Raw genomic sequence first — 115,343 nt, 5'->3', positions numbered from 1 at the left:
CTGCGCCAACGTACCAGCGAAGGGCCGATTTCACGGATCCGGTTCGACGGGTGTATTCCTTGATGATCTGGGCACCCACACGCATGTTCATTTCCGGATTCAAGGCTGACCAGTCACCAGGCGACAATTCTTCAAACTTGTCTTTGTGAATCTTTGGCATCACCTGCATCAAGCCTTTCGCGCCAACCGAGCTGGCCGCAAAAGGGTTGTAAGACGATTCAACACCCACGATCGCCAGAATCAGCGTCGGGTCGATCTTCTCGTCACGCCCAACTTTGTAAGCCAATTTGACGATGGACTCAACTGCGTCCTGAGAGACCCTGTAGCGCTTGGCCAAATACTGGGCAATTTGCCGCTGGCCGGCACTTAAGGGGCGGCTTGGATCGATCGCATTGAATTTGATCGGCACCAGGTTTCGTCCCAGACCGTTACCCACGTCGGTGGACTCGGAGGGACTTGAGACATTCGTCTGGGTCATCTCCGCGTTGGCTGAGCCATCACTCAGCATATCGATCTGCTTGGCGAACAGGGCCTGTACTGGCTCTGAAAAAAACACCGCTTCCCGCAGGTCTGGGTTCAATGTAATAGCGCCTGCGGCTGTGGTGATTGCAACCACTGACATAAAACCGATACCGGCGGCCACGTTGCGTACTTTGCCAAGCAGCGCACTTTGTTTCAACTTGTTGTGCATGCAACCTCCTTCGCTACGCAAACGCAATTACTTGCATTGTTTGACTCAGCGTTGCATCTGCCTTCATTTAGTCCGTAAGGCAGAACGTTCTGTCGGATTGGATTCTTTGAGACGAACCGACACTCGTTTGAATGATCTGGCCTGAAACAACCCAAGCGCCAGTCACTCGCGAATTCTTCGACGCGTTGTGTTTAACGGTGAAGTTGACCGAATTGTAGGAATGGAGTTCCCATCGGTCAATCCGAAATCTGGTAGAGTCTTTCTACTTATTGGTTCTTTTTCTTGAAACCGACCGTATTTACTGACTGAACGGGCGAAAAAATATTTTTAAAATATTTCTGTTCTTTTGTCATTTTTAGTCACTTTTACACAACACACTCAGGCAGTTATGAGTACCAAATACAAAAACCTTCGCGATTTCATAGACTTACTATATCGCCAAGGTGAACTGGTTCGGGTGCCCGAGTCTGTAAGCCCCGAATTGGAGATGACACACCTGTGCGACCGGGTGCTTCGCGCCGAGGGGCCAGCCCTGCTTTTTGATGCCCCACAAGGCTACCAATACAGGGTATTGGGCAATCTGTTTGGCACTCCAAAGCGCGTGGCCATGGGCATGGGCGCAGACAACACCTTGGCACTGCGGGAAATCGGTCAGACTCTGGCTTATCTGAAAGAACCTGAACCACCCAAGGGTTTGCGCGACGCCATGGACAAACTGCCACTGGTCAAACAGGTGCTGTCCATGGCCCCCAAGGTGGTCAGCAAAGCCGCTTGTCAAGAACAGGTCATTGAAGGCCCAGACGTGGACCTCAACAAAATTCCGATCTGGACTTGTTGGCCTGACGATGCAGCCCCGCTGCTGACGTGGGGCCTCACCATCACGCGTGGCCCACAGCGTAAACGCCAGAACCTGGGCATTTACAGGCAACAGCAAATCGGCAAGAACCGCCTGATCATGCGTTGGCTGGCACACAGGGGTGGCGCACTCGATTTTCGTGAATTTGCGCTGAAAAATCCGGGCAAACCCTTTCCCATCTCAGTGGCGCTGGGTGCAGACCCTGCGACTATTCTGGGCGCAGTCACGCCAGTGCCAGACACCCTGTCGGAATATCAGTTCGCCGGTTTATTGCGCGGAAGTCGCACCGAACTGATTCAATCCATCGGCAACGACTTGCAAGTGCCCGCTGAAGCGGAAATTATTCTGGAAGGCCATATTTACCCGGCAGAACGGGGTGAAATTCCCGAAATTCGCGCTGGGGTTACGGTACTTCGCGAACCACCGCCCATTCCTGACTACCTCAAGGGTTGGGACTGCGCGCTGGAGGGTCCCTATGGCGACCACACTGGCTACTACAACGAGCAGGACTGGTTCCCTGTCTTCACCGTAGACCGAATCACCCAACGAAGCGACGCCATTTACCACAGCACCTACACAGGCAAACCGCCGGATGAACCCGCAGTTCTGGGCGTGGCCCTGAACGAGGTGTTTGTTCCGATTTTGCAGAAGCAGTTTCCTGAAATTACAGACTTCTACCTGCCACCCGAAGGTTGCAGCTACCGCATGGCGATTGTGTCCATGAAAAAGAGCTATGCCGGCCACGCCAAGCGGGTCATGATGGGCACGTGGAGCTTTCTGCGGCAATTCATGTACACCAAGTTCATTGTCGTGGTGGATGAAGATGTGAACATTCGGGACTGGAAAGAGGTCATTTGGGCGATCACCACGCGGATGGACCCGGTCAGAGACACGGTGCTCGTCAAAAACACCCCGATTGACTACCTGGACTTTGCAAGCCCAGTCAGCGGTTTGGGTGGAAAAATGGGACTGGATGCCACCAACAAGTGGCCTGGAGAAACCGATCGGGAATGGGGCCGAAACATTCAGCCCGACCCCCGCTTGAATGACCGGATCAGCGAACTTCTGAGTCGCCTTGGCGCTTGAACCACCAGGCGGCCGCGGCCAAAGCCAACGCCGCTGCACCGGCGCGCAGCGCCACATGGCCTACGGGTTTGCGGTAACGAAAAAGCAAGCCAGAACCCACGGCACTTAGCATTGGGTATTTCTGAAGGCTGTCTTTGAAAACCTGTCCGCCCATTGCGCCAAGGGGGCCCAAGGCGTTCAGACGATTTCCGGTGACCCATTGCGCCACTTTGCGCGCGGCACCCACCCAGGCGAATTGCGACTTCAACTCGGCCATCTGCCCGCCGAATTCCATGCGCTGCAATTCAGCTTTCATTTGAAGCAATTCGATTTTTGCCTGAACTGGGTCAAAACGAGAATGGGCCAAAGGTTTCTCCAGGCGGGTCAGGGTTGGTCTGAAATCGACTTCAGGATGGCCTCTCGATCGCGCCCCAATTCGGCGACAGTCGCCTCAAAGAGGGGGCGCTCGGCATTTGAAGCCCTTTTCAGTTTTACCCAAAACACCCAGGCAAGGCCTATGTAAAAAATGGCACAACCCATGAGGGCAAAACCGGTGTGAGTGGGCCAGGCGAGGTAGACGACAAGCGCCGAGAGCGCAACGCTGGCCAAGGCCAGAGCCAAAGCCAACAACACACTGTAAACAACCGAGTGAATGGCTGACTTGCGGGCTTGGGTGAGCTCCAGACCCGCCAGTTCAAGCCGAGTCTGCCCCATGGCCAGCAGAGTGGCCGACACACGCTTGAATGCTTCTGAGGACTCTTTGCTCAAAGGGGAGGCCTTTGTTAACGTCGATTCAAGATGAGGCCAAGCAGAAATCCTGCTGCAGCGGCAATGCCCACAGCCCTCCAGGGGTGATCATGCACATAATCATCGGTGGCACGGGCGGCTGCCTTGCTGCGCTCAACCACAGCGTACTGGGTGTCTTGCATCACCTCGCGGGCACGACGCAGACTGACCAAGGCCTTTTCACGCAGTTCGACAGCCCGTTCACCTGAAGAAGAGGCTGCAGCTTTCAGCAGATCTTCGGCGTCACTCAGTACGATTTTCATGTCACTGAACAGCTTGTCTTTACTGTCGTCCATATCTTTTCCTTGTAGTGTCGGTGATTACGGCCTTTCAGTGTATCAAAGTCACACTGCAAATCCACCGCTCAGTCTTTTTGGTAAAGCGTTTCCAGCAAATTTTCGATGGGTTTCCACGCTGCGTAGGCCTTTGGACTTCTCACCATGACGCCGACGGCCCACCACTGGCCATTCACATCACGCACATAGCCACCAATGGTTTTCACACCATTGAGACTGCCAGTTTTCAGGTAACCATAGCCATCGATGTTTTTGACATGGCGGTACAGCGTGCCGTCAACGCCAGCGTGAGGCAAGCTTGCCAGAAAATCAGGGAAGTCGGATCGGGTTGCCATGTAGGCCAGATAATCGGTCAGTCCACGGGCGTCAATGCGATTGTTGCGGGTCAAACCAGAGCCATTCTCAAAAACCCAGTCGGTGTTTCGGATGTCGTTGCTGGCCAGCCAGCCTTTCATGATTTGATTAAAGTCGCCCGCCGGACCTGTCACTGCCAGCTCCAAGTGGCGGGCCATGACGTTGCTTGAATATTTGTTCATCAGCTTGATGAGGTCCGACAGGGGATCGCTATAAACCGCATACAGGGACAATGCGCCGGAAGGCGTCGTCCCCGTCAGGACGCGTCCCTTGAATTGTCCACCCAACTCGGTCCAGATTTCGCGAAACCAGGACTCCCACAACCAGTCCTGATTCGGTATGCGAATCGGCAGCCGACTTTCTCCGCACCGCGCAGGGTAATTGCCTTTGACTGTTACGACGACATCGCCTCCACTTTTGCGATAGTCCACGCTCAGGCCGTTCTTCCAGGCACCGCAGCCACCCTGCACCAAACGCATCTCAGACACAAATGCCCAGTGAGCAGGGGCCTCCTGACCCACCACTTTTACACCGCCCTGCCCTGGAACAATGTTCAGTGACATGGCCCCATAGTTCAGCAGCAAGGCATCTGGCTGGGCATGGTAAGCGCGGTAGGGCGCGTCGTCGTCGAATTCGTCGGAGTCACCTGGCGCATCGTCATCCTTGACGGGTTTGAAGGCGGAACGATCGAGGACGACATCGCCGTTGATCGTTGTTAATCCATCTGAGCGCAATTGACGAAGGGCCGACCACAAGTCGGAGGTTTTAAAAGCGGGGTTGCCGTTGCCTCGAATGTACAGCGATCCGTTTAAAATGCCATCGACAGGTTTATCCAGCGCCTGAAAATCCGTCTTGAACCGATAGGTGGGACCCAGCTTGTCCAGCGCCAGACCCGTGGTGAACACTTTGGTCACAGACGCGGGGTTGGCCAATGCATCGCCCCCCATGGAGTAACTGTGAGGTCTTCTTGTGGTAAAGGGGGGTAAAGGTTCCGCGTAGGCGGTCACGTCTTTGGGGTCGATGCCCGCCTGCTTGAAGGCTTGAATGACAGGGGCTGAAAAAGGTCTTTCTTCGTAAAGTGGTTTGACGGCTTGTGCGGCCGACATACAGAAAATCAGCAGCAACGCGGCCAGCGAACTTGTTTTCGCTGCCCTGCAAACCGGTTTGTTCATTGCCCAACACCCTTTTCAAGCTGGTTTATCCGAGGCTTCAAGGATAACAGCTTACCTGCGCAGGCCCATTGGACAAAGTGGCAGGTCAGGTGTGATTTTTGGGATCCTTTTTGCGCTCCCAAGGACGAAGCGGCTTGTCGACAGCAGCCTCGGGCACCTTTTGGGCTCCCCCTGCCTTGTCATCAGCCTTGGCGTTGTCGGGCTTGGATTCTGCCACTTTGGCGTTTTCACTGCCGGCCTTGCTGTCTTTGTCCACACCGGGTGGCGTCCATCGTTCACGATCGGGTGCCGTGTCGGTGACATCACTGTGAGGCTGACCTTCGGCAGCAGCACCGCCAGCGGCCTTGCCCGGCTCATAAGCCGAGTTTTGGATTTGAGGTTTCACAATTGCCAAATTGTTCGACATCATGTAATCGTTCATGTCGCGCCAGCCGTCAAAGATGCCCGCCTGATGCGCCATCGGATTCATCTTGAAACAATCCTCAAGCGCACGCCCTGAATGTCGGCAGGCGGCGCCAATGGCCTTGCTGTCCTCCAGAGACAGGTGATTGTCCAGCCCTGGAATTTCGGACAAATTGCAGGAACTTAGCAGACCGGTTGCACCAACAACCATGAGCAATTTCAGTTTTTTCATGACGAACCCTCGGGCCACGGCCAGAAGCCGCGGCAGATTTTCTCAACGCTACAGAAAATCTAACGTCACAAAATCGGGAAAGTTTATGGTGCTGTCAAAAAAGAATTCAGGCTGCTGACCAATTTCAGATTGTCTTCCACTTGATGGAACACCCCATGCTGGGCACCTGCTGCTCACTGGTGGTGCCAGTTCGCGCCACCTCTTGCATGGCGAGAAAGAGGTCTCTGCGACTGTCGGGCGGTGCCGGGTTTCTGCCAGAGGCATCCAAACGACCGCGGTAGCGCAATTTCAAGTCGGCATTGAAGCCGAAAAAGTCTGGAGTACACACTGCATCGTAAGCCCGCGCCACCGTCTGCGTGCTGTCAATCACAAAAGGAAAGCGAAAACCCATGGTACTGGCCAGGTGCGACATGTTCTCGAAAGAATCCTCGGGATAAGCCTCGGTGTCGTTGGAATTGATGGCGACGACGCCAATGCCCTCGTCCATCAAGGCATGCGCATCACGAACCAGACGATCCAGCACCGCCTGAACATACGGGCAATGGTTGCAGATAAACATGACCAGCAAGCCACGAGGCCCCTTCGCATCATTCAGCGTAATCCAGTCGCCATGCGTGGATAGCAACTTGAAATCGGGCGCAGAGAACTCAGGGTCAAAACCGGGTGTGCTAACAGCCATGTGTTTGAAAAACTCCTCTAAGTGAAACAATGTGTTGCAGCTTTTCTTGTGCAATGCACACAAACAGGGTACACTGCGCGCAGATTGCAAATCAACGGGTCATTTTAACCCCATCTTTACTGGACCGCGTTGGGTTGCCTTTGTATGTGCTTGATGCACACGCCCATCGCCGCCAGTCGCTTCACGTTCACTGAGCCACACGCTCTGCCTGTACGTTCTGTATTTTCTGTTGTCGATGTTTATTCAGTTCCATTTATTGTTGGGATAATTCACCATGTCTACGTCATTTGACGAAATGGGCCTTGCTGAGCCTTTGCTCAAAGCCCTCTCTTTTCTAGAAATCAGCACACCGACACCCGTACAGATCGCGATCGTGCCTCAAGCCATGGTCGGAGGCGACTACATGGTCAGCAGCCAGACAGGCAGCGGCAAAACATTCGCGTTCCTGTTGCCCGTCATGCACCGCATGATGACCGTCGAACAATCCGCCATGGAAGCACTGGACGGCCCTGAAGTGCTGGTGCTGTGCCCCACCCGTGAACTGGCCAACCAGGTCAGTCAAGACGCCATCAATCTGGTAAAAGCATTCAAAGGCTTGCGCGTGGCCACCGTGGTTGGCGGCATGCCCTACGGCAAGCAAATGGCATCACTGCGTGGTGCCCGCCTGGTTGTCGGCACCCCCGGTCGCCTGCTGGACCTTGCACAACAAGGCAAACTGAACCTGTCAAAAATCAGAACGCTGATCATTGACGAAGCCGACCGCATGCTGGACCTCGGTTTCGCTCCGGACCTGGAAGCCCTGGACAACCTGTGCAAAAACCGTGGTCAGACGATGATGTTCTCTGCCACCTTTGCCAAACGCATTGTTGGTCTGGCCGAAAACATCATGAACCAGCCCAAGCGCATTGAGCTGTCTGCCAGCAACGAAACCAACACCGATGTGTCACAGAAGCTGCACTGGGCCGACAACCGCGGTCACAAACGCCGTTTGCTGAACCACTGGCTGGAAAGCGAAGACCTGGTGCAAGCTGTGGTGTTTACCAGCACACAAAGCGACGCCGAAGAACTGGCCCGCGCCCTGAGTGATGAAGGCGTTCGCGCTGCCGCACTGCACGGTGCCATGCCACAGGTGGTGCGTAACCGCAGACTGGCCAGCGTTCGCAAAGGTGACATCAAGATTCTGGTGGCCACTGATGTCGCTGCCCGAGGACTGGATGTGCCAGCCATTTCACACGTGATCAACTACGGCATGCCCATGAAGCCGGAAGATTATGTTCACCGCATTGGCCGTACCGGTCGCGCCGGTCGCTCCGGTATCGCGATTACCCTGGCGGAAGCCAGCGACATTGTGCGCGTGCGGGCCATTGAGCGATTCATCAACACACGAATTCCAGAAGAGCAGATCGAAGGCATGGAGCCACGCGGCAACTTCTCCAAAGCCCCTCCACGCAGCGGCAATGAGCGCGGCGGCCGTGGTGGCAACGGTGGTGGCCGTGGCGGATTCGGTGAAGGTCGCCGGAAGTCATTCGGTGAAAGTCGTGGCTACGGCGAAAACCGTTCATTCGGCGGTGAGTCACGCGGCGGTTATGGCGATTCTCGCAGGCAGGAAGCGCGCCCGGCAGGAGAAGATCGCCCTCGCTTTGACGACAAGCCACGATTCAACGACAAACCCCGGTATGACGACAAGCCGCGTTTTGACAACCGCAATAAACCTGCGGGTGAAGAGCGTCGCAGCTTCGGTGATCGGGACGACCGTCGTCCAGCATTTGCGGACCGCGACAATCGACGCGACGCAAGCCGCTTCAACTCGACGCCTGAAGCTGGCAAAGGTGTGCGCTCAGGCAAACCTGCATTCAAAGGTGACCGCAGGGACCAAGCCTCGACGGTTCGCAGCGATGCTGCGCCAGCACGTCGCGATGGCATTCGCCCTGGTTTGCGAACTGACAGGTCAGGTTTCACGCGTCGTCGCGTGGTTTGATCTTCCCCACCCGCAGGGGTGGTCATTTTCTTGTCAAAAACCCGGTTTAAAACACCGGGTTTTTTCATTTTCGTGCGACAATTACCGCTTCGCTCATCGCTTCAATCGCAGTCAGGCAAAGTGTTGTTAAAACCACCCAGCAGATGGATCAAGCAAAGCGCCCGGTTTTCAAGGTTTCTGGCCGACCGGGGTATCATTGTGTCGATGGTCTATGTACTGTCGCTACTCTTGGGAATGGTGGCTGTGGCGTTCGCCATGCTTGCCGACAAGGCCATCAAGTGGAACAACGAGTTCTACGCCAACCACACTTTCCTTGCACTCCTTTTGCCCCCCATTGTATTTCCGGTGGTGGTGTGGCTGGTCAAAAACTACTTCTGGGGTTCTGAGGGCAGCGGCATTCCGCAAGCCATCAAAGTGATCAAGCACCCCAAACCCCGAATCATGACGCACCTGCTCGGGCCTCGTTCCATGCTGGGCAAGTTCATTCTGACTCCTTTTGTACTGGCTGCCGGTGCAGCCGCCGGCCGTGAAGGGCCCACGGTTCAAATTGGAGCAACGCTACTGGCCTACAGCAGACGCTGGCCTGGAATTGCCAAGGTATTCGACACGCGCTCTCTGATCATTTGTGGCGGCGCAGCTGGCGTTGCGGCCGCTTTTAACACGCCACTGGGCGGATTGATGTTCGCCTTTGAAGAACTGGGCAGCCGCCGCGTGATCAAGCACACCTCCAGCCTTTTGATGGCGGTGGTCTTGTCTGGTCTCGTTGCGCTTTCCATTCAAGGCAATTATTCCTATTTCGGCTACTCAAACGCCACAATCGACTGGCGTCAAGAATGGTTTCCGATTCTGGTTTTGGCGATTTGCACAGGAATTATCGGTGGACTGTATGCCCGCTCCATGTTGGTGTTGGTGTCTGATCGTGGCTTTTGGGGCGATTACCGAAAGCGTCACCCTTACCGATTTGCCTGTGCCTGCGGCATCGTGCTCTCTCTAATGGCGCTGGTATTTGGCCACCACGTCATGGGCGCAGGCTATGAAGACACCAAAATGGCCCTGCAGGAAAGTCAAGATCTGCCCGCCACTTACTGGCTGACCAAAATGGTGGCCACAGTGGTTTCGTTTGTCAGTGGCGTGCCGGGTGGTCTGTTTTCTCCTACACTGTCGATCGGTGCGGGTTTCGGTCATTTCTTTGCCAATCTGATTCACCAAGACACGGCGCCGTTTATGATGCTGGCCATGGTGGGTGTCATGTCAGCAGTCACACACTGCCCGATCACAGCCTTCGTGATTGTGCTGGAAATGGTGGACAACCACGAATTGGTCATGCCACTGATTTTTGTATCTGCCATCGCCACACAGGTCAGCAGACGCATTATTCCCGCGTCGGTGTACCACATGCTGGCCAACAATATTCGCTTAAGCTTTGCCCAGCCAGAGCCACAGGAGACCACGGCAGTGCAATCGGAAGAGCCTGTGCAGGCAGAAACCCCCGAAAACGCTGTGCAAATCGATCCGGTGAGCCTCCCCCCGACCGTCAATGAAACAAGAATTGACAAGGGCTAGGATTTGATTCGGGCCGTCCTGCTGATTGTCCTTTTACCTCTATTGGGACTGAACTCATCGCAAGCGGCCGAGGCATTCGAAGCCACCCCAAAAAGCGACTGGATCAGCAATCTTGAAGACCCAGCCATGCAGTGTGGAAATCCACTTTCCGTGGATTTATACGAAGGTTTGGTGAAGTCACTTGCGGGCAGCAACAAGACGGCCGACAGCCTCAACGACAGCAAAACCATGGGGCGCAAACTGGAGCTGCTCGTGTACTTCGATGTCGGTTCGAGCGAAATTCCAGCAGATTGCCTGCCCAAACTGCAACAACTCAGCGACAGGGTGAAATCGCGAGAAACGGGCCCGCTTTTAATTCGGTCAAGCTCACTGCAAGAAAGCAGCAGCGAATTCGATCTGGCGGTGGCCAGCCAGCGGCTACAAGCCATCAAAGACTACTTCCGAAAGGATCGTTTGGCCCGCAAAGTGCTGATACTCGAATTAAGCCCGGCCACGGTGTCGCCCGTACTTGAGCACTCGCTGAAAAATCCGCGCGTGGTGGAAATTTATTCCAGTCCATCCGAGTGATCAAAACCAAACAGATCACCCAGCTTGCTGAGCAATGTGGCCAATTCGGCGGCTGAACGAACTTTCAATTTGTCAAAAACATTGGCACGGTGCACTTCGACTGTGCGCATGGAAATATCGAGTTCAGCGGCGATCACTTTGTTGAGCTTGCCTTTGGCGACATACAGCATGACCTGACGTTCTCGCGGAGAGAGTTTGTTGATTCGATCTGACCACTGCTTCAACACAGATTGATTGTCCAGAAACTCCCGAGACTTTCTCAAAGCCTCGCGAACCCGTTCAATCAGCCGTTCATCGGTGGTGGGTTTTTCGTAAAAATCGAACGCGCCGTCTTTTACCGCCTCGACGGCGGTAGAAATGTCACCGTGACCGGTCAAGAAAATCACAGGCATTCTGTCAAGACTGTATCCCTGGTTTTTCAGCCACCGGAACACTTCCAGTCCTGACATGTCGGGCATGCGAAGGTCCAGCAACAAGCACAATTCTTTGCCCGACTGAAAAACTGAATCGAGATCGGCGCTGAATGCCTGAAAATTGCCGTAGCCTTTGACGTGAATGTCCGAGGTTTCAAACATCCAGGTCAAACCCTCACGAAGATCGTGATCGTCATCAAGCACCAGTAACAAGGGGTCTTGCGCTCTATCGGACATCCACTAGCTCAACCTTCTCTATAAGTGCCATCGGCAAATCCATGGTGAAGCATGTTCCACCGGTGGGAACTGGCTCGGCCTTCAGACGCCCGCCGTGCGCCTCGGCCACGGAACGGCATAGACTGAGCCCCAAGCCAAGCCCGTCTGGCTTGGTTGACACCAATGCTTCAAACATTCGCTCAGTGTTGTTCAAGCTGAACCCTGGTCCGTCATCGCGGACAGCCAACTCGAAACAACCCTCTCGGACCCGCGCCAAAACCCAGACGTTCCGAATTCTCTGAGAGGCCGTAAAAGCCTCGGATGCATTCTTGACCAGATTGACCAAAGCCTGCTCCACCATGATTCGATCAATCGAAAGAACAAGTGCAGGATCACCCAAATCAAAATGCAGATTCACGCGGTATTTGACCGCCAGTGAATTGACGCTGAACCGAACAGATTCAATGATATCGCCCAGACGAACCTGCTCACGCATGGGTTTGCGTTTTCGGACCAGGTTCTGCACAGAACCGACCACTCGACCCGCGCGTTGAGCTTGGTCCCTCAGCTTTTCGAACAACTGAACATACATTTCAACGTTGCCACCCCGCTGACTTAGATTCATGCCTGCCTGGGCAAAGGACACCATGGTGGCCAGGGGTTGGTTCAATTCATGGGCAATGTTGGATGCCACTTCGCCCACAAGCGCAAACCGGGACGCTGCCTGCAGCTTTTCGCGCTGCTCGGCGACTAGTGCTTCCGATTTTTTGCGATCTGTGATGTCAATCACAGAGCTCATCCAACCCACTTGGTTGCCATGTGTGTCCTTTAAGGGAGCCTCTACAATCAGCACATCAATCAGGCGGCCGTCTTTGTGGTGATAGACCGTTTCAAACCCTTCTGGTGGTGCATTGCCTGCCATGACCCGCTCGACAAGCTGACGGTAACTCTCGGTGTTGTTGACCGGCCAATACGGCAAAGGTTGAGGACGATCAATCAATTCCTCGGGCGCATAACCCACCATTTTACAAAACGCCGGATTGACATACCGAATGACGCCGTCCAGCCCCCACACCCGCAGACCGACCGCCATGGAGTCTTGCATGGATTGGCGGAACTGTCGTTCTTCTTCGAGACTGGCCTCAATTTGCAGGCGTTTTCGGGAGTCTCGCCAAAGCATGAAAAAGCTGATCGCCAACAACACCAGCAGAAATGCCAACGCTGCGGTGATACCATAGTTGAACAGCTTTGGACCCTCACTGCCACTGTTGACCCGCAACTGAAAAGGCAAACCACCAAGATCCAGCGAGGTGGTGTGCACATAAATGCCGAGCCCGGACTTGCCCTTCACCTGCCGAACCAGCGTAGACCCCCCGGCATCCAGAAGCTCTACTTCATTGTCTTGTGCGAACCACCAGGGCAATTCTTTGTCGAGCAGTAGACCCAGATCAATGATGCCGACAATCACCGAGCTGCCGTGCAAGCCGATGCCCACCGAGGCAATGTAGGGGCGGCCATGTCGGACAAAGGGACCAATAAATCCGCCCAAACGTGAATCGACGCGTTGGTCGACTTCAGTTTTGATCTGATTGACGATGGGCTGCAGGTCAACGTCTTTGAGCTGGTTCTGGTTGTAACTGACCGTTTCAAGATCTTTGTCTTTGAAGACGGCGATCAGTTCGCCTGAACTTTTGATGAGCTGACTGACTCCAAGGGGCAGTTTGCTGGAATAATAGATCAGCGAATCATTGGCCAATGCATGCAGTGGTGTGGTGAGGCTTTCCATTTGAAACTGGATGTTTTGCCTGGCCCACAGAGTGTCTGCAATCAACTTGGCCTGGTTGCCCTCGCGTTCGTCTTGCTGCGCGTAATAGACAGCAGCCACGAGCAGCCCCATCAGGAGTACAAAAACAAGTGCAGGCACGCCGAACCGAACGGCCTGGCGGCGCTGTATTTTCTTGAGTGTGGGGTGGTGGTAGTTGAACTGGATCATGCTGAAATCTTGCCATGAATTTCAAACCCCAACACACTGGATGTGGAAACCCACAATGTGGGAAACACGGCGCTCGCGTAAGTTTTAAGCTCTTGCCCTTGAAATTGGAAGATGTATTTATGGTTTGCCCTGGAAGGTCTTTGGTCAAGACCATTTTGGTTCTCGTTGTCAGTGTGCTGGCCACCAGCCTCGCACAAGCTGCCCCAATCGTGATCAAGTTCAGCCATGTGGTGGCTCCAAACACACCCAAAGGAATTGCCGCACTCGAATTCAAGCGATTGGCAGAAATGCGAACCAAAGGACGAGTTCGCGTCGATATTTACCCCAACGCCTCGCTGTACAAAGACAAAGATGAGCTTGAAGCCTTGCAACTGGGTGCAGTGCAAATGCTGGCACCCTCGCTGGCCAAGTTCGGGCAGTTGGGATTGAAAGATTACGAGGTTTTCGATCTGCCCTACATCTTCCCAAGCGAGAAAGTGCTCCACGAGGTCACCCAAGGTGAAATTGGTCATGCCCTGCTGGATCAACTGTCGTCTCGCGGCATACTGGGTCTTGCATTCTGGGACAATGGTTTTAAGGTCATGAGCAGCAACAGCCCACTTCGCCTGCCTTCAGACCTTAAAAACAAGCGGATGCGCATTCAGCCTTCCAGAACGCTGGAAGCCCAAATGAACGAACTGGGCGCCATTTCGGTGCCTCTGGCGTTTTCGGATGTTTACCCGGCGCTGCAAAGTGGGCTGGTGGACGGCACTGAAAACCCCCCTTCCAACTTTTACACCCAGCGAATGCAGGAAGTACAGAAATACGTGGCAGTCACCAACCATGGTTATCTGGGTTACGCGGTGATCGTCAACAAGAAATTCTGGACGAGCCTGCCAGGGGACCTGCGCGTCATTCTGGAACAATGCATTGCGGATGCAACCCAGAAAAACAACGACGAAGCCGCCAAACTGAACAAGGCAGCGCTGGACGCCATCCGAAAATCACCGGGTGTTCAAGTGGTCGATCTGACCCCTCAGGAACGTGAGACTTGGCGTAAAGCCCTGGCACCGGTTCAAGTCAAGATGGAAGGTCGCATTGACCGCAATTTGATTGAGCAAATCAAATCATTGAGTGAAAACCGGTAACACACCGGTTTTCACTGCCCGATTTTACTGCCAGGTTTCCGAGTTGGTGGCGCATTCCGCGCTGGCGGGGTTTACGCCACAACGAATCTTCTTCATGATCCGCAAACCCGTTTTGTTGTAGATCCCCTGGTTGGCGATGTCTTCTCGCGATTCCCGCAACATGACGGTGTACTTGAGCATGTTCTCTGGGGTGAGATCGCTCCAGGTTCCGGCTGGAATTTCTGCCTCGGCCTTCTTGATCAGATCGCGGGCTCGACCAAATTGTCCCAGCCAGTAAGTTCTGGACTTTTCAGCAAAGCCGGCTGGAAATTTGGAATCGCGAACAATCATCTGATAGGTGAGAATCAGAATTGGAAAGCGGTTGATTGCACCCTTGGTGCCGATGCCCCGATACAGTTCAAGCGGCTTGTAAGCCAGCGCAGGTGCAGCAATCATGTCCACGGAACCGTTGTTGAACTTGGCCGCGAAGTTGGTGATGTCGGCAGACACCGGCTGAGCGCCGATTTTTTGGATCATGACGGCTTGGGCCTTGTCGTAATCGAATGCGGCAATCTTTTTCCCAGCCAGACCTTCCACCGTTTTGATGTTGCGGTCATTCACAATCGGAAAAGCCGTTCCGAAAGGAATGATGCCTGCAACCTCATAATCGCCCCGTTTCATCAGCTTGCCCGCGGCGGAAGAGGAAAACACCTGAATGGTCCGATGAACAACCTCGTAACTGGCATTGATGTCCACTTTGTTGTCTTTCACGACCGAAGAGGCACCCAATGAGTCAATTGAAGCGGCCACGGGGTTGAATTGGCGCGTCCGGAAACCAGTGGCCATGAGCGCATCACACTTCCCAGTGATGAAGTCCTGAGTGGCCACCCGTTCGTCGGTGTAACCGACCAATTCAACGTCAGCCCCCCAACCCTTGGCGGGCAATGCCCAGTCTTTGGCCATGTTGTAAATGTCGCCTGTGGTGCCGAGCAGGTCGTACACACATACGGCTTGCTTGGCCATGACTGGTCCGCTGGCCAAGGCCAGAGTCAACACCCCCATTTTTACTGCTGTCTTCATGTCATCCTCCTAGTGGTTTTGTCATGCGGCCTTTTTCCAGACCGTTTCTTCCTGGTACTGCTTGTTTTTGTTTGAATAAGTAACGAATATCGCCAGAGACTGGATGGCCTTGCGCGCTGACGACAGGTAAAAAGCCTGCAGATGAAACACATGCCAACGGCGCTGGTGCAAGTTCAGTTCGCACGGCACACCGTCCTGCCGGGCCTTGACTGCCAGCCTGAGCGAATCGGAAAGCAGTATTTCCTGTTCGCCAACCTGAATGAACAAGGGGGGCAAACCAGCAAGGCTCTCCTCCAAGGGATAAAAACATCGAGCGGTAGGCGGCACCTTCAGCCAAGCCGCGCCCTGCTCAAGCCACCCCTGTCGAACCATCGGGTCTTCGTTGGCTTTGGTGCGCAGGCTTTCACCCGACATGGCGGGATCGACAAATGGGGAGATCAAACCCAAGCCAGCGGGCTGTGGCAAGCCCAGCGCCTTCAGCTGAAGCGCAAGTGCCACTGCAAGACCGCCCCCTGCCGAGTCGCCCATCACCGTGATTTGCGCAGGCGAAATGCCCTTGGCCAACAAGGCCTGATAGCAGGCAAGCGCGTCTTCTATTTGAGCCGGGTACGGATGTTCAGGTGCAAGCCTGTAATTGGGTGTATAAACCACCGCACCGGAGTGCACAGCCAGGCGCGAGGTGATGCTGCGATGTGTGGAGGCCGACCCAAGACAATAGGCGCCCCCGTGCAAATACAACACGACTTTGCCCGACTCGCCTGCCCTGGGTACGGTGATGCCCGTCGGAACGCCAGCCAGTGTTTCGCGGTAACGAAACACGCCAGAACAACCCGGCATTAGGGGTGACAACAAACCAACCACCGCACGTTGCACCCAAACCCCAAAGGGCTTGCCCACCGGCACCCGAAAGGCAACTCGCAAAAAACCCCTGAAAAAGGCGGCCAAGGCGTTGTCGAGCGGGTCAGCCGCCGCGTGGACGGTGACGGGCAAATCAGAAGGAACCAGTGGATGACGCGCGGACGTGAATTGAAATTCTCGAAGGCTTGAACGGGCGGTCAATGCACGAAAAGTGAATGTAAACCCCGGCCAGCCCGTGCTGTTGTGCCCCTTGTCATCGACATACCAGCTTTTACACCCATTCCATACGGTGTGGGAAAACGCCGCCTGTATGGACTTGTTAAAGCGCTGATACACAGAGTCGGACACCTCCACCCGGTCGGCATGCGTGTCACGCTGCCGCGCCAAGGTGCGGGTCAAGTACCTGATCTGGCTTTCCAACATGTAAATGATGGAATTGTGACCCAGGTTGGTGTTGGGACCATACAACATGTAGAAATTGGGAAAGCCGGGAACCGACATGCCCAGATGAGCCTTGGCCCCTTGCGACCAAGCCGCATTCAGGTCCAATCCGTCCAGACCGCGAATGCGCAAAGGGGTCAAGAATTGCGTCGCGGCAAAACCGGTGCCGTAAATAATCACGTCAACCGGATAATCCGAGCCGTCTTTGGTTCGAATGCCCGACGGCGAGACCTCGGCGATCGATTCGGTGACCAACTGCAAATTGGGCTTGGCCATCGCGGTCAAATAGTCGCTGGACAACAGAATGCGCTTGCAACCCACGGGATAGCTGGGCACCAATTGTTCGCGCAACTGAGGGTCACTGACGGACTTGGCCAGCAAACGCTTAAACGGTCTTTCCACTGCGAATTTCATCAAGCCACGAAAGCGGGTAAAAGCCAATGCACGACTTTCGTACTGAAGATAAATGCGCAGGCGATGCAGCCTCATCAGCACCGGGAAACGCGACCACATTGCCTTTTCAAACTGGGTATGCGGCCTGTCTGGCCTGGACATGATGTACGAAGGACTGCGCTGAAACAAAACCAGCTTGTCCACCTGATCTACAATCGCCGGTACAAACTGAATGGCGGAAGCCCCGGTACCGACAACGGCCACTCGCTTGCCTTTCAGGTCACAATCGTGATTCCAGCGCGCCGAGTGAAAACTGTCCCCCTGAAAACGCTCAATGCCCGGAAGATTTGGCAGGCTGGGTGCACTCAATTGCCCCATCGCAGTCACCAGAGCCCGACAATACAAAACCTCACCGTCGCGAGTGTGCACCTGCCATCGATTTTCAGCCTCGTCGAAGTCTGCCCCCTGCACCTCGGTGTTAAACCGAAAGTGTTCACGTACCCCGTATTTGTCGGCACAGTGTCGCTGATACTGCAGTATCTCGGGTTGACGGGCAAACACATGCGCCCAGTTCGGGTTCAACTCATAGGAAAAAGAATACAGGTGCGAGGGCACATCGCAGGCGGCACCCGGATAGGTGTTTTCGCGCCAGACGCCACCCACGTCGCCACCCTTCTCCAGCACCAGAAAATTATGACGGTACTGTTTCTTGAGTTCTATCGCCAAACCGAGGCCTGCAAAGCCACCGCCGATGACGATGACTTCATAGACCTGCCGGGTCATGGCAAAACCTCTGCCAGGTGCTCAGCCTGTTCAAGCTGCTCATTCGTTGGGTTGGCTGCGCCGGCAGCCACGCGTGAATAGCCGCGGATGATGTCCACTGTTTTTTCAGCCATCATGATCATCGGCGCATTGGTGTTGCCGCTGGGCACGGTCGGCATGACCGAGCAATCCACGATGCGAAGCCCTTCCAGACCGCGCACGCGGAGTTGGGCATCCACAACCGCCATGTCATCATTGCCCATTTTGCAGGTGCCTACGGGGTGGTAAACCGTGTCTGTGCGATTGCGCAGAATTTCACGAATGTCGTCGTCTGTTTTGACGTTGGCGGTGAACGAATCTTCCACCACGTGCTTGGCCAGTGAGGGGGCCTGCATCAACTTTTGAGTCAGTTTGTAACCCTTGACCATGACCTCAAGGTCCTCAGGGTTTTGATAAAAGCCGATGTCGATGACCGGCGCATCTTTCATGGATTTGCTCTGAATGCCGACAGAACCCCGACTCTTCGGTTGGAGCAGACACACGTGGCAAGAAAAACCGTGCCCCATGTGGAAATTGCGGGCGTGATCATCCACCAAGGCAATCACGAAATGCAATTGAACATCGGGTGAAGCCAGAGTCGGATCGGTTTTCAGGAATCCGCCGCCTTCGGCAAAATTGCTGCTCAACATGCCGCGTCTTTCGCGCTTGTAGCGCAGCATTTCGCGAATCATGCGAACGCTGCCTTTCAATGACACGCCCAGGTTGTCTGTACTGCGTGTCTTGTAGCCAAAAATAAAATCGGGATGGTCGTGCAGATTTTTACCCACACCGGGCAGATGATGGCGACACTCAATACCCTGACTGGCCAGCTCTGAAGAATCGCCCACACCCGAAACCATCAAAAGTTGAGGCGTCTGGAAAGCGCCCGCCGCCAAAATAATTTCCCGCGTGGCTTCGATGCGATGGGTCTGCCCCTTTATTTCCACTTCCACGGCCACAGCCCGCTTGCCTTGAAACTCGATTTTTTGAACAAGCGCATGGGTGTGAACCACCAGGTTTTCGCGGTTGTCCATGTGGGGCAACAAATAGGCACGCGCCGCACTCCAGCGTTCACCGTGTTTTTGGGTCACCTGGTAGATGCCCACGCCTTCCTGGTCAGCTCCGTTGAAATCGTCAGTGACGGGATAGCCCGCTTCTCGCGCGGCGGCCAGGTAATCCTGCTGAAATGGATTGTCGGTACGCAAGTCACTGACACTCAAAGGGCCGTGTTGTCCGTGGTACTCATTGTGAATCCGCTCATTGGATTCGGACAGTTTGAAATAAGGCAACACCTCGTCGTAACTCCAGCCAGCGTTGCCCAGGGCGGCCCAATGGTCGTAATCCTGCTTTTGACCGCGGATATAAACCATGGCATTCACTGCGGACGACCCACCCAGCGCTTTACCGCGGGGCTGATAACCCTTGCGACCATTCAAACCCGATTGCGGCGTGGTCTCAAAAGCCCAGTTGTTCAGCTTCGTGGGCAGCATTGCGACCGCGCCTGCCGGCGTGTTGATGATCGCACTGTTGCCGCCGCCACCGGCCTCCAGCACACAGACACTGACCGACGGGTCTTCACTGAGTCGCCCGGCCATCACACACCCGCCGGAACCACCACCCACTACGACGTAATCGAATACTTGTCTCATTGTCTTGTCTCCATTGTGAATTGGTCAGTGTCGATCTTGTTTTTATTTACACTCGTTAACATCATATCGCAGACCCGCGCAATAAACCCATGACAGAAAAGGACAATCACTTTAGAATTTAGGCCAACACAGGCCAATTTACACAAACACATAATGCACTTCTGGGATTTCAGGCGCAGCGTGGCCAGCATTGCAGTGCTCGTCAAATTCGCACAACTGAAAGGACTTGAAGCCGACAAGATGCTGGCGGGTAGTGGCGTCAGCAGCAGCCAACTCGAACTGATGCACCTTGAGGTGTCTGCCGGTCAGGAATTGCGGGTGGTACAAAACCTGATTCGCGCACTTGGACACAACGGCCTTGGCTTTGAGGTGGGGGGCTGTTACCACTTGTCTTCATTTGGCTTGTGGGGCTACGGATTGATTAGCAGCGCCACGCTGAAAGACGCCGTTAAACTGGCGCTGCGGTTCATTCAGCTGACTTTCGCGTTTTCCCTCATCGGATTCAGCGAAAACGCCAACGGGGGCACGCTGACCTTTGGCGAACCTGAACTTGACCCGGTGCTGACTCAGTTTTTGATTGAAAGGGACATGGCAGCAGCGCTGAATCTGTTGCATGAATTGACCGCCAAAGCCGAAGGAATAGAACGAATCGAATTTCGCACCCGCAAACTGGCTTTTGACGACTACCCGCAAAAACACCAGCCTGAATGGCCTGAATACCCGCTGACATTTGGATGCGCACGCAATCAAATCTTAATGTCTTCGACCCTTCTGGATTACCCACTTCCGCAAGCCAACCCGATGACGGTGGCCATGTGCGAGCAACTTTGCACTGAACTGATTCAAAGGCGGCTACAAACGGCAACAACGAGTGAACGCGTTCGCCAATACCTCAGAGTGCCCGGTGTCGGATGCCCCGACCTACCGACCATGGCCCGCATGCTTCACTTGTCGGAACGCACATTCCGAAGACGCTTGTCGGAAGAAGGCACCAGCTACCGGGACATCTGCGCTGCAACCCGACGCGAGATGGCGCTGGAAATGCTTCAGAACAAGTCAATCACCATGGCTGAAATTGGAGAAACCCTGGGATTTTCCGACCTTTCAAGTTTTTCGCAGGCCTTCAAACGCTGGACCGGACTGACCGCCACGCAATGTCGTAAAAATCTCTGAAAAATTTTGACACTACCCCTTGAAAACACAGGATGGCGTCCCTATTATTAGCACTCGATGACAGCGAGTGCTAACAACTTGCTGGTCAGTATCCAACAAAAGCATTCACACACAATTACTTAGGAGTGAAATCCATGAACATTCGTCCGTTGCATGATCGCGTGATCGTGAAGCGTCTTGAAAGTGAGCGCAAGACATCCTCTGGCATCGTGATTCCTGACAGCGCAGCCGAAAAGCCGGACCAAGGCGAAATTCTGGCTGTTGGCCCAGGCAAGCGCGACGACAGCGGAAAAATCATTCCGATGGACGTCAAAGTCGGTCAGCGCGTCTTGTTTGGCAAGTACGCAGGCCAGTCCATCAAGGTGGACGGTCAGGAAGTGCTCGTGATGCGTGAAGAAGACATCATGGGCGTGATCGAAGGCTAATCGAACAGATACTTAAGAGGAATTGAATCATGGCAGCTAAAGAAGTATTTTTCGGCGACGACGCACGCAGCCGTATGGTGCGCGGCGTAAACATCCTGGCCAACGCAGTGAAGGTCACTCTGGGCCCCAAAGGTCGCAACGTGGTGCTTGAGCGCTCTTTCGGCGCCCCCACAGTCACCAAAGACGGTGTGTCAGTGGCCAAAGAAATCGAACTGAAAGACAAGTTCGAAAACATGGGCGCACAGATGGTCAAGGAAGTGGCTTCCAAAACGTCTGACAACGCCGGTGACGGTACAACCACCGCCACAGTGCTGGCACAAGCCATTGTGAAAGAAGGCATGAAGTTCGTTGCAGCCGGCATGAACCCCATGGACCTGAAGCGCGGCATCGACAAGGCTGTTACAGCCGCCATCGCGGAACTGCGTGAACTGTCCAAGCCCTGCTCAACCAACAAGGCCATCGCACAGGTGGGTTCCATTTCCGCCAACAGCGACGAATCCATCGGCAAGATCATTGCCGAAGCCATGGAGAAAGTGGGCAAGGAAGGTGTGATCACCGTTGAAGACGGCAAGAGCCTGGACAACGAACTGGACGTGGTAGAAGGCATGCAGTTTGACCGCGGCTATCTGTCACCCTATTTCATCAACAATCAGGAAAAACAGGTTGCCCTGCTGGAAAACCCATTCGTGTTGTTGCACGACAAGAAAATCAGCAACATTCGTGACCTGCTGCCAACACTGGAACAGGTTGCCAAAGCTGGCCGCCCACTGCTGATCATCGCAGAAGACATCGAAGGTGAAGCACTGGCCACTCTGGTTGTAAACAACATCCGCGGCATTCTGAAAACAGTGGCAGTGAAGGCTCCTGGCTTCGGTGACCGTCGCAAAGCCATGCTGGAAGACATCGCCATCCTGACCGGCGGCCAAGTGATTGCTGAAGAAACCGGCATGACGCTGGAACAGGTTTCCCTGGAGCACCTCGGTCAGGCCAAGCGTGTCGAAGTGGGCAAAGAAAACACCACCATCATTGATGGCGCTGGTGAAGGTGCCAACATCGAAGCGCGCGTCAAGCAGATTCGTGCCCAGATCGAAGAGTCAACCTCTGACTACGACCGTGAAAAGCTGCAGGAACGCGTGGCCAAGCTGGCAGGCGGTGTTGCCGTGATCAAGGTTGGTGCTGCCACCGAAGTTGAAATGAAGGAAAAGAAAGCCCGCGTTGAAGACGCGCTGCACGCCACTCGTGCCGCCGTTGAAGAGGGCATCGTTCCTGGTGGTGGTGTGGCTCTGCTGCGCGCCCGCGCCAAGATTTCCGGCCTGAAGGGTGCAAACCCAGACCAGGACGCCGGTATCAAGATCGTATTGCGCGCCATGGAAGAACCACTGCGCATGATCGTGACCAACGCCGGTGAAGAGTCTTCTGTTGTGGCCAACAACGTGATGGCGGGTGAAGGCAACTACGGTTACAACGCCTCCACAGGCGAGTACGGCGACATGGTTGAAATGGGTGTTCTGGACCCAACCAAAGTGACCCGCACTGCACTGCAGAATGCTGCATCTGTGGCTTCCCTGATGCTGACCACTGACTGCATGGTTGCCGAACTGGTTGAAGACAAGCCAGCCGGTGGCATGCCAGACATGGGTGGCATGGGCGGTATGGGTGGCATGGGCGGTATGGGCATGTAATTGCCAGACCGGCTTCGCCATTGAAAAAGGGCCTCTCGGGGCCCTTTTTTGTTGAAATCGCCTTCGCCTAAGCCAGTCGGAAGGCCGAGGCCTCTTTGCCCAAGGCTGACGACACCGCAAGCAGCTCTTCCAGTGTGCTGCGTATGCCTTGAACGCAATGGGCGTTTTCCTCCGCCTGGGCGGCCAATCTTTCCACATTTTCAGACAACTGCTGAGCCACAGCAGATTGCTCGCCCAAGGAACTGTTCACTTCTGAACTGAGTGACTTGACATCCCCTGCCCTCGTATTGAGCCCCTGAATCAAGCCTTTCGCCTCATTGACTTTTTCAAGCCCCTCCTTGGTTCGCTCGGTCCATTGGCTCATTTCCTGCACGGCTTCGCGTGTGCCTTGTTGAATGTTTGCAACCATGCTTTCAATCTCTGAGGTGGATTTGGTGGTCCGCTCCGCAAGCAGGCGAACCTCATCGGCGACGACGGCAAAGCCACGACCCTGTTCGCCGGCGCGAGCAGCCTCGATGGCCGCATTCAAAGCGAGCAAGTTGGTCTGCTCAGCGATTTCCTCAATCACCTGGATAATTCGGTTGATGTTCTCGGATTGCTGACCCAGTTGATGGATGCGCTGGCTCAACTGGTCAGCACCCCGAGCGGTAATTTCCATGTTGTCTGCGGTTGAACTGACGATGGACAAGCCTTTCACTGTGGATTGACTGGATTCATCCGCCGCCTTGTAGGTGTTACCCGACAAGTCATTGAGCTGGCTGACGGAGGCACCCATTTCCTCGATGCTTGCTGCCATTGAGCTATTGGCCTCGGCCTGCCTTGAAGCGCCCTCTTCAACAGCGTCAAGCTGATGTTTGATGTTGTCCACGGCGCGTTGCAGGCCATCCGCCTTCTGTTGCATGGAACCGACCAGCTTGACAAGATTCAAACGCATGGATTCGAAGGCATGCGCAAGGCTGCCCTGCGATGGCTGGTGGCGTTGCAGAGTCAGGGTATTCAATTCCCCTTGGGCAATTTGATCGGCCGCTGCCGCCAGTTCTCCAGGCTCGGCGCCCAGCGAAGACTTCAAACCGCGGGCATACCACAGCAAAGCACCCACCAACACGGTCAATGTCAGCCCCATTGACACAGCAAGAAATAGAAAAAGACCATTCAGCATGTCACCAAGATCTGACGACATCGCCTTCGCACTTTCCGCCTGCTCTTTGATGTAGTGGTCTTGTATCGACAGACCGATCTTGTACACGGGCCTGTCTATGCCCCGCACCGCATGGTCAAGCGCCTGATATTGAAGCGGATCACCCACTTGATGCAAGGCGAGCTGCGCGGCGTACTTGTCGGCCACCTCAATGAAGGTGGCCTTCCACTGCTGGATTTCCTTCAACTTCTCGGCATTGCCCTTTACCAAAGGCAGGCTGGCAATGTCATCCAGCAATTTGACCACGGTCGCCCGATGCGCGTTGAATTCCCCGGTGTGTTTTGTGGCGTCGGCTTCTACTGTGCCACGCAACAGCACATCCTTGAAGCCTGCAGCCATTCGACTCGTTTCATGGTTGGCCAGCAAAATGTCCAGAATCACTTGGTTTTCCTGATTCATTTTGTCGATCGACTGTGTCTTGATTGACTGAACGGCCTGGATTCGGCCATAAACCACCCCCAGCGATACCCCCAATGCAATGCCACACAGCCCGCAGATTGCCAATATTTTCTGCACGAGCGTCAATGATACTTTCATGTCGTTTCCTGCCAATCAGTTGAGTAAACCGTTTCAGTATGCGCAAACGACACGGTGGTGTACTCACCCTTTGTAGCGCTCACCCGTTGAGGGGCGAAACCACATCTGGCATGATTTCAAAGAAAAAATTGCCTTTAAAACGAGAATCCTGATATCATCTACGGCTATTTTACAAACCCGCAAGTGTTCAGGTGCCGGTTGTTTTCAAAGGCGAAACAACACAAAGGCATAACGCATTGGGGCATTGCGTGATTGCGCAAACCCGCTACCTGATTGGCTGCACCAGGAGAAATCGATGAAAGAAGGCATTCACCCAAACTACCGCGAAGTGTTGTTCATGGACATGTCCAACGGCTTCAAATTCATTTGCCGTTCCACAGCACCAAGCCGTGAAACTGCAGAACACGAAGGCAAGGAATACCCCCTGATCAAGCTGGACGTGTCTTCAGAGTCACACCCCTTCTACACTGGCGCGCAGAACAAGATTCTGGACACCGCCGGTCGCGTTGAGAAGTTCCGTCAGCGTTTCGATCGATTCAAGAAGTAAGCCCTCTCAGCTTTGCCGCTGGCAAATCTGTGATAAAAAAAGGCAGCACAGGTATTCTGGCTGCCTTTTTTATTGATTGACCTCACATGGCCCTTACTGCTGCAAACAACACACGCCTGTCCAGACGACTGCTCTGGGGCGTCATTTTGCTCTACATACTGCCCGGGCTGTTTGCCCGCGCGCCCTGGAAGCCCGATGACGCCATCGGCTTCGGGCAAGGCTTCTATTTTGCGACCCACGGCATTCAGCACTGGTCCTTTTCCCAAATCGGTGACCGGCTTTTTACTGAAGAGGGTCTGCTGGGGGCCTGGCTCTCGGGTGGACTAGGAAAGTTGGCCCTGCTGGTCAATCTGCCATGGCGCTGGCTTGATGACGCCATGCGGCTTGGCAACGCGGTCTGGTTGATTCTGGCGGGCTGGGCAATCTGGAATACAGCTTACCGGTTGGCCAGACGGGTTGAACTTCAGCCCGAGGACCCTCTGGGCACGGCACCCACACGTGTGGACTACGCCAGGTCCGTCGCCGACGCTTCCGTATTGTGTTTACTGGCAACGCTTGGCCTGTTGGTTCGGTCACACATGCAAGGGGCCGAACTGCCAGAGCTGGCGGGCCTGTCGATCCTGTTGCTGGGCTATGTGCGCTCTCTGGATCGCCCGATCGGCGCTGGCTGGATGATCGGCTGGGGACTCGCAATCGCCTATTTTGCCCGTGGCTGGTCACATGCACTGCCTTTTCTATTGGTCTTGATGCTCAATTCGTCAAGCCACAATTCGCTGCGCTTTGGTCAGTTGCGGCGCATGATGCGCGCGGCACTGGTGTTTGGCGTTGCCTTTGGCCTCTGGTTTTTCTGGCTATTGTCCAATCAGCAAGGGCAGGCTTGGTGGGACGGATGGAACCACTGGAATGCGAATCGCTTTTTACTGCTAGACCCCGAAAAGTCGCTCGATAAAAACACCCTGATCAACACGGTTAAAACGGCCTCCTGGTTTCTGTGGCCCATTCTGCCCATGTCAGCCTGGACAGTCTGGCGCTATCGCGGTGCCTTTCGTGAACCCGCTTTGCGGATACCTTTTGCAGCAGCTGCCGCTGGTGTGTTGGTGGTCTGCATCACCAACCCCTCGGAAGAAGCCAACTACTTCCCTCTGTTGGCCCCACTGTCCGTTTTGGCGGCGCTTGGCCTGTCCACCATGCGGCGCGGCCTGACCAGTCTGATCGACTGGTTTGCCGTGATTTGTTTCACATTTGGTGCTGTGCTGGTCTGGTTGGGTTGGTCTGCGGCCACGTTTGGATACCCCGCTCAACTGGCTCGAAATTTCGAACGCCTTTCACCCGGCTACATTCCGGGTGTGGTTGGCCTTGAATTGGCAATGGCCCTTTTGGCCAGCTATGCATGGGTCCGGTTGATCATCTGGCGAACCAGCGCCGGTCCAAGGGCGCTGTGGCGTCCCATGATTCTCTCCAGTGGTGGCATTACCCTGATCTGGTTTTTGTTGATGACCCTCTGGATACCACGCATCAACTACGCCAAAACCTTCCAGCCTCTGGGTGAGGCCATCGCCGATTTTGTGCCGCCAGACACCAACGGCAAAATCAGCTGCATTGAAGACTACAACCTGGGTTTCGCTCAAAGAGCCACGTTGCAGTATCACAGCCTGCGCAAGTTCGTGAACGTCGACCACAACGCAAAAAGCAAGCGTTGTACGTTTCTGCTTTTACAGGACGACACGGATGTGCATCTGGTTAGCAAAAGCATTCTGGAAGCCGACAACCCGCTGGGTTGGCAATTGATCTGGGCAGGCAACCGAAATTCAGACCGACGCGAGCGCTTTTATCTGTACACACGGCATTAAACCCATCTCGGCCTTGACTGGGGTCAGGCCGTGGCGCTTTCGGGTTTGATCAAAAAGTGCTCTCTGTAAAAGCGCAATTCGTCAATCGACTCGAGAATGTCAGACAGTGCAGTGTGCTTGGTTTTCTTGACAAACTGCTTGCTCAACACCGGGTTCCACCGCTTGCACAACTCTTTCAGAGTGCTGACATCCAGGTTGCGGTAGTGAAAATAGGATTCCAGTTCCGGCATGTATTTGGCCATGAAGCGGCGATCCTGACAAATGCTGTTGCCACACATGGGGCTTTTGTTGGGTCCGATGTAAGTGGCCAGAAACTCCAGCAACAGGGCCTGCGCCTGTGCCTCATCAATGGTGGACTCCTTGACCCTTTGTGTCAGCCCTGAACGTCCGTGTGTGTTGGTGTTCCACGCATCCATGCCAGCCAGCACTTCATCACTTTGATGCACGGCAATAACCGGGCCGTGGGCCAGCACTTCAAGATTGCTGTCGGTGATCACCACAGCCACCTCGATAATGCGGTCATTGAAGGGATCAAGCCCGGTCATTTCCATGTCGACCCACACCAGTCGAGAGTCGTCGCGTGGCGGGGTTGTTGCGTCTGAAGAGGAAGTTTCGCTCGCTTGTGACATAATAAAAGCAGTACCTGAATAATCAACAATCAAGGCTGTATTGTCGCACACGGTGACGCACAGCCTCCCGCTGAAAGTGGTGAGAAGTCTATGGTTTTTACGATCCTGTTCCTGATGATGGTTGCGCTCAGCGTCGGCCTTCGCCTCTGGCTGGCCAGCCGACAAATTCGACACATCGCCCAACACAGCGATGCGGTTCCAGATGCCTTCACTGGGCAGATCAAACTGGAGGCGCATCAAAAAGCAGCGCGTTACAGCATCGCAAAAACCCGTCTTGGCATGATCAACCTTTTCATCGAGACTGCGGTGCTGCTGGGTTTCACCCTGCTGGGCGGCCTGCAATGGATTCAGTCATACACGGCCAGCATGGGTCACGGGCTGTTGTCTGGCCTGGCCTTGGTGGCCGCAGTGGGTTTCATCAGCTCCCTGATTGACCTGCCTCTGGCTTACTACAAGCAATTCAAACTGGAAGCCGATTTCGGTTTCAACCGCATGACCAAAGCCCTGTTCTTCGGCGATTGGGTCAAAGGACTGGCGCTGGGCGCAGCCATCGGCGCACCACTGCTGCTGGTCGTGCTTTACCTGATGCGTGAGGCGGGCCCATTCTGGTGGGTTGCAGCGTGGCTGGTGTGGTTCGGTTTCAGCCTGCTGATGATGTGGCTGTTTCCGACCGTAATCGCGCCCTTGTTTAATAAATTCACACCACTTCAGGAAGGCGACACACGCAATCGCATTCTTGAACTACTGAAGCGCTGCGGATTCGACTCTGACGGCCTGTTCGTGATGGACGGCAGCAAACGCTCCAGCCACGGCAACGCTTACTTCAGCGGCATGGGCAAAGCCAAGCGAATCGTGTTTTTTGACACCTTGCTTTCAAGACTCAATGACGATCAGATTGAAGCCGTGCTTGCCCATGAACTCGGACACTTCAAAAAGAAGCACATCACCAAACACTTGGTGTTTTCAGGCCTGTCCAGCTTCGTCCTGTTTTTTGTGTTGGGTCAATTGTTAACCGCACCTTGGTTTTACTCGGGCCTGGGTGTTACGCCCGATTTCATCAACGGTCCACACGCCATGGCTCTGGTGCTGTTTGCCATGACATTGCCCTATTTCACCTTTCCGTTCAGGCCGCTGCTGTCGTGGCTGAGCAGAAAACATGAATTTGAAGCCGACGAATATGCCGCCCAGCAAAGCGCAGCCCAGCATTTGGTGAGTGCACTGGTCAAACTGTACGAAGACAACGCGTCCACCCTGACGCCCGATCGCCTTCATTCTGCGTTTTACGACAGCCATCCACCTGCAGCCATACGAATCGCCCATCTGAAATCGCTCGGAGCGCTGACTTGAAATCGATGAAAACGCCCAGACCCCCTTCAGATTGGGAAGGCGAGAAATGCAGGCACATCACGGCCAAAGACCAATGGTCTCTCTCGGAAATTCAAGCCCAGCTTGCCCTGTTTGACGGCTGGTCGGTGCAGACCAGCGCACAGGAAGGCAAAGCAATCAGCCTGTGGCGTAGTTGGCAGCCGGGGCAGTTCGGCGCGGTGAAGGCCATGGTTGATTGCACATGCCAGCTGGCTGACCAGGAAGATCACCACCCGGAAGTGACCTTTTCCTACGGTGCCATTGAAGTGCACTGGAGCACCCACAGCGCGGGAGGTATTTCTGACAATGACTGGATCTGCGCAGCCAAGCTGGACCGATTGTTCAAAGGGCTGAACTCTGTTGAAACCTGAGAAACACGGCAAGGCGGCACTGATCGGGGCAACGGTGATTGCCAGCTACGGGCGTCACAGCCTTGCCCGCAGTGAGGACCAGACCCTTTGGCAGGTATTTGGCAAGGGAAAACGCCGAGAGGTGGCGGTGGGTGACCGCATTCTGATCCAACCCAGCGGTGACAATCAAGCCTGGGTCGAACAAATCGAAGCGCGACGAAATCTGTTGTATCGATCTGATGCCATGCGAAGCAAGTTGTTTGCATCCAACCTGGATCAAACCATTCTGGTACTGGCCAGCAGCCCGCCCTATTCCACCGAACTGCTTGGCCGCACCTTGATTGCCTGCCAAACGGCCGGTGTACCCTTGCACATTGTGTTCAATAAAACCGATTTGCTGCAAGGCGAAAACGATCGCAAAGACATCGAAAAACGCCTGCACCAATGGACCCACGGTGAAGTGCCCATTCATTTTTTAAGCGTTCGGACACAGGCTGAACAGGCCAAAGAACTGCTTCAGTCCCTGCTAAAAAACAAGTGCTCACTGATTCTCGGTCAATCCGGCATGGGCAAGTCCACCTTGTTGAACCTGATGATTCCACATGCTGTGGCAGCCACCAATGAGGTGTCTATCGCTTTGAATGCCGGCAAGCACACCACGACGCACACCCAAATGTTCGAAGGTGAAAACGGAATTCGGCTGATAGATTCGCCTGGCTTTCAGGCTTTTGGCCTGAATCACCTCAGCCCGGACGAATTGAAAGATGCCTTCACCGACATCGCACACCAGGCAATGCGCTGTCGATTTGCAAATTGCCAACACAAACAAGAACCACAATGCGCGGTCAAAATTGCAATTGAAGAAGGGGAGCTGTTTGCACCGCGTCTACAGTTGATGCAACTGTTGCTCGACGAAATTCAGACCACACACTATTGAGTTGATCAAGGCAGCAGACCGACCACGGCCAGGAGCAAAGCCAAGCCGAGCCAGACCACAATGCTGCGAAACAGCAGACGCCTGAACAGCATCAATGCGCTGGCACCGCCGGTGCTGTCGCTTCGCCCCCGAGTGGCGTCGCCCGACAAACCCACCGCGGTAAGGCAAGCTGCAGCCAGAGGCGCCCTGTTCGAAAAGCGGGAATGCAAGAGCGCCTGACGCCAGGCAAACAAGGTGTCGTCAAACTGGGCAAGCAAACCAATCGTCAATCCCAACAGTCGAGTGGGTATCCATTCCAGTGCGTACAACACAAACCGAGGGTTGGCGATGGCCTGAATCCTTGATTTTGCCCAGAGCTCGGACATCGTTGGATGTTCAACCGCGAGTTCAAGTTGCTGGTGTCGCGCTTTGTCCTGCGTGACGCTGTACAACACGCCCAGATAGAAGACCAGCAACACGGGCCCTGGAATCAGCAGGAACAGGAACACCGGCGCAAAATACTGACGCAAAGCCCGTTCGGCCCCATGACTGACCGCATCGATCATCAATTCTTCCGGGTTGTGGATGTGAGGCTCATTCAGACCATAGGTTTTGTGCCAGTCCAGATAAAGCTCGCGAGCGCGATAAAAATCGCCCTGGTTCAGAAAGAGCTGAAGGTTGGTAAACACCTCGGCCATTTGCCGGAAACGCAGCGCGTACACCAGCACGAACAGGCTGAACAAACCCGCAAGCGGCGAATACAGGTTGTTCAAAAAACGGTGGGCCAACCAAGCCAAACCACACCACACCAGAACTGGAACCACCCATTGCAGGACCACCAGCGATGGCGCACCCAAACGGTCGAACCGCACTTCAAACTGGACACTGAACTGCTGAACCCTGGCCTTGAACGCATCCAGGGGATCAGTCGACAGAAAAGTCTCCAGAATGACAGCCAGGATCAAGGCGAAAAAAGCCAAATCACACCCCTGCGCCGAGGAAGTGATGGAGGTTGCGAAGCATGGCAGCCGTGGCTCCCCAAATGAAGTAGTTTTTGCCGCTGTAGGGGTCTTCGTAAGGCATGGCGTAAAACCGTCTGGGTCCTTTGGGTGTTTGCAAGGTCTTTTGCTGATGATTGGCGGGGTTCATCAGGAAGGAAAAAGGTACCTCAAAGACCTCTGCGACCTCAAACTCATCGGGCTCCAGATGAAAATCGGGTTGCACCAATGCAACAACCGGCGTCACCATGAAATTGGTGGCTGTCTGATACACAGGCATGTGGCCGAGCACGTCCACATGGCGGGGGTGTAGCCCGGTCTCTTCCTGGGCTTCCCGAAGCGCCGTGGCGATGGCATCCCTGTCCGAAGGTTCGCTGCGCCCGCCCGGAAAACTGATCTGCCCGGCATGGTCGTTCAAGTGAGCCGTGCGCAAAGTCAACATCACCTGCAGACCATCGGGACGTTCAACCAAGGGCACAAGAACCGCCGCATCGGCAGGGTCGCGGTCGGTGAAAAAACGTTCTTCAAGGGGCTCCGGCTGCCACTGAACCTCGTTGATTCGGGCAAAGAGTTCACGCAACCAGCCAGACGAAATGTGGTCAAACCAGTCCATGCTCATGCGGCCAACCCAAACAACATCAATTCGGCGAACTGCTTGCGCAGCACAGGTGTAAATTCCATGACATTGAGTGCGGCCTGCCGCCCTGCACCCAACAGCGGGTTTTGATTGGAAAAGCCCTTGACCATCCAGTCGGTGGCCCGGATCACAGCCTGTCGGTCTGTTTTACGTGCAGACTCGAATTCTTCAAGGGTCACCATCAGTCGGATTTCGTCCTGAACCAGATCGGGATCCATGGCACGCACCAATTGTGCAGCGTCCCGCAAGCCCAAATTCAAGCCCTGCCCAGCCACAGGGTGAAGGATCTGTGCCGCATTGCCAATGGCCACCCGTCTGCCTTGAACGAGCTTTTCCCGCCAATTCATACCCAGGGGAAAGGCCCCTTTGCGCCCCAATTGGTCCAAACGGACACGTCGCCCGAATTTGGAACGCAACAGCGCGGCAAAATCGGCGTCCGACATGGCCAGCCTCTGACGAGTCAGCTCGCTGGGCGCACACCACACCAGCGAGTAGCGACGCTGATCTGGTGAAATCGGTAACAAGGCAAGCGGCCCTTCTGGCGTGAACCGCTCGAATGCAACCGTGTCCTGACCGTTCAGAAGTGCGCTGTCCACAGTGACTTCCACTTCTGACACCAAGGCCATCTGGTTGTAATCCACCACGGCATCGCGCTCACCTGCCTCGCCATACAAGCCGCCTTCGGCGTCGATACGCAAGCAGCAGCTGTATTCAGTGCCATCGGCCAATTCGAGAATCTCGATGGACTCCTCGGCGCTTCGGTGGGCATATCGCACCTCGCAGGGCCTGAAAACCGACACCCCACGTCGCTCAAGGGACTCACTGAGACAATGAACGAGGTCCCCGTAACGCACAGTCCAACCCAAAGCGCGTAGACCGAGCTCACTGGCACTCATGCGCACCTGTCCAAAACTGTTCTTCTCAGACACATGGATGTGGTGAATGGGCACAGCCTGAACGGGAAACCCAAGGCTGGACAGGCGCAGACGGGTTGCATCGGACAAAGCGAGAATACGTGGATCCTTTTGGACCTCTTCCAGGCCTTTGGCGTCAAACACGGCAATACGGGAAGCGCGATCCGGGCCCCAGACATTGGCCAGCCACCCCGCCACTGCCAGCCCAACCGGGCCGGCGCCCACAATGGCGACATCAAAATGGGTCGGGCTGGCCATGTCAGCCCCGACCTGCCATGACAGCGTGAATTTCATCCACTGTTTTTGGCGCGTCCACGGTGTAAATTTCACAGCCGTCCGAAGTCACCAACGCGTCGTCTTCAATTCGAATGCCAATGTTGTGAAAAGCCTCGGGCACGTCTTTCGATGGGCGAATGTACAGGCCGGGTTCAATGGTCAGTACCATGCCGGGTTCCAATTTGCGTGAAGTGTGTGGTTCAACACCGTCTTCTGGCTTGGCTGACGGGTCCCTGTAACTGCCACAGTCATGCACATCCATGCCCAGCCAGTGGCTGGTGCGATGCATGTAGAAGGGCTTGTACAAGGCCTCTGCGATTGCGTCCTGAAGGCTGGCATTGATGACACCCAGGTCGATCAGCCCCTGAGTCAGCACCTCAACGGCAGCATTGTGCGGGTCGTTGAAACGCGCCCCAGGCTTGGTGGCGTCGATGGCGGCAGCCTGCGCAGCCAGAACCACTTCATAGACGGATTGCTGGGCTTTGCTGAACTGGCCGCTGACCGGAAATGTTCGGGTGATGTCAGACGCGTAATTGTCCAGCTCGCAGCCGGCATCAATCAGCAACAAGTCCCCTGCTTTTAATTTTGCATTGTTGGCCCGGTAGTGCAAAACACAGGCATTTGCCCCACCTGCCACAATTGATCCATAGGCCGGGAATTCGGAACCATGGCGCCGAAAGTGATAGAGCAACTCGGCTTCGACTTCGTACTCAAAGCGACCTGGTTTGGTCGCTTGCATCGCCGCACGGTGGGCCTGGGCCGATATGTGTGCCGCTTTGCGCATGATACCCAGCTCGGCAGCGTCTTTGAAAAGGCGCATTTCATCCAGCAAATGACTGACATCGACCACGGCAGAGGGTGCAGTCACACCAGACCGGGCCTGAGCACGCACAGACTTCAGCACCTCAGCAACCGCGCCCTCAAGGCTGTCGTCCTCACCCAGACGCAAGAAGACCGCCGGCTGATTGGCCAACAAGGCGTTCAGCCCCTCTTCCAGTTCATCAATTGAACTGGCCTGGTCAAAACCGAAACGCTTTGCGGCCGCCTTGGGGCCAAAGCGAAAGCCATCCCAGATTTCGCGCTCTTCGTTTTTGTCGCGACAAAACAGGATAGACCTGGATTGGCCTGTGACCCCATCGACTGCCAACGCCAGACAGGCCTCAGGTTCCGGAAAGCCCGTGAGATAATAAAAATAGCTGTCAGAGCGAAACGGGTAATCGCTGTCGCGGTTGCGCATCACCTCGACGCCGGATTGCAGCAAGACCACACCGCCGCCGAGTGCGGCCACCTTTTGAGCCAGCTTGGCCCTTCGATCTGCATACAAAGCCGGTTTTTGGGTGGGGTAGTTGCTCATGTCAAACTGCTTCCTTCTTGCCATTCAAGTATTCGTTCAATGCCTGCAAACGCTCAGGCGTGCCGATGTCCATCCACAAACCCGGGTGATGGGCGCCTGTGACAGCGCCCTTTCCCATGGCCGCACGCAACAGGGGCGCAAGCTTTTCAGGTCTGTTCAATTCTAACCCTTCAAACAAGGCCGGGCGATAAACGCCCAGACCAGAAAAGGTGTAAACAGGCTGCGCCCTGAAGCGGTCATCATCCGGCACCGCAACCCTTCCATCGCTGGACAAGGCAAAGTCGCCCCCCGGATGATGCTGCGGATTGTCAACCAGCCACAAATGCGCCAGCCCGGCGCTGGGCAAGCTCTGAATCACGGACGCCGCGCATCTGTAATCAAGATCTGTGAAAACATCGCCATTGACCACAAAAAAGGGATCGGGCTTCAACCATTCGAGGGCTTTGCGTATTCCGCCTGCAGTCTCCAGTGCGACCGTCTCGCGTGAACAGGTAATGCGTGCACCCAGTTGACTGCCGTCGCCTAAAAAAGCCGCAACTTGATCAGCCAGGTGAGCGCAATTCACGACGATGTCTGTGAAACCCGCACGCACCAAAGCCTCGATGTGCCATTGCAACAGAGGCTTGCCCCCTGCTTTCAACAGGGGTTTGGGGCATTGATCAGTCAAGGGTCGCATGCGCTCACCGCGACCTGCTGCAAGAATCATGGCCTTCATGATCAGAACGAGTAGGCCACTTGCACCGCCTTGTCCTCAAGGCGATCCAGAATGAGCAACAGCGGTTTGAATGCGATGTAACGCGCAGCCACTTTGCGCACGTACTCAAGCACCAGGGGTAGATCATTCAAATACTGGGCTTTGCCGTCCCTGTGGTTCAGCCTCGCGAAGATACCGAGCACTTTGAGGTGTCGTTGCAAGCCCATAAAGTCAAACTGGCGGTAAAACTCGCCAATGTCAGCGGGAACCTTCAAGCCAGCCTTTCTGGCCTCTTCCCAGTAGCGGATTGTCCAGTCCAGGGTTTGCTCTTCAGGCCATTGAATGTAGGCGTCTCGCAAAAGGCTGACCAGGTCATAACTCAGTGGACCAGCCACTGCATCCTGAAAATCGATGATACCCAGCTCGGGGGTTTGCTCAGTGCCCGGCAACAGCATCAAGTTGCGACTGTGGTAATCACGGTGTACAAAAACCTGCGATTCAGCCAATGCACTTTGCACCAGCAAATTTTGAATGCCGGCCAGCCAGTTTTTCTCCTGGGTGGTTAATTCTGCGCTGTGATGGACCTGAATAAACCATTGCTCAAAAAGTGCCATCTCGGAGAGCAATTTCTCGGCCGCATACAAAGGCAAACCGGCCACAGAGGTGCGCGTCTGCATGTGAACCAGATCGGAAATGGCCCTTCGATACATGGACTCGGATGATGCCCCCTGCCCCAAGGCCTGCAAAAACGTGGTGTTGCCAAAGTCGGTCAACAGCAAAAAACCATCTTGCAGGTTGGCGGCCAGAATGTCGGGCGCGTTGAGTCCGGCCACTTTCAAGGCATGGGCCACATGCAAGAAAGGCTTGACGTCTTCTTTGTCAGGGGGCGCGTCCATCACGACATGCGTTTTGCCGGTGCCCGTTTCGGCCACACGAAAGTAACGGCGAAAGCTTGCATCACTGGAAGCTGCTGAAACCGTAGACAAATCAAAACTGTAGCTTGTTAGAGTGGCCAGCCACTCCTGCATTTTTTGTTGACGCAATTCACACATGAAACAGTGCATTCCGGATAAAGTGGATTCAGATGCCTATAATAGTACCTGCCTGCTGGCCTTGGCTGGCCCGAACCCTTAATTGATCGAATGTCGCGCTTGAAGAAAAGCCCCCCTTCACTGGCCAATGCCAATCAGCCCCGCAAAAGCACTGTCGCAGTGGCCTTGGCGGCCTTGTTGTTTACTCAGTGCGCTTTTGCACAGCAGGCCGACCCCAATTCACCGGGCAAAGATGAAGACGGCCCGGTGAAGCTGAAGATGGACGGCAAAGCCCGTATAAGTCCAAAGCAGATACCCGAAGACGACGCCACTTACATCAATGCAGACAAGCTGTACGGCAACGGCGATCAGGAAACCTTCCTGGAAGGCAACGTTCAAATCAAGCGCAAAGACGTGCAGATCAACAGCGATTCCGTCACGTACTCACCCATCACCGACGAGGCGAAAGCCAAAGGCAATGTGGTTGTGCAACAGCCTGGCATCGTCCTGAAAGCGCCCTCGGCGTCGGTCAAACTGGGTTCCAAAGAAACCGAGCTGAATCAGCCCACCTTTGAGCTGGAAAAAATTCACGGTTCCGGCAAGGCCAGCAAAGCCCTGTTTGACGGCATTGATACGCTGACCCTTGAAAATCCGGATTACACCGTGTGCAAGGTGCCCTCGCCTTCACAGGCCGACAAAGGCGACTGGTACATCAAGGCTGACCGGCTTGAGCTCGACCAAGGCGATGAAGTGGGAAGGGCCACGGGCGCAACCGTGGTGTTCAAAGACACCCCGATCCTGAAAGCGCCCTATCTGTCGTTCCCGACCACAGACCGGCGTAAAAGCGGTTTTCTGGCGCCCTCGTTCGGCACAGTGTCCAACAGCGGCGCTGAACTGACCCTGCCCTACTACTGGAACATCGCGCCGGACAAAGACATGACGCTTTATCCGAAGATCATCACAGGCCGTGGATTTCAGCTGGGTACGCAGACCCGCTACATGACGCAGAACAACCTGAGTGAACTGAAATACGATTTTCTGCCCAACGACAACAAAACCAGTACCAACCGCTACGCATTGTCACTTCAGGACACTTATCGCAAAGGCGATTATTCAGCGGGTTTGAATGTCAACAAAGTGTCTGATGACAACTACTTCGTTGACTTTTCACGTTCACAAGCCGTGGCCTCGCAACGCGTGTTGCTGCGCGAAGGTTTTCTGGGTTATGACGCCGGCCCCTGGCGCAGCAATGTGCGCGTGGTCCGCCAACAAACCCTGCAGCTGCAAAACGACATCATCGTAGCGCCTTACGATCGCCTGCCTGAATTGAATGTGGCCATGAGCCCAACCCGTTATGGCGACACTTTCGTCAGTGCGGTCGGGCAATTCACCGATTTTGCAAACCCGGGTTCCAACACCACGCGGGTTGCAGGCTCCCGGGCAGTCAGCCGGGCCAGTGTGTTCATGCCCATCAACCGGTCTGCGTTTTCATTCACACCCAAGCTGTCGGTTCAAGCCACTTCCTACAACCTGACCAACCAGGCACCGGGGTTTGACTCGCACCCTTCCAGCATCATTCCCACGGCTTCACTGGACAGCACGGTGTACTTTGACCGCAAAACCACCTTTTTTGGCCAGGACGTCAATCAGACGCTTGAACCACGCCTGTATTACCTGTACACGCCTTACAAAGACCAATCGGCGCAGCCCCTGTTTGACACGTCGGTCAGCGACCAGACCTTCTCGCGCATTTTTTCTGAGAACCGGTATTCCGGTTACGACCGGGTTGGTGACGCCAACCAGGTCACGCTGGCCGTCACCAGCCGGTTCAACCGGGTTAACACCGGCGAAGAGTTGTTCAGTGCCGCAATTGGGCAAAGGCTGTATTTGAAATCGCCGCAGGTCATCCTGCCAACGGTGGAGAGCCCGCTCAACAACAAGTCCGATTTTTTCATCACTGGCAGAGGGAAAATCACGCGCGACATCACACTGGATGCAACCAGCCAGATCAGTCCGTCCACCGGTCAGCAACAACGCGGCAACATCAATGTCAGTTATGGGCCTTCGATCGGCAAACAGCTGAATGCCGGTTACCGGTACACCCGTGGCCAAATCAACCAGTTTGACGTGTCCGGCCAATGGCCGGTCTCCAATCGATGGTCGGCGGTTGGCCGAGTAAACTACTCCGTCCTTGAAAGCCGATTGATCGAGGGTGTTGCGGGTCTGGAATACAGCCCTGGGTGCTGGGCCGCGCGCGTGGTTCTGCAACGTTTTGCCACAGCCCCTTCCCTGCAAACCACCTCGATTTTCCTGCAGCTTGAATTGACGGGGCTTGGCCGCCTGGGCTCAAACCCGTTAGACTTGCTTTCCCGAACAGTGCCGGGCTACACGCCTTTCTCAGGCAATTTTAATCCTCAGTAGAATTTCGTTATGAAAAACATTCGACATGTCCTCCTCCTTCTCTGCGCGATCGGTTTGTCGCAGGGGGCGCTCGCCAAAGGCCTGAAGATAGAGCCCAATGCTGCGCCTCTCGGCAAAATGGCAACCGAGCTGGGACAGTCGTCCACTCAAGAGGTCAGCACGATTGACGCCATCGCTGCGGTTGTGAATGACGACCTCATCACCACCAGCGAGCTCAATCGCAAAGTGGCGCTGATCGAACGGCAAATGATGGCCACTGGCGCTCAAATGCCGGACCGTCACACCTTGCAGATGCAGATTCTCAACCGAATGATCATGGACCGGGCTCAACTGCAAATGGCCAAACAGGAGGGCATCCAGGTCGAAGACAGTCAGGTTGAAGCCGCCATGGAGCAAGTGGCCAACCGCAACAACAAAAGCCTCGATGAGTTTCTGGATGCCTTGAAGCGCCAGGGTCTGTCTGCCGATGGGTTTCGGGACGAAGTGCGCAATGAGCTGATTATCGGCCGACTCAAAGAGAAGGAAGTCGATTCCAAAATCAAGGTGAGTGACGCCGAGGTGGACGCTTACCTCAGCAACGCTTCTGGCAAGGGTGGCAGCAATCCACCTGAGGTCAACTGGATTCAGATTCTGGTGAAAGTGCCAGCCAACGCCGACAAGAAAATCGACGAAGCCGACAAGGCCAAAGCCGAGGCCATCGAAAAGGCGCTTCAAGGCGGTCAAAGCGCAGCTGATATTTTTCAGGCCAACCCCAACGTCAAGATTGACGGGACCGGCAACATGGGCTGGCAAACCTTTGACAACATTCCGACTCTTTTCTCGGCATTTCTGTCCGACAAACCCATCGACAGCACCACCATCATTCGTAGCCCGAATGGCTACCATGTCTTGAAAGTCGTTGGTCGCAGACAGGGTGGCGTAAACCTGGATTCAACCCCAATCACCCAGACCCATGTCCGGCACATCCTGATCAGGGTCGGCCCGGATGTGTCAGACGCCGAGGCCAAACGCCGATTGAATTTTGTGCTTGAACAACTGAAAAGTGGCGCTGCCGACTTTCAAACCATGGCCAAGCGGTATTCTCAAGATGGCTCTGCCGCAAATGGCGGAGACCTGGGCTGGCTATACCCTGGCGACACAGTCCCCGAATTCGAGCGCGAGATGGACAAACTCAAACCCGGAGAAATCAGCCCGGTGTTTCAGAGCCGTTTTGGCTACCACATCCTGCAAGTGGTTGAGCGACGTCAGCAGGCAGCCTCTGAAGAGCGGCAACGACAGGCCGCCAAGGCCGCAATTCGGGCCGGTAAGTCCACTGAAGCCTATCAAGACTGGCTGCAGCAGTTGCGGGATCAAACCTTCATCGACATTCGCTTGAAGTAAACATGACTGCACTGAAACCCCTGCTTATCACTTCTGGAGAACCGGCAGGGGTCGGCCCTGAAATCTGCGCAACCATTGCCGCCGGGTCTCTGGCCAATACACTCAACCGCCCCTTGGTATTTCTGGGTGATCAACGCCTGCTCGAGGAGCGCGCGCAGCTTACCGGCGCCAGCCCCGGCTGGAAAGTCATTCAAGACGCATCGCAAGCCAACAGTGCAGGCAATTACCTGATTGACATTGCCTTGCAATACCCAAGCCGCGTCGGAAAACCAGACACAAAAAATGCCCGCTACGTGCTCGACCTGCTCGATCTGGCTTGCGACGAATGTCTGACGGGGGTGGCGGCCGGCATTGTCACTGCGCCCATTCAAAAATCAGTTATCTCGCCGCTGGTGCCTCATTTCCAGGGTCACACGGAATATCTCGCGGAACGCTGCGGGCAACCTGGGGAAGTCGTCATGATGCTGGCCGGAGGCGGTCTTAAAGTCGCTTTGGCCACAACGCATGTACCACTGTCAGACGTGCCCAAGGTCCTGAATCAGGTTGATCTTGAGCGAACCTTGCGGATTCTGCTTGACGCCTTGCGTAAATACTGGGGAAGAAGCGCTCCGCATGTATTGGTAACCGGCCTGAATCCACACGCAGGCGAGTCTGGCACCATGGGAGATGAAGAAATACGGATCATCACACCTGTTCTTGCACGCCTTCAGGCCGAAGGCCATCTGGTGTCAGGCCCCTATCCCGCCGACACGCTTTTCCAACCCAGATTCCTCAAGAACGCAGACGCTGTGCTGGCCATGTATCATGACCAGGGTTTGCCTGTGCTCAAGTACGCCAGCTTTGGCGAAGGGGTCAATATTTCACTCGGATTGCCCATCCTTCGAACCTCGGTTGACCACGGCACAGCGCTTGATCTGGCCGGCACCGGCAAAGCCAATACGGGCAGCCTGGTGAGCGCGATCGAATGCGCACATCAAATGGACAAACACAGCAGATCATGAAACACCAGGCTCGCAAACGATTTGGCCAGCACTTTTTGACTGACGAGTCGGTTTTGACGCACTTGATGGGTGAAATTCGCCCCAAAAACGGCCAACACATGGTGGAAATCGGCCCGGGGTTGGGCGCCATGACGCAGCATTTGCTCAAACACATGGATCACCTGGAAGTCATCGAGATTGACCGTGATCTGGCCGAAAAGCTGAGAACAGGCCGCTGGCGAGACAAGCTCACCGTGCATGAAGTGGACGTTCTGAAATTTGATTTCAACAAGCTGCCGACCCCACTGCGCGTGGTTGGCAACTTGCCCTACAACATCTCATCACCGATTTTGTTCGCCCTGCTGGAAGTGGCCGACCGAATTGAAGACCAGCATTTCATGCTGCAAAAAGAGGTGATCGACCGAATGGTCGCCGAACCATCCAGCAGCGATTATGGTCGTCTGTCAGTGATGTTGCAGGCCTGGTACGACATTGAACACCTGTTCGACGTGCCGCCTGAAAGTTTTGATCCTCCCCCCAGGGTGATGTCCGCCATCGTCCGGATGACCCCCAAACCCAAGACAGTCCGGCAACAAATACCTGCCAGCACATTTCAACAAATTGTGACAGCCGCCTTCTCTCAACGGCGTAAAATGCTCAGAAACACATGGGCGGGCCTGGTTCAACCAGAATTGGCCGAACAGGCGGGCATTGCCCTGACCGATCGCGCTGAGGCTGTGGCTTGTGAACAATACATTCGCCTGGCCCAATTGATGGAGCAATAAACATGCGACTGCTTGGGACAGGGCCAGGGGCCAGCCGAATATCCACTGTCTTGAGCAATGAAACACCGGATGAAGGTGTTTGCCTGCGGCGATCCAGCGAGACACTCGGATTGAGCAAGCAAGCGCAACAGACGATTGGCGACAGTGCAGCGAAACTGGTCACAGCCATGCGCGCAAGCAAGCCACCGATTGGCAGCGTCGAGGGCCTTCTCCAGCAATTTCCCCTGACCACCCGTGCAGGGCGAGCCCTGATGCAACTGGCGGAGAGTTACCTGCGCACGCCAGACAGCCATCACCGCGGGCTGTTGATTGCCGAATATTTGGGCATTTGTCACCAAGACAACGAGACCTCGGGTGCCCTTGCGCGATGGCTCAAACCCGTTTTCAAACAACTCAGTCTGGTCGAGCATCACAATGCCTCCGGCCATGCAAGTTGGCTGGAGCGCCATTCCGATCCGCTGATTCAACGCGCTGTTGCCTCCGCGATTGAATCCACAGGCGAGCAGTTTCTACTGGCACAAGACCTGCAACAGGCGCAAAGCAAAGCTGAAAAGCAACACTGGCTGTGTTCATTTGACATTCTCGGTGAAGGCGCAAGAACACGGCAGGACGCCGACACCTACTTTTCAAACTATCTGGAGGCTGCAAAAGCCTTGCAGGCCCCTCATGGCCTCTCAATCAAGCTGTCCGCCTTGAGCCCCCGATTCGAAGAACACCAGCGTGAGGCTGAACTGCCAATGCTCATCGACAAAGTCGTTGAACTCGCACAGGTTTGCCTTCGCAAGGGTGTCCCACTCACGCTGGATGCGGAAGAGAACGCCAGACTGCTGATGACTTTGGAGGTGTTGGAAGGCGTGGCCAACCAGATCGGCGACCTGCCACCGGGTTTGGGCCTCGCCGTTCAGGCCTACAACCGGCGAAGTCTTGCGGTCATTGAGGCTTTGATTGGCTGGGCGGCTGAACACCACCCCGGCCTGCAAATTCGCTTGGTCAAAGGCGCCTACTGGGACCATGAAATTGCGTTTGCACAACGGCATGGGTACAGTGCATTCCCCGTGTTCACCAACAAAGCGGGTACCGACCTGAACTACCTGGCCTGCGCCAGAATGTTGCTGAATGCCCGGCCCACCGTGTATCCGATGTTTGCCACCCACAACGCCCACACCGTGGCTGCCATTTTGCACATGGCTCGAGAAACCCTGATGAAAGAGGAAGACCCCGGCTTCGAATTTCAGCGTTTGCACGGCATGGGTGAATCACTTTGGCGTGCCTTGAAGACCAACCACTCAGAATTGCCTGCGTGTCGGGTTTATGCGCCGATCGGCCAGTACGACACCGCATTGGCTTATCTGATTCGCCGTCTGCTAGAAAATGGCGCAAACAGCTCATTTGTGAATGCGGTCAACAACCCGAATGTGACCATTGATACCTTGGTCGAGAGTCCGGCGCGGATTTGCGAAAACACACTTTTTCTGCCAAATCCTGACATTCGTACGCCCGAGACCCTGTTTGAAGGCCGGAAGAATTCACCCGGACTCAACCTCAACGAACGTGAAACCCAGGCTTGGCTCGAACACAGGCTGCTTCACTTCAAACCTGAACAGTTCGAGGTTGAATCGACCAGGCCTGATCAGGCCAAGCTGATGCAGGGCATGGAACAATGCAAAAAGGCCCAACAAAGCTGGGCAGCCACACCTGTGAAAGACCGAGTGGCCCTGTTGCAGCGTTGGGCCGAATTGATCATCAAAAACAAAGAAGATTTAATCGCACTGCTGGTCACCGAGGCGGGTAAAACCTGGGCCGACGCAGTGGCCGAATGGCGAGAAGGCATCGACTTCATTCACCACTATTGCGCAGAGGGTCTTCGGGCCTTGCAAACGCCCACGCGATTGCCAGGGCCCGCGGGCGAAGACAACCAACTGGTTTGGCATCCAAGGGGAATCTGCCTGTGCATCAGTCCCTGGAATTTCCCGATGGCCATCTTTCTGGGCCAGATTGTGGCCTGCCTGGTGGGCGGAAACGGGGTACTGGCCAAGGCCGCACCCCAAACGCAGAAGCTGACAGCTTTGCTGCTGAAGCTCGCCCAAAAGGCTGGGTTGCCCGACCCGCTGATTCAGAATTTGGGCCCAGAGGCCGCCAGCGCTGATGCGGCGGTGAAAACCCTGCCGGTGGATGCCGTGTTTTTTACAGGCTCCACCGCCACTGCCCGAACAATCGCTTTGAACCTGGCCACAAAGCCCGGCCCCATCATTCCGTTTGTGGCTGAAACGGGCGGGGTCAATTGCATGATTGTGGACAGCACCGCCCTGCTTGAACAGGTCTGTGACGCCATTGTTCAAAGCGCCTTCGGCAGTGCCGGTCAACGCTGCAGTGCCCTGCGGGTGGTGTACGTTCAGGAAGACATCAGCGAGCGACTCAAGACCATGGTGACCGGCGCCATGGCCTTGCTCCGCGTGGGTAAGCCCGTGTCAAAAGACATCGACATTGGCCCGCTGATCGATGAGTCAGCATGGAGGCGCATGCAAACAGCCTGTCGTCATTTCGGTCTTGAAGAGGAGACCCTTCAGGCTGACCAGACGTTCGAGTTCAAACCCCGCTTAATTGAAATCGCCCTTCCCGGCGAGCTGCAGACTGAATGGTTTGGGCCGTTGCTGCAATGGGTAAGCTACGGGCGAGACCAGTTTGAGACCGTGTGCTCGACCATTGAACAGTCTGGCTGGGGCTTAACGTTCGGGCTACACTCCAGGCTGCCGTCACGCGCGCAGCGCGTGGCAAACCTGCCCGTGGGCAATGTGTACATCAATCGTTCAATGACCGGGGCGGTGGTCGGCAGTCAGCCATTTGGTGGTCAGGGTTTCTCGGGTACAGGGCCCAAAGCGGGCGGCCACCATATTCTGTTCAGCGCCATGGTCGAACGGTGCGTCACCCACAACACTGCAGCCGTAGGTGGCGTGGTCGAACTCATGACGGGCGCAAAGCCACGCGGTTAACGGCCGGGGTGGGCCAGTGCTGGCCGGCTAACCCGCGAATTTTCTCAGCCAAACCGCTGGACGACGAACCACTGGTTAAAAACTGAACCCCCGCCGCACCCACCGCTTGTGAAGTGCGCAACAGATCGGCGGCAAGCAGCTTGTCCATGGCATGCCGCGCAACAGCCTGACCGGTTTCCAGAATTTGCACACCAGGCCCCGCCAAGTCAGCAACAATGTGGCTGACAAACGGGTAATGCGTACAGCCCAATACGATGACATCCACCTTCTGTGCCAGCAATGCCTTGATGTGTGGGTCCAGCAGTGTCTTGATCGCCGAGGTGTCCAATGGACTGTGTTCAATCAATTCCACCAATCCGGGGCAAGGCCGTGCAATCACGGTGGCCACATCATCAAAGCGTTGCACCAGGTTTCTAAATCGCTCGCTTGCCACAGTATTCACCGTGGCCAAAATGCCAACGCGACCGCTGCGTGTCATCAGCGCCGCAGGCTTCACCGCAGGCTCAATACCGACAATTGGCCAGTCGGGATAGGTATTGCGCAACCCATTGGCACCAGCAGCAGTGGCCGTGTTGCAGGCAATAATCAGTGCTTTGCAAGGCATTTCATGAAAAAAATGCCCGACCTGCTGCACTCTCTCGGCAATTTCGTGCTGAGGCTTGTCGCCATAGGGCAAGTAGGCCTCGTCAGCCAGAAAGACAAACCGCTCTTGCGGCATCAGCTGCACAAGTTCAATCAGGACGGACAATCCACCCACGCCAGAATCGAAGACGCCAATGGGCGCATTACGCGTTGATAAAGGGTTGTTCATGAAACACCGGGATCATTAAATAACTGCGTAATCCGAGCTGACAATGTCATAGAATGGAATCAGGTCGTGGCTTTGTTTGCTCTTAAAGATAGCCTAAAACTGTTTCACCCTGACCAAAAAAGCCACAGGAGTCGCCAAAACATGTCAAATTCCAGCGTATTTCAAACGCTCGTCATTCCCCCATTGCTGGAATATCGCGCCTCACGGGGAGGAATGTCTTTTTCAGTCGGCTGCGCCTGATCGGTCAAACCCATTAAGGAACACTCGCATGCAGTTTGAGCATCTTGTCCAAATCAATGACCCGCAGCTGGCTGATGTGCGCTTCCTCTCGCGGGCGCAGGTCTGGTTCGGCCTTGTGGCACGGGCTTACAAACCCGAAAAATTCATCCTGGGGCTGGTCAATTGCACCATCCACAACCGCCAGCAGAATGGCGAAACCACAGTGCTGTCTCGGTCATTGAACTATGGATCGTTTGTGATTCACGACACCATTGCACTGCACGAGGGCAGCCACACCGAAAACAACATTGCGGCCAACGAATTTTGTGGCGACAGTTGCATGACCATTCGCATTGAAGAGCCAGAACCCCAGCAACTGTGGTTGCGATTCAGGTACGAAGTTGGCTCACCCGAACACGAAAACCCCGAAAGTGAACTGATGCAAGCCCAGATGGACGAGGCCAGACGCCAGGCCTACCGGGCTGCAGACATTGACACGGTCAAGATGATTCGGGAGCTGGCCTTGTCCGTTCCAGAAGACGGACAGTCCGGGCTGACCCACTGACCCTTTAATGGCCTTTAAGGGCCATGGCGCCACTGTAAATTTGCCCGGAACGGTTTCCGGTTCGGCAAAAGGCCAACACAGGCTTCTCGGCTGATTCAAAAATGGCATTGAACGCTTGCAGCAGCTCAACTGAAGGCGGCGTGCCCGTGGCCATCGGCAGGTAGTGAATGGTCATCCCAAGCTCCCGAGCCTTTGCTTCCAGATCGGCACGCGCGGGTTGATCTGCACCCTCATTGTCGGGTCTGTTGTTGATGAGGGTCTTGTAGCCCTCAGCCGCTATGGCCGGCAAATCCGCAGGCAACAACTGACCACACACCGCGATGTCTTCGGCCAATTTCTTGAGGCTCATCTCTTTCTCCTTTTTCATTTCGATGCCCAATGCTACATCAATGTACAATCCTGTATTGCCTCACCTCAGCTGAATTTTCTTGATTCAACGTCGTACATTTTTTCTGTTGGCCAGCCTGACTGCCGTTGCACCACTGGCCATCGATCTGTATTTGCCAAGCTTCGGCGACATCGCAAAGTCATTGCATCGTCCATTTGCCGACATCCAGCTCACCGTCACCGTGTTTCTGCTTGGCTTTGCCATAGGCATGTTGTTCTACGGCCCACTGTCTGACCGGTTCGGCAGACGCCGCGTCATTTTCGCGGGTTTGGCCACTTTTGTGTTTGCAAGTGCCGCTTGCACCGTGTCCCAAACGCTGGATCAGTTGTTGGTCTTTCGTGTGATTCAGGCCTTTGGAGGGGGAGCGACCGCCGTCATCTCAAGAGCGGTGGTGCGCGACCTCCTGGGTGAAACGGAGGCAGCCCGAGTCATTGCGCTGTTGGCCATCACAACGGCGCTTGTTCCATTGTGCGCACCACTGGCAGGCGCATTCGTGCTGGAACTCGGTTCCTGGCGTTTTGAATTCGTGGTGCTTACCGCATTCGGGCTGACCGCTTTGGTTGCAGCCTACAACATGCTGCCCGAAACACACCGCGGCCTCAGCCATCAACACAGCCTGAAAACTGCCTTTCAGGGTTACCGAATTGTATTGTGCAAGCCGCAAAGCTGGCCTTTGATTGCCAGTGGCGGACTGCTGTACGCGGCCATGTTTGCCTACATCACGGGCACACCGTTTGTGTACATGTCACTGTATGGCCTGTCACAAAAAGCCTATGGCCTGCTGTTCGGTTTGAACATCCTTTCTTTGAGCACTTTGGGATTTGCCACCAGCCGGCTGGTGACGCGCACAGGCACCCGCTTTCTGATTCAGCGCGGTGGGCAACTCGCCATGCTGGGCGCATGCCTGGTGCTATTGGCTGGCTGGTTGGGGGTGGTACAAGCCCTCAGCCTGCCCACACTGGTGATTGGGCTGATGTGTTGCGTGGGTTCAGTGGGATTGATCGGACCAAACTGCGCTGCCAGGCTCATGGAATCGTTTCCGGCCAACGCCGGTGCGGCCTCTGCCCTGCTTGGCTTCTCGCAATTTGGACTGGGCGCATTGTCCAGTGCCAGTGTGTCATGGCTGGCCGATGGAAGCGCTCACCCGATGACCGGCATCGTGGCTGGCTGCGCAGCCTGTGCATTTGTGGCCACGCGGCTGATTCAAACACCAAAATAGTGCGAACCGCGCAATCAAACTTTCAATTTTAAGCACAAAAGCGGAATCAAAGGCTGCAAACACTCAGGATTCGCCCTAAAAATTGGACTTTTTCCATTGATTCGGGTATGTTGTGTCACGATTTTGAATTGTCTTCCAACTCCATTTCATCTTTTATACAAAGCCTTATGGCCGAAACAAAAGCCCAAGTTGGCGAGAATCAACCTGACATCGAATGGCTTGAGAGCCAGTACAACGTCCGTTCATACCTGACCGATCATCCAAAAATTTTCGCGCAATGGGCTGAACAGTCCCGCTATGCGCGCTTCGATCTGGACGGGTACTGGAACCTGTACTTTGGCGAGTCAGAAGCTGAGACCGTCGACGTCATTCCCGGCAAACCGGGCAAGCCCCTGCTGATTTTTATCCACGGCGGTTACTGGCGCTCGCTGGACAAATACGACTTCACCTTTCTGGCCAAACCCTATGTGTTGCGGGGCTACTCAGTCGCGCTGCTGAATTACGGTCTGATTCCACGCGTCACCATCGAAGACAGCGTGCGTCAAACCTTGCGTGGCATTGAATGGCTGTACCGTCAGGCTGATCGCTTTGGTTACGACAACAACCAAATGATTGCCTGTGGTCATTCTGCAGGCGGGCACCTGGCCGTCATGAGCGCGCTGGCCTTTTGGCCGCTGTGGGCGCAAGACCTGCCCCAAGACGTCATCAAGTCGGTGGTCGCCATTTCCGGCATATACGATTTAAGCCCGTTGGTTCATACGCCTTTCATCCAGAAAGACCTGAAACTGAACCAGAAACGCACGCGCATGGTCAGCCCTGCCCTGATGCCGAAACCCACCATCCCGGTTCATCTGGCCTTTGGCACCGAAGAAACAGACGCCTTCAAAGAACAGAGCGCTTACCTCGCCTCGCACTGGAGCCTGAGCCCGCCCCTGCAAGTCAATGCCAACCACCTTAATATCGTGGATGCCATTGCTGACCCCAACAGCGAGCTCTTCATGCTGATCCAGAATCAGCTCCTCCTGCCTTCGCATTGACGAAAAATCCCCCCTCAGGGAAGGGATAAACAAACGGGTTAATACCCCCATGTTCGGTAGAACACCTCCTGATGGCATGCCGTATAACTTGAATATCGGTAACAGTCAGGAGGCCGACCATGTCAATCGAAATTGCCTACACCAATCTGAGCCGCCGCCCACAGCGCCCACCGCAGCCCGGGACACACATCAATGCCAAGATGCGTTTCATGCGTCGCATCACAGCCCTTTTCGGCATCGGCTCCAACGTGCTGGTCAACGGCGCTGCCGGTAAAATCATTGGCTACAACATCTCGGACTTTGGCCGCTGGCTGTCCATCAGCCACCCGCTGATTGTTCAACTGGACACGGGTGAGATCCTGTTTAGCCCCTCCAGTGAAGTGGCACAGGCGGTCAGCAAACGTCCCTTCTTCTGAACAAGCGGTAAAATGCGTGTTTTAACGAACGAAACACGCATCGCGATGGCACCTCAAACAATTGGCTTTATCGGATTGGGCAATATGGGCGGTGCCATGGTGCGCAGGCTGTGCGCCGCTGGCCACATTGTGCACACCTGGTCCCGAAACCCCGATCGCTACGTTCCACTGGCTGACCTGCCGCTGGTCCGGCACGACAGCCCAGCCGATCTGGCCCAAAACTGCACCCTCATTTTTACCAATGTCACCGCCACCGCTGACGTGCATTCATTGCTGTTTGATGCGCGCAGTGGGCTTGCTTTACACGCCAGGGCTGGCACCCTCATCGCCGATTTCAGCACCATCGATGCCGACGCAACCAAGGCCATGTCCAGAAAATTGCTGGAAGAGCGGGCAATTCATCTGCTGGATTGCCCGGTGTCTGGGGGCTCCAAAGGCGCGCAGGCGGGCACCCTGAGCATCATGGTCGGCGGCGAATTCAGCGCGTTTGAGCACATCCAACCTTTGCTTCAGGCCTTGGGCACCACTGTGGAACATGTGGGCCCAAGTGGCGCTGGGCAAGCCATCAAAGCGGCCAACCAGATGGCCATGTGCATTCAACTGGCGGGCATCGCTGAGGCGTTTGCCTACGCCCAGAAGCAAGGTGCCGACCCGGCCAAGGTTTTAAAACTGTTGCAAGCGGGACTGGCGGGCAGCAAGGTGCTGGATTGGGCCGGGCCTCACATCGCCAGTGGCTTTTCAGGCAAGCACGACATTGAAGCAAGGCTTCATCACAAAGATTTGCACATGATCAGCGAGGCGGCACAATTGCAAGGCCTGAACCTGCCCCTGCTGACCCACACGGCGGAATTGCTTGATGCGCTGATGACACAGGGCGGAGCCCACCGCGACACCTCTGAAATTTTCAAAATCGTACAATCTCAGATGTCGTAGGCAGCGCCACCACCCAAAACCCGGTCAATCATTTTCGGGGTCAGCATGGGGGCAAAAATTTCGATGAACTCGTACATCAGCGTGCGCATGAAAACCCCCTGCCGCAGCGCGATTCGAGAGGTGTTTCGACCGAACAAATGGTCAACCGGGACAGCGACCAACTCAGAATCCTTGTCCGCATCAAAAGCCACTTCAGCAATAATGCCAACGCCCAAGCCAAGACCCACATAGGTCTTGATCACATCGGCGTCAATGGCCTCCAGCACCACATCCACAGTCAAACCCGCGCGCTCAAATGCGGCGTCGATTTTCTTGCGTCCGGCGAAGTGCTTTTCGTAGGTGATCAAGTTCATGTCTGCAAGATCAGTCAATGCAATTTTGCGCCCCGGTGAGTTCGTGCCGGATCCAGACAGGAAAGGCGTCAATTCGCTGCCTTTGCGCGAGGCAATGGCAACATGACCCCAGTCATAGCAGGGGAAAGTAATCAAGTCGGGCTCATTGGCCAAGGCCTCTGTGGCGACGGCCAGATCCGCCTGATCCTTGCGAACCCAGTCCGCCAGTTGTTCAGGTGTGCCCTGCAACAGAACAAGCTTCACTTTTGGAAACCGCTTTCGAAACACCGCCACTGCCTGTGGCAACACATAGCGAGCCTGGGTGTGAGTGACAGCCACCGTCAGGCGACCGCTGTCCCGAGAGGCAAATTCCTCGCCCACGCGCCGGATATTTTCCATCTCGGCCAACACCCTTTCACAGGCCTGGTAGACCAGCTCCCCCGGTGGGGTCAAACCCTTGATGCGCTTGCCATGCCGCTTGAACACCTGAAAGCCCAGCTCTTCCTCCAGCTCGATGATGGCTTTGGACACGCCGGGCTGAGAAGTGAACAAGGCCTTGGCTGCCTCGGTCAAGCTGAAGTTGTGCCGCACGGCCTCGCGAATGAAACGAAGTTGATGGAGATTCATGAAAGACCTGCTTATTACCTCAGCGAATAAATAAATGGAAATACTGTCGTTTGAATTATAAGGCCTAAGCCCTACACTGCAAGCTGTTCATTCACTTCCATTGGAAATCGCTGTGGCTTTTCATCTGGATTACGTCTACATCATCAGCGGCCTTGCGGTCGGGCTTCTGGTCGGGCTAACGGGTGTGGGTGGCGGCTCTCTGATGACCCCCTTGCTGACGGCAGTGTTTGGCATCCCAGCCACCACCGCCGTGGGAACCGACCTGGCCTTTGCCGCCATTACCAAAGGCGCTGGCACGGTAATCCACCGCATTCAGAAAAACGTCAATTGGCGCATTGTAGGCTTGATGGCCGCTGGCAGCCTGCCTGCGTCTGTACTGACCACCTTGGTGCTGCATCATCTGGACATTCGGGGTGCCGGTGCGCACAGCCCGATGGACACTTTCATTCGTTGGTCAATCGCCATCTGCGTGTTGCTGACTGTAGGCGTCCTGTTGTTCAAGGCTCGCATTGTCAATTGGCTTAACAACAATCCCCATTATCAGGCCACCGGCAAATCGCTCAGTTTTTACACCTTTGCAGCGGGCGTTGTCATTGGTACCCTGGTGACCATTTCATCCATTGGCGCAGGTGCCATTGGTGCAATGGTGTTGATCTTTCTTTACCCTGACCTGCGCAGCAGCGAAATTGCGGGGTCAGACATCGCACACGCCGTACCGCTGACCGCCGTGGCCGCTGTTGGCCATTTCAGTCTGGGTACGCTTGATTTTTCACTTCTCGGTGCCTTGTTGCTGGGTTCCATACCCGGTATCACAATCGGCAGTTATTTAAGTCGCGCAGTGCCTGAACGGTTTCTGCGCGGGGTTCTGGCCACCACCCTGACCGCTGTGGCCGCCAAATTGGTGATGTAAATGTACAAGTACGACGATTACGACCGCAAACTGGTGTCTGAGCGCGTTGCGCAATTCCGCAATCAGACCGAACGATTTCTTGCTGGCGAGCTGACAGAGGACGAATTCCGCACACTGCGCCTGCAAAACGGACTGTACATTCAGCGCCATGCGCCCATGCTGCGTGTGGCCATTCCTTATGGCATGCTCAATTCCAGCCAGCTGAACTCACTGGCTTACATTGCCGATGAATACGATCGCGGGTATGCCCACTTCACGACACGCCAGAACATCCAGTACAACTGGCCTGCGCTTGAAAACGTGCCTGACATTCTGGAAGAACTGTCCAAAGTCGAAATGCACGCCATTCAAACCAGCGGCAACTGCATTCGAAACACCACCAGCGATCCGTTTGCCGGCATTGCCAAAGACGAACTGGTAGACCCTCGCCCGTACTGCGAGATCATTCGCCAGTGGAGCACGTTTCACCCGGAATTCATCCATCTGCCCCGCAAATTCAAAATTGCGGTCAACGGCGCACTTGAAGATCGCGCGGCCGTGCAGGTTCACGACATCGGGATCAACCTGAGCCGCAATGAGGCGGGTGAGGCGGTTGCACAGGTGCTGGCGGGTGGCGGTCTTGGCCGTACACCGGTGATTGGCTCTGTCATTAAAAACAATCTGCCCTGGAATGAGCTGTTGACCTACATCGAGGCCATCATGCGCGTGTACAACCGCTATGGTCGACGTGACAACCTGTACAAGGCCCGCATCAAGATTCTGGTGCGTGCCTTGGGCCCGGAAGAATTCGCCAAACAGGTGGAAGCCGAATGGCAACACACCCGTGGCGGCGTGTCCGTCATTCCGCAGGCCGAGTTGGATCGCATTGCCGCTTACTTCACAGCCCCTACATATGAACAGTTTGATGAAGCCCAGGTGGCCAAGCTGCAACAACAAATCGCGGGGCTGCGTGAAAAGCACCGTGGATTTGATCGCTGGCTGATCCGCAACGTGCGTGAACACCGTCAGCCCGGTTATGTCGCCGTCAGCATTTCCCTGAAGCGCCCTGGCATTGCCCCGGGGGACGCCACATCCGCAGAAATGCGCCTTGTGGCCAAGCTGGCCGAACAGTTCTCCTTTGGTGAACTGCGAGTGACTCACGAGCAAAACTTTGTGTTCTCAGACGTGGCGTTGCAAGACCTGTTCGATTTGTGGAGCACCTTGAAAGACAACAACCTGGCCATGCCGAACATCGGACTGGTGTCTGACATTATTGCCTGCCCAGGCGGTGATTTCTGCTCCTTGGCCAATGCGAAGTCGATTCCGATCGCGCTGGGCATCCAAGAAGCCGTAGACAACATGGACTACCAATTCGACCTGGGCGATCTCAGCCTGAACATCTCGGGTTGCATCAATTCATGCGGCCACCATCACATTGGCAACATCGGCATTCTGGGCGTCGACAAAAACGGCGAAGAGTGGTACCAAGTCACCCTGGGTGGACGACAGGGCAACGAGGCCAGCATTGGCAAGGTGATTGGCAAGTCGTTTTACGCGGAAGACGTGCCTGGCGTGGTCAAAACCATTTTGCAAACCTACGTTGACAACCGCTTTGAAGACGAGCTGTTCATTGACACGCTCGACCGGATCGGACTGGAGCCCTTCAAAAACAACGTTTACCCCAACAAAGAGGCTGCATGATGAGCCAACTGATCTCTAAACCCTTGAACGGCACACCCCACCTCGTCAAAGACGATTACCAGTGCATCCCCCTGGAACAGGATGTGCCCGCAGAAGGCAAAGTGCTGGTGCATCTGGATGTGTGGCAAGCGGAGAAAGACGCTTGGGCCAGCCGCGCGGCCAAGGGCGAACTTGGCGTGTGGTTGAACCCGGACGACAATCCCGAGCTGTTGGCAGAGGATGTCGGCACTCTGAAAGTGATTGGTTTTCATTTTCCGGTTTTCAAATTCGGGCAGGCCTATTCGGGCGCCGTGTTGCTGCGCATCCGCTATGGTTTCAAGGGTGACATTTTCGCCTTTGGTGACATCTGGCGCGACCAAATGTACCCACTGTCGCGCTGTGGATTCACCCTGTTCAGACTCAAGGAAGGCAAATCCCTGCACGACGCCATCAAGGGTTTTTCGGACTTCACGACCCCCTATCAGGCCAGTGCAGACGACGCGTTACCGATTTTCACCCGGAGGGTGGCATGAGCGAAGTGATTTCCATTTTTCGCGGCCCGAATCAGCCAGACACCGACATCGGTGACAAAGTGCAGCAGCTCGAACAGCTTCTGCGCGGTGCAGCCGGTGAATTCAACAGCATCCGCCTGGCATCAAGCCTGGCCGCTGAAGACAACATTCTGTTTGATGTCATTGCACGCCTTGAACTGAACATTGAAGTGTTCAGCCTGAACACGGGCCGCCTGCACGCAGAAACCGTGGCTGTGGCCGATCAGTTGCTGGCCAAATATGGTCGAACTGTCCAGTGGATCACCCCGGTTCAAGCCGCCGTTGACCACTACGTCAGCACGCATGGCAAAGACGCCTTTTATGAATCAGTCGACTTGCGAAAAGCCTGCTGCAACATTCGAAAGGTTGAACCCTTGGCCCGCGCCCTGGCTGGAGCACAGGCATGGATCACCGGTCAGCGTCAGGCACAGGCAGCCACTAGAACCACACTGCCCGAGCGTGAAATTGACGCCGCACGCGACATGATCAAATTCAACCCGCTTGCGGCATGGTCAGAAGCCGACGTCTGGACCTACATTCGACAATATAAAGTGCCAGTCAATGCGCTGCATTTTCAAGGTTTTCCATCCATTGGATGCGAGCCCTGCACCCGCGCTGTCACCCTGGGCGAAGACATTCGCGCAGGCCGTTGGTGGTGGGAAGACCCGGCCTCCAAAGAGTGTGGCCTGCACAGCAGCAACCTGAAACGCGCCAACAGCCAATAACGATTGAGAGAAATTTAAAACAATGAGCACCCAAGTTCACACACAATCACACCTCGACTGGCTGGAAGCTGAGGCCATTTACATCATGCGCGAAGTGGCCGCCGAATGCGCCCGCCCTGCCCTGTTGTTTTCTGGCGGAAAGGACTCCATCGTCATGCTGCGCATTGCCGAAAAAGCCTTCCGCCCCGGCAAATTTCCGTTTCCACTGGTGCACATTGACACCGAGCACAACTTTCCGGAAGTCATTGAATTTCGGGATCGTAAAGCAGCCCAACTTGGCGAACAGTTGATCGTCCGTTCACTGGAAGACTCGATCCGCAAAGGCACCATTCGCCTACCGCACCCTGAAGCTTCGCGCAATCCGTTCCAGAGCGTCACCCTGCTTGAAACCCAGGAAGAATTCGGTTTCGACGCCCTGATGGGCGGCGCACGCCGGGATGAAGAAAAGGCCCGCGCCAAAGAACGCATTTTCAGTTTCCGCGACAGCTTTGGACAGTGGGACCCCAAGAGCCAGCGCCCCGAGCTTTGGGACCTTTACAACACCCGCGTGCACCCCGGTGAACACATGCGTGTGTTCCCGATCTCAAACTGGACTGAACTGGATGTGTGGCAGTACATCGAGCGTGAGAAGCTGGAGCTGCCCAATATCTACTACGCACACGAACGCGAAGTGATTGAACGCAACGGCCTGCTCGTGCCTGTTACTCGCCTGACCCAACCGCAAGCCGGCGAATCAGTGACCAGCCGCACAGTTCGCTTCCGCACTGTTGGCGACATCACCTGCACTTGCCCTGTGGCCAGCACGGCCGCCACACCGCTGGACATCATTGCTGAAACCGCCGTGACTGACATCACGGAACGCGGCGCAACCCGCATGGACGATCAGACTTCCGAGGCCTCCATGGAGCGCCGCAAGAAGGAAGGTTATTTCTGATCAATCAGCCCTCAATACTCCGGAACATGAAGACCATGAATGCAATTAACGAACAACTTGGACTGAGCGCTGAAGACCACGGCGTGCTGCGATTCATCACCGCAGGGTCGGTCGACGATGGCAAATCCACCCTGATCGGTCGCCTGCTGTTTGACAGCAAAGGCATTTTTGCCGATCAGCTGGCCGCCATCTCCAAGGCCAAGAACAAGCGCACTGCAGGTGACGCCATCGACTTTTCACTGCTGACCGATGGCCTTGAAGCCGAACGCGAACAAGGCATCACCATCGACGTGGCGTACCGCTATTTCGCCACCCCCAGTCGAAAGTTCATCGTGGCTGACACCCCAGGGCACGAGCAGTACACCCGAAACATGGTCACGGGCGCTTCCACCGCCGACGTGGCGATTGTGCTGGTGGACATCACCCGGGTCAGCTTTGAAGGATCTTCCGAGGGGCTGAAGGCCACACTGCTGGCGCAAACCAAACGTCACAGCGCGATTGCTGGAAAATTGCGTCTTCCGACCATCGTATTTGCAGTCAACAAAATGGATTTGGTCGATTTTGACCAAGCCCGCTTTGAAGCCACCGAGCGTGCAGTGCGTGCCCTGGCAGGCACCGTGGGTGTCGACGACATCCATGTGTTGCCCATCTCTGCACTCACAGGCGACAACGTCGTCACACGCAGCGACAAGACCCCCTGGTACACCGGCGAGCCCCTGTTGCCCATTCTGGAAAATGTACCCACACGCGTAGAGCGTGCTGAGGCCGCTCACAAGGTGGGATTCCGCTTCCCGGTTCAGTGGGTTGCGCGACACGATGGTCACACTGCCAACGACTTCCGTGGCTACATGGGCCGTGTTGAAGCGGGCGAAGTGCACGTCGGAACGGAAATCATCATTCAACCCAGTGGACAAAGTGCTGTCGTCGAGAAAATCCTTTTTCTGGATCAAGAACTGCCCACTGCTCACATCGGGCAATGCGTTACGCTGGTGCTCGACAGGGACGTGGATGTGTCGCGCGGAGATCAGTTTATCGCTGCAGCCGAAGCCGACAAGGACACGCCAGTGAAAAACCTGACTGCAGATCTGTGCTGGCTGGACAGCGAGCCACTGAACCCTGCCCGCAAGTATTGGCTGAAACACACCACACGAACCGTTCAGGCGAAAGTCAAACAGGTCAAGCAGGTGCTGGACATTCACACGCTGCTGCACGGCGAAAGCACCAATTTGGTGCGCATGAACGACCTGGCGCAGGTAGAATTGATGCTGGCGCAACCGATTGTGGCGGATTTGTATGCCCATTGCCGTGCAACTGGCAGCTTTATCCTGATCGACGGGGCCACCAATCAGACTGTGGCAGCTGGCATGATCGTTGCAAAGGAATAATCAACAGTCAAACACCCTTGATTGTTGGTTGCTTGTTCCTTGAAGAGGATCTTTTGAGATGGGACGCGTTGTTTTAATTGGTGCAGGGCCAGGGGCCGAAGACTTGATTACGGTCAGGGGCTTGCGCTTGCTTGAACAGGCAGACTGTGTGTTTCACGATGCACTGGTCAGTCCCTCTCTTCTTTTACATGCGCGCCCGGATGCCAAAATTGTGGCTGTGGGCAAGCGTTGTGGCAAACAATCCACCGCACAAACTTTCATCAACAAACAGTTGGTGCTGGCTGCCCAGCAACATGCATTGGTGGTTCGCTTGAAAGGCGGAGACCCCATGGTATTCGGCCGGGCCGACGAGGAACTGAATGCCCTTCGGGACGCGGGCCATGAGGTTCAAGTGGTTCCCGGTGTCACAGCGGCACTGGCCGCGGCGTCCAGCCTTCAGGCGTCCCTGACCTTGCGGGGCGTTGCGCGCAGCCTCACCCTGACCACACCTTCGGTCGGTGTCGGAGAAATTCCAGGCACGGAATTGTTCACAGGCACAGAAAACGACACCGTGGCGGTTTACATGGGTTTGCGACAGGCAGGGCCATGGGCAGCAGCCTTGCTGGAAAAAGGCAGAAACCCCGCCACTCCGGTGATTCTGTGTGAAAGTGTTTCACTGCCATCCGAGAAATTTACTCCGCTTACCTTGAAGCAGTTGCCGAGGTTTTCTTCTGAGCAATTGACCGATGGGCCTTGCCTGATCCTGATCGGACAGGCCTTGGCGCAGGCCAAAGTCCGCCTTGAGTTGGGGTCCACCCCCGATCACATCGAACTGAACGGCCACCGGGCAGCCTGATCAAAGGTCATTGAACCATTCGGCAACCAAGGTCACTTAAGTGGCCTTTTGTTTTTCTGCCGTCTTTTGTCATGCCCATCTCTGCGGACCCCGAGTTCCGATACAAAACCCCGATTGCTTACAAAGAATTTGAGCGTTTTCTCAATCAACCAAGAACGATTACAGATCGATGTGGCTCTGTATCCAGACCCTTTAGCTTGCACAATCTTTTTCAGAGAATGGGAGTCAACCGTGTGTTTCTGAAAGGTTCAACCGTGATGCAATGGCACCGCCGTCATTTGCATCCTGACATCGATCTGCAATTTGACACAACTGATCAGTCATTTTCGAACATTCACGAGAAATTGCACACCTTCATCAGCGAGCACGATCCGTCCGGTCGTCGGTACGATCTGCTCAAGAGCCCCTGGTTTAGCAAAGTCAGCCAGCATTTGAACGAGGCGTGGCGACGTGAAATTCTGTCGTTGGGGTATCCCTCGCCACAGCACAGCAAAATTGACCTAAACCGCAGCAACAACCCATTGCCCGTCCACGACACCCTGAATGCGTCAAAGGCAATTTACTTCGACACGCTTAAACGTGAAGCCTTCGAGATCAATGCATGGTCACCCAAACTGGTTGAGTGGTTTCGGCAACACAACCTGATGTGGTTTGAACCGAACATTGACCAAGGTCTGACTCGCCTGAGTTATCGACTCAGCAAAAAGCCTGATCTGAGGCTAGTTCAGCCTGAGCTGGCCTTGCATTACCTGTCCAAGGCGGATTCTTCCGAGTCTGCGCAAATCGCCATGCGGGTGCTTGGCAACGAGTATTCAAACAGCAGACTGACTGACCGCCAACGGTCGGAATTGTGGTTGTGCGTGCTCGGTGATTTGGAGAATTCGATCAAAGAACCTCACGCCCAACAGACCATTGATCAATTGCTGATGTGGACGCAGTTCCACAACCTTGGTGCCTTGAAGGCAGCGCTTCTTCAGCCCGATCTGCATCCTGAAGTCCTTAAAAATCTGGGCAATGCCTGCCGGGTCGGAGTGGACTGCAAACGGAAGCTGCTTGCCAGTTTGCAACAATCCAGCAGCTGGTCGCACCGACTGCCAGAGTACCTGGAGGCAGCGATGGGAATCGAGACGCCTGATGCAGTCGAGTTTTTCAAATTAATCGATCAATGGTCAGGATTGCTGGCGGTGCCCGAGCAGGAATTGCTCACTGTGTTCGAGCCTCTCTTGGAACAGTACGCTCGACAAGTCGCAAATGATCACCATGACCGTGCTACACACATGCTGGGTTGGATCAAAGGTGAAGCGCTTGCTTCAGCCCTGTTTATGCTGGACAGGATCCCCAAATCAAGTCGGGCAAGCCCGCCCGTACGCTTACTGGATCCATTGATGGATTCTTCGTTACAAGCCCTCCGCGATCAACCGGATCAGGCAATCGCCGCCCTCTTGCCAGAACTACTGGAAGTGCGAGTCGGGCCCGCTTACGCCAACACCCTGGTCAATCTGCTTGCCGAGAAGGCCGCAGTGACCCGCTCCTCAGATTCGACCACCACCCAGTCGATTCTGAGCGCTTTGCTTGAATTGAAGTCCTGGCAAAACACGCTGGTAAACTCCAGCATCTTCGAGGGTGCTGAACCACGTGACCCCCGCCGGGCCAACGACTTGCAACTCAAGCTGACACAGTCTCTTCGCAAGCTCGATGAACTGGCTGGACCCGGTGGCTCTCTGGTGCCACCAATGCTCAAAGGATTGATCCAGAAAAAGGCGGGGACCTTGACGGTCAACTGGGAAGATGGCCTTCTAAGCTGGAACAATGTCGATTCAAGAACCACCATCAAGCGGGGCGGATCAAGCCTGTCCGTGACAGAGCAGTTGATGGCGCTTCAACAGAGCGATCGGAATGGTGGCCCAGACCGCCTGGATCTGATTTGGAGCGACGGAACCTTTTTTACCGGAACCATGAATACCCAGACCCGCGACTGTTCAGGCAAGCTATTCAGTCCGCTTGACAAGGCCAAGGTACAGGGAAATCCGCTGTTGGAAACGGGCCGCGCACTTTGCAGGGCACGCTGGCCACTTAGCGCGTTCAATGCACAAACCTTGAGTACAGAGGGGCACTTTCAACTGGAGCGCCTGCTCGACGCCCGAAATTTGAACCAGGCATTACAAAGCTTGAAGGATGGACTGCTGGAAGAAAATGACGCGCGTGGACTTTTGCACGTGGAATACATCGTGGAAAAAGGCAAGCCGTTTGGTTGCATCGCGGTGAATAACAGCGACGGGCAACAGGCAGGGCTTCAGATGCGTTTCGAACCCACTGCCACTGAAACATCCGATCCACTGAGTCGATCGCATGGCGTAAAGGCTGTGACTGAGGACATTTCAAGAGACTTCAGTGTTGTATTTCTGCCGATGCCCACAGCAACCCTGTCATTTTCATCCGCCTGGAATGTCGAAGAAAATTCCCTCTCTGGGCAAGCGCAAATTCGCAGTTCCGGCAAATCGCCCTTTCTATGGAGCGGTGAGCTGGACGATCAAGATCAACCAAAACCAGGCGGCGTGCTTCAATTGCCGGGAACATGCGTTGCAGTAAAACCCTACACCGACACCGCAGACCCTCAATGCGTTCCAATTCGATTTTTACCGGTCATGGCCGATGTCATGGGCCCTGCGCTGCGGGGCAAGTTTGCCTTTGAGCCACGCATCCATCTGTCACAAACGGAGTGGCCAAAGGTAGGCTTTGAAGGTTTTGTCAGCGAATTGAATTGCGGTTCTTTTCGCTTCTCGGGCTACATTGGCGCGGGCGGACGCGCTGCCGGTCTGCTGAAAATAAGAAGCAACAACAAGCTGTTCTCAGACCGCGCGATCAGAGGCAATTTCCTGATTGCTGACGAATCCATTTCACCAGGTCTTGAAAAGTTGCGCGACTTGACAGGGATTGAACCCGTCGTAGTGACACTGCCGGATGGACGGACGCTTCGTCCACATGGTTTTTGTGAAAATCATCTTCTGGATTATCAAAGCGTTTCCGCCTATAAAACAGGCCAGTCCGTGTATTTCAACGGGGTTGCGCTGCGAGCGGACCAAATCACAAGACACACTGAACAGGTGTATGACACCCCGGGTGCGCCGCAGTATTTCAGCGGAACCGACCTCGAATTCAAGGGTAAAACGCTGCAAGCGGACGTGGTGATCAATGCAGGTGATGGATCGCCTGACTTTTTGTGGATCAGCCCCCCCGGCTATGAACGCAATGTCCGATATCAGGCCAACTACTTCAATGCGTCTGGATACCATGCATCTCTGCTGATGCTCAATCAAAAGATTGCGCTGGCCAACCTCACATTCCCAAGTGGACTGGTTTACAAGGGGCAGATCGGATTTGTAAGTCCTTCACTGTATGGGCCTGCGGGTCAAGGCAAAATTGAAAAAGGCACCCTGCGGTTTTCTGGACATTTCAGGCACAACCAGGCCATTGAGAAACTGGTGGCTGACAATCTGGAATCGGAAAACCTGCTTCGCGGGGCGACACAGCGTGACAGGATCACCCTGCCCTCTCTGCTCGAACGGATCAACGCTGCAGAGCAGGACTATGGCATTGATTTGCAGTCACACATGCGCCAAAGAGACTTTCGTCATTTGCACGCACAAGCCCAGGTGTTCAAACCTGAGCCATCACAATCAATCACACTCAGGGAATTGCAAAGACAGATTAGACGCCAGGGTCATTGACCTTGTGAGAGTATTTCGTCGGCAATGGCCCGCCACACGGCGTCCCATTGACCCACTGCGTCGGTGGCAGCGATGTTAAGCCGAGGGTGTTGCTGACGCAATTCAGCCAGCAAAGCGGGAAAATCTTTTTTAAGATGAGCCCCTTTGCCGAAGAAAACAGGAACCACCTTCACTGCGGTGCAGCCACGCTCCAGCAATTGCGACACACAGTCCGGCAAGGTGGGCGCCATCAGCTCCAGAAAGGCCAGTTCGACGATCAGGCCAGGCTGACGCTGTTCGAGCATGGCCTTCAATCGCAACATGGGCTCAGCCCATTGTGGGTCACGGGCACCATGACCAAACAAGATGATTGCAGGGGGTGTATTCATGTCAGAAACCTTTCAAGCGCGACTGCGGCGCAAACTGCTGCGAATTCGATCAATCATCCGCCAGGGGGCTGGTTGGGATACCCACCACAAGGCACCCATTCCAACCACAAAGCCAATGACACTGGGCACGCTTGCACTCAGGAAAGGTGGCAACTTGGCCACCATGCTGAGATGCGAAAACAGGTTGTTGACCAGATGAAAAGCCACACCAATCATGATGCCCGCAAACACCTTCACACTGACGCCCCCAGACCTGAAATGCAAATAGGCAAAGGGCAGTGAAATCATCATCATGATCAGGACTGCGAACGGGTACATGACTTTCTTGGCAAAAGCCAAATCGATGTTGTCTGCATTCTGCAAATTGCTCTTCAGGAATCGGGAATAGTTGTACAACTGCCAGGCGCTCATTCGGTCGGGCTCGACAAAAAGGCCCGTCAGCAGAACCGGATTCAAATTGGAATCCCAGCGCATGCTGGGCAAGGTTTGAATCGGACTGGCCTGAATGGTGATAGCTGGCGTGGAAGACGATTGACTGGTGGGAATGGTCGGATTGTTGCCGTCAAAATACGTCTGGATCTTGACATCTTTGAGGGTCCAAAAGCCCTGTGGATTGTAGTCAGCCGAGTCGGCCCGGACCCATTTTCGAATGCGGGCCTGTTCATCGAATTCATAGTACTCGAGCTTGCTCAGCTCACCTTCGTTCGTGAATTCACTGAAATTCACGTATCGAACCCGACTGCCATCTTTGTCATTCTGGTAGGTGTCGCGCAACCAGTAACCACTCTTGAAGTCTTTATCCACGTCGTAACCCAGGGCTTTGGCGCGCATCGGGACGGCCAGTCTTTCAGCCACCGGGGTGACAATTTCACCAAAAAACAAGGTGATGATCACCACACCCAAACCGATTCGCATTAAAAGCTTGAGCATGCTGACCGTGCTAAGCCCTGCGGCTCGCATGGCGGTGAATTCACTGCTGGCCGCGATCTGCACCAAGGCGTAAATCGATCCAATCAGGGCCGCAATTGGCGCAATTTCATAGATGCGCGCGGGCAAACCCAGCAAGACTGACACAAAGAAGTAGAACCAGCTGGTGCCAGGTGAGCTGAGTCGATCCAGTTCGCCCACCATGTCAAAAAAGGCAAACAATCCAACAAAAGCGGTCAGGACAAAGGATATGGCTTTGTAAAGCTCAACCCGAAAGTAGCGCAGCAGGCGGGCGGGCACCTTGTCGGCGTGTGGTCGAACAGGAATGCGATCACTCATCGGTCAACCCCCCTTTGGCACTGCGGGCAGACCCCATCAGAATCCGTTTGCGTAGCTGACTGAACCAGGGTGTACCGGCAGGCCGATTGCGACGTGCTAGCAGCACCAGGAAGAGTCCAAAAACCAGGGCGTGAGGCACAATCAGTGCGGCCCAGAAATCCAGCGTTTGCTTGGTCACCATCGATTGCGTGATGGACACCACATTGCTGTAGGTCAGATAAATCAACAGACCGAATATCTGGTTCAAGGACTGGCCGCCACGTGGGTTGACAAAGGCCAGCGGAATGGCCAGCAAACCCAGAAAAAGGCCTGACAGCGGCAGGCTGAATCGCCAGATCAATTCCCCCTTGGCCTCGGAAGACGGATCAGCCAGCAAGGTGTCCACCCTGCGGTTTTGCATCAACAGACTGGGGGTGGTACCCAAATTGGTTTTGATGGCCAAACCGTAAGTCTGAAACTCGGTCGACGTGAAACGTTGCCCGGTTTCATCGAGATTGGCCCGTCGGCCATTGTTCAGCACCAGAAATTTTTGACCGTCTGACCCTTTTTCGACGCTGCCACTGGCCGCTGAAAGCACAATGCGCTCTTCGGGCTTGTCTTCAACCACAAAGACGTTTTTCACCTGCTGGGTGGCTTGGGAATACCGCTCTACAAAAAAGACGCGATTTCCCCCTGCCGATTCACGAAACTGGCCAGCGCTGACCTTGCTGACGTCGCTGCGGTTGGCAAACCGGTCACTGGCGGCATTCATTTCGGACCGGGCCCATGGTGACAACCAGACCGAGCAAATAAGAGCCAGCAACGTCAGAGGAAGCGAAAAGCGCAAGACTGGCCTGACCATGGCGGACAGAGACACACCCGACGCAAACCAGGCGGTCATTTCCTGTTCCTTGAAGGCGCGCGACACCACGCCCATCACGGAAATGAAAACGGTGATGACAATGGCGGGCGGCAGGTATTGCAGTGCGCCCAGCAAGATCAGGGTAAAAACCTCGGAGCTTTCTGTTTTGCCAGCTGCCGCCAAACCCAGGGTGCGAACCAGCACCGTGGTGACAATAATGGAAAACAATGCGACAAACGTGGCACCCGCGGCCTGCGCAAAATCTTTCCGGAATGACGAACGAAACAGCATGCAATCGGGCAGACCCACTTTGACTGTCGGGTCTTGCGTGATAATAATGTCAAATTGTCGCACGCAATCCATTTGAGCGAGGTTGCACAGTGCGAAAATCCGAGCCGAACCCTACGCTTTAGCAAAGGAAGACCATGACAGCAGCAAGTCCAAAAGCATCCCCCTCCAAAAAGACAAGCACCGCAAAGCCAGCCAAATCGAAGCCTGCAGTGCAGCCACCCATGTTTTCATTCAAGGCTGGGTCTGGTGATCACGTTGAGGTTGTTGCAGGCAACCCGATCCCGAAGGATTGTGATGTTGCGGTGGTGGGCGTGTATCTGGATGGCGACCTGAGTGCAGCCGCAAAACGTGCCGACATCGACACCGAGGGCCTGATTGCTGGAGCCTGCAAAACAGACCCTGCGCTGGGCAAAAAGGGCACAGTCCGAACTCTGTTCAACAGCAAAAAGGCGGGTGCACCGGTCTACGTGGTGGTCGGTCTTGACGAAAAAGACAAGGTCAATGCGAAACTGCTGCGCAAAGCGACTCAGAACGCCTGCAAAGAAGTCAAAGGCTTGAAGGCCAAACAGGTGTTTTTCGCGCTGAACCAGGAACAGATCGCCAAACAAAACGAGCGGGACATCGCCGCGCTTTGCGCCCGCACTGTGGTTGAAAGCTATTACAGCTTTTCAGCCTGCAAAAAGCAGGATGAGGAAACCCCCGCCCTGCCAACTTTTCACTTTGCCAGCACAAAATCAACGCATGCAGACGTGGCAGCAGGGTGTGCCATGGGTGTGGCCACCGGCGCCGGCATGCAACTGACCAAAGACCTGGGCAACCTGCCGGGCAACATTTGCACCCCCACTTACCTGGCGGAAACCGCGAAGGCTTTGTCCAAAACCTACAAGCTGGGTCTTGAAATTCTGGACACCAAAAAGATGGAAGCCTTGGGCATGTTTTCGCTGCTGTCCGTGGCCAAGGGCTCTGTTGAGCCACCCAAGCTGATCGTGCTGAAATACATGGGCGCAAAAGATCCAAAAGCCGCCCCCTACGTGCTGGTCGGCAAAGGCATCACCTTTGACACAGGCGGCATTTCACTGAAGCCTGGCGCAGCCATGGATGAAATGAAATACGACATGTGCGGTGCCGCCAGCGTGCTGGGTACCATAAGGGCCGTGGCCGAGATGAAGCTGCCGATCAACCTGATTGTGGTGGTGCCCAGCGCCGAAAACATGCCCGCAGGCAATGCATCCAAGCCCGGTGACATTGTGGTGTCCATGAGCGGTCAAACCATTGAAATTCTCAACACCGACGCCGAAGGCCGTTTGATCCTGTGCGATGCGCTCACGTATGTGGAGCGATTCAAACCTGCGGCCGTGGTGGACGTGGCCACACTGACTGGCGCCTGCATTGTTGCTTTGGGTCATGTCAACAGTGGCATGTACAGCCCAGACGACGAGCTGGCTGAAAGCCTTCAGAAGGCGGGACAAAAATCGTTGGACACCGTGTGGCGCATGCCCTTGGACGAGGAATATCACGAGCAGCTGAAAAGCAACTTTGCAGACATGGCCAACATTGGCGGCCCCCCCGCCGGCAGTGTAACCGCAGCCTGCTTTTTGCAAAAATACACCAAGGCTTACACTTGGGCGCACCTTGACATCGCCGGCACGGCCTGGACCAGCGGTGCTGCCAAAGGCGCCACAGGCCGACCAGTGCCGCTGCTGACAGAGTTTTTGATTGGCAAGGCCAAGTAATCAGGTTACGCGTGTGACACAAATTGATTTTCATTTGAATGTCGAAGACAGCCTGCAGTACACCTGCAGGTTGATTCGTAAAGCCTGGGCCAGTGGTTCCAAAGTGGTGTGCTACAGCGAAGACGATCAGTTGCTGTCTACGCTGGATGACCTGCTGTGGACCTTCTCGCCCACTGACTTTTTGCCACACGCCAAAAGGGGCGACCCCACGCTGCCCAACAGCCCGATCGTGCTGACCAGTCATGGTGACGACGTACACCATCACGATTTGCTGATCAACCTGGACATGCAGTGGCCACCATTTTTTGCCCGCTTCGACCGATTGATCGAAATTGTGGGTCTGGACGAAGACAACAAGGCCAAGGCGCGCGACCGATACCGTTTCTACAAGGAGCGCGGTTACGCGCTGAAAACTTTTGACATTGCCAACCTGCAGAGGCAACGCGCATGAGTGACGAATTTCAAGGGGGCCCACCCCTACTGACTGAAGTGATCGAATCCGGCCTTCAGGAAATCGAAGCCTCCACCCAAAGCAGGCCCGGTGATCCGCAAGTCGAAATACTGCGGGCTCAACTGCCTGAATTGTTTGAAAAAGCCCTGCTCAGGGTCAAACCCCAATTAATGGCAGAATTCGAGAAGATCGTGCGCGAAGCACTGGGAAAATAGCAGGCTGGTCTTATAATCAAGGGTTTCGTTGTTCAGCAACCCACTGATTTACAAGACACGCCATGACCCTCGCCAAAAGTTTCGACCCTGCCGCCATTGAATCCTGCTGGGGCCCAGAATGGGAAGCCCGCGGATACGCCAAAAGCACCACGGACGACAGCAAACCCGATTTTTGTATCCAGCTGCCACCACCGAATGTGACGGGCACCTTGCACATGGGCCATGCATTCAATCAGACCATCATGGATGGCCTGACCCGCTACCACCGCATGAAAGGTTTCAACACCCTTTGGCAACCCGGCACAGACCACGCAGGCATTGCCACGCAAATCGTGGTGGAACGCCAGCTTGCTGCGCAAAGCATCACCCGTCATGACTTGGGCCGCGACAAGTTTGTCGAGAAGGTGTGGGAATGGAAAGAAAAATCGGGCGGCACCATTGCCAGCCAGATGCGCCGCATGGGTGCCAGTGTGGACTGGTCACGCGAATACTTCACCATGGACGAAAATTGTTCCAAAGCGGTCACCGAGGTGTTTGTTCGCTTGTATGAACAAGGCCTGATCTACCGCGGCAAACGCCTGGTGAACTGGGATCCGGTGCTGCACACGGCAGTGTCCGACCTTGAGGTTGAAAGCGTGGAAACCGAGGGCAGCCTGTGGGAAATTCATTACCCCCTGGTGGAAGCCGACCCCGTAAAGGGCCTGACACACCTGACCGTGGCCACCACCCGTCCAGAAACCATGTTGGGCGACACCGCAGTCATGGTGCACCCGGACGACGAACGTTACCAACACCTGATCGGCAAAAAGGTCAGATTGCCGCTGTGCGACCGCGAGCTGCCCATTATCGCTGACGAGTATGTGGACAAGGAATTCGGCACAGGCGTGGTGAAGGTTACACCTGCACACGACTTCAATGACTACGCGGTGGGCCAGCGACACGCTTTGCCAATGATCAGCATTTTAACGCTGGATGCAAAAATCAATGAAAACGGCCCTGCGGTGTACCAGGGCATGGACCGCTTCGTGGCCCGCAACAAAATCGTTGAAGATCTGCAAACAGCGGGCCTGTTGGGCAACATCAAAAAGCACACGCTGATGGTACCCAAGGGCGACCGCACGAAAGCCGTGATTGAGCCGATGCTGACTGACCAGTGGTTTGTGGCCATGAGCAAGGTGGGAGAAAACGACCCCACCGGCAAAAGCATTACTCAAAAGGCCATCGACGCAGTCGCCAATGGCGAAGTCAAGTTTGTGCCAGAGCAGTGGGTCAACACGTACAACCAGTGGCTGAATAACATTCAGGATTGGTGCATTTCGCGCCAATTGTGGTGGGGGCATCAGATTCCCGCCTGGTACGGCGACAACGGTCAGATTTTCGTGGGCAGAAACGAGGAAGAGGCGCGTGCGGCAGCGACCAAAGCAGGATACTCCGGTGCATTGAACCGCGATGAAGACGTGCTGGACACCTGGTTCAGTTCTGCGCTGGTGCCCTTCTCAACCTTGGGCTGGCCCGACCAAACCCCAGAACTGAAGCACTTCATGCCCTCGTCTGTGCTGGTCACCGGCTTTGACATCATTTTCTTCTGGGTTGCCCGAATGATCATGATGACAACGCACTTCACTGGCCAAGTGCCCTTCCACACCGTGTACGTTCACGGCCTGGTGCGGGATGCAGAAGGCAAGAAAATGAGCAAGTCAGTGGGCAACACACTGGACCCGGTGGATTTGATCGACGGCTGCAGCATTGAAACCTTGCTTGAAAAACGCACCACAGGCTTGAGCAAGCCGCAGGATGCACCCAAAATCGAGAAGCGCACCCGAAAAGAATTTCCGGAGGGAATTCCGGCCTACGGCGCCGACGCCCTGCGCTTCACCTTTGCCAGCCTCGCCACACTGGGCCGCAACATCAATTTCGACCAGAAGCGCTGCGAGGGTTACCGCAACTTCTGCAACAAGCTGTTCAATGCGACCCGCTTTGTCTTGATAAACACCGAAGGACAAGATTGTGGGCTGAGCGACCACGATGCAGATGCCTGTACACCCGGCGGTTATCTCGATTTCTCACAGATGGACCGCTGGATCACCAGCCAGCTTCAGCGTGTCGAAGCCGATGTGACCACCGCTTTTGAAACTTACCGCTTCGACCTGATCGCCCAACACATTTACCAGTTTGTGTGGGACGAGTACTGCGACTGGTATCTGGAAGTGGCCAAGGTGCAAATTGCAAACGGCACGCCCGCCCAGCAGCGCGCCACGCGACGCACCTTGGTGCGGGTACTTGAGACGATTCTGCGACTGGCCCACCCAATTATTCCGTTCATCACTGAAGAGTTGTGGCAAACCGTCAGCGTGGTGGCAGGCCGCCGTGAAGAAGGCCAGGAAGCGAGCCTGATGACCCAGGCTTACCCGGTCAGCCAGCCAAGTCGAATTGACGAACAGGCCGAAGCTCACATGGCCCAGTTCAAAGCCTGCGTGGATGCAGTGCGAGCCCTGCGCGGCGAAATGAACCTTTCACCCGCAGACCGGGTGCCACTGGTGGCCAGTTTTGAAGGCGACGCCGAACAACAGGCATTTTTGACCAAAGTAGCCAATGCACTGGCCGCGCTGGGCAAACTGAAAGAAGTTCGCATCGTGAATGATTTGCCCGCAGACGCGAAGGCCCCCGTGCAAATCGTGGGTGCACTGAAACTGATGCTGGAAGTGGAAATTGACGTGGAAGCCGAGCGCGCCCGAATTTCCAAAGAGCTGGATCGTTTGAACGGTGAAATCGGCAAATGCGAAGGCAAGCTGGGCAATGCTGCGTTTGTCGACAAGGCGCCTGCGGCCGTGGTCGACCAGGAAAAGCAGCGCCTGGCCGACTTTCAGGCACTGAAGGCGAAGCTGCAGGAGCAGCTGGCCAACCTCGGCTGAGCGTTAAAGGGTGGGTGAGGCCAGTGGCCCACCTGCCTCCATGCTCTGCTTCACGCGGGCGTATTGATCAATCAACTCCACTGCGCCTTCGCCCATGCTGCGCCATGACTTTTGCAGGCGATGGTCCAGAAGTTGATACACAGAGTCCGTGTCAGCGGTGCCTTGCAACGGGGACGTGTGCGCCCCCTGCATGGACCAACCTTCAAAAATTCGGTTGCTGACTGGCGACGAGAACAACAAGCGAATGTCCGTGTGGCGGCTGTCTTGAAGAATGTGCTGGTAAAGCGCTTTGACTGATTTTGCAGGCCCCTCCAGGCACTGCATGAACTCCTTGCCGTTGCTCAAGAGCAAACCGCTGATGCCGGCCTTGCCGTTGAATTCACTGGCGGCCAGGCACAAGCTGTCGAATTGATCGCGCGACAAAGGCTTGGCCTGCAAGGAGATGTAAATTAAACGGATCATTTTTCATCCATGAACGGACTTTTACAAGTCACACCACTGTAACTTTTCCACAATTGTAGACCGATTGTCCAGTTCAAACCTTGGTCAACAAGCGTGACAACTTGTGCAAACGATTGCGCCCCAAGAACTCCAGCCAGTCGTTCTCAGACACAGGCAGGGGGCGAGCCTTCTGCTGATAGTCTGTGACGTGCATCACTGGACATTCGGCGTGAAACAGAATCATGTTTTGCGAGGCTGTTTGCAATGCGTTCAAACCCTGCTGTGCCGTTTTCCAGACATCCAAAGCCAACTCATCGGGGGTATAACGAACCACCCCCAGCTTCAAGAGTGCACGTTTCGGAAAATCTTTGATGTTCCAGGTGATCAGCCCTACAGGTGTGTTGTGCCGGTGCCGGAGTGACAGGGCTGTTGCAGCCACGTGTCGATCTTTCTCATGCACGGATTTCAAATCCAGCGCCAGTGTCTCTCCCGGTGCGGATTCCACCTTGGCATTCATGTGAGTGGACAGCACCCGCCTTTGCCGCGACGCGTCCTCGGGATGAATTCGACCCAAGCGCACCAGATTGCGGTAGCACTCCTCTTCGATGAGCTCAGTCCAGTACAGGTTCGCTGGCGCAGCGTTCGCCAGCGTCACCATCAACCAGCGCCCCCACTCGGAAAAGAGAATGTTAGCGTCCAACACCCAATGCGCGGGTGTGGGGGGCATGACTGGATTGAACGACAAAACTATCTTCTTTTCATGAAAAAGGTGAAGGTGCCCTGTTCTTCGGTCAGCTGCAACAACTCATTGCCCGTCTGCTTGGCAAACAGTTGAAAGTCCCGGGCAGAGCCCGGGTCGGTGGCCAGCACCTTCAGCACCTGGCCACTTTGCATGTCAGCCAGCGCTTTTTTGGTTCTCAAGATGGGCAGCGGGCAATTCAATCCGCATGCATTCACTTCCTTGTCGAACTCCATAAGACATCCTTTACAGCATTTACAAAACAGGGCCTTATTTTAAAAGCACGCGCTTGACTGTGCGCTTACGCAGCCAGCTTTGCTTGAACCCAACCACTGACGCTGGCCAGCGCAGCCGCCAGATTCTCAGGCTGTGTTCCACCAGCCTGAGCCATGTCGGGGCGACCGCCACCTTTGCCACCCACTTGTGTGGCCACGTGATTGACCAACTCACCGGCCTTCACTTTCGCGCTCAGGACTTTCGACACCGAGGCGATCAAGCTGACCTTGCCGTCTTGCACGGTGGCCAGTACCAGGGCAACCTCGCCCAACTTGTCGCGCAGTTTGTCAGCCGTTTCGCGAAGCTGCTTCACGTCGGCACCCGCCAGCTCGGCGGCCAGTACCTTGACGCCCGCCACTTCAACGGCCTGCCCAGCCAAATCATCACCCTGGCTGCTGGCCAGTTTGCTCTTGAGTCGATCCAGCTCTTTTTCAAGGGCTTTCATCTGGTCAAGCATCTGGTTGATTTTGGCAGGGGCCTCGGCAGCCGGCACGCGCAGGGTTTGCGCCACCGCTTCCAGCTGGGTTTGCTGGTGTTGCGCCAGTTCAAGTGCACCAAAGCCTGTTGTGGCCTCCACTCGGCGCACACCCGCAGCAACACCCGACTCGGCCACAATCTTGAACAACCCAATGTCGCCGGTGCGATCCACGTGGGTTCCACCGCACAACTCGCGGGAGGTGCCGATGTCCAATACGCGGACTGTGTCGCCGTACTTTTCACCAAACAGCATCATGGCGCCAGTGGCCTTGGCCGATTCGATGTCCATCACACGGGCCTGTGTGGCCTCGTTGCGCAGAATTTCATCATTCACAAGCCGTTCAACCTGCGCGATTTCCTCGGCAGTCATTGGGTTGGGGTGTACAAAGTCAAAACGGGTTTTGTCGGCGTCCACCAAAGAGCCCTTTTGACTGACGTGCCCGCCCAAAACCTCGCGAAGGGCTTTGTGCATCAGGTGTGTGGCGCTGTGGTTACGCACGATCCGGGCGCGCTGCGCGGCGTTCACTTCAGCGCCCACCGCATCACCCACCTTGAGTTCACCCGTGACCATTTCACCGTGGTGACCAAACACAGTCGATTGAATTTTTTGGGTGTCTTCAACCCGAAACAGGTTCAAACACACACCGCCCGAGCTGATTTCACCTTGGTCACCCACCTGACCGCCCGATTCAGCGTAGAAGGGGGTTTTGTCCAGCACCAGCACGCCGCGCTGGCCTGCGGAAAGGCTTTGAACAGAGGTGCCGTCCACGTAGATTGCTGTGACCTGGGCATTGGCCACGCTTAATTCGTCGTAACCCTTGAACTCGGTGGCCACACCGCTGTAACTGAGATCGGCGTCCATCTTGAACTTGCCGGCAGCGCGGGCCTGCTTTTTCTGCTGGTCCATGGCGGCGTCAAAAGCCGCCTCGTCCACTGTCATACCGCGTTCGCGACACACATCAGCAGTCAAATCCAGCGGGAATCCATAGGTGTCGTGCAATTTGAACGCGGTGTCGCCATCCAGCTGACCACCCTCTTTCAGACCTGCAAGGGCAGATTCCAGAATGCCCATGCCGTTTTCAATGGTCTCGAAGAAGCGCTCTTCTTCAGACTTCAGAATGGCCTGCACCTGAGCTGCAGCCTTGGCCAGCTCAGGATAGGCGTCGCCCATTTCGGCCACCAGATCGGGCACCAGATGATTGAAAAACGCCTTGCGGCACCCCAGCTTGTAACCGTGGCGAATGGCCCGGCGCACAATGCGGCGCAACACATAACCACGACCTTCATTGCCGGGAATGACGCCATCGACCACCAAAAAAGCGCAAGCGCGAATGTGGTCGGCAATCACCCGCAACGAATTGTTGGTGATTTCAACGGCATGACCCTGAGCCTGAACTTCGCGCTGGGCGGCAGCAATCAGCTTCTGGAACAGGTCAATTTCATAGTTGCTGTGCACGTGCTGAAGCACGGCGGCAATGCGCTCAAGCCCCATGCCGGTGTCAACGCAAGGCTTGGGCAGCGGGTGCAATACACCGTCTGCCGTGCGTTCAAACTGCATAAACACCAGGTTCCAGATCTCGATGTAGCGGTCGCCGTCTTCTTCGGGGCTTCCGGGTGGGCCACCCCACACGTCTGCGCCATGGTCGTAAAAAATTTCGGTGCAGGGGCCGCAGGGGCCCGTGTCGGCCATTTGCCAGAAGTTGTCTGAAGCGTAGCGCGCGCCCTTGTTGTCGCCGATGCGAATAATGCGCTCAGCGGGTACGCCCACCTCGTTTTTCCAGATGCTGTAGGCTTCCTCGTCTTCCTGATACACAGTGACCCACAGCTTTTCAGCGGGAATCTGATAAACACCGGTCAGCAATTCCCAGGCATTTTTGATGGCGTCGTGCTTGAAGTAGTCGCCAAAACTGAAATTGCCCAGCATTTCAAAAAAAGTGTGATGCCGCGCCGTATAACCCACGTTCTCGAGGTCATTGTGCTTGCCACCCGCGCGCACAGACCGCTGAGACGATGTGGCACGCGTGTAAGGCCGCTTTTCTTTGCCAGTAAACACGTCTTTGAACTGCACCATGCCCGAATTGGTAAAAAGCAAGGTGGGATCGTTGGCAGGTACCAGAGAACTGGAGGGCACAATGGTGTGGCCCTTGGAGGCAAAGAAGTTGAGAAACTTTTCGCGAATTTCAGCGGCTTTCATGTAAATGCGATCCTGACAGGCGGGGCAATAAACCGTTGATTATACGGAATACGGTTCAAAAAGAGTGTTGCGCGAAGTCCATTCGATCGGTGAAAAGCCCCGCAACGCCCCGGTTTGCCAGTTCTCGGGCAATCTCAAGATCATTGACGGTGTACACCCGAACCTGTCTACCGGTGGTGTGTATGCGACGAACGGCTTCGGGGGTGGCACCCAACACGTGCAAATGCACGGCTTCAGCCTGCAAGGCGTCAGCATGCACAACCCACCGGTCCGCCAAGGTTTCATACAGCAAGGCCAAGCGTAACCCCTTTAAAGGCATCAGGCTTGCATGGTAAAAACTGGAAAAAACCCAATCCGCCCGAACACGGCTTTTCAGGGGCTCAGGCAGCTCAGACAGCGCGCTTAAAACTGCATACCCAAGACGAATTGCGTCTCTCGGCTGGGTGGCCTTTAATTCAACATTGGCTTGCAAATTGTGTTCAAGGCAGAACTGCATCACCTCGGCAAAACTCGGTATGCGCTCGCCACGCACACTGTAATGCCGAAGATCGCGGGCACGCAAACTGGCCAGGGGGGTCAAGGGGTCAGTGCCCGCAAGGGCGGGGTCATCCGACATCGCGCAGCGGCCCATCACCCAATCGTGATGCACCACGGGCAGACCATCGGCGGTCAGCATGACATCAAATTCAACGGCCTTGAACCCCGCATCAACTGCAGTCTTCATGCCACTCAGGGTATTTTCAGTGGGGCCCTTGCCGCTGCCACGATGGGCCCACCAAGTCAACGTTGGCATCGCGATTTACTCGCAACCCTTTACACACTCACCGGACTCGTTGAAGTCCATTTCATGACCACTGAAAGGGACCAGTACCTTGGCCTTCTTGACGGCTTTGATGAAGGTCTCGGTGCGGCTGTTGGCTATGACCTTGCCGTCCGCAGTGGCCACCTCATTGGCGTGGGAAGGAATGACCGTGGTCGGCTTGACCCACTCATTGATGACATAGGCAGCCTCGGTGGGGCCTGTGGTGTAGGTGTCGCCAATGTTCATGACGGCCAGGCCGGGTTTGTAGTAGTCACCCACCACATCTTTTTGCTCGGCGGTCAAGCCGGTGTCGCCCGACAGGTAAACCACAAGTCCGTTGGAAAACTTCAAGACATAGCCTGTTGAAGGGCCCGCATAGGCCGTCAATCCAGCAGCCTGCAGTTCATGGCCCAAACGCCCGCCCACCAGATCACCAGAAATGCCGTTGCTGTGGGTGGCAGGCACCGTTGTGATGCCAACACCGTTAATGACTACAGTAGAACCAAAACGGGCCAGCACGGATTTAGCCGGGTTGCCATGGTAGCGCTTCAGTTTGGCGGCGAAAAATGAGGGCATTTCACTGCCAGTCACGATGGTGGACTTTTTGGCAATTGCAATCTGCACCACAGACGTTTCCGGGCTTGAATTGACCGACATGTCGGGTTTGCCACAACTGCCCGCGTTCGGTGCCTTGGTGTGCTTGTCGCCGACGTGGTCGCCATGCATGTGGCTGACCAAAATGATGTCGATGTTGCCGAGCCGAGGGTCTTTGGGACCTGCCACTGTGCGGCCCGGATCGTACAGCACGCGGGTGCCGTTGGGGTCTTCAAAAATCATGGCGCGGTCGAGCACGCAAAACTCGCCGTCCTGACCGCCCAGTGGTGTCACTTTGACGAGGCCGGCGGCGTAGGTGTGTGAACCTGCCAATGCCATGAACGCAGCACCAAGGCATTTTGTCCAGAAACTCGCTTTCATACTGAGCACATCCTTTTTTTGAAAAGTAGTTAGAATAAGTGCGGGGAACCGATTGCCCCAGTTTAATTCAATCTGCGGGCACAGCGGAACAAGACAGAAGCAAACCAACGAGGAGATGTAATGATCAAAGTCAGTGTGATGTACCCCAACGAGGCCGGGGCACGCTTCAACCATGAATACTATGCCAACACCCACATGCCGCTGGTGAAAAGCAAAATGGGCGATGCCTGCCTGTTTTACACCGTGGACAAGGGCTTGGGCGGCGGGGCTCCAGGCGAACCACCCGCCTACATCGCGATGTGCCACATCTTTTGTGAGTCGGCCGAATCGTTCGCGGCATCATTCAATCCACATGCCCAGGCCATTCTGGCGGACATCCCCAACTACACAGATCTGCAGCCCGTTCTGCAAATCAGTGAAGTCGTGATCGGCCACCCAGGCACCTAGGGATCATCCGAAGCGCAATTGATCCGCTAATCCGCTACATTAAGTTTCTTTAATCGACACTTCACTTGAGCGGATTAGACACGATGGGATTCAAAGTTGCGTTTCTGGGTTTAGGGGTCATGGGTTATCCAATGGCCCGTCATTTGGCCAAGGCCGGTCACGAAGTGACCGTTTACAACCGCACAGCGGCCAAAGCTGAGCAGTGGGTTGCTGACCATGGCGGCAAAATGGCACACACGCCACAAGAGGCCGCCCAAGACCAGGATTTCGTGTTTTGCTGTGTGGGCAACGACGACGACCTGCGCGAAGTGTGCACCGGCGCGCAAGGCGCTTTTCACGGCCTGAAAAAGGGCGCCATCTTCGTTGACAACACCACCGCCAGCGCCAAGATTGCGCGCGAGCTGAATGCCAAGGCCCTGGAACTGGGCGCCCACTTCATCGACGCACCAGTGTCTGGTGGCCAGGCAGGCGCTGAAAACGGTCAGCTGACCGTGATGTGTGGCGGCAACGAAGAGGCCTTCAACAAAGCCCGCGACGTGATCGCCTGCTTCGCCAAGGCAGTCACGCTGATGGGCGAAAGTGGCTGTGGCCAACTGACCAAGATGATGAACCAGATCTGCATCGGCGGCTTGTTGCAAGCGTTGTCCGAGTCCCTGAAGTTCGGCATGAATGCAGGCCTGGACGTTGAAAAAGCGCTGGGTGTGATCAGCAAAGGGGCGGCCCAAAGCTGGCAAATGGAAAACCGTGGGCACACCATGGTCGCTGACAAATTCGACTTTGGATTTGCGGTGGACTGGATGAGAAAAGACTTTTCTCTGGTGCTGGAGGAAGGCCGTCGCAATGGATCGCAGCTGCCCGTGACTGCACTGGTTGACCAGTTCTACGCCGAAGTGCAAGCCATGGGGGGTGGTCGCTGGGACACCTCCAGCCTGATCAAACGCCTTTAAGCCATTCCGGAGTTTCTTTGAGCCGCACCCGCAGCATGCTGCAGCAACACCCCGCCGCCTGGGGGGTGGGGCTTGCGGTCGTCGGTGCGGTGTTCTTTTCGGGCAAGGCCATTGTCATCAAACTGGCCTATGCCTACCCGGTCGATGGGGCCACACTGGTGGCCATGCGCATGTTGTTGTCGCTGCCCTTGTTTATGGCCGCTTTGGCTTTGGACATTTGGCGAAACACCACCTCACCCAGACTGACCGCCAAAGACCTTGGCATGATTTGCGTGGCCGGTTTGCTGGGCTATTACATGGCCAGCCTGTTTGACTTTACTGGCCTTCAGTACATCACAGCCGGGCTTGAAAGGCTGATTCTTTTTACCTATCCCTCCATGGTGGTGTTGATTGGATGCGCCATCAAGCGGCACTGGCCCGAACCGGTTCAACTGGCCTGCATGTTGATCAGTTACGTGGGGCTGGCGGTCGTCTACAGTCACGAGGCCGCATTCACCAGCGAAGACACCCTGCTGGGCTCAGCCTTGGTGCTGCTCTCTGCACTGTGCTACGCCTCCTATCTGCTGATTGGCGAGCGCCTGTTGATGCGCCTGGGCACCATTCGTGTGACCGCACTGGCCACTTTGGTGTCAGCGGCCGCCATTCTTGTGCAAATCAGCCTTCGGCAACCCATCAGTGTGATCATCGAACAACCCGCCGCCGTTTGGGGCTGGTCGCTGATCAATGCGGTGTTTTGTACATTCGTACCCGTGTTTTCAGTGATGACGGCCATGAGCCTGATCGGCGCATCACGCGTGGCGCAAATCGGCATGATCGGCCCGGTGTCCACCCTGATTCTGGGCACCTGGATTTTAAAAGAACCCTTTACGGTGTGGCACGCCATTGGCGCAAGCCTGGTGATTGCAGGGGTTGCCACCCTGAACCTGAAGAAAGCAAAAAAGGAGTAAACACATGGAACACAACAAAACCATTCACGCCATTCGCATACACAAGCATGGTGGCCCCGAGGTATTGACCTGGGACGAGCTGACCGTTGGTGCACCCGGCCCGGGCGAGGTGCAAATCGAACACAAGGCCATTGGCCTGAACTTTATTGAGATTTATCAGCGCGACGGCCTGTACGCCATGCCACTGCCCACCAGCCTGGGCAGCGAAGCAGCGGGCGTGGTTCTCGCAGTGGGAGACGGCGTGAAACACCTTGCGGTGGGCAACCGGGTGGCTTACGCGTCTGGTCCGGCTGGTGCCTATTCGACAGCGCGCAACATGCCCGCCAACCACGTGGTCAAACTGCCCGACCACGTCAGCTTCGAGCTGGCGGCCAGCATCATGCTGAAAGGGCTGACTGCGCAATATCTGCTGCGTCGCATTCGCCCGGTGCAGAAAGGTGAAACCGTGCTGTTTCACGCAGCAGCCGGTGGCGTAGGCCAGATTGCCTGCCAATGGGCCAATTACCTGGGCGTGCGTGTTATCGGTACGGTGTCCACGGACGAAAAGGCCACCATTGCACGTGCACATGGCTGTGCGGAGGTCATTGTGACCTCTCGTGAAAACGTGGTTGAACGCGTCAAAGCCTTGACCGATGGCAAGGGCGTCCCCGTTGTGTACGACAGTGTGGGCAAAGCCACGTTCACGGATTCACTGGACTGCTTGAAGCCTCGTGGCCTGATGGTGAGTTTTGGCAATGCCAGCGGAGCAGTGGACCCTGTGCCACTGACCATGCTCGCCCAGCGTGGGTCTTTGATGCTGACTCGGCCCACACTGGCGTCATTTACGGCAGACCGCGCAGAACTGGAAGAAAGTGCTGCCGAACTGTTTGAGATGGTGGGCAGTGGCAAGATCAAGATCAACATCAATCAGCGTTTTGCACTGAAAGACGCTGCCCAGGCTCAAACCAAACTGGCTGCAAGGCAAACCACGGGTTCTACCGTGTTGATTCCCTGATTGATTTAATGGATCAAAGGCCCCCGGAGAATCACTCCGGGGTGTTCAGTCTGTTCACTGCCGCCCTGCGGACACGGGTAAGATTGTCCCGACACTCCTGCACGAGGATGTCGACGTCTTGCCTGAGATAAGGCATGTCATTCTCGATCGCTTTGGCATGGGCAGCCTGCAGCAAAAGCGGATCTTTGCCCGCGGCCTGATAGGCCTTCACAACATCCAGCAAATCGTGCACGTAAGACTGCAACACATTCAAATTGGCGTCTACAAAGCCGACTGAGTTGTTGATTTCATGCACCACGCCTGTCGCAGTTCGGTGTTCTACTTCGGATTGCATTTGGTGATGTCCCACAAATTTTGCCTGTTCAACGGAATAACGGCATTCCCGCCCAAAACTTGACCCCAACCATTTAACAATTCCGCAGCGAGAAGGATTTTGATCCGGTAAAAGTTACTGGCGAATCCGTTTAAGTTAACTCTAAGTAACAGACAAAAGCCCATCCGGAAGGCTTTAACAACTAGAGCAAAATGACATGAGACATACCCTTTTCGGCGCCCTCGCCCTGTGCGTGTTGCTTGGTGCATGCAATTCAGACAACAACAGCAATTCGAACGCCGCACCCGGCGCAAGCGTGACCAACCCCAGCGAAGTGGGCGGCGGCACCTTGCCCACAGACAACACTGGAGGGGGAACAGCGCCACCGGCCGCAGAGGCCCCCAGCCGCTTCAACATTGCCAATGCCTGTTATGCCTTGCAATCGATGTCGACGGGCAAATTTGTCACCAAAAACAGCGATGGCAGTTACCAGGCCAGCGCAAGTACAGCTGGCACTGCAGCGCCTTTTTACATGAAGCCCACGGCGCTGGGCAAATACATGCTGTACACCGCCGACAAGTTGCTGATGCAAGCCAGCACCAACGCGTCAGGCAGCCCTGTGGGCAGCAGCAATGCACTCGACGACAAAATCGAATGGACGGTGCTGGACGACACACAGGGCCGAAGCGGATTTCAACTGCTGAACACGGCCACTGACAAAAAACTGGCGGACCTGCCTTCCATTGGCAAGCTCGGTCTGGTCGAAAAGACCGGCGTCAGTGACCAAACCGTCTTCCAGTTCGTGCCTGCCACCGGGTGCACCGACTATCCGGAAATTGGCACCAACTCCACTGGCGACACCTTCAAAGGCCAAGGCGTTGACAAACCGGTCAAGGGTTTCGCTGACGTTCACAACCACATTACGGCCACCTTCTTCCTGGGTGGTGCCCATCACGGCCTGCCTTACAGCAAATTCGGCGTCACCAAGGCACTCGACAGCTGCCAGGCCGACCACGGACCAGACGGTCGCCTTGACCTGGTGGGCAATCTGTTTGCCGGCACCCCGCAGGCCACCCACAGCGTGAACGGCTGGCCCACGTTTGACGACTGGCCCGCCTACAATTCACTGACACACGAGGGCCTGTATTACACCTGGCTTGAACGCGCCTGGAAAGCGGGACTTCGCATTTTCGTGACCGACCTGGTGGAAAATGAAACCCTGTGCAACCTGGTGGTAAAAACCAAAGGCAAACCCACCCAGGACTGCAATGAAATGGACAGCGCCATCAAACAGATTCAGTTTGCGCGCGACATGGAAAGCTACATTGACGCCCAAAGTGGCGGACCAGGCAAAGGCTGGTTCCGAATTGTGACCAGCCCCAAGCAGGCCCGGCAGGTGATCAACGATGGCAAGCTGGCCGTGGTGCTGGGCATTGAAATTTCACACCTCTTCAATTGCACGGTCAAAAACGGGCAACCAGGTTGTACCCAGGCCGACATCGACAAACAACTGGACAAGCTCTACGCGCTCGGTGTTCGCCAGATGTTCCCCATTCACGAATTCAACAACGCATTTGGCGGCAACGGGATCTTCAATGGCGACGTGCTGAACGCAGGCAACTTCCTGGACACCGGCGCATTCTGGCAAACCTACGACTGCCCCAAGGAGGATTATCTCTACACGGCCGGTGCCATCATGACCACAGTGCCAGGCCTGGGCAATGACCCAGTCACCCAGGCGGTGATCGCCAACAATCCGGGCGTGCTGCCCCTCTACAATTCACAGCAGCGCCAGTGCAACAAGCGTGGCCTCACGCCGCTGGGGCAGTACCTGTTCAAGCGTCTGATGGAGAAAGGAATCATCATTGAAGTGGACCACATGGAGCTGTCCATCAAGCAGGCGCTGATCGACCTGTCCCTGCGTCAAAGCCCCACCTACCCAGTGGTGTCCACACACGGGGGGCACGGCGGTTTGAGTACCCAACAGGCCAAGCAGATTCTGGCTGGCGGCGGGCTGATTTACCCCTTCCACCACAACGGTCAGGAATGGGTCAAAGACCTGCAACGCATTCGCGAATTCGAGAGCCCGAATTACCCGTTTGCAGTGGGTTACGGCGCAGACACCAATGGATTGGGCACCCAGGCTGGCCCTCGTGGCGCAGACCGCCCACCGGTTCAATACCCCTTCACCCTGTTCAAGGGTCAGGACTGGCAAGGTGTGTTCAACGGCGACGTGAAACCGGTCACCTTTGATCAACAGAAAAGTGGCGAGCACATTTACGACGTCAACCGGGATGGTCAAGCCAATTACGGCCTGAAGGCAGACTGGGTGGAAGCTGTGCGCAAAGAGGGCGGAAATGACGCCCTGAAAGCGCTCTACAATTCGGCCGAAGTGTATATTCAGGTCTGGGAAAGAACTCTGGCAAAACGCGACCAAATCAACCCATGAACCGACGATCACTTTTTTATCTGGTGATGGCCAGCGCAACACTGGCCATTGCCTTTCTTTACACTCAAACAAGGCTGGCCAATCGACTTCCAGCAGTGTCAGCGCCGTCCACCGGTGAAACTGCCCAGGCCTTGCCTTCACTGGTTATTCGGGATGGCAAACCAGTGGGGGGGCCATTGACCTTAAGGGCCAACAAGGGCGATTCACTCAAGGTCTTGGTGCAGTCCAACACCACCGGTAAAATTCATGTGCACGGCCTGGAATTGACCTTTCCGGTTCAAGCAGGTCAGTCTTCAACCATCGAGCTGCCCACCACCCAAACCGGCGCATTTGAAATTGAGCTGCACCCAGGTGACGTACCGCTGGGCGCACTGGAAGTGCATCCCAATTGAAGGGTCAAAGCGGTCTGGCCGGCCTGGCTTTGCTAAGCTGGGCCGCAGGCGCTCAAGCGCACAGCTTTGGGCAAACCTTCACATTGCCAATCCCGTTCTGGATCTATGCCTGGGCCAGCGGCGCCACACTGCTGCTGACCTTCGTGCTGATTGCCATCAAGGGTCAGGGGGAAGCTCAGCGCGAACCTGACGAGCAATACCCCTTCGAAAGACCCGTTAACCGCATGCCCAATTGGCTTGCCCTGCCCATCCAGGCACTGGGTCTGTACGGATTTTTTCTGGCGATTGTCAGCGGGTGGCTGGGCACGCAGACCAAAACCAACAACTTCAGCATGACCTGGTTCTGGATCATCTGGATGCTCGGCCTTGCCTACACCAGTGGGTTTCTCGGCAATCTTTACCGCGCATTCAACCCCTTCAACACCTTTGTGGCGCTGCTTGAACAGTGCCGATTTCCGCTGCTTGTCAAAAAGCACCCCTCCGTGGCTGGCAGCATTCGATTCCTTCCTGCCCTGCTGGGGCTAATGGGCTTGACCACACTCGAGCTTTTTGGCGATTGCCGCCCAAAAGACGTCGCATACTTGTTGGGTGGCTACGGTCTGTTTTACCTGCTTTGCTGCATGCAATGGGGTCGCCTTCAGGTCAATCGCTACGTGGACTTCCTGGCTGTGTATTTCAAGCTTCTGGGGCAGTGCGCACGCAGCCTTCGAAGGCCCACCGACCGCGGCGGGCTGCTTCAATCGGCAGAAAACCAGATTCAGGTTCTTTTGATTGTTGCGCTGTTTGCCACCACGGCCTATGACGGCCTGACAGGCACCCAATTCTGGCTGAAAACCGTGTGGCCAACCCTCGCAAGGTGGCTTGCGCCCTTGTTGACTACCGACCCACAGGCTGTTCTGGCAAACCCGCTGCAAACCAACTACCTGTTGGGCCCCTACTTTGTGATTGCTGAAAAAGCAGGGCTGTGGCTGGTGCCAGCCTTGCTGTATGGCGCCTACGCCTTGGCGGTTTACTGCAGCAATCTCGCCTCGGGTCGCAAACACAACCTGAACACGCTTATGCTGGCCTATGCCCGCTGCCTGATGCCCATTGTGCTGGCCTACAGCTTTTCGCACTACTTCACCCTGTTGCTGACGCAGGGCGTGCAGATCATCCACCTGTTCTCAGACCCCCTGGGCAGGGGCTGGAACCTGATCGGCACGCGCAACTTGTGGCGTGCGCCGATTTTGCTGGACGTGCGCCTGACCTGGAACATCCAGATTGCCGCCTTGCTGGCTGGACATGTTTTCTCGGCCTGGCTGACACACGAAAAGGCGTTTGCCATCTATCAAAACCGGCGACTGGCCAACATCAGCCAGATTCCGCTACTGGTTTTGATGATCGCGTTGACCGTACTCGGGCTGTGGATACTTTCACAACCCATGCGCATGGTTTAAGCCTTAAATTCGCTCGATTCGCACTTTGGGCTGAAAGACCACACCAGTTAATAAAGTGGCAATGGCTGAATACAACAGGGACGCCAACACCGCCCACCAAAAACCCAGCACCTGAAAGCCCTGCAACACGTTGCCCACCCAATAGAACAACAGGCCATTGAGCACGAAGTAAAACAGGCCGAGTGTCAGAATGGTCAACGGCAGGGTCAGAATGGTCAGCACTGGGCGAACGACCATATTCACCAGGCCCAGAATCAATGCAGCCAGCAACGCTGAGCCGAAACCATGCACCAAGACCCCCGGCAACAGATAGGCCACCATCATCAAAGCCAGTGCATGAAGGATCCAATTCAGAATCAATCTCATATTCGCTTCCCCTTTTTAAATTATCCTTGTGATCTGTATCAACGCCATTGCGGCAGGCACTCTCACAATCATGTACGACATCGTCAAAGACTACTACGGCAAACAGCTTCAATCCTCGGCAGACCTCAAAACCTCCGCCTGTTGTGACGCTTTCAGTGTACCCGGCTGGCTAAAGCCCTTGCTCTCCAACATTCACGATGAGGTACTCAGCCGATATTACGGCTGCGGGCTGGTCTGCCCTTCAGAACTAAAAGGCAAACGCGTTCTGGACTTGGGCTGTGGCTCGGGCCGTGATGTGTATGCCCTTGCACAACTGGTGGGCGAATCGGGCCTCGTCGTGGGGGTCGACATGACGGACGAACAGCTGGAGGTGGCCCGCAAACACGCGGATTACCACCGCAGCCAGTTCGGGTTCAAAGCCAGCAATGTTCGTTTTTTAAAGGGTTACATCGAAAAGCTGGACGAGCTGGACCTTCAGGCAGGCAGTTTTGACGTGGTGGTGTCCAACTGCGTGCTGAACCTGTCGCCAGACAAAGACGCCGTGTTGCGCGAGGTGTTCCGCCTGCTGGCCCCGGGCGGCGAATTCTATTTTTCAGACGTGTACGCTGACCGGCGACTCAACCCGACAGTGGCCAAAGACCCGGTTCTTTACGGCGAATGCCTGGGTGGCGCCCTGTACTGGTACGACTTCCTGAGGCACGCTCAGCGCAACGGTTTCATTGACCCCAGACTGGTTGAGGACAAACCGCTGGACATCACCGATGAACGCTTGTCAGCCCTGGTGGGTGAAACCCGTTTTTACTCCGCCACCTATCGACTGTTCAAGCTGGATGGGCTGGAATCCGCCTGCGAAGACTACGGTCAGGCGGTGATCTACAAAGGCACCATCGAACACGCAGCCCATGCATTCACGCTGGACAAGCACCATCACATTGAGACCGGCAAGGTGTTCCCGGTGTGCGGCAACACCTGGCGGATGCTGCACGACACGCGCTTCGCACCCCACTTTGAATTCATCGGTGACTTCAGCCGGCACTACGGCATTTTTGAAGGCTGCGGAAGCAGTATTCCATTCGATCAACAGCAAACAAGCGGAGCAACAGGCGGCGCCTGTTGTTAACATCCGATCAGCATAGGAATTCCATTTTGGCCAGCAAAGAAGAAATCACCCAGTTCCTGCGCAATGTATTTCCACAGGCGCCGATCGAGGTTGAAGCCGCCGCACCAATGTCCGCCATCGTGCGTTTTAAAGTCACTGAGAAATCACTCAGGCCCGGTGGATCGGTGTCTGGCCCGGTGTTGATGACACTGGCCGACACCGCACTCTACGTGGCCATTCTGGCCACCATTGGCATTGTGCCCATGGCTGTCACAACCAACCTGAACATCAACTTTTTGCGCATGCCCAAAGCCGAGAAAGACGTCGTGGGCGAATGCAAGATGATCAAGGTCGGCAAGACACTGGCCATTGGTGAGGTGTTCATCTACTCAGACGGTGAGGAAGCCCCAGTGGCCCACGCCACCGGCACTTACTCCATACCGCCCAATCGCGACCTGAAAACCGCCAACCGTTGATCAACCTGCTTTCACGCCGACCTTCAAAGGCACGCCACCCTCGTCCTCCTTGAAATCGGCTTTCTCGGGGGCGCTTATGTTCAAGCGCTCTTTGGCAACGCCTTGCGCAGTCAACCCGCTAACCGCAGCATTGACGCGCTGGCTGGCCAGTTGGGTCAGCTGATCGGTTGACACCTTCTCGCCAGCGGCAATCCGCTTGGCCAGTTCTGGATAAAACGACTTGTCCTTCAGGGCGTCTGTTTCAGCCGCCGAATACTCACGGGGCTTGTCCAGCAAGCTGGCGATGCCACTGAGTAGTTTGCCCGTCAGGCTTTGCTTCAACACACCCGGGTTGGCCTTTTCAAATGCAGCTTTCAAGCCCAGGTATTCGCCCTTGCCGAAGCGTTGCTCGAACACCGTCTGCAAGGCCTTTTGAATTTCAGGGGTGTCAAAGGCCAATGCGCCTTCCAGATCGTCCGCAGGGGGTGTTTTGCCCTCCGCCTTGGTCAGCACCGCCAATTTCATCTGACGACGGGCAATGGCCTCACGATCCGCATCGCTGAACGTGCCGGCCAGTGTCAAATTCAAATTGGGTCGCTTGGCCAGCGCCTGCGCCAGGCGGCTCAGGTTCTCCAGCTGGGGGGGGCTAAGCGCCGCAGTACCTGGGTCAAACGCCACCGTTTGCATTTGTTCACCCCCGCCCAACAAACTGGCCAAGGCTCTGAATGGCGAAGTAACAATCTTGGTAAGAATGTTGGTAAAGGCTTTCCAAATGACCTGCCCCACGCTGAACTGCGGGTCATTCAAATTGCCGTACACCGGAATACCAAGGTCAATCCGGCCGTTGGAATCTTCCAGCAAAGCCACCGCCAAATCGAGTGGCAAATTGCGGCCAGACGGACTGTCCACTTTGTCACCCAGCACCAGCCTGTCGATCAAAATCTGGTTGGTGCTGTTTAGCTGGTCATGGTCGATCTTGTAGTTCAGGTTCAACGACAACTTGCCGGAATTGATCTTGCGGTTGGCGAATGTGGCGGAATAAGGCGTCAGGTCAAGCATCTCAATGTTGCTGAACTTCACACCAATGTCCATAAACCGGGTTGGCTTGGCCAGATCCACCTGGCCCTTGGCCTGCATTTCGCCGTACTTGGCGACTTGACCTTTCACCTCCAGCACACCGCGTGCGTCGGGCCGTGTGGTCAAGCCGTTGAAATATCCATTGAGGTGTTCAACCTGCGTACCGAATGGCAAAACCAGCGACAAATCTTCAAATTGCAGGCGGCTCTCACGCAACCTGAAATTGTTGATGTTGACCAAAAACGGGCTTGCCTTGGCGTCTGATTTGGCCGAGGCCGGTGGTTTGCCATTCGCGGATGGGGTCGACGCCTTTTTGTCTTCCACCAAAATGCGACTGATGTTGGTGCTTCGGTCTTTTGCGATCAAAATGGCCGTGTCCAAGCCACTCAGCGTCAAGCGTGGCACCGTCAAGCCCTTTGGGCTAACCGACAGGCTCGGCGCAGACAAACTGGTGAAACTCAGGAAGTTTTTCCGCGTGTCGTTTTCATTGAGCTTCAGGCCGGCAACCAGCAGGTTGCCATTGTAAGAAAAATCGCTGCCTTTCAGGCTGACCTGCCCGCTGGTAGACACTGCCCCATCTTGCAAGGTCAACTTGACGTACTGCCCCAACACGGGTTGAACCGGTTTCAAGGCCAGCCTGGACACCGCCACCTTCATATTCACCGTCGCGTTGGCCGGCACCACCGTGCCACTGGCTGTAAGGGAACCTCCACTGTCCACTGAGGCTGAGGCCTGTATTTTCAGTGGCTTGTTCAAGTCTTGAGACACATTGCCAGTGCTGACCTGAATGTGATTCAAACCCAACGCCACAGCTTCCTTGGCAAGGCCGAGGTCTTTGTATTTCACAGCCAAATCATTGGCGGACACCGACTTCACGCCCCAAGTCCATGGCTTGGCGGTCGCGGCTTTGGCGTCAACTTTTGCGTCAACTTTGGGATCGGCCTTGGCAGGCTTGCCAGCAGGCGCTTCAGAAGGGGGTGCCAAAGCCTGTAAGGTTTGCAGCAAATCAATTTGCCCATTGGCTGCGCGCACCACCTGCACCTGCCCACCCTTCAGTGCCGCAGATTCAACTTGTGCATGGTGTTCGGTCAAATTCACCTGTGCGGGCCCCACCTCCAAAGCGCCGAGTTGCAGCGGTGCTTGTGCCGTGCCTTGACGAACAGACACACCCGTGACTGCAATCGAATTCAATGCCACCCGCTGCTGGGCCAAATCGAATTGCGCGCCTTTCAGATGAACCTGATCAACACCCAGCACCCCTGCGTCGGGCTTGGTACTCGATCTGTATTGAAGACCCTTCAGATCAAGCTCACCATTGCTGACCAAGGCCTGCAATTTGCCCTCGGGTAAAGTAACGTCAAAGTCCGCAGACAGACCCAGTGTGCCCTTGGGGGCTGGAATGGCCGTGTAAGCCGCCATGGCGGGGCCCAGCTTTTGCAAATCGAGATTCGACAAGGCCGCCCTGCCCTCTACAGCCAGATGTTCAAGCGTGACCTTGCCGCTGACATCGATGTCAGCACCCATGGAGTTTTGTGCCTGAACAGAAAACTCGCCGGCCTTGCTGGACCGGGTGGCCAGATTTTGCAGTTCGATGTTGATGGGTGTGAATTCGGTGGTAAAGCCCTTGGCCGTGCGATGATCGGACAAGGTAAACCCAGCGTCAGACACTTTCAGACTGGCCACAAAAACCTTGGGTGGCTTGCTGTTTGGGTCAGAAGGTTCGCTGGGCGGAAAGGCTTCAATGAAGCGTGTCCAGTTGATTTCTCCGTCAGGCAACAGTTCCAGATTGGCCCGCAGCCCATCCAGTTCCACCTTTTTCAGGGCAATTTCACCCTTAAACAACTTCGGAAAATCAAGGTCAATGTCGAAGTGCTTGAACGCCGCCAAAGGCTGGTTTTCAGGTGTGGTCAGCGCCACGTTGTCCAGTTGAACGTCCCAGTGCAAGGGGTCGATTTTCGGCTTGCTAAGCGTCAGGTGGTGGCCTGTGCGTTCAGGGATCTGCTTTTCCAGTTGCCATTTCAACAGGCCAGGCAAAGCCCCCCACAAGAACAACAGCAACAGGCCATAAAAAGCCACCAAACCCAAAGGGATCTTGAACCAGAGGGCTTTGTAGAAAGGCTTGGGAGCAATGGATTGTTGTTCGACCATGAAAAGACACTCAAAAAGAGGTGAAGGTGTTGACTCATTCTACACCCTCACCTGTTCGAGCGGTTTCAGACCCAACGACCTGCCGATTCAAAAACCACACCCCTTGGGCCTTTCACTAGATTTACATTGGCATGCGCCCATTTCAAAGCATTGCAGAACTCCTCACTCAAGGGGTTTTCGCTGACCTGGTGACGCTCCATGAAATTCTTGGATGCCACCAGTGCTCGCAATTCGTCCAGCAAGCCCGGTGTATTGATGTAGCGAACCACACCATGCACGTAGTTTTCCACACTGTCAGCCACGCAGAATTCCTGAAGATCAAATGCCGCCAACACATCGAAGTCGCTGCGGGCATGTGGCTCCTGACCCAGCAAACCAATACTGGGCAGCCCAAGCACCATGCAATCAATCGTACTGGTGGCATTGCCGAAGGGAAATGGACTTAAGGCCAAATGGTGCTGGTTCAACAACGCCAGATACTTGTCGTAACTCGTTCTTCTTGCCACCGTCGCGTTGGGGAAGAAGCGCTGGATCTGCAAAGCAGTTGTCAGGTGAGAGATTCCGCTCTGATTGGGGAAAAAAGTAAAATGCACCGGCTTTTCAGCCTGACGCTCGATTTCCTTCAAGGCGGCCATAAAGCCGATGTTGATTTTCATCAAGTTACAAGGAATGGCAATCCGCACTTCAGTATTCGAAAGTTCAGGTGGAGCAGGTAAACGCAAGTCCTTGTGAATTTCAATCAAACTTCCTATCTCGGAATCTAGTACCAGCATGTTTTCAGCCACGATGCCGGGCTCACCCACCGTTCGAGTGTTGATAAACGCCAGATCCATTTCAGTGCTGTGTGTGGTGGCCGGGTGACCAAAGCTCATGACTTGCAAAGGCGCCCAACGCAGATTAGCCATTGAAATGCTCCAACTGCGCATTCCCACGCTCATGAAGTAAGCAATGTCGGGCGTACATGCATCCATCACATTCTGAACATTCAACTCGTCTTCTTCAGACACCTCCAAAAAGCGATCAAACAACGCGATGCTGTCCTCGTCTACGTCAGCACGCAAGGCCACAAGACACAGAAAATAATCCGCCTTTAATCGCTTGATAATCGGGGCATACCAGCGATACATGGCATGCGCGGAAGAAAAGCTCTCTGCCATGACAGCCATGACAGGCTTGTTGTCCACGTTACCGGGCTGACGCACACTGCCGGTTGGGTGAACACGCAGGCCTTTCGCTTTGTGAACCCGCTTGTACCAGGCATTCAAATGTTTTTTAATTTCGTGCTTGCCTGCACAAACACTGTAACTGCACAACATCCATACATTGGCCACCAGAGCCTTGTATACGTCTAGCGGTTGCAATGCGCCGTACGGGTTGTATTGCTCCAGCAGAAATTGTCGACCGGCCTCACCCGCCAAAGTAGTTGGCATGCGATCAAGCAACAGCCCGATGGCCAGCAAGGCGGCGGTCTCACTTTCATCCAGGCTCAACTGGACCAACTCCTCGGCGCTCAAGGTACCGACTGAACTGATCAACACATTGCGCAAGGCCGCCTGATTTTGGGTCAAAGCTTTGTCAGGAAAGTCTTTGCCACGCCTTCGAAGAATAGTTTGCAGGGTGCGCTCCGACCGAAATCCGGAAATCTCAAACACCTGACTGATAAACCGCTTTTGCAGCGTCAGCATTACAACACTCTTAAAACTGAGTTTACTGCTGCAGTCCCCTAAAATTCGATGATAGATCGCGGCAAATCGTGTACAGAGTTCACCCGCAGCCCCTGTGTTCAGCTCAAAAAGTTGATCGTAAGGACGTTTCTCGCAAAGGCCGACCAAATGACCAAGCGATTTGATGTGGTCCTCCACGTTGGCGGGGCGACAAGCGATGGCATATTCCACCTGTTGGACTTGCTCATCTACATGCGCATACAGGGCTCTCAGTGCATCCTGCACAGCGGTGGAGTCAATGGTATCGGTCTGGCTCATGGTTCCTCTTGGCAATGCATTTGGGGATTCTCTGTCACAGGCACGCGCAAAATGTCCAGCAGTCTGGACAAACCCTGGGGTGATTCTGGTAAGTATTCTCCCAAGGCTTGGCGTAAAACCGGCAGATTGAAATGAGGCACGCTGGGGTGTAAATGGTGCTCGAGGTGATAGTTCATGTTCCAGTAAAAAATAGCCAGTGGCTTGGCAAGCAACACGGTACGAGTACTCAGTCTGAGATCTTCCTCGTCCCTGCTCATATTGACGTGCTGAAGCCTGGCCAACACCCTGTTGGGCAAGGTACACACAAAAGCAGCAAACGTCACAAAAATAAGCCACTGCCAGTATCCCAAGGCAAGTGCCAAGCCCGCCAGGCCTAAGTGCACAACCAGATGCAATCGGGCCTGGCGGACCAGCTGCCTGCGCCCTACGCTACCCGGTGGAAAGTGGTACTCTCCGAAAGCCCCCTTCACCTTGTTGCATGCATTGTCAATGAAGATGACAAGGGCTCGCTTGAATGCAGCAAAGTCCAGCAGCAAAAAATGCCAGCCTTTTTCCAGAAGAGGATACGGATCCGGATTCACTTCATAGTCCACCCCACGTCGAAGGGTGTGTTGATGGTGCACACGGTGACTGACTCGAAAATAAACCGGATTATTCCAAGTCAAGAATGACACAAGGTAAAACAGAGCCTGATTCAGCCGTCGACTCCGAAACACCGTCTGGTGTGCCAACTCATGCCCCAAGCCTGCATATCCCAAAAAGCTGAACACCGCGCCATACCCGAGCCAAAAAAACAAGGCCAACAACCCGCACAACAAGCCGGCGGCGGATGCAACCGAAGCTTGCCCCCACAGGTTGATGGAAAAGATGGCCAATAAGCACAGCGTCCCAAAATGGAGGGCAAGTCTCCACACACTGGGCCAATCCCGACGCTGGCTCAGTGCCAGCAGGGTCTCTCGGGGCAGAGGACTTTTCAACATGAGTCTACAAGAAAGAATCCAACAAACTTTCAAACCGTCCGAAGAGCTCAAACGCAATCATGGTGTTGGCCACATGGAAAATGCGTCGCCCCACAGCGTGCCCATCGAGAAAGGTCGTCACTTCATTGTGGATGGTCGAACGATAGTCATGCCAAACCACCACCGCATCAGCCTTGATCATCCGATAGGCGTTACGAGTGTCCTGCTGCACAATTGAAAAAGCATGACCACCATCAACGAACACGAAGTCAAACTGATTCTCATATCCTCGAGCCACCACATCCAATTTCATGCTGTCTTCCAAAACCTGCTGCACTTTGGACTGAACACTGGCTTGTGCACGCCGAATGCATCGGGCCCCCTGGGCGGCAAATCGACGCGTTAAAAAGGCGTCATTGGCATGTCCGTCGGTCAAAACGCTGCTTTGATCCGACTCCAACTGTGAACTGGACAAATCGGGAAGATCCAGCGTGACAACCTGAGCATCGGGCGGTGTATTTTCAGCTAGCAAAAGTGTGGTGGCACCCATAAAGGTGCCGAACTCAAACAGCGAACGTGCATCAATCAACCGAGCCAAACTGACGAGAACACTGCTTTCAAGTAGCGTCATGCCACCGATATCCGGACTTGGAATATTGACTTTGAAACCCACATTCTGATCTGGAAAGCGACTCTCAATGAGCTGGAATAGCACCTTGGGGCGAATGGATCGAATTGCAGTTTGTTCAGTTGCTGTGTTCATGATGTGTTCCAGTCGTGGGTACATGAATGGTCTGACCCAGGTTTGCAGATTCTTCAATGGCCTGACAAACAGCCAATCCCTCCGCAGCCACCTCTAGACCCAAGGTGTGGACATTCAATTGCCCAGAGCGCATGGCCTGTGCCAAATCGGTGTAATAGTTGGCAAAGGCTTCGATAAACCCGGCAGGGTGCCCCGCCTTGAATCGGTTATAACGGGCCTCCGCTGTCACCACACTGCTGGTGGAAATACGGTCGTATATCAGCGTGTTGCCACGTTCATCGGCCGCACGCAACTGCTCCGGTTGTTCCTGAACCCATTCAAGGCTGCCTTGCGCACCAAAGGCCCTGATGCGTAAGCCATTGCGTTGTCCCAAGGCCGCCTTGCCGTACCAAGCATTCACGCGAAGGTTGTCTGAATAATCGATCACCACATCCACTTCATCGATCAACCCGTCAGCCACGCCACTGATCGCCCTCTGCCAGGCACTGACGCGCAACGGCACCTTTCCTGTCACATAATTCACCAAGCTGTGCATGTGTACAAACAGGTCCAGAGAGACGCAGCTAATTGGACCATCCCGCAAACGCCAGGGTTGGATAGCCTGGATCTTGTTGCTGTTCTTTAAGCGCATGTAGGAATCCTGAGGCATTTCTATCATGATCTTGAACACTTGACCAATTTCACCCCGGTCCACTCTGTGCTTCATTTCCCGTACAGCTGGATAACCGGTGTAATTGAAAATGCACATGACGTCGACGCTACTGAGTGGCACTCGCTTCAGGATTTGCTGGCATTCTGCCAAAGTGCTGACCAACGGCTTGTCTGAGATCACGCGCAAACCATGGTCCAGGGCCAAGTGAATGTATTTCGAATGGGAATCGATGGGCGTTGCAATCACGACAGCGTCGACATCCAATGCAGGGTCACGCAGCATCTCTTCGGGTTGGCTGTACACACGATGCGCAGGCACGCCATAGGTGTGACCACTTTGAACATTGAATTCAGGATCCCGGCTGAAACAGCCTGCAGTGAGTTCATACTCCAGGTCCATTCGCATGGCGATTTCATGCACCCGACCAACGGCCGAATTAACCCCCCCACCTATCATGGCCACTCGAATCGGCTTTCCCACTGTCTTCCTGACAGAAATATTCATCAGCTCACCCCCGCAACTTTCACAGCATACAGTCACCACACCGTAATCAATCTGGCTAGCAATCGCTGAAAAACATCACTGTTTCAGACCAACCTTGGGTGTAATGGCGCAAACGAACCTTGTAATGAGGGTTCCACCCCAACACCACCCGGGCCACCTCCCGAAAATGAGAGGCATCGTGATAAACCGCAATCGCCAGTTTGGGGCGATCTTGTTCAATGTGTCGGCGACAGCCCGCCAAAGCATGAAGCTCCCACCCTTCCAAATCCATTTTGATAAAGCTGACTGGCTCAGCCACCAGCGAATCCAGCGTATCTACGTGAATACAAGTGTCACCAGAATGACCGACTGCACTGGCTGAGCCCTCCCCTGCATTGAAACGAAGTTCTCCCGCTTCGCTGGACAAACCGACCGGCAACCATTGCAATCGCGCACTGGTGCTAGCCAGTCGAACTTGAGCGGCCGTCATGTTGATCGGCGAAGGTTCCACAAAATAAATTTGTCGATGGTCTGGGTCATGCTGAATAAACAAGGCCGTGGTGTCACCGTCAAATCCACCTGCGTCAACAAACACCTCACCCTTGAGATTCAAAAAGCACTCAAAATATTGCTCAGACAAGCGCACCAAATGGCGTTGCATGAACGTCGGATCAGCTGTTAGTCGATAGCAAACAACCTCTTGAAGCACACGCTTACTTTCGACGTCCTCTAGCCGTTCGAACAACTCAGCCCACTCACCACGGTGCTGGCTGAAATCCTCGCGTTGCTGGGCGACAAACCAAGGCAATTGCTGATTTATCCAGCCTGCGTATGCTGCCAGATGCCCCAAATGTAAACGTTGAGCCACGTTCACGTTCATCAACGCCTGTTCTACATTGACAGGCGCAATTGAGGTGGCACAGTTCAACACCCAGGCCTCAGCCGGTATCTGATCCATTTTCACAACAGGCAAACCCTCCCAGGTTGCCGGCGCATTCGGAGTGTCATCAATCACACCCTGAATAGGCAAAACCCTGGACACATGCAACGCATCTGCATTTCGCCCAACCAGATAACGCGGCATTCGAATCGCAGGGTTTACGAATAAATCCACCTTGGCACACATTCGGGCCTGAAGGGCACTGTCTGCTGCCTCAAGAAACATCGTACTGTCTTGATTTTCGGGCCGGATAAAATCGACCATGGAAGAAGCGTCTAGTGGACTCATAGGGCATTCACAGAAAAAAGGATTCTGGACTTTGCGCGTTGCGACAGTGACAACAACTCATCCCCACTGCCAACCCGTGCAAAAAGTATGGCAATCCGACCTTTTGGCGCCACGCCGATTGAATCACCAACCGTGGCCACTGGAACCCAGCGCTCAATCAGCAGGGGCACATTGAAACGCAAACTCTCCAGCGTACAGGCTTCAGGAAGCGTCAAGGTGTGACGCAAAATTGGGTTTGATTCAACTTGCCCAGCCACCACCTCAAGGGGCAGCCCTAAAAATGGCAGCAAATATTGCATCACATACCCCGGACCAACGGTTAACTCCACCAGCTGGCTGTAAAGATCACCGGGGCAACGCCTCGTCAGTTCAATCAACCAGCAGCGCTGACCATCCCATATGAATTGGGTGTGCAATAAACCATCGCACAATTGCAAATGCCTCGCCAAAATCTCCAATTCACCTTCAAGGGCTTGCAACGCATCAACCGGCAATGCCCCTTGGGCAAGATGACTCGTGTCCACCGCATACGGATTGGCCACACAATGTTCGACGACCACATGGGCCTGTAGGATCTTTTGATCCTTTACAAACGCAGAATGGCTGTAAAGCTGTCCACCAATCCAATCCTCTACCAAGGCGCCACCAGAAGCACTGCTGGACTTGGCTTTCTGCACAGCACAATCCAGCTTGTCTTGGTTTGGCTGTGCAATCACTTCAACGCCTAAGCCACTGAATGCGTCAACCGGCTTGACAATGACAGGTCCTGAAGGCACACAAGCACCTGGGGAGTAGGTCTGAGGAGTTGTTAAATTCAGAGCCCGCGCACAATCCCTGAACAATTGTTTGTCCAATAGAACAGAGGCTTGCTCAAGCAAGTCAACACCATTGAAGCGACAATGACCAGTTAACGCCTTTGCTGTTGCGCAGCTGAGGTAGGCACGGTCATTGCACCCCGGAATGACATGATCGACACACAAGGCCTCGGCCAGCTCGACCAACGCCTCCACGTCTGCATAATCGGTCACATGATAATTTTTGGCATGCCGTGCAAGCGCGTCATTCGGATTTGCGCCACACAAATGCACCTCATGGCCTAGCTCAAGCAAAGCCCTGCGCAATGGTGCCGCCGAAAAATTGGTGTCTACCAGAAGCACCTTAGCCAAACTGACACCCCGAGCCAGGGCCGTTCATCAACTCAAATGCGTACGCCACCCAAAGCCTCCAAAGCTGTTAACTCATTGGATTGTCTAAAATACCAACCTGAGGCAATCGTTTGAACACTCGCCTTTATTGCCTCTACTCAATGCTTTCGCCGTCACGACCCCTTTTCCAAATAAAGTCCGCGAAAAGTCATTGGGGGCATGCCCACCTCCCGCTTGAAAAATTTGACAAAGTTGGTTGCCTCATCAAACCCCAGATCAATGCCAATTGACCCAACGGGCTGCATCGAATGAATCAACATACGCTTGGCCTCCAGTACGATGCGTTGAGTCAAATAGGCTTTGGCGGTCATTTTTTCCACCGCAAACACAGCGCGATTCAGGCTTTTCTCGGAACACCCCAAAATTTGCGCATATTCGTGAACATGGTGTTGTGTCGATAGTCTGACTTCCACCATTTTCTTGAATTGCTGAAAACGCTTGAATAGCTTTTGATTCGACTTTCTTTGCGAGAGGCCGTGGCCCTGAACAAACAAATTCACGCGCATCAGCAAATAATACAGACCCGTCACAATCAGACGATTGCCGGAGGCAAGATCGGCATATCGTCCGGAATCGAGCGCCATTTGCGAGATGATGCGCAGCCCGGCGTCGTGTTCCTCGGGTGGAGGCATGAACAAGGTCGGTAGCTCATCAAATAGACTTTCAACATCATGAGACAAACGTTTCACGAGTGTCTCGGGCAATGCTTCTGGCTTGAAAATAATCAGCCAGCCATCCCAGTCCGTTCGCCAATCAAATGAATGCACTTGGCCCGGCTGCACAACTACCCAGCAGCCTTCAGTACACGTCACTGGAACAAAATCAACGGTGTGTGTGAATTGTCCCCGGGTGACAACAATCAAATGACAAAAACTCACTCGGTGCGGGGTATGCCCCCAACCACTGAAACTTGCCCGCTGACGCAAATCAGCACAGCGCAAAATTTGCACATCCAGCGCTGCATCGTAATTCACCAAAGGAATGGACTGTGATTGCTTCAAAGGTTTACGCCAATTTTTATTGTCCAGATTTTACCATCATAGACCCACTTTAGACCTCGACCTGACAATCACCCTGACGGATCATCAAAACGTCCATTTTTATTGGTCTTGTTCAATCAGAACAAAAATCCTCCGCATTTAACAAGGATCGCTTCATCAATGAATATCAAAGCATACACACTGGGTGCCGTCATGACTGTTTCCTCTGCGACAGCCTTTGCCGACAAGCACATTGATCAGTCAACGCGCCTGCTCAACAGCATTCAAACAGGCGATCAGGCTGCCGCCTCAGTCATCAACCCGAACAAATATATTCAGCACAACCTGATGGTGGCCGACGGCATTGCTGGATTTGGTGCATTGCTAAAGACGCTGCCAAAGGACTCCGCGCGTGTTCACGTGGTACGTGCTTTCCGGGATGGCAACTATGTTTTCACACACACGGAATACAACTTTTTCGGCCCCAAAATTGGATTTGACATCTTCCGCTTTGAAAACGGAAAAATTGTCGAGCATTGGGACAATCTTCAGGAAACAGCTGTAAAACCCAGCCCCGGCGGCCACAGCATGATTGATGGTCCAACAAAGGCAGTCGATCCAGAAAAGACAGAAGCCAACAAAATGCTGGTTCACGACTTTTTGCAGAAAGTTTGGGTTGAAGGCGATTCCAAGGCCTTAAGCAAATACATTGATGGCGAGCGCTACGTACAACACAACCCAATGATCGGTGATGGCGTTAGCGGCTTGAACAAAGCCATGAAGAACATGGCTGAACAGGGAATGACGGTCAAGTTTGACAAAGTACACCAAGTGCTAGGTCAGGGTAATTTCGTACTGGCTGTCACAGAGGGTAAGTTCGGTGACAAACCTGCCTCATATTACGACTTGTTCCGTGTGCAAAGCGGAAAAATTGTCGAGCACTGGGACACCATCGAAACCATACCACCCCAGAGCGAATGGAAAAACCCCAACGGCAAGTTTTGATCAAACCAAAAATTCACTGATTGGCTGATGAATTGAGAAAAGCCGCTGTGTGTTAACACACAACGGCTTTTTGATTTGGTGGGCCTCCCGTGAGTCGAACACGGCACCAACGGATTATGAGTCCGCTGCTCTAACCAGGCATGAGCTAGAGGCCCGAAAAAGAGCGTTGATTTTAACGCCCTTTTAAACCTGATTGATTTGCTTATTCGCCTTCAAGGAAGCTTTTCAGCTTGTCTGACCTGGATGGGTGACGCAGCTTGCGCAGCGCTTTGGCCTCAATCTGACGAATACGCTCGCGCGTGACGTCAAACTGCTTGCCCACTTCTTCCAAGGTGTGGTCGGTGCTCATTTCAATGCCGAACCGCATGCGCAGCACCTTGGCTTCGCGGGGGGTCAGTGAATCGAGCACGTCTTTGGTGACAAATCGCAAGCTGCTGTATTGCGCAGCGTCCTGAGGGGCCAGCGTCTGGTTGTCCTCAATGAAGTCGCCCAAATGAGAATCGTCGTCGTCGCCAATCGGTGTTTCCATCGAAATCGGTTCTTTGGCGATTTTCAGAATCTTGCGGATCTTGTCTTCCGGCATTTCCATGCGCTCAGCCAGAGTAGAAGGATCAGGCTCGATGCCGGTTTCCTGCAGGATCTGACGACTGATCCGGTTCATTTTGTTGATCGTTTCGATCATGTGAACCGGAATACGGATGGTACGGGCCTGGTCCGCGATTGAGCGCGTGATGGCCTGGCGAATCCACCACGTGGCGTACGTTGAAAACTTGTAGCCACGGCGGTATTCGAATTTGTCCACCGCCTTCATCAGACCGACGTTGCCCTCCTGGATGAGATCCAGGAACTGCAAACCACGGTTGGTGTACTTTTTGGCGATCGAAATCACCAAACGCAGGTTGGCCTCGATCATCTCGCGCTTGGCCGAGCCAGCACGATTTTCACCAGACACCATCTGCTTGTTGATCGCGCGCAAGTCGTTCAGTGGCAATGACACGGCCTCTTGAACTTCGACCAGCCGTTCCTGCAATTCGTGAATGGCAGGAATGTTTCGGGACCAAGTTTCAGCCCAGGCTGCGCTGGAAGCAGACAACTCATCCACCCAGCCCTTCTCGATTTCTTTGCCCTTGAAATGGTCGAGGAACAACTCACGGGGCACGCCCACGCGATTGACCGCGATGTCATAAATTTCACGCTCGATGGAGCGGACGCTGTTGACCTGTTCACGCAGGATGCTGCACAAACGTTCAACCTGCTTGGCCGTGAAGCGGATGCGCATGAATTCGTTGGTGATGGCGTCTTTGGCTTTCTTGTAGCCGCTTGAACCATAACCCGCATCAGCGCGAGCCTTTTTTAACTTGGTAAACTGCTTTTCGATTTCTGCAAAAATGGCCAGCGAGTTCTTTTTCAGTTCTTCAAGCTGACGGGCAGACATGCCTGAAGCACCGCCGCCACTGGCGCCGTCTTCGTCGTCTTCGTCCTCGTCTTCTTCAGCGCCGGCAGACATGTCAATGTCTTCACCGGGCATGCCGTCGTCGGACAGGTCGATAATGCCGTCGACCACCTCATCGACCTGCATGCTGCCTTCGGCAATTTTCTGGCCCATGGTGACCACGTCTTCCACAATGGCCGGGCAGGCAGAAATGGCTTGGACCATGTCCTTCAGACCCGCCTCAATGCGCTTGGCAATTTCAATTTCGCCTTCACGGGTCAACAGCTCGACGGTGCCCATTTCACGCATGTACATGCGGACAGGGTCAGTGGTACGACCAAATTCGGAATCCACGTTCGACAGGGCTGCCTCGGCTTCTTCCTCCGCGTCTTCCGCGGTGGTGCCCACTGGCGCATTGTCGTTCATCAACAGGGCTTCAGCGTCTGGCGCCTGATCGTAGACAGTAATGCCCATGTCGCTGAATGTGCTGACCATCGCCTCGATGACTTCACCATCGGTGACGTCGTCTGGCAGGTGGTCGTTGATTTCAGCGAATGTGAGGTAGCCGCGCTCTTTACCCATCTTGATCAGGATCTTCAGCTGGGTGCGGCGCAACTCAAGCTCTTCAGCCGTTGCAGTGGCCGAAGACAAATAAGCGGAATTGATCAACGCCTTGTCTTTGGCACGCGAACCACGGCCCCGCTTTGGAATAATGACCAGATCGGCCTTTTTTGCATCGCTGTCGTCATCGTCGTCGGGCACATCCGTGTCCAGGCTGTCGGAATCGCCGCCGGAAGAGGACAGATCAAGATCTTCGTCCTCATCGTCTTCAGCGCGCGGACCCTTGCCTGCCTTTCCCTTGGTGGCGGGTACAGCGGCTGCCTCTTCCTTGGCTTTCGGCTTGCGCCCACGTTTTTTAGGCTCGGCCTGAACCACTTCGACCGCAGCTTCAGCCGCAGCGGCCTTGGGCTTGCGACCACGTTTGGGTTTGTTCTCTGCGGCAGGCTGCTCAACAGGGGTGGCTACCACTTCAACCTCAGCTGCCTTTTTAGAGGCTGCGGCACTGGTTTTCTTGGGTTTTACTTTCTTTTCCACTGACAATTCTTCCGCTACGATTTTTGATGCTTTGGTTCGACGAGAAACTTTTTTCTCAGCCATTGACGACGCTCCTTTGCGTTTGGCGATCTGGGTTGCAGTCTCGGCTACGCCTGCAGGCCCTTTGGAGGCTGTGTTGGCAACCTCTTCCCCAGACTTGCTTTTGTGACCAGTTTCGGTCTTCTGTTCCGGGGATTTGGAAAAAATATTGAGAAAGTTGAACATTCAATACCTTAGTTGCCAGTTTGATTGAAAACTGTCCAAAAAAGCTGCATGTGAGTGACAAACGGGTGACCATCACTACTTGGCCGTAACCTTTAATTATAACTGATTAACTCGCTTTTGTTTAAAATTTTGGAACTGCCTCATGAATTCGTGATAGAGCACAAGCTGCTCACCCTGCAATGGCATCAACTGCGACAAACGCGCCAGCTCGCTTTTAAACCAGGCCTCACTGCATTGATACACGGCATCCTTCAACTCGGTTTCAAAATCGATTTCATCATCGAGTTGCTGAGCTTCCTGTACAACGCCATTCACCCACGATTGGTGCACCTGGTCGTTGAACGCATTGGGCAACCTCGCCATCAGTAAGTTGGGGTTCTCTTTGATTTTTTCAACCAGGTGAATGAAACTGTGCCCCTCTTGGGGTAGAGCGTCGCTTTTTTCATACAACTCAACCAGTGAAAAACATTCGCCAACGCACTGGGGGGCACGCACCAACCGGGCAGCCAGACCCAACAAAGCGGATTTGGCTTTTGGCCTAGGCGAGAAATCAGCCCTGGGCCCGGCGTCTTTGCCCTTGCGCCTGAACACCTGACCCTCGCCCACGGGGCGTTTCAAACCAAGATGAGAAGACAGTTCAACCGGCGTCATACCGAGCAAGTCGGCCAGCGAACGAACCAAGGCCGAGCGAAACACCGAGGGCTGAACTTGAGCAACCAAAGGCTTGAGGAATGCGACCGCGGCCGAACTGCCCTCCACCTGCTGCACCTGAAACTGGGAACCGACCTGGCGCAACAGATAGTCCGACAACGAGAGCGCCTTGGCCACCAACGCCTCAAACCCGTCTGGCCCTTCCGTGCGAACGTAGGAGTCAGGGTCGTGCTCGGTCGGCAGAAAAATGAAATCCGCCCGCTTGACCTCGTTGACGTGGCTAAGACAAGCCTGAAGCGCGCGCCAGGCTGCCTTTTGCCCAGCACCATCGCCGTCGAATGCAAACACCAGGCGATCGGTCTGTTTGAACAGCTTTTGCACGTGGTCCGGCGTCACTGCCGTGCCCAGGGTGGCCACCGCGTTCTCAAACCCCCACTGCGCAAGGGCCACCACGTCCATGTAGCCTTCAGTGATCAGCACATAGCCCTTTTTGTGGATGGCTTGACGCGCCTCAAACAGCCCATAGACCTCGTGTCCTTTGTGAAACACCGGTGTTTCGGGGCTGTTCAGGTATTTGGGCTCGGCTTTTTCGATCACCCGACCGCCAAATCCGATCACCTGACCTTTGGCATTGCGAATGGGAAACATGACGCGGTCGCGAAAACGGTCGTAGCGACGGCTGTTTTGCTCAGACAATTTCGTCAAACCCGCCGTGTCCAACAGGGCATTGCTGGCGTAATCGTCCACCACAGATTCCAGATTCTGATAGTTGTCGGGTGCGTAGCCCAAGCCATAGCGGGCGGCAATTTGACCCGTCAGCCCCCTGTTCTTCAGGTATTGGACTGCCCGCGGCGACTGCTTGAGTTGGGCCTTGTAATAATTGGCAGATCGGGTCAACAACTCGACGATTTGGTCCCGCTCAGACCGAACCTCCTCGGGCAGATCCATGCCCTTTTCGTAAGGCACCTCCATGCCCAGCTGGCCAGCCAGTTGCTCAACGGCCTCGGGAAAAGTCATGCCCAAATGTTCCATGACAAAACCGATGGCATTGCCACTGGCACCGCAACCAAAGCAGTGGTAGAACTGCTTGGAGGGACTGACACTGAAAGAGGGAGATTTTTCCTTGTGGAAAGGGCACAAACCCTGCAAATTGGCACCGGCAGACTTCAACTGAACATACCGCCCAACCACATCGGCGATATCAAGCCGATACAGCAGGTCGTCGATGAAGTTTTGTGGAATCATGCCGAGAAATTACCCAGGAAGCCGCACAAGGGTGCGAAGGTGAACACTTGAAAGGATACCAAAAAGCGCGCCTTGAGAGTCACGGCGCTGAACGCAAGACTGCTTGCGATTCAGAATGGATTGATTGCCAATGGACTGGCAGGGATTTACAGCGAAGACAAGACGTTTTTGACAACACCGGACACTTTGGACATGTCGGCCTTGCCTGCCAGCTCAGCTTTGGCTTGCCCCATGACCTTGCCCATGTCTTGCGGGCCAGTGGCACCCAATGCCGCCACCACATTGCGGACAACCTGCTCCACCTCTTCAGGGGACAATTGCTTGGGCAGATAAGCCGCTAACAACTCGGCTTCGGCCAACTCTTTGGCGGCGGTGTCTTCCCGACCACCAGCCTGGAATTGAGCGGCGGCCTCTTTGCGTTGCTTGATCTGCTTTTCAATGACAGCCAAAATGGCCGCATCGTCAAGCTCGATGCGCTCGTCGACTTCTTTCTGCTTGATTCCAGCCGACAGCATGCGCAAGGCAGAGAGCTTTTCCTGCTCTCTCGCTTTCATGGCTGCTTTGATGTCGTCAAGGATTTTTGCTTTGAGGGACATGATTTAAAAAGGCACCGCCAACCGAGTGACAGACAATGCCTTTTTCAACAAAAACTGTAGGTGGAATGGATCAGTACAGCTTTTTAGGCAGCATCATGCTGCGCAGGCGCTTGTAGTGGCGCTTCACTGCGGCGGCCTTCAGGCGCTTGCGCTCTGCTGTAGGCTTTTCATAAAACTCGCGTGAGCGCAGTTCGGTCAGCAGACCAGTTTTTTCAATGGTGCGCTTGAAGCGACGCAGGGCAACTTCAAAAGGCTCGTTTTCTTTGACGCGAACGGATGGCATAGGGCTCCAGTCGATAATTCAGTGTTGGTTTTTAAAAGCCGCAAGCAATACGCGACCTGCCAAATTTGGCAAAGAGCGAAAGTATAGCACTGAACTTTCTCACAATTCAAGCATTTGTCTTCAAAATGGCTTGGGCTGCCAGCACGCCGCTGGCCCAAGCCCATTGAAAGTTGTAACCGCCCAGCCAACCTGTGACATCCACCACTTCGCCAATGAAAAACAAACCGGGCAGCAGGGTCGATTCCATTTTTTTCGGGTTCAGGAATGCGGTATCAACACCACCACGCATCACCTCAGCCTTGCGATACCCCTCGGTGCCGCTGGGCACCACGCCAAACCCCGCCAAGGCCTGAACCAGGGGTTGCAGTTGCTTCTTTCCGAACTCGGCGACCTTGCGACCACGAAGTTCCGCGAACTGCGGCAACACAAGCCAGGATTCCAGCAAACGTCGGGGAACATGGGGCAATTGCTGCGCAAGCCAGTTCTCGAACTGGGCACGCGTTCCGACTGCAGCCTGCTTGAATGCCTCCAGACAAAGCTCCGGTGAATTGTGGCCTGAAAAATTAACGTGAAGGGCTTGCCCGGGTTGCCAATAGCTGGAAGCCTGCAAGACCGCCGGACCACTCAAGCCCCGGTGGGTAAACAACAAGTCTTCATCAAACCACGGGGCTTTCGGCTCACTACCCCTGCTTTTGACGGGCAAGGCCACACCCGCCAAGCTTGCGTAAGGTTCCCACACAGCGCTGTCAAAGGTCATTGGAACCAACGCAGGACGAGGCTCGATGATTTTGTGGCCAAACTGGCGTGCAATGCGAAGCCCAAAATCAGTGGCGCCAATTTTGGGAACGGGCAGGCCACCTGTTGCAATGACCAGTTTGGCTGTGGTCAATCGGCCAGCGGTGGTTTGTAGGGTGAACCGACCCTCCGAATGCTCAATGGCACTGACGCTGTGCGGCCTGTACCACTGAACTTTGCCCCCTTGGCACTCGCTGACCAGCATCTCGATGATGTCCTCGCTGCTGCGATCACAAAAAAGCTGCCCTTTGTGCTTTTCGTGAAAGGCGATACGGTGGCCCTGCACCATGGCAATGAAGTCATCTGGTTTGAAATTGGCCAGTGCGTGACGCGCAAACCTGGAGTTTTGTGACACAAAGTTGTCGGGCGTGACCACCCGGTTTGTGAAATTGCAGCGCCCACCGCCGCTGATCCGGATTTTTTCAGCAAGCTTTTCGCTGTGATCCAGAAGCGCAACCCGCAAACCGCCCTGCCCAATGCGGGCGGCACACAGCAGACCAGCAGCGCCGGCACCCACCACAATGGCGTCGAAGTGCTGGCTCATGACTGGGCAGCAGTTTCGCTTGCGATCAAGGTTTCGATGGCCTGAAGCTGCGCCACAAACCCGTGTGGAATGACTTGCGATTTGGTAAGCCAGGCCTCAATTTGACGTGCGGTGGACGTGGCGTCGATGGGCGGATGCGGGTCGGGCTGCTCACTCATCAGCGATTCAGGCTCAGCGAGACACCAGCTTTGCCCGGCCTTGACGCCATCCATACGGGGCACTCGATAAGGCGCAGCCACGGGCTCACCTTCGTGCCCCCGCAACACCAGGGCAGTCTGCCCCAGTGAACAGAACACGGCTCGCTGCAGGTTCCAGAATTCAGGGTGCGTGTAACTGCACACAGCCAAGGTCTGTTTTAGCTGTGAGGGCACCAACAACTTGACCAGCGTGTGGGCGACGTTGCGCACCCCCAACACGGCACGCTTGTTCAACAATTCAGCCAGCATGGGCTGCCAGTGGGCCAGTTCGAGATACACCGGGGCATTGGCCATTGGCCACTGAATCTGATCCATGACTGACCGTGTACTGACCCGCCCCACCGCATTGTCAGCGTGGCCATGCACCAGCACAGGGAAGCCCTTTTCAGCCAGCAGACCGGCGATCATGGCGGTCAGGTTCGGCTTTCGCCGCGCACCGTTGTAACTGGGTATGACCACAACCGGCTTGCCAGATTGAACCGACCAGTCGTTCAACTGCTGAAAAACCGAGGCAGCGGTGCCGTCGGTTTGCACCGACTGATCGGCCAAGGCATCCAGAAAGCCCAGCAACTCATCGATTGTTTCGCCCTTGACCCGCAAAGCGATGAGAACGGCCCCGAGTTCAAGCGGGGAAACAAGCCCTGCGAGAATGGCAGCCATCAATTCGCGAGCCTGTGCCCGATCAAGGCCGCGTGCACCTTCTTTACCGCGACCAATTTCCTTAATGAAAGGCGCGCAGGAGAATGGGCTTACAGGCTGTGTACTGGAGTTCATGGGGAACCAGAAAAATGCATCAAGCCTTTATTGTAGCAAGACCGCTGCTCACCAACCGGCCAATCTCTGGCATGCATGAGCCACATTGGGAACCACAGCCAAGCTGTGTCTTTAATTGCTGCGCCAGTTCAACCACTGACCGACCTTCCGGGTTTGAATCACCGGGCAACAGCTCGGCTAGCTTTGACTCAATGGCCTGGTCAGTCACCCCCATGCAGTTGCACACCACGCGGACAGGCGCGGCCTGCTCGCCAGGCGGGCTTTGCAAGGGCGAAAGCAGGTAACGTTGAACCGGGGTGACATCCAGACCTTGATCAAACCAGTGGCGCAACCACTGCTCGGATTGAACCTGCCCGAGCAACATGACGCCCTTGAGCTGCCAACCGGCGCCTTGTGAGGCAGGCTGAAGATCGATTTGCCGAACGGACCCAGTCACCGGGTCCGAGTAGTGCAACACATGCGCAGACTCGAACCGAAAGAGATCCATCAAGGCAGCCACGGCCTGCTCGCCGGGTTTGCCCAGGCCAATTGCACGAAACAGCACACCAGGCCTTTCCCGGCCGATGGGTACGCAAAGGGCTGAGTCAAACAGATTGAACAGTGCACGCGCCTTCATCCACAAACCCAGCCAGTTTGGAGTCTGAATGAACACCACGCAATGCCAATCGGGTTTGACCTTGCGGACACTGACCGCACAGTGTTTCAGCTCGGGCTGCTTTGAATAAGGATCGAAGTCATCAAGCGTGAGGGCATTGACGCCCCCCGCGCCCTTCAAACCTGCGAAATATTCGGGGCCCCAGTGCATGGGAATGTTGCACTGATTGACCCCAAGGCCTTGATCCAATCGAACGCGCATCAGCAATTCCGAACGCCGTGACTTCACATGCACCCAGTCATTGGGCTGCAGGTTCAGGCGTTTGGCATCCCTGGGGTTCAAGGCCAATGCCGGCTCGGGCTCATGCGAAAACAGCTCCGGCAAGGTGCCAGTGCGGCTGCCGCCGTGCCATTGGTCACGCAGTCGAGTGGTGTTCAATCGCCAGGGAAAGCGGGCGTCTGCGTCTTCTGCAACAGGGGTGTACTCCGCAAACACAAATTGCGCCTTGCCACTGCGAGTGGGAAATTGGCCCTCTTCATACAGGCGCGACTTGCCCATAATCGCCCCTTCAGGCATGGGCCACTGCTGGGGGCCCTGCTCCTCCAGCACGGTGTAGGTCAAACCCGTGATGTCCAGATCACGCCCCTGGGTGCTGGCCCGGTGCTCGTCAAAAACAGCCTGAGGGTCGCCCCATGGAAAAAGCGTCCCCAGGGCAGGCGCCCGACGTCGATCCGCCAGGCCGCGCATCTGCAAGCGCTTTTCCAGCAGGCGACCAAACTCGGTTGCAATGTGCCAATCATGAAGCGCCTCACCCGGCGGCGTTGCCGCAACTCGCACCCGGCTGATCCGTCGCTCACTGTTGGTCACTGTGCCTTCCTTTTCTCCCCAGGTGGTGGCTGGCAGCACCACATCGGCGAATTGCACGGTGGCCGGGCTTAAGTAGGCGTCTTGTACGACGACCAGTTCCGCCCTTCGAAGGGCCCTGGCCACTTTCTCACTGTTCGGCAAGGAATGGGCAGGATTGGTACAAGCCACCCAGACGGCCTTGATTTCACCCTTTTCGAGGCGGTCGAACAATTCGACCGCGCTTGCGCCCGGTGTCTCTGAAATGTCTGTCACACCCCAGAAATCCGCCACTTCCTGGCGATGCGCTGGATTGGACAGTTCGCGGTGCGCTGGCAGCAGTGTGGCCATGCCCCCCACTTCCCGACCACCCATGGCATTGGGTTGCCCTGTCAGGGAAAAGGGCCCGCAACCTGGCCGACCAATGTGACCGGTGGCCAGGTGCAAGGCGATAAGTGCGGTGTTTTTGTCCGTTCCCGTGGTGGCCTGGTTCAGGCCCTGGCAATAAAGGGAGAGTGTCTTTTCGCTTTGGGCAAACCAGCGTGCTGCCATCACGATGTCGGACTCTGGAACACCACACACACTGGCAGCCAAGGCCGCCGTGTAGGGTCGAAGGCCTTGAACCATGGATTCAAAGCCCTCAGTGAAGCGATGAATGTAAGGGGCATCCAGCAGCCCTTCATCCATCATGATTTTCAGCATGGCATTAAACAGCATCACATCGGTGCCTGGCTGAATCTGCAAATGCAGATCGGCCAGACAGGCCGTGTCTGTCTGGCGCGGATCAACCACAATCAACTTGTGCTTCGGGTTGGCTTGACGGGCGGCCTCCAGCCTGCGAAAGGCAACCGGATGCGCGTAGGCCATGTTGGAGCCCGCGATCAGCGTGCAATCCGCCTGCTCGATGTCTTCGTAACTGCATGGGGGTGCATCTGCACCCAAGGTGCGCTTATAGCCGGAGACCGCGCTGCTCATGCAAAGTCGCGAATTGGTGTCGATGTTGTTGGTGCCGATCAGGCCTTTGGCCAGTTTGTTGAAGACGTAATAGTCTTCCGTCAGCAATTGCCCGCTGATGTAAAAAGCCACGCTATCTGGGCCATGCTGTTGAATCAGATCGGCAAAACGGTCGGCCACATGGCCCAGGGCGTCGGACCAGCTGACTGGGCGAACCGTATCGCTGCGACGGGTCCGCATCAGCGGGCGGGTTGCCCTGGCCAACACCAGGTCGGCGTTGGCGGTTTCGGCCAGCTTGCTGCCTTTGCTGCAGAGCCGCCCAAAATTGGCTGGATGTTGCGGGTCGCCTTTGACGGCAATGATGCGTTTACGCCCCTCATTGCTTGGCTCAGTTGCTGTTTGAATGATCACACCACACCCCACGCCACAGTACGGGCAGGTGCTGCGCGTTTCCTGTGGACTGTGCGGTGCGTTCATGGCCTCAAACCCCCAGGTTTTTGATCTCTTCGGCGCTGAGCTGCACGCGACCGTCAACCACCTGCACGGTGAATTTGGCGGTGCAGCCCTCATCAGGTTCACGCGCACAGCCGTCGTTCAAGCCAATCTGCCAGTTGTGCAGCGGGCAGGTCACCGTGGTGCCGTGTACGATGCCCTGACTCAATGGGCCTTTCTTGTGCGGGCATTCGTCAAGCAGCGCAAACACCTGCTCTTCGGCGTTGCGAAACAGGGCGATGTCCTGCCCGGCAGGCCGGCGCACAATTCTTGTTCCAAGCACGGGGATGTCCTCAACCCCGCAGATTTCTATCCATTGCATCTGTATTTCCTTTGTTGACAGGCTGTTCATGAGGGCTCCCATTAGACCATTTCAGTCAGCTTGATCGGCTGGAACTGACGCAAATCGACTTGCGCTTCTTGGGGCTTGTGCCAAGGGTCCTCTTCCAGCTTGAGGGCGGCCTGCAGCTCAGCCCACAGCGACTCACGCTGGGCCAGGTCGTCCACCACCTGTTTTTTCACATGTTCTAGACCGACGCGGGCCAGATAATGCACGGTGCGCTCCAGATACCAGCCCTCCTTGCGATACAGCTGCAGGAATGCGCCACTGACGGCCAGCACCTCTTCTGGTGTTTTAACGCGGCACAGAAACTGCGCCACTTCGGTTTTAATGCCACCGTTGCCGCCCACATAAATTTCCCAGCCGGAATCCACGCCAATCACGCCGACGTCTTTAATGCCACTTTCCGCACAGTTGCGCGGGCAACCCGACACCGCCAATTTCACTTTGTGAGGGGCGTACATTTTGAACAAGGCGTGTTCAAGGTCTTTGCCCATTTGCGTGCTGTCTTGCGTGCCAAAGCGGCACCATTCACTGCCAACACAGGTTTTCACGGTGCGCAAACCTTTGGCGTAGGCATGACCGCTGGGCATGCCCAGGTCGGTCCACACATTTTGCAAATCCTCTTTTTTGACGCCCAACAGGTCGATGCGCTGGCCGCCAGTGACCTTGACCGTGGGAATTTTGTACTTGTCGACCACATCCGCAATGCGACGCAACTCATCTGCCGTTGTTTCACCCGCCCACATGCGGGGCACCACAGAATAGGTGCGGTCTTTTTGAATGTTGGCGTGACTGCGCTCATTGATGAAGCGGCTTTGCGGATCATCCACCGCCTCGCCTGGCCATGAACTGATGAGGTAATAGTTCACTGCAGGCCGACAGCTTGCGCAGCCATTGGGTGTGCGCCAGTTGAGGGTCGCAAACACTTGCTCTTTGGTAATAAGGTGATGCTTGAAGATTGCGTCGCGCACCACTTGATGACCATGATCGGTGCAACCACACATCGGCTTGGTTTTCGGGGTCGACGAGTAATCGGCTCCGGCAGTGCTCATGAGGATCTGCTCGCACAAGCCCGTGCAAGAGCCACAGCTTGCACTGGCCTTGGTGTGTTTGCGCACCTCTTCAATCGTAAAAAGACCTTTGGTCTTGATGGCCTGCACGATGGTGCCTTTGCAAACGCCGTTGCAGCCGCACACCTCGTCGGTGTCGGCCATTCGACTGGCCTGGTTTTGACCGTCATGGCCCGTGTCGCCAATGTTGCTTTGCCCGAACATCAGCCGGTCACGAATTTCACCAATCGCCTTGCCTTCACGCATCAGCTTGAAGTACCAGGAACCATCGACCGTGTCGCCATACAGGCAGGCGCCCACCAGCTTGTCGCCTTTGATGACCAGTTTCTTGTAAACACCACCAATGGGGTCGGAAAGCAGCAGTTCTTCACAGCCCTCACCGCCCATGAATTCGCCAGCGGAAAACAGGTCAACGCCTGTGACTTTCAACTTGGTGGAGGTGACTGAACCCTCATAGCGACCAATGCCATACATGGCCAGGTGGTTGGCACACACTTTGGCCTGTTCAAACAAGGGAGCCACTAAACCGTAGGCCACACCCCGGTGATTGGCGCACTCGCCCACCGCGTAAACGCGGGGATCGGTGACGGTTTGAAGGGTGTCTGACACCACCACACCGCGGCTGCAGTACAGACCCGCACTGGCGGCCAGTTTGTCGTTCGGCCGAATACCGACAGCCATAACGACCAGGTCGGTGTCCAGCCTCTCACCATCCGTAAATTCAATGGCAGACACACGCCCATTGGCACCAGCATGCAAGGCCTGTGTGTTTTTGTTGAGCAGGAATTTGAGTCCCTTTTTCTCGAGGCTTTTTTGAAGCAAGCCCGCAGCGGTCGGGTCAAGCTGCCGCTCCATCAGCCAGCCAGGCAAATGAACCACCGTGACGTCCATGCCCTGAACGGCCAAACCATTGGCCGCTTCCAGCCCCAACAAGCCACCGCCGATCACCACCGCCCGTTTGTATTGTTGGGCGGCGTCCAGCATGGCTTGCGTGTCGGCGATGTCGCGGTATCCAATGACGCCGGGCAGGTCTTTGCCGGGCACGGGAAGGATGAAAGAATTCGAACCAGTCGCCAACAACAGCCGGTGATAAGGCGTTTGAGTGCCGTCAGCGGCTTTGACCACGCGCTTGATTCGATCGATTTCAACGATTTCTTTGCCAATGTGCAGGGTAATGTCATTGCTCTCGTACCAGGCCAGGTCATTCAGCACGATTTCGTCGAAGGTCTGCTCGCCAGCCAACACGGGCGAGAGCATGATCCGGTTGTAATTTGGATGGGGCTCGGCGCCGTACACGGTGATGTTGTATAGCTCGGGGGCAAGTTTGAGCAACTCTTCAACCACCCGGATTCCGGCCATGCCATTGCCAATTACCACCAAATTTTGCTTTTCAACGGGCTTAAGCATCTTGATATTCCCAAAAAAAAACGGCCCCTCCCTGCTAAGCAGGACAGACGCCGTTGTCCAAACTCCGCGGGCTGTTACACCGTTGGAGACCTGTCAATCCACCTGCAGGCCGCCGCCGTTGACGACCTACGCTTGTATCTATGCAAAGGGTGTGCCAGCCCATTTGCGGTCTTTTTGCACCACAAAGAGGCTGGCATTTCAGGTTTTAGGGAATTGGAGGGACGGTGCAGCACGCTTGTAGTGCAGTGCACCATCCCGGTCAGGCTAGATTATTGTGCACACAGACCCGCGCTGTCCTGCACCTTGGCGGGCAGGGTCACACTGGCGCTGACCATGACGGGTACGGGCACACGGTTGAAGCTTGTAAGGAACACGGGGTTGTAACCCTGCAGATTCAGGGTGATTTTGTCGCCGGCTTTCAACAACACAGAAATGCCAGGCAGATCCAGGTTGAAGGTACCATAACCCTTGATTGGCGTAATTTGATCATGCAACACCTGCTGGGTGCCATCAGCCCGCTTGATGCCAAGGCCAACAAACACAATGGGCGGCTCGGGTGAGCCCAATGGGCCAACAGGGTCAACCTTCACCGTGGCTTTTGGAACTCCCACAAAACAGCCTTGCTGCTGCGTGTTGTTCAAATCCACAAAGATGGGTTGAGCCAGTTGGCTTCCCTGGGTTGAACTGAGCCCTGAGGGAAAACCAGCAATGCCCGTTACAACCTGAGTGGGCGCGGTAAAATCAGAGGGCGCGCCTTTCTCATCCAGATCGGGCTTACCTGATGCATTGGTTTTCACGGCGATCGCAGTCGGGTCTTTTTGACCATCTTCAAGCACGGCTGTCACCTCGGGCAATGGCACCGGGTCAAAGCCCAGATAGTCGGCTGAATTGGCCTGCTGCTGACCGATCAAATGTTGAACCAGGAACTGGAACATCATGTCTTTCAGCGGGATAACGCACCGGCCGGTCTTTGTGTCATACAGCGAGGCCGGGCAGGCGGACGCATTGGTCTTCAACCAGATGAGGCTTTCATTGAATGCGTATTTTGCGCCGGTGCCTGCAAGGTCTGCCGCCGGATCGTTTTGAATGTAAAGCGAATTCAGGGTGTGGCCGTACTTGGTAAAAATCACCTTGCTGTTCTGATTCACGCGGCGATAGCACTCAAAATTCTGGATGCCTTCGCGAATGTTGAACAACACGTCTTTGGCCCCTTGAATGAACAGCGCAGGAATGTCCGATTTCAAGGTCATGCCATTGGGCAGGTTGGCTGACAAATCGCAATACGAAATGGAACCCTGAGAGCCGAGACGTTTGACAATTGTGTCGTCCACTGTGCCTGTGGTGTTGGCCTCCAACAAACCTTGCAACAGAAATGGCGCGTATCGACCCCGGTTGCTTTGTGCGCCCGCGGCCACCAGGCCATCCAGATAGGCCGTTTTCGGAACACCCTGAGGATCAAGGCTGTAACGGAGATCGTACCAGGTTCCATCCGGCACCATGGCATCCACGCGGTTATCAACGCCGGCACCCATCAATTGAAAAGCGCCGCCATAACTGCGGCCGATTGTGCCCACCACAGGGTTGGGGGCATTGTTCTTGTTTCGATAACCCAAGTGGGACAAGTTGGCTTCAGCCCAGTCCAGTACGGCTTTGAAATCTTTGCCTTCAATGTTGGGGTCCAGAATGGACACGGTTCCGCCAGAATCGCCATGGCCGCGCTGATCGTATGAAATGACATACCAGCCAGGGCGCGCAGCCACCGGGTTTTTCTGGTTATAGGCCAACTGCAGCGCATCAATGCCAATTTCGGAGGTTTGGCTTGCTTCATCAAAGTCAAGCGACTGGGTTCGACTGCCGCCAAACCCATGAGAATGCAACAGCAGCGGGCTGGCCTGCCCTGCGGGCAAAGCCGGATAATAAACGGTCATCGCAATCGGCGTGCCATCAAAGCTGTTGATGGTGACCTGTTCCACGCGCGCAGTTTCAGGCTGGGCCGCTTTGGCGGGGTCTTTCACGAACATCGTGGGCAAGGCCGTGGCATTTGCACCCGTTTCTGATGCGCCGACGTTGCTGCCAGAACTGGAAACCTGCCCACCCGAGGCATTGATTGAATTTGAATCAGAGCCAGACATACAGGCCGACAGCCCGGCCAGAAGGGCGACGCAGGACATCGCCACCGACACCCGCCAGAGAACCCTGCGTGCGTGCGTCGAGAAAATTACAGTACTACTCATTACATGTCTCCGAATTGTCATCTTTATAGGGGGTAATACTTCAGCAAGACATATTTCAGATTCATGCCCCCCCACAAACGGCAGGTTGGCTAAACGCCGGTTTACAATGACGAATTCCTGTTTGACCAAGTAAGAAGTGCGATGAGCAAGCCACGGGTGGTGTTGGGTTTTGAAAGTTCCTGCGATGAAACTGGCGTGGCCATTTGCAACACGCACGGCGAAATTCTGGGGCAAGCCCTACATTCACAAATTCGCATGCACAAAGACTACGGTGGGGTGGTGCCCGAACTTGCCTCTCGCGATCACATTCGCCGCCTGGAACCGCTCATGAAAGAGGCGCTTGCGCAGGCAGGACTCGAACTGAAAGACATGGATGCCATTGCAGTGACCGCAGGGCCGGGATTGCCAGGCGCCCTCATGGCAGGCAGCGCATTTGCCTGCTCGCTCGCTTTCGGCCTTCAATTGCCCGTGATTCCGGTGCATCACCTGGAAGGCCATTTGCTGTCTCCCTTGCTGGCCGACCCGGCGCCTGCGTTTCCTTTCACCGCCCTGCTGGTCAGTGGCGGACATTCGCAACTGATGGCTGTGAATGAACTGGGCAGCTACGAGTTGCTGGGTGAAACACTGGACGACGCTGCGGGCGAAGCCTTTGACAAAACCGCGAAGATGATTGGACTGCCTTACCCCGGCGGACCCGCACTGGCCAAACTGGCGGAGGTCGGCGACGGTCAGCGATTTGCGTTTCCACGCCCCATGCTCCACAGCAAAAACCTGGATTTCAGTTTTTCAGGTCTGAAAACTGCCGTTTTGACCACGGCCATGAAACTGGCCGGGCTCGACCAGCCCACCGAAACGATGCAGCTAACCGACACTGACAAAGCCGACTTGTGCGCCAGTTTTCAGAACGCTGTGGTGGAGGTGCTTGTGAAGAAATGCATGAGCGCCGCAGCACAAACCGGGCACAAGCGGTTGGTGGTTGCAGGGGGTGTCGGTGCGAACATTGCTTTGCGACAGGCCTTGCAGACACAGGCCAGTAAAGCGGGTATTGCCGTTTATTTTCCACCGCTTTCACTCTGCACCGACAACGGCGTCATGATCGCCTTTGCCGCAGCCTTGCGTCTGGCCAAGCAGCCTGAGCTACTCAACAACCGCAGCTACAGCATGACGACGCACCCGCGCTGGCCTCTGACAGCCGCCAATCAAAACCACACCACGAACGGGTGAACCCCTCCTCCCGGGGATTTTGGTCGGGGCGTGCAGGCA

At 55.1% G+C, this 115,343-nt stretch carries 98 protein-coding genes and 1 tRNA gene (1 of these 99 cut by a window edge); 46 read left to right on the top strand and 53 right to left on the bottom strand.

Annotated elements, in window-relative coordinates:
* On the bottom strand, positions 1–691 hold the 5' portion of the coding sequence (locus QQJ87_RS06855; protein WP_284280755.1) for a lytic transglycosylase domain-containing protein. The gene continues 149 nt to the left of window position 1, outside the view; only the first 691 of its 840 coding nucleotides appear in the window; the start codon lies at positions 689–691; the stop codon falls past the left edge of the window.
* 388 nt (positions 692–1,079) lie between these two features.
* On the opposite strand from QQJ87_RS06855, the gene QQJ87_RS06850 reads away from it, so the two are divergent.
* Entirely contained in the window at positions 1,080–2,633 is a 1,554-nt protein-coding gene (locus QQJ87_RS06850; RefSeq protein WP_284280754.1) for a UbiD family decarboxylase, read from the top strand.
* Here the strand turns inward: QQJ87_RS06850 and QQJ87_RS06845 are convergent.
* The 6 genes from QQJ87_RS06845 to QQJ87_RS06820 form a co-directional block, all read right to left on the bottom strand.
* Entirely contained in the window at positions 2,602–2,979 is a 378-nt protein-coding gene (locus QQJ87_RS06845; RefSeq protein WP_284280753.1) for a hypothetical protein, read from the bottom strand. The two genes, QQJ87_RS06850 and QQJ87_RS06845, sit on opposite strands and share 32 nt — an antisense overlap.
* A gap of 17 nt (positions 2,980–2,996) precedes the next feature.
* The gene (locus tag QQJ87_RS06840; RefSeq protein ID WP_284280752.1) at positions 2,997–3,380 is read right to left on the bottom strand and encodes a phage holin family protein; all 384 of its coding nucleotides are present in this window, start codon (positions 3,378–3,380) and stop codon (positions 2,997–2,999) included.
* A 14-nt stretch (positions 3,381–3,394) separates the two neighbouring features.
* Positions 3,395–3,694 (bottom strand): ElaB/YgaM/YqjD family protein, encoded by a 300-nt coding sequence (locus tag QQJ87_RS06835; protein ID WP_284280751.1) that lies wholly within the window; start codon positions 3,692–3,694, stop codon positions 3,395–3,397.
* Positions 3,695–3,762: 68 nt separating this feature from the next.
* On the bottom strand, positions 3,763–5,220 hold the full coding sequence (gene dacB, locus QQJ87_RS06830) for a D-alanyl-D-alanine carboxypeptidase/D-alanyl-D-alanine endopeptidase (protein ID WP_284280750.1): 1,458 nt from the start codon (positions 5,218–5,220) through the stop codon (positions 3,763–3,765).
* A gap of 85 nt (positions 5,221–5,305) precedes the next feature.
* Complete coding sequence (locus QQJ87_RS06825) at positions 5,306–5,854, bottom strand: hypothetical protein (RefSeq protein ID WP_284280749.1); 549 nt, start codon at positions 5,852–5,854, stop codon at positions 5,306–5,308.
* Positions 5,855–5,978: 124 nt separating this feature from the next.
* A complete protein-coding gene (locus QQJ87_RS06820) occupies positions 5,979–6,533 on the bottom strand; it encodes a thioredoxin family protein (RefSeq protein ID WP_284280748.1) in 555 nt (184 codons plus the stop codon).
* A gap of 274 nt (positions 6,534–6,807) precedes the next feature.
* Here QQJ87_RS06820 and QQJ87_RS06815 point away from each other — a divergent pair, with 274 nt between their 5' ends.
* The 3 genes from QQJ87_RS06815 (at position 6,808) to QQJ87_RS06805 (ending at position 10,641) form a co-directional block, all read left to right on the top strand.
* Entirely contained in the window at positions 6,808–8,511 is a 1,704-nt protein-coding gene (locus QQJ87_RS06815) for a DEAD/DEAH box helicase (protein WP_284280747.1), read from the top strand.
* A gap of 120 nt (positions 8,512–8,631) precedes the next feature.
* Complete coding sequence (locus tag QQJ87_RS06810; protein ID WP_284280746.1) at positions 8,632–10,074, top strand: chloride channel protein; 1,443 nt, start codon at positions 8,632–8,634, stop codon at positions 10,072–10,074.
* Positions 10,075–10,077: 3 nt separating this feature from the next.
* Positions 10,078–10,641: a hypothetical protein gene (locus QQJ87_RS06805; RefSeq protein ID WP_284280745.1), complete on the top strand. Its 564-nt coding sequence runs from the start codon at positions 10,078–10,080 to the stop codon at positions 10,639–10,641.
* Here QQJ87_RS06805 and QQJ87_RS06800 read toward each other — a convergent pair.
* A complete protein-coding gene (locus QQJ87_RS06800) occupies positions 10,620–11,291 on the bottom strand; it encodes a response regulator transcription factor (RefSeq protein WP_284280744.1) in 672 nt (223 codons plus the stop codon). The genes QQJ87_RS06805 and QQJ87_RS06800 overlap by 22 nt on opposite strands.
* Positions 11,281–13,263 (bottom strand): two-component system sensor histidine kinase NtrB, encoded by a 1,983-nt coding sequence (locus QQJ87_RS06795; RefSeq protein ID WP_284280743.1) that lies wholly within the window; start codon positions 13,261–13,263, stop codon positions 11,281–11,283. The genes QQJ87_RS06800 and QQJ87_RS06795 overlap by 11 nt, the downstream gene beginning before the upstream one ends.
* 119 nt (positions 13,264–13,382) lie before the next feature.
* Here QQJ87_RS06795 and QQJ87_RS06790 point away from each other — a divergent pair, with 119 nt between their 5' ends.
* A complete protein-coding gene (locus tag QQJ87_RS06790) occupies positions 13,383–14,390 on the top strand; it encodes a TRAP transporter substrate-binding protein (protein WP_431310085.1) in 1,008 nt (335 codons plus the stop codon).
* A gap of 24 nt (positions 14,391–14,414) precedes the next feature.
* On the opposite strand, the gene QQJ87_RS06785 is transcribed toward QQJ87_RS06790, so the two are convergent.
* The 3 genes from QQJ87_RS06785 to QQJ87_RS06775 are packed head-to-tail and all read right to left on the bottom strand — an operon-like array spanning position 14,415 to position 19,591.
* Entirely contained in the window at positions 14,415–15,449 is a 1,035-nt protein-coding gene (locus QQJ87_RS06785; RefSeq protein ID WP_284280738.1) for a putative solute-binding protein, read from the bottom strand.
* A 21-nt stretch (positions 15,450–15,470) separates the two neighbouring features.
* Complete coding sequence (locus QQJ87_RS06780; RefSeq protein ID WP_284280737.1) at positions 15,471–17,924, bottom strand: flavin-containing monooxygenase; 2,454 nt, start codon at positions 17,922–17,924, stop codon at positions 15,471–15,473.
* The gene (locus QQJ87_RS06775) at positions 17,921–19,591 is read right to left on the bottom strand and encodes a GMC family oxidoreductase (RefSeq protein WP_284280735.1); all 1,671 of its coding nucleotides are present in this window, start codon (positions 19,589–19,591) and stop codon (positions 17,921–17,923) included. The genes QQJ87_RS06780 and QQJ87_RS06775 overlap by 4 nt, the downstream gene beginning before the upstream one ends.
* A 180-nt stretch (positions 19,592–19,771) precedes the next feature.
* Here QQJ87_RS06775 and QQJ87_RS06770 point away from each other — a divergent pair, with 180 nt between their 5' ends.
* The 3 genes from QQJ87_RS06770 to groL all read left to right on the top strand — a co-directional run bounded on the left by QQJ87_RS06770 (position 19,772) and on the right by groL (position 22,871).
* A complete protein-coding gene (locus QQJ87_RS06770) occupies positions 19,772–20,764 on the top strand; it encodes an AraC family transcriptional regulator (RefSeq protein WP_284280733.1) in 993 nt (330 codons plus the stop codon).
* Positions 20,765–20,898: 134 nt separating this feature from the next.
* Positions 20,899–21,189 (top strand): co-chaperone GroES, encoded by a 291-nt coding sequence (locus tag QQJ87_RS06765; protein WP_284280732.1) that lies wholly within the window; start codon positions 20,899–20,901, stop codon positions 21,187–21,189.
* A gap of 29 nt (positions 21,190–21,218) precedes the next feature.
* Positions 21,219–22,871, top strand: coding sequence for a chaperonin GroEL (groL, locus tag QQJ87_RS06760; protein WP_284280731.1), 1,653 nt, complete (start codon positions 21,219–21,221; stop codon positions 22,869–22,871).
* Between the two features lie 67 nt (positions 22,872–22,938).
* Here groL and QQJ87_RS06755 read toward each other — a convergent pair whose 3' ends face one another.
* Positions 22,939–24,606 carry a methyl-accepting chemotaxis protein gene (locus tag QQJ87_RS06755; protein WP_284280730.1) on the bottom strand — a complete coding sequence of 556 codons (1,668 nt, stop codon included), beginning with the start codon at positions 24,604–24,606 and terminating at the stop codon, positions 22,939–22,941.
* Between the two features lie 295 nt (positions 24,607–24,901).
* Here QQJ87_RS06755 and QQJ87_RS06750 point away from each other — a divergent pair, with 295 nt between their 5' ends.
* Both QQJ87_RS06750 and QQJ87_RS06745 read left to right on the top strand, forming a co-directional pair.
* The gene (locus tag QQJ87_RS06750) at positions 24,902–25,153 is read left to right on the top strand and encodes a type B 50S ribosomal protein L31 (RefSeq protein ID WP_284280728.1); all 252 of its coding nucleotides are present in this window, start codon (positions 24,902–24,904) and stop codon (positions 25,151–25,153) included.
* An 86-nt stretch (positions 25,154–25,239) separates the two neighbouring features.
* Positions 25,240–27,003, top strand: coding sequence for a hypothetical protein (locus tag QQJ87_RS06745; RefSeq protein ID WP_284280727.1), 1,764 nt, complete (start codon positions 25,240–25,242; stop codon positions 27,001–27,003).
* Between the two features lie 23 nt (positions 27,004–27,026).
* On the opposite strand, the gene orn is transcribed toward QQJ87_RS06745, so the two are convergent.
* Positions 27,027–27,632 (bottom strand): oligoribonuclease, encoded by a 606-nt coding sequence (orn, locus tag QQJ87_RS06740; RefSeq protein ID WP_284280726.1) that lies wholly within the window; start codon positions 27,630–27,632, stop codon positions 27,027–27,029.
* A gap of 90 nt (positions 27,633–27,722) precedes the next feature.
* Between orn and QQJ87_RS06735 the strand changes: the two genes are divergently transcribed.
* From QQJ87_RS06735 to rsgA, 3 genes are read left to right on the top strand one after another with little or no spacing between them, the layout of a single operon-like run.
* The gene (locus tag QQJ87_RS06735) at positions 27,723–28,979 is read left to right on the top strand and encodes a M48 family metallopeptidase (protein WP_284280725.1); all 1,257 of its coding nucleotides are present in this window, start codon (positions 27,723–27,725) and stop codon (positions 28,977–28,979) included.
* A gap of 5 nt (positions 28,980–28,984) precedes the next feature.
* On the top strand, positions 28,985–29,368 hold the full coding sequence (locus QQJ87_RS06730; RefSeq protein WP_284280796.1) for a 4a-hydroxytetrahydrobiopterin dehydratase: 384 nt from the start codon (positions 28,985–28,987) through the stop codon (positions 29,366–29,368).
* Complete coding sequence (gene rsgA, locus QQJ87_RS06725; RefSeq protein WP_284280724.1) at positions 29,358–30,284, top strand: ribosome small subunit-dependent GTPase A; 927 nt, start codon at positions 29,358–29,360, stop codon at positions 30,282–30,284. Before QQJ87_RS06730 ends, rsgA begins: the two co-directional genes overlap by 11 nt.
* A gap of 5 nt (positions 30,285–30,289) precedes the next feature.
* Here the strand turns inward: rsgA and QQJ87_RS06720 are convergent, their stop codons facing one another.
* Genes QQJ87_RS06720 through QQJ87_RS06695 form a run of 6 tightly spaced genes read right to left on the bottom strand, consistent with a single transcriptional unit; the run spans position 30,290 to position 36,188 of the window.
* Positions 30,290–31,243, bottom strand: a complete 954-nt coding sequence (locus QQJ87_RS06720; RefSeq protein WP_284280722.1) for a CobD/CbiB family protein — start codon at positions 31,241–31,243, stop codon at positions 30,290–30,292.
* A gap of 1 nt (position 31,244) precedes the next feature.
* Entirely contained in the window at positions 31,245–31,880 is a 636-nt protein-coding gene (locus tag QQJ87_RS06715; protein ID WP_284280720.1) for a CoA pyrophosphatase, read from the bottom strand.
* Positions 31,877–33,070 (bottom strand): FAD-dependent monooxygenase, encoded by a 1,194-nt coding sequence (locus QQJ87_RS06710; RefSeq protein ID WP_284280718.1) that lies wholly within the window; start codon positions 33,068–33,070, stop codon positions 31,877–31,879. Before QQJ87_RS06710 ends, QQJ87_RS06715 begins: the two co-directional genes overlap by 4 nt.
* Before the next feature lies 1 nt (position 33,071).
* Positions 33,072–34,442, bottom strand: a complete 1,371-nt coding sequence (locus QQJ87_RS06705; RefSeq protein WP_284280716.1) for an aminopeptidase P N-terminal domain-containing protein — start codon at positions 34,440–34,442, stop codon at positions 33,072–33,074.
* A gap of 1 nt (position 34,443) precedes the next feature.
* The gene (gene murU / locus QQJ87_RS06700; protein WP_284280715.1) at positions 34,444–35,157 is read right to left on the bottom strand and encodes an N-acetylmuramate alpha-1-phosphate uridylyltransferase MurU; all 714 of its coding nucleotides are present in this window, start codon (positions 35,155–35,157) and stop codon (positions 34,444–34,446) included.
* Positions 35,158–35,159: 2 nt separating this feature from the next.
* Positions 35,160–36,188, bottom strand: coding sequence for an aminoglycoside phosphotransferase family protein (locus tag QQJ87_RS06695; protein WP_284280714.1), 1,029 nt, complete (start codon positions 36,186–36,188; stop codon positions 35,160–35,162).
* A 99-nt stretch (positions 36,189–36,287) separates the two neighbouring features.
* Between QQJ87_RS06695 and QQJ87_RS06690 the strand changes: the two genes are divergently transcribed.
* The 5 genes from QQJ87_RS06690 to QQJ87_RS06670 are packed head-to-tail and all read left to right on the top strand — an operon-like array spanning position 36,288 to position 44,723.
* Positions 36,288–38,588 (top strand): LPS-assembly protein LptD, encoded by a 2,301-nt coding sequence (locus QQJ87_RS06690; protein WP_284280713.1) that lies wholly within the window; start codon positions 36,288–36,290, stop codon positions 38,586–38,588.
* Positions 38,589–38,597: 9 nt separating this feature from the next.
* The gene (locus tag QQJ87_RS06685) at positions 38,598–39,968 is read left to right on the top strand and encodes a peptidylprolyl isomerase (RefSeq protein WP_284280712.1); all 1,371 of its coding nucleotides are present in this window, start codon (positions 38,598–38,600) and stop codon (positions 39,966–39,968) included.
* A 2-nt stretch (positions 39,969–39,970) separates the two neighbouring features.
* On the top strand, positions 39,971–40,969 hold the full coding sequence (pdxA, locus tag QQJ87_RS06680; protein WP_284280711.1) for a 4-hydroxythreonine-4-phosphate dehydrogenase PdxA: 999 nt from the start codon (positions 39,971–39,973) through the stop codon (positions 40,967–40,969).
* Positions 40,966–41,733, top strand: coding sequence for a 16S rRNA (adenine(1518)-N(6)/adenine(1519)-N(6))-dimethyltransferase RsmA (gene rsmA, locus QQJ87_RS06675; RefSeq protein ID WP_284280710.1), 768 nt, complete (start codon positions 40,966–40,968; stop codon positions 41,731–41,733). The genes pdxA and rsmA overlap by 4 nt, the downstream gene beginning before the upstream one ends.
* Before the next feature lie 2 nt (positions 41,734–41,735).
* Positions 41,736–44,723: a proline dehydrogenase family protein gene (locus QQJ87_RS06670; protein WP_284280708.1), complete on the top strand. Its 2,988-nt coding sequence runs from the start codon at positions 41,736–41,738 to the stop codon at positions 44,721–44,723.
* On the opposite strand, the gene murI is transcribed toward QQJ87_RS06670, so the two are convergent.
* Positions 44,695–45,534 (bottom strand): glutamate racemase, encoded by an 840-nt coding sequence (gene murI / locus QQJ87_RS06665; protein WP_284280706.1) that lies wholly within the window; start codon positions 45,532–45,534, stop codon positions 44,695–44,697. The two genes, QQJ87_RS06670 and murI, sit on opposite strands and share 29 nt — an antisense overlap.
* A 268-nt stretch (positions 45,535–45,802) precedes the next feature.
* Between murI and QQJ87_RS06660 the strand changes: the two genes are divergently transcribed.
* Positions 45,803–46,318, top strand: coding sequence for an SRPBCC family protein (locus QQJ87_RS06660; protein ID WP_284280705.1), 516 nt, complete (start codon positions 45,803–45,805; stop codon positions 46,316–46,318).
* Between the two features lie 4 nt (positions 46,319–46,322).
* Here the strand turns inward: QQJ87_RS06660 and QQJ87_RS06655 are convergent, their stop codons facing one another.
* Positions 46,323–46,667, bottom strand: a complete 345-nt coding sequence (locus QQJ87_RS06655; protein WP_284280704.1) for a protein tyrosine phosphatase family protein — start codon at positions 46,665–46,667, stop codon at positions 46,323–46,325.
* A gap of 79 nt (positions 46,668–46,746) precedes the next feature.
* On the opposite strand from QQJ87_RS06655, the gene QQJ87_RS06650 reads away from it, so the two are divergent.
* From QQJ87_RS06650 to QQJ87_RS06635, 4 genes are all read left to right on the top strand, one after another.
* Positions 46,747–47,925 carry a multidrug effflux MFS transporter gene (locus QQJ87_RS06650; RefSeq protein WP_284280703.1) on the top strand — a complete coding sequence of 393 codons (1,179 nt, stop codon included), beginning with the start codon at positions 46,747–46,749 and terminating at the stop codon, positions 47,923–47,925.
* A gap of 167 nt (positions 47,926–48,092) precedes the next feature.
* Positions 48,093–48,962 carry an alpha/beta hydrolase gene (locus QQJ87_RS06645; RefSeq protein WP_284280701.1) on the top strand — a complete coding sequence of 290 codons (870 nt, stop codon included), beginning with the start codon at positions 48,093–48,095 and terminating at the stop codon, positions 48,960–48,962.
* A gap of 119 nt (positions 48,963–49,081) precedes the next feature.
* A complete protein-coding gene (locus QQJ87_RS06640) occupies positions 49,082–49,378 on the top strand; it encodes a hypothetical protein (RefSeq protein ID WP_284280700.1) in 297 nt (98 codons plus the stop codon).
* Between the two features lie 45 nt (positions 49,379–49,423).
* Positions 49,424–50,311 (top strand): NAD(P)-dependent oxidoreductase, encoded by an 888-nt coding sequence (locus tag QQJ87_RS06635; protein WP_284280699.1) that lies wholly within the window; start codon positions 49,424–49,426, stop codon positions 50,309–50,311.
* Here the strand turns inward: QQJ87_RS06635 and QQJ87_RS06630 are convergent.
* The gene (locus QQJ87_RS06630) at positions 50,299–51,270 is read right to left on the bottom strand and encodes a CysB family HTH-type transcriptional regulator (RefSeq protein WP_284280698.1); all 972 of its coding nucleotides are present in this window, start codon (positions 51,268–51,270) and stop codon (positions 50,299–50,301) included. The genes QQJ87_RS06635 and QQJ87_RS06630 overlap by 13 nt on opposite strands.
* Before the next feature lie 112 nt (positions 51,271–51,382).
* Here QQJ87_RS06630 and QQJ87_RS06625 point away from each other — a divergent pair, with 112 nt between their 5' ends.
* The 8 genes from QQJ87_RS06625 to QQJ87_RS06590 all read left to right on the top strand — a co-directional run bounded on the left by QQJ87_RS06625 (position 51,383) and on the right by QQJ87_RS06590 (position 61,997).
* On the top strand, positions 51,383–52,180 hold the full coding sequence (locus QQJ87_RS06625) for a sulfite exporter TauE/SafE family protein (protein ID WP_431310084.1): 798 nt from the start codon (positions 51,383–51,385) through the stop codon (positions 52,178–52,180).
* Positions 52,181–53,860, top strand: coding sequence for a nitrite/sulfite reductase (locus tag QQJ87_RS06620; protein WP_284280697.1), 1,680 nt, complete (start codon positions 52,181–52,183; stop codon positions 53,858–53,860).
* A complete protein-coding gene (locus tag QQJ87_RS06615; protein ID WP_284280695.1) occupies positions 53,857–54,372 on the top strand; it encodes a DUF934 domain-containing protein in 516 nt (171 codons plus the stop codon). Before QQJ87_RS06620 ends, QQJ87_RS06615 begins: the two co-directional genes overlap by 4 nt.
* Positions 54,369–55,115, top strand: a complete 747-nt coding sequence (locus tag QQJ87_RS06610) for a phosphoadenylyl-sulfate reductase (RefSeq protein WP_284280693.1) — start codon at positions 54,369–54,371, stop codon at positions 55,113–55,115. The genes QQJ87_RS06615 and QQJ87_RS06610 overlap by 4 nt, the downstream gene beginning before the upstream one ends.
* A gap of 22 nt (positions 55,116–55,137) precedes the next feature.
* On the top strand, positions 55,138–56,049 hold the full coding sequence (gene cysD / locus QQJ87_RS06605; RefSeq protein ID WP_284280692.1) for a sulfate adenylyltransferase subunit CysD: 912 nt from the start codon (positions 55,138–55,140) through the stop codon (positions 56,047–56,049).
* Between the two features lie 35 nt (positions 56,050–56,084).
* Positions 56,085–57,434, top strand: coding sequence for a sulfate adenylyltransferase subunit 1 (locus QQJ87_RS06600; RefSeq protein WP_431310083.1), 1,350 nt, complete (start codon positions 56,085–56,087; stop codon positions 57,432–57,434).
* 58 nt (positions 57,435–57,492) lie between these two features.
* Positions 57,493–58,269: a uroporphyrinogen-III C-methyltransferase gene (gene cobA / locus QQJ87_RS06595; RefSeq protein WP_284280688.1), complete on the top strand. Its 777-nt coding sequence runs from the start codon at positions 57,493–57,495 to the stop codon at positions 58,267–58,269.
* A gap of 71 nt (positions 58,270–58,340) precedes the next feature.
* Positions 58,341–61,997 carry a hypothetical protein gene (locus QQJ87_RS06590; RefSeq protein WP_284280687.1) on the top strand — a complete coding sequence of 1,219 codons (3,657 nt, stop codon included), beginning with the start codon at positions 58,341–58,343 and terminating at the stop codon, positions 61,995–61,997.
* Here QQJ87_RS06590 and QQJ87_RS06585 read toward each other — a convergent pair.
* The 3 genes from QQJ87_RS06585 to lptF are packed head-to-tail and all read right to left on the bottom strand — an operon-like array spanning position 61,991 to position 64,826.
* On the bottom strand, positions 61,991–62,365 hold the full coding sequence (locus QQJ87_RS06585; protein WP_284280686.1) for a sirohydrochlorin chelatase: 375 nt from the start codon (positions 62,363–62,365) through the stop codon (positions 61,991–61,993). The genes QQJ87_RS06590 and QQJ87_RS06585 overlap by 7 nt on opposite strands.
* Before the next feature lie 12 nt (positions 62,366–62,377).
* Complete coding sequence (gene lptG / locus QQJ87_RS06580) at positions 62,378–63,631, bottom strand: LPS export ABC transporter permease LptG (protein WP_284280685.1); 1,254 nt, start codon at positions 63,629–63,631, stop codon at positions 62,378–62,380.
* Complete coding sequence (gene lptF / locus QQJ87_RS06575) at positions 63,624–64,826, bottom strand: LPS export ABC transporter permease LptF (RefSeq protein ID WP_284280684.1); 1,203 nt, start codon at positions 64,824–64,826, stop codon at positions 63,624–63,626. Before lptF ends, lptG begins: the two co-directional genes overlap by 8 nt.
* Positions 64,827–64,897: 71 nt before the next feature.
* On the opposite strand from lptF, the gene QQJ87_RS06570 reads away from it, so the two are divergent.
* From QQJ87_RS06570 to QQJ87_RS06555, 4 genes are all read left to right on the top strand, one after another.
* Positions 64,898–66,496, top strand: coding sequence for a leucyl aminopeptidase (locus tag QQJ87_RS06570; protein ID WP_284280682.1), 1,599 nt, complete (start codon positions 64,898–64,900; stop codon positions 66,494–66,496).
* A gap of 13 nt (positions 66,497–66,509) precedes the next feature.
* A complete protein-coding gene (locus QQJ87_RS06565; protein ID WP_284280681.1) occupies positions 66,510–66,947 on the top strand; it encodes a DNA polymerase III subunit chi in 438 nt (145 codons plus the stop codon).
* On the top strand, positions 66,944–67,162 hold the full coding sequence (locus QQJ87_RS06560) for a hypothetical protein (protein ID WP_284280680.1): 219 nt from the start codon (positions 66,944–66,946) through the stop codon (positions 67,160–67,162). The genes QQJ87_RS06565 and QQJ87_RS06560 overlap by 4 nt, the downstream gene beginning before the upstream one ends.
* Positions 67,163–67,224: 62 nt before the next feature.
* Positions 67,225–70,074: a valine--tRNA ligase gene (locus tag QQJ87_RS06555; RefSeq protein WP_284280679.1), complete on the top strand. Its 2,850-nt coding sequence runs from the start codon at positions 67,225–67,227 to the stop codon at positions 70,072–70,074.
* A gap of 3 nt (positions 70,075–70,077) precedes the next feature.
* Here the strand turns inward: QQJ87_RS06555 and QQJ87_RS06550 are convergent, their stop codons facing one another.
* The 6 genes from QQJ87_RS06550 to QQJ87_RS06525 all read right to left on the bottom strand — a co-directional run bounded on the left by QQJ87_RS06550 (position 70,078) and on the right by QQJ87_RS06525 (position 75,978).
* The gene (locus QQJ87_RS06550; protein WP_284280676.1) at positions 70,078–70,536 is read right to left on the bottom strand and encodes a BLUF domain-containing protein; all 459 of its coding nucleotides are present in this window, start codon (positions 70,534–70,536) and stop codon (positions 70,078–70,080) included.
* Between the two features lie 73 nt (positions 70,537–70,609).
* On the bottom strand, positions 70,610–71,260 hold the full coding sequence (locus tag QQJ87_RS06545) for a hypothetical protein (RefSeq protein WP_284280675.1): 651 nt from the start codon (positions 71,258–71,260) through the stop codon (positions 70,610–70,612).
* Between the two features lie 2 nt (positions 71,261–71,262).
* Positions 71,263–71,490 (bottom strand): sulfurtransferase TusA family protein, encoded by a 228-nt coding sequence (locus QQJ87_RS06540; RefSeq protein ID WP_284280674.1) that lies wholly within the window; start codon positions 71,488–71,490, stop codon positions 71,263–71,265.
* 65 nt (positions 71,491–71,555) lie between these two features.
* Positions 71,556–74,201 carry an alanine--tRNA ligase gene (gene alaS / locus QQJ87_RS06535; protein ID WP_284280673.1) on the bottom strand — a complete coding sequence of 882 codons (2,646 nt, stop codon included), beginning with the start codon at positions 74,199–74,201 and terminating at the stop codon, positions 71,556–71,558.
* Positions 74,202–74,256: 55 nt separating this feature from the next.
* On the bottom strand, positions 74,257–74,994 hold the full coding sequence (locus QQJ87_RS06530) for a glycerophosphodiester phosphodiesterase family protein (RefSeq protein WP_284280672.1): 738 nt from the start codon (positions 74,992–74,994) through the stop codon (positions 74,257–74,259).
* Positions 74,995–75,000: 6 nt separating this feature from the next.
* Positions 75,001–75,978: an MBL fold metallo-hydrolase gene (locus tag QQJ87_RS06525; RefSeq protein WP_284280671.1), complete on the bottom strand. Its 978-nt coding sequence runs from the start codon at positions 75,976–75,978 to the stop codon at positions 75,001–75,003.
* Positions 75,979–76,098: 120 nt separating this feature from the next.
* Between QQJ87_RS06525 and QQJ87_RS06520 the strand changes: the two genes are divergently transcribed.
* From QQJ87_RS06520 to QQJ87_RS06505, 4 genes are all read left to right on the top strand, one after another.
* Entirely contained in the window at positions 76,099–76,425 is a 327-nt protein-coding gene (locus QQJ87_RS06520; protein WP_284280670.1) for an EthD family reductase, read from the top strand.
* A gap of 65 nt (positions 76,426–76,490) precedes the next feature.
* On the top strand, positions 76,491–77,372 hold the full coding sequence (locus tag QQJ87_RS06515; protein WP_284280669.1) for an NAD(P)-dependent oxidoreductase: 882 nt from the start codon (positions 76,491–76,493) through the stop codon (positions 77,370–77,372).
* A 17-nt stretch (positions 77,373–77,389) separates the two neighbouring features.
* A complete protein-coding gene (locus tag QQJ87_RS06510) occupies positions 77,390–78,319 on the top strand; it encodes a DMT family transporter (RefSeq protein ID WP_284280667.1) in 930 nt (309 codons plus the stop codon).
* Between the two features lie 4 nt (positions 78,320–78,323).
* Positions 78,324–79,313, top strand: coding sequence for a quinone oxidoreductase family protein (locus tag QQJ87_RS06505; RefSeq protein ID WP_284280666.1), 990 nt, complete (start codon positions 78,324–78,326; stop codon positions 79,311–79,313).
* A 31-nt stretch (positions 79,314–79,344) separates the two neighbouring features.
* Here QQJ87_RS06505 and QQJ87_RS06500 read toward each other — a convergent pair whose 3' ends face one another.
* Positions 79,345–79,647: a hypothetical protein gene (locus QQJ87_RS06500; protein WP_284280665.1), complete on the bottom strand. Its 303-nt coding sequence runs from the start codon at positions 79,645–79,647 to the stop codon at positions 79,345–79,347.
* A 196-nt stretch (positions 79,648–79,843) separates the two neighbouring features.
* On the opposite strand from QQJ87_RS06500, the gene QQJ87_RS06495 reads away from it, so the two are divergent.
* From QQJ87_RS06495 to QQJ87_RS06485, 3 genes are read left to right on the top strand one after another with little or no spacing between them, the layout of a single operon-like run.
* On the top strand, positions 79,844–82,075 hold the full coding sequence (locus QQJ87_RS06495; RefSeq protein ID WP_284280664.1) for an amidohydrolase family protein: 2,232 nt from the start codon (positions 79,844–79,846) through the stop codon (positions 82,073–82,075).
* Positions 82,072–82,467, top strand: a complete 396-nt coding sequence (locus QQJ87_RS06490; protein ID WP_284280663.1) for a cupredoxin domain-containing protein — start codon at positions 82,072–82,074, stop codon at positions 82,465–82,467. The genes QQJ87_RS06495 and QQJ87_RS06490 overlap by 4 nt, the downstream gene beginning before the upstream one ends.
* Complete coding sequence (locus QQJ87_RS06485) at positions 82,464–83,903, top strand: hypothetical protein (protein WP_284280662.1); 1,440 nt, start codon at positions 82,464–82,466, stop codon at positions 83,901–83,903. Before QQJ87_RS06490 ends, QQJ87_RS06485 begins: the two co-directional genes overlap by 4 nt.
* A 3-nt stretch (positions 83,904–83,906) precedes the next feature.
* Here the strand turns inward: QQJ87_RS06485 and QQJ87_RS06480 are convergent, their stop codons facing one another.
* Positions 83,907–84,269: a phage holin family protein gene (locus QQJ87_RS06480; protein ID WP_284280661.1), complete on the bottom strand. Its 363-nt coding sequence runs from the start codon at positions 84,267–84,269 to the stop codon at positions 83,907–83,909.
* A gap of 70 nt (positions 84,270–84,339) precedes the next feature.
* Between QQJ87_RS06480 and QQJ87_RS06475 the strand changes: the two genes are divergently transcribed.
* On the top strand, positions 84,340–85,389 hold the full coding sequence (locus tag QQJ87_RS06475) for a methyltransferase domain-containing protein (protein WP_284280659.1): 1,050 nt from the start codon (positions 84,340–84,342) through the stop codon (positions 85,387–85,389).
* Between the two features lie 26 nt (positions 85,390–85,415).
* Positions 85,416–85,844 (top strand): PaaI family thioesterase, encoded by a 429-nt coding sequence (locus tag QQJ87_RS06470; protein WP_284280658.1) that lies wholly within the window; start codon positions 85,416–85,418, stop codon positions 85,842–85,844.
* On the opposite strand, the gene QQJ87_RS06465 is transcribed toward QQJ87_RS06470, so the two are convergent.
* From QQJ87_RS06465 to QQJ87_RS06430, 8 genes are all read right to left on the bottom strand, one after another.
* A complete protein-coding gene (locus QQJ87_RS06465; protein WP_284280657.1) occupies positions 85,845–89,048 on the bottom strand; it encodes a DUF748 domain-containing protein in 3,204 nt (1,067 codons plus the stop codon).
* A gap of 65 nt (positions 89,049–89,113) precedes the next feature.
* Complete coding sequence (locus tag QQJ87_RS06460) at positions 89,114–91,030, bottom strand: tetratricopeptide repeat protein (protein ID WP_284280656.1); 1,917 nt, start codon at positions 91,028–91,030, stop codon at positions 89,114–89,116.
* Entirely contained in the window at positions 91,027–92,010 is a 984-nt protein-coding gene (locus QQJ87_RS06455; RefSeq protein WP_284280655.1) for a fatty acid desaturase, read from the bottom strand. The genes QQJ87_RS06460 and QQJ87_RS06455 overlap by 4 nt, the downstream gene beginning before the upstream one ends.
* Before the next feature lie 4 nt (positions 92,011–92,014).
* Positions 92,015–92,752, bottom strand: a complete 738-nt coding sequence (locus QQJ87_RS06450) for an O-methyltransferase (protein WP_284280654.1) — start codon at positions 92,750–92,752, stop codon at positions 92,015–92,017.
* Complete coding sequence (locus QQJ87_RS06445) at positions 92,736–93,908, bottom strand: Gfo/Idh/MocA family protein (RefSeq protein WP_284280652.1); 1,173 nt, start codon at positions 93,906–93,908, stop codon at positions 92,736–92,738. Before QQJ87_RS06445 ends, QQJ87_RS06450 begins: the two co-directional genes overlap by 17 nt.
* A gap of 55 nt (positions 93,909–93,963) precedes the next feature.
* Positions 93,964–95,115, bottom strand: coding sequence for an FkbM family methyltransferase (locus QQJ87_RS06440; protein WP_284280650.1), 1,152 nt, complete (start codon positions 95,113–95,115; stop codon positions 93,964–93,966).
* Positions 95,112–96,272, bottom strand: coding sequence for an ATP-grasp domain-containing protein (locus QQJ87_RS06435; RefSeq protein WP_284280794.1), 1,161 nt, complete (start codon positions 96,270–96,272; stop codon positions 95,112–95,114). Before QQJ87_RS06435 ends, QQJ87_RS06440 begins: the two co-directional genes overlap by 4 nt.
* Positions 96,273–96,433: 161 nt before the next feature.
* Entirely contained in the window at positions 96,434–97,270 is an 837-nt protein-coding gene (locus tag QQJ87_RS06430; RefSeq protein ID WP_284280792.1) for a helix-turn-helix transcriptional regulator, read from the bottom strand.
* 210 nt (positions 97,271–97,480) lie between these two features.
* Here QQJ87_RS06430 and QQJ87_RS06425 point away from each other — a divergent pair, with 210 nt between their 5' ends.
* Positions 97,481–98,305, top strand: a complete 825-nt coding sequence (locus QQJ87_RS06425) for a nuclear transport factor 2 family protein (RefSeq protein WP_284280649.1) — start codon at positions 97,481–97,483, stop codon at positions 98,303–98,305.
* A gap of 76 nt (positions 98,306–98,381) precedes the next feature.
* On the opposite strand, the gene QQJ87_RS06420 is transcribed toward QQJ87_RS06425, so the two are convergent.
* The 11 genes from QQJ87_RS06420 to QQJ87_RS06370 form a co-directional block, all read right to left on the bottom strand.
* Positions 98,382–98,460: transfer RNA gene (locus QQJ87_RS06420), tRNA-Ile, on the bottom strand.
* A 47-nt stretch (positions 98,461–98,507) separates the two neighbouring features.
* Positions 98,508–101,057, bottom strand: a complete 2,550-nt coding sequence (gene rpoD, locus QQJ87_RS06415) for an RNA polymerase sigma factor RpoD (protein ID WP_431310082.1) — start codon at positions 101,055–101,057, stop codon at positions 98,508–98,510.
* A gap of 96 nt (positions 101,058–101,153) precedes the next feature.
* Entirely contained in the window at positions 101,154–102,953 is a 1,800-nt protein-coding gene (gene dnaG, locus QQJ87_RS06410) for a DNA primase (protein WP_284280647.1), read from the bottom strand.
* A gap of 146 nt (positions 102,954–103,099) precedes the next feature.
* Complete coding sequence (locus QQJ87_RS06405) at positions 103,100–103,549, bottom strand: GatB/YqeY domain-containing protein (protein ID WP_284280646.1); 450 nt, start codon at positions 103,547–103,549, stop codon at positions 103,100–103,102.
* A 70-nt stretch (positions 103,550–103,619) separates the two neighbouring features.
* Positions 103,620–103,832: a 30S ribosomal protein S21 gene (rpsU, locus tag QQJ87_RS06400; RefSeq protein ID WP_284280645.1), complete on the bottom strand. Its 213-nt coding sequence runs from the start codon at positions 103,830–103,832 to the stop codon at positions 103,620–103,622.
* A 106-nt stretch (positions 103,833–103,938) separates the two neighbouring features.
* Entirely contained in the window at positions 103,939–105,171 is a 1,233-nt protein-coding gene (locus QQJ87_RS06395) for a BaiN/RdsA family NAD(P)/FAD-dependent oxidoreductase (RefSeq protein WP_284280643.1), read from the bottom strand.
* Complete coding sequence (gene ybiB, locus QQJ87_RS06390; protein ID WP_284280641.1) at positions 105,168–106,142, bottom strand: DNA-binding protein YbiB; 975 nt, start codon at positions 106,140–106,142, stop codon at positions 105,168–105,170. The genes QQJ87_RS06395 and ybiB overlap by 4 nt, the downstream gene beginning before the upstream one ends.
* A gap of 19 nt (positions 106,143–106,161) precedes the next feature.
* Positions 106,162–109,011, bottom strand: coding sequence for a nitrate reductase (locus tag QQJ87_RS06385; RefSeq protein WP_284280640.1), 2,850 nt, complete (start codon positions 109,009–109,011; stop codon positions 106,162–106,164).
* Between the two features lie 4 nt (positions 109,012–109,015).
* Positions 109,016–109,378: a nitrite reductase small subunit NirD gene (nirD, locus tag QQJ87_RS06380; RefSeq protein WP_348534578.1), complete on the bottom strand. Its 363-nt coding sequence runs from the start codon at positions 109,376–109,378 to the stop codon at positions 109,016–109,018.
* 11 nt (positions 109,379–109,389) lie between these two features.
* Positions 109,390–111,846 carry a nitrite reductase large subunit NirB gene (gene nirB, locus QQJ87_RS06375; RefSeq protein ID WP_284280639.1) on the bottom strand — a complete coding sequence of 819 codons (2,457 nt, stop codon included), beginning with the start codon at positions 111,844–111,846 and terminating at the stop codon, positions 109,390–109,392.
* A 269-nt stretch (positions 111,847–112,115) separates the two neighbouring features.
* Positions 112,116–114,080 (bottom strand): alpha/beta hydrolase, encoded by a 1,965-nt coding sequence (locus QQJ87_RS06370; RefSeq protein ID WP_284280638.1) that lies wholly within the window; start codon positions 114,078–114,080, stop codon positions 112,116–112,118.
* 141 nt (positions 114,081–114,221) lie between these two features.
* Here QQJ87_RS06370 and tsaD point away from each other — a divergent pair, with 141 nt between their 5' ends.
* The gene (gene tsaD / locus QQJ87_RS06365; RefSeq protein WP_284280637.1) at positions 114,222–115,304 is read left to right on the top strand and encodes a tRNA (adenosine(37)-N6)-threonylcarbamoyltransferase complex transferase subunit TsaD; all 1,083 of its coding nucleotides are present in this window, start codon (positions 114,222–114,224) and stop codon (positions 115,302–115,304) included.
* Positions 115,305–115,343 lie beyond the last annotated feature (39 nt).

The sequence above is a fragment of the Limnobacter litoralis genome (assembly GCF_030160455.1).
Lineage (GTDB): Bacteria > Pseudomonadota > Gammaproteobacteria > Burkholderiales > Burkholderiaceae_B > Limnobacter > Limnobacter litoralis.
The sequence above is the reverse complement of the archived record's forward strand: the minus strand, read 5'-3'. Positions and strand labels throughout refer to the sequence as shown.

Excerpts from the sequence above, each read along its gene's own strand:
- QQJ87_RS06850 (WP_284280754.1), top strand. The coding sequence starts at position 1,080 with ATGAGTACCAAATACAAAAACCTTCGCGATTTCATAGACTTACTATAT.
- QQJ87_RS06835 (WP_284280751.1), bottom strand. The coding sequence starts at position 3,694 with ATGGACGACAGTAAAGACAAGCTGTTCAGTGACATGAAAATCGTACTG.
- dacB (WP_284280750.1), bottom strand. The coding sequence starts at position 5,220 with ATGAACAAACCGGTTTGCAGGGCAGCGAAAACAAGTTCGCTGGCCGCG.
- QQJ87_RS06825 (WP_284280749.1), bottom strand. The coding sequence starts at position 5,854 with ATGAAAAAACTGAAATTGCTCATGGTTGTTGGTGCAACCGGTCTGCTA.
- QQJ87_RS06820 (WP_284280748.1), bottom strand. The coding sequence starts at position 6,533 with ATGGCTGTTAGCACACCCGGTTTTGACCCTGAGTTCTCTGCGCCCGAT.
- QQJ87_RS06815 (WP_284280747.1), top strand. The coding sequence starts at position 6,808 with ATGTCTACGTCATTTGACGAAATGGGCCTTGCTGAGCCTTTGCTCAAA.
- QQJ87_RS06800 (WP_284280744.1), bottom strand. The coding sequence starts at position 11,291 with ATGTCCGATAGAGCGCAAGACCCCTTGTTACTGGTGCTTGATGACGAT.
- QQJ87_RS06795 (WP_284280743.1), bottom strand. The coding sequence starts at position 13,263 with ATGATCCAGTTCAACTACCACCACCCCACACTCAAGAAAATACAGCGC.
- QQJ87_RS06790 (WP_431310085.1), top strand. The coding sequence starts at position 13,383 with ATGGTTTGCCCTGGAAGGTCTTTGGTCAAGACCATTTTGGTTCTCGTT.
- QQJ87_RS06785 (WP_284280738.1), bottom strand. The coding sequence starts at position 15,449 with ATGAAGACAGCAGTAAAAATGGGGGTGTTGACTCTGGCCTTGGCCAGC.
- QQJ87_RS06780 (WP_284280737.1), bottom strand. The coding sequence starts at position 17,924 with ATGACCCGGCAGGTCTATGAAGTCATCGTCATCGGCGGTGGCTTTGCA.
- QQJ87_RS06775 (WP_284280735.1), bottom strand. The coding sequence starts at position 19,591 with ATGAGACAAGTATTCGATTACGTCGTAGTGGGTGGTGGTTCCGGCGGG.
- QQJ87_RS06765 (WP_284280732.1), top strand. The coding sequence starts at position 20,899 with ATGAACATTCGTCCGTTGCATGATCGCGTGATCGTGAAGCGTCTTGAA.
- groL (WP_284280731.1), top strand. The coding sequence starts at position 21,219 with ATGGCAGCTAAAGAAGTATTTTTCGGCGACGACGCACGCAGCCGTATG.
- QQJ87_RS06755 (WP_284280730.1), bottom strand. The coding sequence starts at position 24,606 with ATGAAAGTATCATTGACGCTCGTGCAGAAAATATTGGCAATCTGCGGG.
- QQJ87_RS06750 (WP_284280728.1), top strand. The coding sequence starts at position 24,902 with ATGAAAGAAGGCATTCACCCAAACTACCGCGAAGTGTTGTTCATGGAC.
- QQJ87_RS06745 (WP_284280727.1), top strand. The coding sequence starts at position 25,240 with ATGGCCCTTACTGCTGCAAACAACACACGCCTGTCCAGACGACTGCTC.
- orn (WP_284280726.1), bottom strand. The coding sequence starts at position 27,632 with ATGTCACAAGCGAGCGAAACTTCCTCTTCAGACGCAACAACCCCGCCA.
- QQJ87_RS06735 (WP_284280725.1), top strand. The coding sequence starts at position 27,723 with ATGGTTTTTACGATCCTGTTCCTGATGATGGTTGCGCTCAGCGTCGGC.
- QQJ87_RS06730 (WP_284280796.1), top strand. The coding sequence starts at position 28,985 with ATGAAAACGCCCAGACCCCCTTCAGATTGGGAAGGCGAGAAATGCAGG.
- QQJ87_RS06715 (WP_284280720.1), bottom strand. The coding sequence starts at position 31,880 with ATGAGCATGGACTGGTTTGACCACATTTCGTCTGGCTGGTTGCGTGAA.
- QQJ87_RS06710 (WP_284280718.1), bottom strand. The coding sequence starts at position 33,070 with ATGGCCAGCCCGACCCATTTTGATGTCGCCATTGTGGGCGCCGGCCCG.
- QQJ87_RS06705 (WP_284280716.1), bottom strand. The coding sequence starts at position 34,442 with ATGAGCAACTACCCCACCCAAAAACCGGCTTTGTATGCAGATCGAAGG.
- murU (WP_284280715.1), bottom strand. The coding sequence starts at position 35,157 with ATGAAGGCCATGATTCTTGCAGCAGGTCGCGGTGAGCGCATGCGACCC.
- QQJ87_RS06695 (WP_284280714.1), bottom strand. The coding sequence starts at position 36,188 with ATGTGTGAATTGCGTCAACAAAAAATGCAGGAGTGGCTGGCCACTCTA.
- QQJ87_RS06685 (WP_284280712.1), top strand. The coding sequence starts at position 38,598 with ATGAAAAACATTCGACATGTCCTCCTCCTTCTCTGCGCGATCGGTTTG.
- pdxA (WP_284280711.1), top strand. The coding sequence starts at position 39,971 with ATGACTGCACTGAAACCCCTGCTTATCACTTCTGGAGAACCGGCAGGG.
- rsmA (WP_284280710.1), top strand. The coding sequence starts at position 40,966 with ATGAAACACCAGGCTCGCAAACGATTTGGCCAGCACTTTTTGACTGAC.
- QQJ87_RS06670 (WP_284280708.1), top strand. The coding sequence starts at position 41,736 with ATGCGACTGCTTGGGACAGGGCCAGGGGCCAGCCGAATATCCACTGTC.
- murI (WP_284280706.1), bottom strand. The coding sequence starts at position 45,534 with ATGAACAACCCTTTATCAACGCGTAATGCGCCCATTGGCGTCTTCGAT.
- QQJ87_RS06660 (WP_284280705.1), top strand. The coding sequence starts at position 45,803 with ATGCAGTTTGAGCATCTTGTCCAAATCAATGACCCGCAGCTGGCTGAT.
- QQJ87_RS06655 (WP_284280704.1), bottom strand. The coding sequence starts at position 46,667 with ATGAGCCTCAAGAAATTGGCCGAAGACATCGCGGTGTGTGGTCAGTTG.
- QQJ87_RS06645 (WP_284280701.1), top strand. The coding sequence starts at position 48,093 with ATGGCCGAAACAAAAGCCCAAGTTGGCGAGAATCAACCTGACATCGAA.
- QQJ87_RS06640 (WP_284280700.1), top strand. The coding sequence starts at position 49,082 with ATGTCAATCGAAATTGCCTACACCAATCTGAGCCGCCGCCCACAGCGC.
- QQJ87_RS06635 (WP_284280699.1), top strand. The coding sequence starts at position 49,424 with ATGGCACCTCAAACAATTGGCTTTATCGGATTGGGCAATATGGGCGGT.
- QQJ87_RS06630 (WP_284280698.1), bottom strand. The coding sequence starts at position 51,270 with ATGAATCTCCATCAACTTCGTTTCATTCGCGAGGCCGTGCGGCACAAC.
- QQJ87_RS06620 (WP_284280697.1), top strand. The coding sequence starts at position 52,181 with ATGTACAAGTACGACGATTACGACCGCAAACTGGTGTCTGAGCGCGTT.
- QQJ87_RS06615 (WP_284280695.1), top strand. The coding sequence starts at position 53,857 with ATGATGAGCCAACTGATCTCTAAACCCTTGAACGGCACACCCCACCTC.
- QQJ87_RS06610 (WP_284280693.1), top strand. The coding sequence starts at position 54,369 with ATGAGCGAAGTGATTTCCATTTTTCGCGGCCCGAATCAGCCAGACACC.
- cysD (WP_284280692.1), top strand. The coding sequence starts at position 55,138 with ATGAGCACCCAAGTTCACACACAATCACACCTCGACTGGCTGGAAGCT.
- QQJ87_RS06600 (WP_431310083.1), top strand. The coding sequence starts at position 56,085 with ATGAATGCAATTAACGAACAACTTGGACTGAGCGCTGAAGACCACGGC.
- cobA (WP_284280688.1), top strand. The coding sequence starts at position 57,493 with ATGGGACGCGTTGTTTTAATTGGTGCAGGGCCAGGGGCCGAAGACTTG.
- QQJ87_RS06590 (WP_284280687.1), top strand. The coding sequence starts at position 58,341 with ATGCCCATCTCTGCGGACCCCGAGTTCCGATACAAAACCCCGATTGCT.
- QQJ87_RS06585 (WP_284280686.1), bottom strand. The coding sequence starts at position 62,365 with ATGAATACACCCCCTGCAATCATCTTGTTTGGTCATGGTGCCCGTGAC.
- lptG (WP_284280685.1), bottom strand. The coding sequence starts at position 63,631 with ATGAGTGATCGCATTCCTGTTCGACCACACGCCGACAAGGTGCCCGCC.
- QQJ87_RS06570 (WP_284280682.1), top strand. The coding sequence starts at position 64,898 with ATGACAGCAGCAAGTCCAAAAGCATCCCCCTCCAAAAAGACAAGCACC.
- QQJ87_RS06560 (WP_284280680.1), top strand. The coding sequence starts at position 66,944 with ATGAGTGACGAATTTCAAGGGGGCCCACCCCTACTGACTGAAGTGATC.
- QQJ87_RS06555 (WP_284280679.1), top strand. The coding sequence starts at position 67,225 with ATGACCCTCGCCAAAAGTTTCGACCCTGCCGCCATTGAATCCTGCTGG.
- QQJ87_RS06550 (WP_284280676.1), bottom strand. The coding sequence starts at position 70,536 with ATGATCCGTTTAATTTACATCTCCTTGCAGGCCAAGCCTTTGTCGCGC.
- QQJ87_RS06540 (WP_284280674.1), bottom strand. The coding sequence starts at position 71,490 with ATGGAGTTCGACAAGGAAGTGAATGCATGCGGATTGAATTGCCCGCTG.
- alaS (WP_284280673.1), bottom strand. The coding sequence starts at position 74,201 with ATGAAAGCCGCTGAAATTCGCGAAAAGTTTCTCAACTTCTTTGCCTCC.
- QQJ87_RS06530 (WP_284280672.1), bottom strand. The coding sequence starts at position 74,994 with ATGCCAACGTTGACTTGGTGGGCCCATCGTGGCAGCGGCAAGGGCCCC.
- QQJ87_RS06525 (WP_284280671.1), bottom strand. The coding sequence starts at position 75,978 with ATGAAAGCGAGTTTCTGGACAAAATGCCTTGGTGCTGCGTTCATGGCA.
- QQJ87_RS06520 (WP_284280670.1), top strand. The coding sequence starts at position 76,099 with ATGATCAAAGTCAGTGTGATGTACCCCAACGAGGCCGGGGCACGCTTC.
- QQJ87_RS06505 (WP_284280666.1), top strand. The coding sequence starts at position 78,324 with ATGGAACACAACAAAACCATTCACGCCATTCGCATACACAAGCATGGT.
- QQJ87_RS06500 (WP_284280665.1), bottom strand. The coding sequence starts at position 79,647 with ATGCAATCCGAAGTAGAACACCGAACTGCGACAGGCGTGGTGCATGAA.
- QQJ87_RS06495 (WP_284280664.1), top strand. The coding sequence starts at position 79,844 with ATGAGACATACCCTTTTCGGCGCCCTCGCCCTGTGCGTGTTGCTTGGT.
- QQJ87_RS06490 (WP_284280663.1), top strand. The coding sequence starts at position 82,072 with ATGAACCGACGATCACTTTTTTATCTGGTGATGGCCAGCGCAACACTG.
- QQJ87_RS06480 (WP_284280661.1), bottom strand. The coding sequence starts at position 84,269 with ATGAGATTGATTCTGAATTGGATCCTTCATGCACTGGCTTTGATGATG.
- QQJ87_RS06475 (WP_284280659.1), top strand. The coding sequence starts at position 84,340 with ATGTACGACATCGTCAAAGACTACTACGGCAAACAGCTTCAATCCTCG.
- QQJ87_RS06465 (WP_284280657.1), bottom strand. The coding sequence starts at position 89,048 with ATGGTCGAACAACAATCCATTGCTCCCAAGCCTTTCTACAAAGCCCTC.
- QQJ87_RS06460 (WP_284280656.1), bottom strand. The coding sequence starts at position 91,030 with ATGAGCCAGACCGATACCATTGACTCCACCGCTGTGCAGGATGCACTG.
- QQJ87_RS06455 (WP_284280655.1), bottom strand. The coding sequence starts at position 92,010 with ATGTTGAAAAGTCCTCTGCCCCGAGAGACCCTGCTGGCACTGAGCCAG.
- QQJ87_RS06450 (WP_284280654.1), bottom strand. The coding sequence starts at position 92,752 with ATGAACACAGCAACTGAACAAACTGCAATTCGATCCATTCGCCCCAAG.
- QQJ87_RS06445 (WP_284280652.1), bottom strand. The coding sequence starts at position 93,908 with ATGAATATTTCTGTCAGGAAGACAGTGGGAAAGCCGATTCGAGTGGCC.
- QQJ87_RS06440 (WP_284280650.1), bottom strand. The coding sequence starts at position 95,115 with ATGAGTCCACTAGACGCTTCTTCCATGGTCGATTTTATCCGGCCCGAA.
- QQJ87_RS06425 (WP_284280649.1), top strand. The coding sequence starts at position 97,481 with ATGAATATCAAAGCATACACACTGGGTGCCGTCATGACTGTTTCCTCT.
- rpoD (WP_431310082.1), bottom strand. The coding sequence starts at position 101,057 with ATGTTCAACTTTCTCAATATTTTTTCCAAATCCCCGGAACAGAAGACC.
- dnaG (WP_284280647.1), bottom strand. The coding sequence starts at position 102,953 with ATGATTCCACAAAACTTCATCGACGACCTGCTGTATCGGCTTGATATC.
- QQJ87_RS06405 (WP_284280646.1), bottom strand. The coding sequence starts at position 103,549 with ATGTCCCTCAAAGCAAAAATCCTTGACGACATCAAAGCAGCCATGAAA.
- rpsU (WP_284280645.1), bottom strand. The coding sequence starts at position 103,832 with ATGCCATCCGTTCGCGTCAAAGAAAACGAGCCTTTTGAAGTTGCCCTG.
- QQJ87_RS06395 (WP_284280643.1), bottom strand. The coding sequence starts at position 105,171 with ATGAGCCAGCACTTCGACGCCATTGTGGTGGGTGCCGGCGCTGCTGGT.
- ybiB (WP_284280641.1), bottom strand. The coding sequence starts at position 106,142 with ATGAACTCCAGTACACAGCCTGTAAGCCCATTCTCCTGCGCGCCTTTC.
- QQJ87_RS06385 (WP_284280640.1), bottom strand. The coding sequence starts at position 109,011 with ATGAACGCACCGCACAGTCCACAGGAAACGCGCAGCACCTGCCCGTAC.
- nirD (WP_348534578.1), bottom strand. The coding sequence starts at position 109,378 with ATGAACAGCCTGTCAACAAAGGAAATACAGATGCAATGGATAGAAATC.
- nirB (WP_284280639.1), bottom strand. The coding sequence starts at position 111,846 with ATGCTTAAGCCCGTTGAAAAGCAAAATTTGGTGGTAATTGGCAATGGC.
- QQJ87_RS06370 (WP_284280638.1), bottom strand. The coding sequence starts at position 114,080 with ATGAGTAGTACTGTAATTTTCTCGACGCACGCACGCAGGGTTCTCTGG.
- tsaD (WP_284280637.1), top strand. The coding sequence starts at position 114,222 with ATGAGCAAGCCACGGGTGGTGTTGGGTTTTGAAAGTTCCTGCGATGAA.